Raw genomic sequence first — 115,343 nt, 5'->3', positions numbered from 1 at the left:
AAGGCGGGAACAAAAACTGGAATCATGGAAAATTGTTCGCCAGGCCCTTGAAATCGCCTGAGGCAGACCCCATCTAATCAACTCACCAATTTTTATTACACTGTTTGAGGAGAATCCATGACTGCAACAAAAGAGACACGCGCCTTTCAGACCGAGGTTAAACAGCTGCTGGATCTGATGATCCACTCGCTCTACTCCAACAAGGAGATATTCCTGCGCGAGCTGATCTCCAACGCTTCCGACGCCGCAGATAAACTTCGCTTTGAGGCGACTACGGACGACGCGCTCTTCGAAGGCGATTCCGACCTGCATGTATTCATCGCTATCGACAAGGATGCCAAGACCATCACCATCCGTGATAACGGCATCGGCATGAACAAGGATGAGGTAATTGCCAATATCGGAACCATCGCCCGCTCCGGTACCAAGGAGTTCTTCGGCCAGCTTTCCGGAGACCAGGAGAAAGATGCGCACCTGATCGGCCAGTTCGGCGTCGGCTTCTACTCATCTTTCCTCGTGGCCGACCGGGTCACCCTGAAAACCCGTCGCGCCGGTCTTGAAAAAGAGCACGGCGTGCTCTGGGAGTCGAAGGGCGACGGTGAATACGCCATTGAAACAGTCGAGAAGATCGAGCGCGGCACCGAGATCACGCTGCATCTGCGCGATGAAGCAACCGATTACCTCGATGACTGGAAGATCAAATCGATTGTGCACAAATATGCCGACCATATCCCCTTCCCGATCCGCATGATGGGAACTGCCGTGAGCGGCGATGAGGGCGAAGAGGTGAAACCGGCCCAGGTGGAAACAGTGAACCAGGCATCGGCGCTCTGGACGCGCCCGAAATCTGAGCTTACAGACGAGGAGTACAACAACTTCTACAAACATGTCGGCCACGATTTCGAGGATCCACTGGCACGCATGCACCAGCGCCTTGAAGGCAAATACGAATACACGCTGCTTCTCTACCTTCCCAAGCGTGCCCCGTTCGACCTCTGGCAGGTTGAAGCGAAGCACGGCGTCAAACTCTACGTGCGCCGCGTATTCATCATGGAGGCGACTGAAGAACTGCTGCCGCGTTACCTGCGCTTTGTGCGCGGCGTGATTGACACCAACGACCTGCCACTTAACGTATCACGTGAAATCCTGCAGAAGAGTCCTGCCATGGATGCAATGAAGAAGGGTGCGACCAAGCGCGTGCTCGGCATGCTAGAGGAGATGGCCAATGCCGAGGAGGGTGACAATTATGCCACCTTCTGGAATGAGTTCGGCCCCTGCCTGAAAGAGGGTGTGATCGAGGATCACGCCAACCGCGACAAAATCGCTTCCCTGCTTCGCTTTGCCACCACGGAATCGGATAAGCAGAGCGTATCGCTGGCCGATTATGTCGGCCGCATGCGAGAGGGTCAGGATACCATCTACTACATCACCGCCGAGTCACTGGCTGCCGCCAAGCACAGCCCACACCTTGAAGTGTTCCGCAAGAAGGGCATCGAGGTGGTACTTCTGCACGACCGCATCGACGAGTGGCTCACAACGCACCTGACCGAGTTCGACGGCAAGAAGCTGCAGTCGATCGCCAAGGGTGAACTTGACCTCTCGAATATCGGTGAAAATGCCGAAGAGGAGAAGAAAGAGCACGCGGAGAAGGCGAAGGCTGCAGCCCCTGCAGTTGAGAAGATCAAGGAGGCACTGGGCGAGAAGGTGAAGGATGTGCGCATCTCTGACCGTCTTACCGAATCACCGGCATGCCTGATCTCCGACAGCTTCGATATCAGCAACAACCTGGAGCGTATCCTTAAACAGGCTGGCCAGAATGTGCCGGATGTGAAACCTATCCTTGAGGTCAATCCGGAACATGAACTGATCCAGCGGCTGACCAAGATGCGTTCGAAAGAGAAGATCGAGGATTTTGCATCGATTCTCTTCGACCAGGCGGTTCTTGCCGAGGGTGCCCTGCCGGAGGATCCGGCCGGATTCGTACGCAGGATCAACGCCCTGCTGGTTAAATAAACCGGCAAAGGAAACTTGATGAAGTAAGCAATCGGGGCGGCCTCATCCCCCCTCCCCTCGATACCTGATCAGCGCTGCAGTCAGTACGGTCAGATATGGGTGAGGTCGCCCTGTTTTGTTTTCCCTCCGGATCGTCTCCAGTAGTCGGCCAATAGTGCGCCTGAAACATTGTGCCAGAGGCTGAACAGAGCCCCAGCCAGCGCGGCCTCCGGTGAGAAGTGGGCTATGGCCAGTGCCACTGCCAGCCCCGAATTCTGCATCCCTACCTCGATCGCTACGGTTCGCGCCTGCCTCCGCTTGTACCCCATACGCAGCATAACGATCCTGCCAAGCAACAATCCTGTCACATTGAGAAGCACGACCGAGAGCAGAAGTGGTGTTGCAACATCGTGCAGGCGGTCGACATTAATCCCCACCACCACGCCGACAATCCAGGCAATGGTGAGCATGGCAAGCAGCGGGAATATTCCGCTGAGCAGAATTTTATCCGGTTTCCAGACAGATCGGAGGGCAATGCCTGCGGCAACAGGTAGCAGCACAATCTGCACCACACTGAAAAACAGGGCTGCCGGATCAATATCAAGCCAGGTGGATGCGAGCATCCAGATCCACAGCGGTGTCATGATGGGCGCCAACAGCGTGGAGAGAGAGGTCATGGCAACCGAGAGCGCCACATCGCCGCGTGCCAGCCATGCCACCACGTTTGATGCTGTACCTCCGGGACAGCAACCGACCAGGATCACACCAAGTGCCAGCATCGGCGACAGGTGCAGTGCCGTAGCAATAGCCCACGCCGCCACCGGCATCACCAGGTACTGCAATGAGACACCCAGCAGCAGCGGGCGTCCGGCATGACGCAGGGCCCTGATGTCGGAAAGCTTAAGCGTCAATCCCATGCCGAGCATAATCAGCATCAGTGCTTCGCTGATCCAACCGGCACCAGCTGCCGCACTGTCGGGAAAGCTCCAGCCCCAGATGCCACCGGCCAGCACCCAGAAGATAAACCCGGACTGCAGCAGGCCGAACAGCGATTTCTGATTCATCTCAGGAGGGCGGCTTCGATTCGCACTGGAACAGCTGCTCGTCGGTCAGGCGCAGGCGACGACTGATTTCGCGCCCGATATTCATCTGGATGATGGTGAACTGCTCGAGATTCTCGCTGTAGAGGCCGAAGAGGCTCTTCTGGCTGATCTCGATCAGGGTGCAGGAACCTGTGGCGAAAACCGATGCGCTGCGCGGATAAAGGTCGAGCAGCGCCATCTCGCCAAAGCAATCTCCCTGTCCCAGCTCCCTGATCTTGTGCCACTCTCCATCCACCATTTTCTGAACATCGACACTGCCGCGCTCAACTACGAACATCGAAGAGGCGGGATCCCCCTCGCGGAAAATCTGCGCTCCCGCAGCGAAATTGCGTAACGCTGAATGCTCCAGCAGGAAAGCGAGCGCATCATCGCTGATACCGCCAAATACCGGCATCGACTGCAGCAGCGCCAGCCGCTCTCTATCCATGGTTCAGATATCGAGATTCAGGCTGGCCGGGAATTCGAGCGCCTCTTTTACGCTCACCAGAAAACGTACCGCATCGGCACCGTCGATCAGACGATGGTCGTAGGAGAGCGCCAGATACATCATTGGCCGGATCACGATGGTGTCATTCTCCACCACGGGCCGCTTCATGATATTGTGCATGCCGAGAATGCCGCTCTGCGGCGGATTGAGGATCGGCGTGGAGAGCATCGAGCCGAAGATGCCGCCATTGGTGATCGAGAAGGTCCCCCCCTTGAGATCATCCGGGGACAGGCCGCCACTTCGTACCCTGCCGGAGAGATTGAGAATTCCCTTCTCGATCTCGGCGAGGCTTAAGCGATGTGCATTGCGCAATACCGGCACCACCAGCCCCTTGTCACTGCTCACCGCAATACCGACATCGACATAATCGTGATAAACGATTTCGTCACCTTCAATATAGGCGTTGAGTGCCGGATACTTCGAAGCCGCATGACAAACCGCCTGCACAAAAAAGGACATAAACCCGAGTTTGACGCCGTGCTTCTCCTGAAAAGCGGCACCATATCGGCTGCGCAGATCCATCACAGCCTGCAGATTCACCTCATTGAAGGTGGTGAGCATCGCGGCTGTGTTCTGTGCACTCTTCAAACGCTCGGCAATTCTGCGTCGCAATCTGGTCATCGGAACCCGCTCCTGATGCCTCCCCTCTCCGGAAAGCATGGGCGCTGGCCTGGAGGCCGGTGCAACAATGTCAGGTTCAGCTTCGACCGGCTCTTCAGCGGCTACTCTTTCGTTAACAGCAGGTTTCACTTCCGGTTCCGGCTGCTGAAGCGGTGCCGCTTCGACTTCAGCTTCTGCAACTGCTTCGGGCTGAGCAGACAGAGGTGTTGTTGCTGATGGTTGTGCGCTGTCATCGATATATCCGATCACCTCGCCGGGTGCGACAACATCATCAGACTTTTTCAACAGCCGGGTCAACACGCCGGCATCGAGAGCGGTGATCTCCATGGTGATTTTGTCGCTCTCGATCTCGGCCAGCACGTCATCAACCGCCACCGCTTCACCCTCCTGCTTCAGCCATGCGATCAGTGTCGCTTCGGTCTCCGACTCTCCGAGACTGGGTACCTTGATCTCAATTTCCATCACTTACTCCCTTCATAAGGTGCATCAAACCTGTGTCTGTCGGCCAGGCATCCGTCGACACCCTCCGCGAAGGCGGCATTGAGCAGCGCCTCCAGCTCCTGTTTGTGCCGTTTGGCCGAACCTACGGCAGGTGCTGCCGACTCAGGTCGGGTAACACCGAAAATCTTCTGGTTGGGCAGCAGCAGTTGCCGGATCGGACTGTTTACAAAGAGCCATGCGCCCTGGTTGGCCGGCTCCTCCTGCACCCAGAATATCTCATGGGTATCCGCGTAACGATCAATCTCCGCACGCAGCTCATCTGCCGGGAACGGATAGAGACGCTCGATGCGCAACAGCACGACATCCTCGATCTCACGTTTCTGGCGTTCAGCGAGCAGGTCGTAATAGACCTTGCCTGAACAGAAGATGACACGGCGCGGGGTTGCGGTAGCAAGATGGCGCTCCCCCATCACCGGCAGGAATGCCCCATCGGTGAAATCAGCAAATGGCGAGAAGGAGAGTTTGTTGCGCAGCATACTCTTCGGCCCCATCATGATCAGTGGCTTGCGCACCCGGCTCATCAGCTGCCGCCTGAACAGATGAAAGAGCTGCGCCGGCGTAGTCGGATAGACCACCTGCATATTGTTCTCGGCACAGAGCTGCAGGAATCGTTCCAGACGCGCCGACGAGTGCTCGGCACCCTGCCCCTCGTATCCGTGCGGAAGCCAGAGCACCAGGCCCGACATGCGGCTCCACTTGGTCTCTCCCGCCGCGATAAACTGGTCCACCACCACCTGGCCGATATTGGTAAAGTCTCCGTACTGTGCCTCCCAGATAACCAGCGCACGAGGCTCTGCCACGCTATAACCGTATTCGTAACCCATCACCGCCATTTCGGAGAGCATCGAATCGACCACGATGAAATGGGAGAGCGGCCCGTTCTCCACCTGCCTGAGCGGAATCATCGATTTGCCGTTGTTCTGATCGTAAACAACTGCATGGCGATGGAAGAAGGTACTGCGTCCGGAATCCTCGCCGGTCAGCCTTACCCAGCCACCCTCATGCACAAGCGTGGCATAAGCCATTGTTTCTCCACAACCCCAGTCCACCGGCTGTTTGCCATCCATCATCTCAATGCGGTTTTCGTAGATTGCCTCCACCTTGGGGTGCAGTGAAAACCCTGACGGCAGGCGATGCACCCGGCGAGCCAGATCGGAAAGAAGGTCGGCATTGACTGCTGTATCAGGCTCCTCAGCCCCTTCGAAGACAAAACCTTCCCAGCGACCCTGCAGACTGTTAGCCGGACTGGGCGCCCGGCGGTTGTTGGCCCGGCGCACCGTCTCCAGATTGTCACGGTAACCTGCTATCATCTCATCGCAATCCTGGTTGCTGAGGATATGGTCCCTGATCAGCCTGTCGCGATACAACGTGCCCACGGTCGGATGCTCACCAATACGGCGATACATCTCTGGCTGCGTCACCTCGGGCGCATCGGCCTCATTATGACCATGTCTGCGATAGCAGATCAGGTCGATGACGATATCTTCATGAAAGGTGTTGCGATACTCCACTGCGATCTCTGCAGCCAGGCAGCACGCCTCAGGGTCATCTCCGTTCACATGCAGGATCGGCGCCTGAACGATCTTGGCAATATCGGTACAGTAGGTGGTGGAGCGCGCATCGAACGGGTTGACGGTAAATCCTATCTGGTTGTTGACCACGATATGAATCGTGCCGCCGATTCTGAAGCCACGCAGCTTGGAGAGTTGTAATGATTCAGCCACCACACCCTGGCCAGCAAAAGCGGCATCGCCGTGGATCAACACACTCATCACCTCGACCTTGCTCTTATCCTTACGACGACACTGGCGAGCGCGCACACTGCCGAGCACGACCGGTGTGATAATCTCCAGATGCGATGGATTAAAGCCGAGCGAGAGGTGCACGATTCCGGACGGCGTGCGCACATCCGATGAAAATCCCTTGTGATACTTCACGTCACCCTGACCCTGCGCCGCATCCTCAAACTGGGTACCCTCAAACTCGGAGAAGATGTCGGAGAGCGACTTGCCCATGATATTAGCCAGCACATTGAGCCGTCCGCGATGCGCCATACCCATGATGATTTCCCGGGTGCCGCCGCTTCCCGCCCGCTGCACCAGCGCATCAAGCATCGGAATCAGACTCTCGCCCCCCTCCAGTGAAAAGCGCTTCTGACCCAGATACCGGGTATGCAGGAAGCGCTCAAGCTCTTCAGCATGCATGATGCGGCCATAGATATGGCGGCGTGTATCTTCGTCGTAGTCGGGCAGCGACTGAATGCGCTCAAGACGTGACTGAATCCAGTGGCGACGTGCCGAATCGGTAATATGTACAAACTCTGGGCCGATATGGCTGCAGTAGGTCCGCTGCAGCATCATAACAATATCACCAAGTGCCATCTTGCGATCGCCGGTGAGATCGCCGGTCGGGAACTCCTGCTCCAGATCGGACTCGGATAGGCCATAATAGCCAAGCTCCAGCTCCGGACTGCTCGGCCTCGGATTCAGGCGCAGCGGATCAAGGTCGGCGTGAAGATGGCCATGCATCCGGTAGGCCTGAATCAGCAGGATGGCGCGTGACGGATACTCGATATCCCCATGCTGGGCGAGTGAGGGAATATCATCAAAATGGTGTTTGGCACTGCGTGGCAGCGGCCGCATCCTCGCTAGAATCTGTTGGTGTGTCTCCGGTAACGCCTCACCTGCTGCCACCATATCGGAGAAGTAGTCGACCCACTGCGGCGCCAGCGATTCAGGGTCTCTGAGGTACTGCTCATACATCTGCTCAAGGTATGTGCTACCCGCACTGAAAAGCTCATCCTGAGTAGCGACACTGGTTGCCTCTGGCTGACTCACAAACCCTCCGTTCGGGCCCCTGTGGCGGACCCTGCTGATACACCCATTTATAGACCCGTCCATGTAACTTGGCCAGTACTGTTTACTTTTCTCGAACCACCCCTTTCAATCGATACCAGAGCATGCCGAGGTATTCGTGCAGGCCATCGCAGCTCTCAGCAAAGACATCCCAGCGCGGCAGGGCACTGCGCAGATCATAACCCCTGCGGCTTACCTTGAAGTCACAGGGTGCGGCAATCACCTTCAGCCCGTGCGCCCTGAATGATGATACCGAACGCGGCATATGCCATGCCGTAGTTACAAGAATCACTGTCGAGATATCGTTCTCAGCAAGAAGCTTCTTAAGATTGGCAGCGTTCTCCCATGTGTTGCCTGATGAGGCTTCGACATGGATTTTTTCTTCCGCCACGCCGAACCGTTTGAGCCAGCGCTGCATCACAACGCCCTCGGGCTCGACCCCCTCTGTGAGCACGACACCTCCCGAGGCATAGACGTCAAGGCCGGTACTCTTTGCCAACTCGGCCGCATAGATGGTGCGCATCATCGCTTGAGGCTTGAGAGCATCTCTACTGCCAAACTCCGGGGCCTGCTCATAAACACCACCACCCAGCACAACAACCGCCAGCCGTTCATGCCTGGGTAACTGATCAGGTTTGAATGGAGGGGAGGCCTGCTCCAGCGGCATGAGCAGAACATCTCGCACCGGCTCCATGGAGAGGGCCCAGAATGAGAAGAGTGAGAAGAAGATCAGCAAGCGGCCTAAAAGTTGCCTGTGGAAAAACAGACCGATAAGCGCCAGCAGAATCAGTCCGCCCGGGGGCAGGATCAGCTGGGACAGTAATTTGGAGAACAACAACTCCATCAGGTGAGATTCATCAACCCCTTGATCACCATATCGGTATGGCTGATGATGCCGATAATCATGCCATTCTCGACCACCGGTGCGCGCGAGATATGAAAACGGGCAAACAGCGCGCTGGCATAACGGATATCCATATCGGGGTGCACCGTGATAGCTGGTTTGGTCATCACCTCATAGATACTGACACGATCCGGAGAGCGTTTGGTTGCAAGCACCTCACGAGCGATATCGGAGAGCAGTACGATGCCGTACTCATCACGCTCATGACGCTTGTCCACGACCAGACACTTGGTTTCGACAAAACGCATCACCTCCAGCGCCTGGCGTACCGTTGCCACCCCATCGACCATGTCGTAGTCCGCTTTCATCACATCGCGAACGGTAAACAGTTCCTGTTTGCTCATAGCTCGTCCTCCACCTCATCGAGAAGACACATGATCTGCCCTCCCAGACCTATCGCATCCTCCACATCTATCTGGAATGCTACGCCTGAACCGGGGTTTTTTTCAAAGCCCGCCGCCTCAGCAATACGTTCCAGTATTTTGCGGCTCAAATGCTCCTCCACCAGAAACAGCAGCATATCCCGCTGCGACTCCAGTGTAAGACCGAAGAAGGTCTTCTTCGGGTTGAGCCCCTCACCGCGGGCATCGCCGACGACCGTGGCTCCGGTAGCGCCCGCCTCTCTTGCAACGCGCATGATCTCATCCGTTTTTTCGTCTGAAACCAATGCTATCAATAATTTAAAGCGCATCATTCCCTCCTGTAACCTGCCTGCGCATTTCCAGCCATCGACTGATCTGGGCATAACCCATCACACTCATGATTGGAAAGACACTGGCAAACGCAATCAGACCGAAACCGTCAATCAACGGACTTCGGCCCGGAATCGTTGCCGCAAGCCCCAACCCAAGGGCTGCAAGCAACGGAACTGTAACTGTTGAAGTGGTAACGCCACCGGAGTCATAGGCCAGCGGGATAATCATCTTAGGCGCACGCATCGTCTGCACGATCACGACAATGTAGGCTGTCACAATATAGATCCAGAGATCGGTGCCTGTGACAATACGGTAACAGCCAAGCGAGACGCCAAGCGCCACGCCGAGTGAGACGGCAAGCCTTAACCCCCACGCCGAGATTGCGCCACCGGATACCTGCTGTGCTTTCATGCCAACCGCGATCAGCGATGGCTCGGCAAGCGTCGTGGCAAGACCGATAGCAAACGCAAATACATAAACCCAGGCATAATCGATCCAGTGAACCGAATCTGCTACCGGCATACCATCGCCGTAGAGAAAGACGGGATTAGTTAATTGCGCCGCCATCACCTCGCCAAGCGGGAATATCGCCTCCTCCAGACCCATCAAAAAGAGCGCCAGCCCGAGCAGAACATAGATAAAACCGCGCAGTACCCGCCAGACGTGGGCAATTCGCTCGCGCAACACAAACAGCTGGAATCCGAGCAGAACAGCTGCGATCGGCAGCACATCGCGCAGCGTCGACTGCATCGTCTCGAGAAACAGGGAAATATGGCTCATGCAGTGACAATCCCGAACAGCATCACGAAGATCATCGGCAACAGTGATGCAAAGGCAATCAGGCCGAAGCCATCGAGCATCGGATTACGGCCTCGGATAGCGGTGGCAAGACCAACGCCGAGCGCGGTAACCAGCGGCACGGTAATTGTTGATGTAGTCACACCACCGGAATCGTAGGCGATACCGATAATTTCCGGTGGTGCGAAATAGGTCATGGCGACCACAATAAAATAGCCGCCAATAATACAGAAGTGGAGCGGCCACCCTTTCAGAATACGCAGGACTCCGAGCACAATGGCCGTTCCAACCGACATAGCTACTGTCATTCGCAACGAGTTTGCATAGCCATCCATCGACGCCTCCGTGGCATCGATCACGCCACTCTCAGCGGCAACTTCGGCTGCCTTGCCGGCCACTGCGATCAGGGCAGGCTCTGCTACCGTGGTACCGAATCCGAGCAGAAAGGCGAAGAGAAGCAACCAGAACACGTTACCCTTTTTTGCAAAGGCAAAGGCCATCGATTCACCGAGCGGGAAGAGGCCGATCTCCAATCCCCTGACAAAGAGTGCCAGCCCCAGCAACACCATAACCAGCCCGGTGATCATCTCCTCCATGTTGGGAATCGGCTGCTTTAACACCAGCTCCTGAAAAAAGAGAATGACCAGAATAATCGGGGCAAGGTCGCGCGCCGCTTCGAAGAGCGGACGGAACAGACCCAACAGGATACGAGGGTTCACAGGCGAACTCGAAATGGCTGCTGAATCATGGTCTCCCCTTACCAAAAGATGCTTTCATATCGTATCGCAAGCACGCCATTGCCGCAACCCACATACTCCGGCAAACCTCTGTATTTCTGTTCCGGTTTTCCAGTAGAAATATATCGCCGTTTCTACTTGTGTGTATCCCATATCCCGAAATCATTTGATGGCACCGTTGCATTGCGTATCATGCCAGCATGAAACAGATACCTGTCGCCATTCTCGGAGCCACCGGTTACACCGGTGCCGAACTTATCCGGCTTATCGAAGCCCACCCCCATTTTGAGATCGCCCATCTGGGTGCCCACTCACAGGCCGGGAAATTTGCCGGCGAGGTACTGCCGGGATGTGGCGGAGATGTCGCCGGTATGGAGTTGAAGGCAGCCGATGCCCGGCTTGCAGATAATATCGAACTGGTATTTACCGCGCTACCGCATGGCGCTGCTGCAGGCAGCGTTTATTCAGCCCTCGCAGCAGGCAAGAAGGTTGTCGATCTCTCGGCTGATTTCCGGCATAAAACGCATGAGACTTACCGGGCCGCCTATGGTGTCGAACACCCGCATCCTGAACTGTTCAATGAAGCTGTGTATGGACTCTGCGAATTCAACAGGGAGGCGGCAAAGAGCGCCCGACTTATTGCCAACCCTGGATGTTATCCGACATCGACCCTGCTTCCTCTGGTTCCGCTGCTTGAAAAAGGCCTGCTCGACAGTTCATCAATCATTGTTGACTCGAAGTCGGGCACATCCGGTGCCGGCAGGAGTGCCAAGACAGACCTGCTCTACTGTGAAATCAATGAATCGGTGAAGGCTTACGGCCTGCCCCGACACCGGCATGCCTGGGAGATGGAAGAGTGGGCCAGCGGCTTTTCCGGCGCTGAAATTTCCGTGCGTTTCGTGCCGCATATTCTTCCGATGACGCGGGGCATGCTGACCACACTGCATCTGAGCGGCAAAGATACAGGCTCATGGCACGCCGCATTGATGCAGCGGTATGAGGATGAACCGTTTGTCAAAGTACTGCCCGAAGGCGTACTCCCTTCGACTGCAGGGGTTTCCGGCAGCAACCGGTGCGATATCGGTATCTGCCAGCTCAGTGACAGTGAAGCGGTTATTGTCAGCTGCATCGACAACCTGCTCAAAGGCGCGGCAGGTCAGGCAATGCAGAATGCCAACCTGATGTTCTCAATCGAAGAAACTGAAGGATTGGCCATCCACGCTCTCTGGCCTTAGGCCCGCCTGATGAAATCATTGTATGAGGCATTCAACCTGCCTGTACATTTCAAGCTTACTCAGGATGGAGGACGCTCATTAAGCTTCCGCGTCTATCCGGTGGTGCTGTTGATTGTGGCGGTTCTGCTGGTGGTGACTGTCTCTGTGATCATTATCAGCGCACTGGCCTCGGACAAGCAGGCCTATTATCTGCAGGAACAGCAGAGCCGCGAGTTACAACTCAAGCATGAGCAGCTGCGCAAACAGAGTGCCGAGACAGAGGCACTACTCTCCTTAAGCAATGCCCAGATAGAGGCCATGAAACAGGAGCTGCAACGGCTTGTTCATAAGAACTCAGCGATGCAGAAGCGCCTTACCATGTTCGATGATGTCCTTGCCGCCCGAAAAGTGAAAGGGGTGCACTTGCTCAGGCCATCGGCTGCCCAGCAGGAGAACAACCTGATCAGCTATAATCTGATTCTGGTGAAGGGTGACAACTACCCGCGTTGGGCACATGGATGGCTGCAATTTTCAATCCTGTCGGCTGACGGTAACGAAACCGTGCTACTCAGCCCGAAGGGCAAAGATAGGGTGAAATTTGAAATGACCGGCCAGGAGTTTATCGACGGCTCCCTGCTTGGACCGAACAGCTGGAGCCCTGAACAGCTGATCATCACCGTCTTCAACGAGAAGGGGAAACAGACAGGCAGAGTAACTGTGCCGATTCTGGGAAATGTCACTGCTGTTACAGATGCAAACAAGGAGAGTGAACGTGATTAGACCTTATCTGCACTGGAACCCGATAATAGATGAATCGGCCTATATCGCTGATTCAGCCGATGTGATCGGGCGCGTTAAAATCGGTGCCGATTCCAGCATCTGGTATCAGGCAGTATTGCGCGGCGACGTCCACGACATCGAAATCGGTGAGCGTTCCAATATTCAGGATCACTGCATCCTGCACACCAGCGGAGGGGTTTCCCCCTGTGTTGTTGGCAATGATGTTACAGTCGGCCACCGTGTGATCCTGCATGGTTGCGAAATTCAGGATCGCTGCCTTGTCGGCATGGGCTCGACCATCATGGATCAGGCCGTGCTTGAAGAGGGCTGTTTTCTTGCTGCAGGTTCACTGGTTACCGAGCGAAAGGTGTTGCGGGGTGGCTATCTCTATGCCGGTTTCCCGGCGAAGGAGCGGCGTGAGTTGAGCAATGAAGAGAAGGATTTTCTAAACCGGGCCGCTGCGCACTATGTTGAGGTAGCGCGCAACCATCAGGCCAGTGTCTGAAAGTGCATATGCCGCCATCGACAGCGGCTCCAACACCTTCCGGCTGCTGATAGCAGAACCCTCAAAGGGGAGACTACCCTGGCGTGAAATTGACTACGCCCACCGTATCACCCGTCTGGGTGAGGGGCTGCACCATACAGGCCGCCTCTCCGAGGCCGGCATGCAGCGCGCCATCGCTGCTTACCGCGAGTTTGCTCTGCTGCTGCAGAAACACGGGGTTCCTGCCGAACGCACCTTTGCTGCTGCCACAGCGGCAGTCAGGGAAGCTGAAAACGGGCAAGCATTCTGCGAACAGGTGAAGTCTGAGACCGGTCTGGAGATCAGGGTGATCAGCGGCGAAGATGAGGCGCGCATGTCGCTCAATGGTGCCTGTTCGGCACTTAATACCAACATGCTTGATGATATGCTGCTCTTCGATATCGGCGGCGGTAGCACTGAATTTATCCGCGCCCGCAATATGGTCCGGATCGATGACATAAGCTGCAAGCTTGGCGTGGTGCGGCTGGTGGAGGCGCATCTTCACTCCGACCCTCCCTCACCTGAGGATTATTCAGCCCTGAAACAGGCAGCCGATGCGCATCTCACAGAGGTCGAAGCATTCTGGCCCGACCGCCTTGCTCCGACCCATCTCGTCGGCACTGCCGGCACAGTAACCACACTGGCTGCCACTGCACTCGATCTTTTCCCCTACGACGCTGAAAAGATCAACAATTATCGTATGAGTCGCCATGCCTTTTTATCGCTGCGCGACAGGCTGCTGGCATTGACGCATGAAGAGCGCCTGAACGTTCGCACCATCGAGGCGGGGCGAGCCGATCTGATCATTGCAGGATTGGCTATTATCGAATCGGTGATGGATCGCTGGAATTACGATGCGCTGGTCTCAGTGGATGCAGGTCTGCTGGAAGGCCTCTGGCTGGAGGTTGCTGATCAGCAGCGCACTTGAATTAAATCACTACTGCCGGATTCTCTGCAGTTTCACTTGAACCGTTCTGGAACTGCATCTGGTGCAGCTCGGCATAGATACCACCCTGCTCCAGCAGTTCATCATGCCTGCCGCTCTGCACCACGCGCCCCTGATCAAGCACAACAATACAGTCGGCATCACGGATGGTGGAAAGCCGATGGGCAATCACGATAACAGTACGGTTCTTCATCAGCAGGTCGATCGCCTGCTGCACAAGTCGTTCTGACTCCGTATCCAGTGCGCTGGTTGCCTCATCAAGAATGAGGATCGGTGAATCCTTCAGCAGTGCACGTGCCAGTGACAATCGCTGACGCTGACCGCCGGAGAGTATCGCACCGCGCTCACCAACCAGGGTGTTATAGCCATCCGGCAGCTGGGAAATAAATTCGTGTGCATTTGCGGCGCGGGCGACCTCCTCCACACGCTGAAAATCAATATCCTCATGGCCGTAGGCGATGTTGTTGAGGATGGTGTCGTTAAACAGGATGATCTCCTGTGTCACCAGTGCAATCTGATTGCGCAGTGAGGCCTGTGTGACGTTCCGGATGTCGTGGCCATCAATCAGAACACTCCCTTCGGTTACATCGATAAAGCGGGGAACGAGGTTAGCCAGAGAGGATTTCCCGGCACCGCTGCGTCCGACCAACGCCACGACCTGCCCTGCCCGCACGGTGAAGCTGATCCGCTCCAGTACACTTTTCTCCGTTCCGGGATAGATGAGACTGACATCATCAAAGACGATCGCATCGGAGAAGGACGCCAGCTCTTTCGCGTCATCCAGGTCGTAAACCTGAATCGGCTCATCGACCACCTCGAAAATGCGTTCGGCTGCGGCGAGTCCCTGCTGGATCTCGTTATTGGCACGCGAAAGCCTTTTAACCGGCTCGTAGAGCATGATCACCGCAGCCAGGAATGAGACCAGCGTACCGGCAGTAGTTTCGCCCGATGCCACCCGCATACCGCCGTAAAAGAGCACACCGGCGATACCGAAGCCGGCAAGCAGCTCCATAATCGGAAATGAGAGTGCATGTACCCGGAATACCTTGAGCTGGTGAGCAAGGAAATCGCCGGTAAACTTGCGGAAACGGCTGCGCTCGTACTCCTCCATCCCAAAGGCCTTGACCACCCGTATGCCACCGACTGTCTCCTCCAGCAGGCTGGTCAGGTCTCCCATCGAGGCCTGTCCATCCAGTGTGGCACGGCGCATTTTGCGACCGAAACGGGCAATCGGATAGATCACGGCCGGAAAGACCAGCATGGCGATCAAAGCAAGCAGCCAGTCCTGTATAAAGACAACGGCCAGCAGGAATATGATTGAAATCGCGTCACGCATCAGCGCCGTTACTGCTGTACTCACCGCTGACTGAACCAGCGTCACATCGTAGGAGAGTCTGGCCAGCAACTCGCCTGTCTTGCGGTGGGAAAAAAAGGCCAGGGACTGGGCCGTCAACCGTTCATAGAGCAGGTTCCGGATATCATAGATGACACGCTGACCGATATAGCCCATCAAATATGCCTGGCCGAAATAGGCTCCGCCCTTAAGAACGTAGAGGCCTATAATCAACAGCGGAATCAGGTAGATCAGGTCTCGGTTCTGGCCACCAAGTGCTTCATCCAGCACAGGCTTGAGCATCCAGGCCATGGCAGCCGTACAGGCGGCGAGTACCACCATACAGAGTGTGGCAAGGGTTAGGCGTCCCTTGTAAGGGAAGAGAAATGCCAGAAGTCGTCGATAGAGTTCAGTCGACCCTTCCATCTCAGAGCCCCTGCTCGCTCACAGCATACTGCAAGGCAGTTGCTGAATCGGCAGGAAGCATTGCCTGATCAGGTGTGCTCTTAAGCCGCCCCATCTTCTGGAAAAAACTTACGCTGGCGTTGAACAGTGCGGATGCCAGCTTCTTCTGGTGGTCCCTGCTTTTCAGTTTCTTCTCCCGGGCTGGATTGGAGATATAATCCAGCTCGACCAGCACACTTGGAATCTCCATAGCACCCAGTACGAAAAAGCGCGCCCGTTTCGGGGCACTGTATTTGACCGGTCCGGCATGTTTGAGCTTGCCGATAATTGACTCTGCGAGGATTTGCGAGCTGTTGAGGCTGTCGCGACGGAACATGTCACCAAGAATCTGTGTCACCATCGGATCATCCACCGTATCAAACTCGACTCCTCCCACCTCATCAGCGGCATTCTCTTTTGCGGCCAGCGCCCTTGCGGCCCGATCCTGTGTGGCCCCACGTTCAGAGAGCGTATAGACACTTGAGCCTTCAACATTACGCTGACGAACCGCATCAGCATGGATACTGATCATCATGTCTGCCTTGGCCTTGCGTGCCAGATAAACCCTCTTCTTCAACGGTACAAAATAGTCACCGTTTCGAATCAGCACCGCATTCATACCCGGTGTCGCATCCACGATCTTGGCAAGCTCTTTTGCTACCGCCAGCGTCACTGTTTTCTCGTATAACTTACGAGGACCGATCGCTCCCGGGTCTTCACCCCCGTGGCCGGCATCAATCGCAATCACCAGCCCCTTTTTCGCCCTGGATTCACCGGATCGCATGGCTGCCTGTTTCGCCTGTTCAGGGCGAGAGAGATCCACCACCAGACGGTAAGGTTTCCCCTGCATCGGCTTGAGCAGGAATGTGCGCGGCTGCACCCTCTCCTTCACATCCATCACCACGCGTAGTGTGCCGGAAGTCGGTTTTCCATGGCGAATACTCTGCACAACCGGATCCGGAAGCTGCAGGCTGTTCAGATTCGCTTTCAGCTGGGTCCTTTCCATATCAATAACTATGCGCTCAGGGTTATGAAGAGGAAAAACTTTATATTCAATCTTCTGATTCAGGTCGAATACCAGACGCGAATGATCAGGGGCGGTCCAGAGACGCACATCGCGAACCAGGCCATCACCAGCTACTGCACTCACCTGAGAGGAGAGCGACATAAGCAACAGTGCAACAATGCCAGATATGACCCTGATCGACTTCATCGTATGCCAATACTCCCTGCAAAGGCCAGCTTTGCAAGGGCAAGGCGCATACATCAGAATCGACTCAGGAACACGGAAACCCTTGAGGATTAACCCGCCACATCAGATCAGGTGCGGCCGTACATATCCTCAAAACGTTCAATATCATCCTCGCCGAGATAATCGCCCACCTGAACTTCGATCAGCTGTACGGGAATCTTGCCGCGATTTTCCAGGCGATGGACCTCACCGATTCGAATATAGGCGCTTTCATTTTTGGACACGGTTTTAACCAGATTGCCGCAGGTAACAGTCGCAGTTCCCGCAACCACGACCCAGTGCTCGGTTCTGTGCTGGTGCGACTGCATGCTCAGACGAGCGCCCGGTTTCACCTCAATCCGCTTGATCTGATAGCCATCACCGCGAGCCTCCAGTACCGTATAGCTTCCCCAGGGCCTGCGCACCGTGACATGCTCGACATGGTAACGTCCCTCACCCTCTTTCAGGTTGTCGACAATCTCCTTCACTCGCTGACTCTGCCCCGCCTTGCAGAGCAGAATCGCATCGGGTGTTTCAACGGCAATAATGTCTTCAATCCCTACCGCGGCGATCAGCGCCTTCTCACTTCGAAGCAGGGTGTTGCGGCAATCGATTGCCATCACATTACCGCTCATCTCATTACCATCAGCATCATGTTTCGCCATTTCATGGACCGCATCCCAGCTTCCAACATCGGACCAGCCGATCTCAGCAGGCACCAGAGAGACCCGTTCTGACCGTTCCATGATGCCGTAGTCGATCGAAATGTCGGGCATCTTCTCAAAACTGCTGCGAATCACCTCCTGCCATTTCTCTTTGCCGTTCCAGCGACTCCTCATCTCATTCAGCAGCGCCGCCATCTCAGGAATGTATTTCTCCACCTCTTCGATAATTACAGATGCCTTCCAGACAAACATGCCGGAGTTCCAGTAGTAATTACCGTCATCCAACATGCGCTGAGCATTCTGGATATCGGGTTTCTCCACGAAGCGCAGCACTTTTCGGACACCGTCTCCGCCGGCCGCATCAGCCTGAATATAACCAAACCCGGTTTCTGGTGCGTTGGGCACAATGCCGAAAGTGACCAGCCGATCCTCCTGGGCCACCTCAATCGCCTTGCTCAGGCATGCCTGAAAGGCCTCCTTGTTGGCCACGATATGGTCGGCCGGGAGCACCACCATAACCGGATCCTCGCCGCTGAGGTCCTGCATCAGTGCTGCAGCAATGGCGATAGCGGGCGCTGTATTACGGCCACACGGCTCAAGAATCTGGTTCAGCCCCTCCAGCTCAGAGAACGCCTCACCGGTCGCATGCGTTTCCCCCGTAACGACCCAGATATCATCATGGCCCACCAGGGGGTCAAGGCGCTCAATGGTTGCGCTGAGCATGCTGCTAGCCCCGCCGATATTGAGAAACTGCTTGGGAAGCTGCTGCCTTGATAGGGGCCAGAGGCGACTGCCTGATCCGCCTGCAAGAATGATTCCCTTAACTGATGTTGCCATAATGCTCCCCCACAAAATTGTTCATGCTGCCGGCTCCTCTAAGCCATCGGACTCTTTACTCCACTTTTTAAAGCGCTTGCTGACATTGAATGTCACAAACAGCCACAGCAGACAGAGCACGATATTGCTGCCGACCAGAAACATGGTTGGCAGGGCCAAAACGGAGATGACTAAGAAAATAATACCACCCTGAATCAGGTCTCCAAAACGTGTAAAAAAGGTATTTACGGCGAGCATTCCCTCGTAACGGGTAAACCTGTCCAGCGGAAGAAAAAGAATCTGTTTGGTCGTATTAGCAACCGAGTAATCAATACTGTTATCGGCCATCTTCACGATCGCAAACCAGGCCAGAACCGGGAAGGCGAGTACAGAGAGGTACATCGAAAGATTGAACACTGCCAGACTGATCAAAGCCCCTCCCACTCCGATCACCTGATACAGAGGCCGCACGACAAATGCCTGCAGAACCAGCGTGGCAATGTTCACATAGAGGTAGAACGTAGAGTAAAACTCGCCGATCTCCTTGCCGCTTTTCTCAGCTGTTACAAAGTCGGCGAGAATATACTCGCCGGTTGAGTTGATCAGGTTGAGCAGCACCACGGAGGCAGCAATCCAGCGCAGGTAGGGAACATCCATTACCCTTTTCAGGCCGCCCAGCATATGCCTGATCGACTCATCATTCGATTCATCATGATGATCTTTGCGCATCTCCACATTGGCGCCCGGCAAAACCACAGCCACCACCAGCATGCCGATCGCCAGAAGCATCAGGCCGAAGGCCCCGAGTTCAAGATAGAGCGTTTTGGCAATCATCGCCCCGATCATGGCACCGAGCGAACCACCAATCGCTATGTAGGAGGTCAGTCGCTTGCCCTTCTCCACGCAGTGATAATCGCTGACCATGGTCCAGAACTGGGAGATCTGCACGACGGAGAATATGCCGAGCCAGATAAAGAACGGCACACCGATATCCATACCAGACGAGCCGAGCAGGTAGAAGACCCCGATATTGGCTGCCAGAAAGAGGGTGACGATATGGAACAGCTTGTCACCATGCAGGTGTTTGATGATCTGACTGTAGAATGGCACGAGTATCAGCAGCAGTGCCGCCTGTCCGGCCAGTGCATAGCTACGGATCTCGGCGCTGCCGCCATCGAGAATCAGCTCCTCACGAACCGGTTTCAGCAGATAGTAGGCCAGAAGGATCAGAAACAGGCGAATGGCAAAGCGCAGGGTCGCAACACCCTCCGGGCTGCGAAAATCCGCCCACGCTCTAGCGATCAGATTCGTCATTCAGCACCATCGCCGTAAGGCCTTTTGTGAAAAAACATATCTCTCAATTCGCAGCAACTCCCTCTCCCTGACACTAATCCCGATCCGATAAGATTTCATCCCCCGGAACAGATGGCTACTCAAAATTGCGCCGGTGCCATTAAAAAACAAAGGGGAACCCCGATCAAGCCGGGGTCCCCTGTTATTACAGGCATACGCCGGAAGACTATATACCGCTAGAAGCTATCACCTGCCCACTGGCTTGCTGTAGAGCTTGGATTCCGGAGCTGCACAGGCGATAAAACGGTAAATCCTTCCTGCCTGCAGGTTGAAATCGTAAGTTTTCAGGGTGTTCGACTTCTGGTTCACTTCAGTCATCAGCGGCATCCATGCTTCACCCTTATGTACCCAGAGGTTGACTGCATGCTCATTCTTAATGCCGCCCAGCTCATTTTTCTGCGAATGCTCATCAAAATACTCCAGCATGATATCCGCTTTGATATTTAGTGAAGGAATCCTCGAGAAGAGCACCCATGAGCGCTGGATACACTGATCGGGAGAGGTGCCTTCGAAAATGTAAGTCGGCGGCTTAAAACCTTCAGCCTCTGCCTGAAAATCAGCCACTTTGTAACTTGACTTGAAATCAAGACGCGTCAGGAAATAACCGTAACCCGGGTCGAATACCACCAATGAGTCATCGGAAGATACAGATGCGTTTCGGCCGGTAAATGGCTTCTCGAGCAGCTTGGCCATGAACTCATGCTCGTCGAGCCCCTTCTTGGCCTCACCAACCGGTGCGATATCAGCCTTGATCTTTTTAACATCAGAGGCCTTGGCAAGCTTCGATGACGGTGCCTCATCTGCCTTTTTCTCAAGATATCCCGGGAAGAGATCCTTGCCCTGTGTAAAGGCCACATACTCCTTCATCTGCTCCGTATTGCGATAGGACCACTCGAATGTGCTGAAGAGATTGGACTCGAGGTAGAATGGTCTTGCAAGTCCGAAGTGCGAAACGGCATCGTACTGTTCGTCATATGATTCAGGCGAACGGGCACCATACTTCTGCTTGACCTGCCCTGCTTCAAGCACATGGGCAAGGTTTTCAACACGGGCGTGCATCACGGTTGGCGAGAACCAGCCGAAGGTCTTCTCAGGGCCGTTTTTCTCCTTGCCGATCAGATGTTTGAGTTTCGCATAAAACTGGGCCTTCAGCGTCTCATTGAGCAGCGTCTTGGCCTTCATCGGATTAAAGACGCCCAGATCCGGGGTGTAGTAATACTGGAAGCGCTCGTTGAAAAGGCTCTCGGGAAACTTCACGAACATATCGAACGATTGTCCGAAGGTCAGATCATAATCCCATGGGATTACCCGCCACTTCTTGGTTTTATCCGATTTGGCCATGAAATAATTTTTGTTATAGGTGTCGCCATTACTTACCAGCGTGTTGGTCACAATCCAGTTGACCAGTGAATCATCATCGAAGTTCTGCGCAACAAACTTATCGAATGTCTCCATTGGAGCTGAACGCACGGCACTGGCAAATGACTTCATTGAGGATTTGTCGTCCCCTTGTGGAGCCAGCTTCGTCCAGCAGTTGTCGACCTCATGGCTGTGCCTGAAATCTCCGCAATAGGTGGCGTCGGTTGCCTGGTAGAATTCCGTGGCTGCGCCATAACCGTTGCGCTCAAGAAAACGACCACCCAACCACTCGATATAGAGGAAATAACCGATAAACTCACCGTTGATATTCAACCGGGCATAGTAGGTTTCTGGCACCACCATACCCATATCGCGCATCAGTTCCCACGCCATCCAGGCCCGCATCATCGAACCGTCAGACCCCATAGAGTTGAGAGAGATGTTCTTGTAACCCTTCCACTTCTCACCCTTGATCTTCAGGATGATCGACTTCTTCTTCATGGCGCGGGTGGAGCTGCCGAACGACTTGATTCTTCCCTCAAAGCGCTCACCCTCAATCGAAAAGTCGGCAGCAAAAGTCGATTTGTCGTTGGGATCCTTGAGGAAAAGCACTCTGGCGTCGGTACCATTCATGGATACATTGATATCCACCATCTTGACATCTTTTCTGGCATTGGCGAGCGCCTCATCAGAGTAGTGGAAGTGCCCCTCTTTAAATTCATGATCAGTTGCAGAGTAAGCGATCATGGGAGCAAGCATCACAGCACACGCTGTTGCAGCCAGACGGATCAATTTATGTTTTAGCATAGTCACCTCAGTCATCCCAACTGTATGTAAACGAGATATCAGCAAAACGCGAAGCACTGACATTGCGGCCCCAGATAGTTTCACCTACGCCAAAACCCACTGTCCACTGATCAGAGACCCTGCGCGCATAGGAAGCCTGGATAACTCCCGCGTCATAGTCACCTGAGTTACGGAAAAAGCCACCGGCTGCAGGAATAGGCTCTGGCGTATGATCCCTTAGTGAAAGCTTGAGCGTTCCCTTAAGAACGATACGGTTCACACCATCTTCATCCAGGCGCCAGGACCATTTCGCATAGCTCTTCCACTGTGTGGCAGGTGAGCCAAACCAGTAGTTGAGACCTGTTCCGACTTCCCAGTAGGAGGGCGCCTTCTCTTCCCAGCCGGTGTTCTGTGATGAAAATGCCACACCACCCCAGAGACCGAACTTTCCGTATCCAAGGCGGTTGATCCTCTGAGCGTCATAGCCGGTTGGAATGATCGCTGCCAGCTCCCACGTTCTGCCGTTACGGGTGATATCAAGGCGGCCCCGAATGCCCAGGGTAACATCCCCTAAACCGGTCGATTTGGCACCCGCTCCACACGCCTGATTGGCCAGAGATGCGCTGGCGAACAGGTTGGTATAATAGGAGTAGCCGTAGGTGTAAGAGTTGTTCCAGCTGTAATCTTTGGAAGTACAACCCTGCGGTACCCGGTTCCTGTTCTGATTGAACCAGTCAGTCGCTGTGGAATAGGTAAATCCGGTCGTATACATGTTCTGACCTTCAGAGAGCATGTAGGCGCTTGCCTGGGCTGTGACCGAACCGGCGGCAACCAAACCACCGGCAACAATAAAAGATGCTGCTGTCCTGCTTAGAAAATTCTTCATATTCATACCTTCCCCTTCCTTAATTTCTCCAGTATTGCCTGATAACTATTTCTGACGGTTTATTTTGTACAGTATAATCAATATTTTCCTCGCCTCCGGCCTGCGGGTCACTGTACCAGCACCAGAGGAAAACACCGTCCACATATTGCAGCCGCTTGATCGCGTTGAGCCAGGCTGCCACGGCGGCGGTCTGCATCGTCAGATCCGTACGCTGGCCGCCTTTTCCCAGCGACCTCCACTCCCATGGCTGGCTCGAGGCACCTTCAGCCGAGGGAATACCAACCTCAAGAAGCCATACAGGCTTACGCCTGTTCGCCTTAACGGCCTGACTGAGCTTGTAGAGGTTGAGCTCAATGTGGGCCAGCATCTCATCATACTCGCCCATGTCGCCAAGCGATGGGTAGGATGAAATACCGATCACATCCAGTTTGTCCCAGTAAGGGAACCTTTCCACTCCCTCAACGTTGTGAGCGGCGTAGGTCAGGACACCCCTGAACTCTCGGCGCAGCTGCGAAATCAGCCTTGGCCACGGCAGATCCTTGGCGATTTTCGACAGTTCGGTACCGATAGCAAATGCCTCGACACCCATGCTCTGCGACAGCCTGGCATACCTGATGATATGCGCCGAGTAGCTATCGAACCAGCGATCGCGCTGCCCGCTGTCAGTGAAACTGATCTCTCCTGCCCATGATCCGGTCACAAGAATCTGAGGCTTTACAACCACCTTCATTCCCAGCTCGTGTGCGCTCTTTATAGCTGCGATCAACTGCGCATCGGTCACATTATTAGCGCCCATGACAGCCGTCGAATAGGGACTGCTCTGCCTCACAAACGGGATCAGGGCGACAGCGTTGGCTCCAACCGCCCCCATGCGCATAAGCGATCTTCTTGCCGCTGAAGAGTCCCAGGCAACCCTTGATGTCTGCAGTGCATTGAACCCCCGCCACGGAGTAAGTTCATCTCTGCCGAATGAGCTGCGCCTGGCCTGCTTGCGCTTCTTAAAGATTTCAGATGCTTCCGACTGCCCAGTAGCCTTTGCCTGGTGAGCGCTGGCAGTTTGCCCGCCCTCTTTAACAGCGCAGCCCCCCAATGCCATCAGCACTCCAAGAAGAAAGGCCAGCTTCGCCATCAAACCTTCCTGTAGACACGCCAGATATTATCTTTGTATACCAGCCTGTAGCCCTTCATTCCCTCTTTGTACAACAGAGGGTATCGCTGACTAATCTTATCCTTTTTGCCGGTTTCGCTGTCCGGGTCCGGAACCACAATCTGATCAACATCGGGAAACTCGTGGTTCAGCGCAATCTTGAATTTACTCGTGAAGGAGAGGTATAGCCCCTCGGCATCGCCTCGCGCCACCATCGCTTTATAACCGCTTCTCTCATCTATCAGGGTTACCCGGCGGTTCTCGTTTAACCAGCGTCCAAGCTTCAGCGATCCGTCTTCGTCAGCAATCATCACACGCTCTGTTCTGAACGAATCAACCCACCGGTTCATGTTCGGGTCGGCAGACTCCATAAATATCCACCAGCCACCGACAAGACTCACTACGAGGAAGGAGATAACACTCCAGTAGACACGCTTTCGCGCCATATCCAGGAAGGTGATCTCTGCCAGAATACTGGCGTTGATCAACACCAGAATCTCCATCGGATGACTCAGGTAGTACTGATCGGTTGCCAGCGCAATGGCCAGCAGCGGGTGGACAAAAAGTACGAAGCTCGCCCTGAATCGAAGCCCCTCGTCCCAGGTACTGAACAGGAAGTAGATAATGATCGGATAGGCCACCAGCATATAGCCGGTTGCTGCAATCAGCGCCTGGAAAAACTCGCCGCCGAAATCGACCAGCCAGGGGTACTTGAACATCTCCATGTATCCACCCAGATAGGTTGATTCCGGATCCTGAACAAAGTAGAGGAAGTCAGATTCAAAGATCCAGTTCAACCAGGCCCAGGCCAGCACAGAGAAGAAGAATGGTACCGACAGAATAAAGTAGATACTCGCAGGCGATGCCATCAGCAGCCTTCTCGGAGCCACAACGGCCAGCATCGGCAGCAGAGCCACGAAGAGGAATACTGCGGAACCATCCACGAAGAAGAATACTGCAAGAATGATACTGAGGGAGATGTAGGCGTGCACATCATGCTCTGCAATCATGTTCTGACATGCATGGTAGAGCAGATAGAACATCAGCATGCTCATGGCCAGCTGACTTCCGTTCGTCGCACCCCAGAGGAATGCCGGGTGGACAACCAGAAGGAACACGATCAGCAGCCGCTTGTAGGCAACCACATCAAGGTGGCGCATATGCCAGAGGAAGAGTCCGATTAACCCACCGGCAAACAGAACCGACACAAAATAGGGGACAGCGCCATAGCCTGTACCGGGCAGATAGTAAAACGGCACCAGTGCATAAAGCGGCAGATGCGGGTAGAGCATGCTCAGATTTTCGAGGCGAACATCCTCAGACCCCAACACACCCAGCACCTTTGCCCAGCGATGGGAGGCACCGTCAAACATGAAGCCATGCGAAAGCAGCCATGCGGTCAAAGCAGAGAGGGCGATTACCGACATAACAACAATAATGACGTTATCCCTGTTTCGCTGATGCATCAGAAAGGCCTTCATTTATTAGCCCCCTTTTTCTCCGCTTGCATCGTGTGCTCACCCACATCACTGGTGGTCGCAAAGCTGGTCAGGCCATGGTGTGTCTTCTCCCAGTAAAACGGGTTGAAGATCAACTGCCACAGACCCTTAAATCCAGCCCAAGACATCATGATCCAGTAGACCGGAACCGTCATGGCCCAGGGCATCAGCGCATAGTAGTGGCGCTTGAATCCGCTAAGCATGAAGAGATAAACCAGAAATCCATTACCCACCAGAAGATTTATCAAATTGATATAAAGCAGGGCAGCAGGATAAATCTGATCGAACAGAACTGTCTGGGAAACCAGCCAGGAGAAGAATACCAACAGCAGAATCGGCATGACCAGGGCACTGACAATGGTGCCGCCGATAAAGAACTGGAAACCCCAGAAGCCGACATGGCCAAGCGTCCTGTAAAAATGGATAGGATTACGCATATGTACCAGGTAGGTCTGCATATACCCTTTCAGCCAGCGTGAGCGCTGACGAATCCAGTTGTGAAGATCATTATTGGCCTCTTCGTAGGTCGTGGAGTTCACAACACCCACACGGTACTCACGCTGAGTCAGGCGAACCCCAAGGTCACAATCCTCTGTCACATTGTACGGATCCCAACCCTGCAGCTCTCTTAGCACCTTCATTTTAAAGTGGTTGGAGGTTCCCCCGAGAGGGATCGGGATCTTCAGCGCATCAAGTGCGGGCAGATAGAAATCAAACCAGAGCGAATACTCCATGGTAAACATGCGCGTCAGCCAGTTCTCTGTCACGTTGAAGTAGTTGAGCCTTGCCTGGATTACTGCCGTATTCGATGAAGACTTTCTGAATGCCAGAACCACCTTTTTGAGCTGATCAGCCTCAGGAGCATCCTCACCGTCATAAATGGTAACCAACTCACCTCGTGAGAAATTCAGCGCATAGTTGCACGCCTTTGGTTTTGTTTTCGGCAAGGAGTCAGGAACCCTGATAATTTCAAAGATTCCCTCCAGAGCAAGATCCTTTGCAGTCTGAATTGTCTCTTCATCATCCTCTTCGAGGATAATCTTGATATCAAGCTTGGAGAGCGGGTAATCAAGATTCCTCAGCGCTTCCGCAAGATGCGGCAGCGATTCGGACTCCTTGTACATCGGCACAAGCACTGTGTAGGTAGGAAGCTCGGCATCGTTGAGTGCCTCTACCTCCGCATCGGTAATATAGTTATCAAAACGCCTGTCACCACCAACCCAGGTAAAGAGTACACGCAGCCCGAAGTTCAGGATCAGAAACACGGTAATAAACGCATTGATCGCGATCAGCGTGCCGATCGGCCAGATCGCAAGAGAAAGCATAGTCAGTGTCATAAGGATGCCGACAAAAAGCAGCTGTCTGTCAGTAAATACCGTACTGGCTGAGTACTGCGGCTGATCCCTTCTTAACTCATGAACTGATTTCTCACTGAAAAACTCATTTCCATATTTCTGCAGTGTCCAGACAATGTCGAACTTGGAGGTTACAACAAAATCGACAGGGCCATCGACCACCTTCTCGATCTCACTCATCACCTCGGCATCCAGATCGGCAACAGCAACCTTGGTCAGGCCATGCTCCTTCCGCCACGGAATAAACAGCTTCTCCGAATAGATGTGATAATGCTTGGTGTCGATAAGTGACAGATCCGGCGCATTATCAATGAGGTTGACGAACGGCTTGTCAAAATGCTCAGCCAGAACCTGATAGAAGAGGAAGGGGCGCACCCAAGCCTTGGACAGGATAATATCACCTACCCTGGTTCCCCACTTCTTCTGCATGCCAATCGCTTCTTCAAGCTGCTCGTGAGTTAACAGCCCTCTCTCCACCAGCAGATCGCCAATGCGCCCCTTTCTGAAGTGGTCGGTCAATGCATCGTAAAGCTCTGAAGCGGTGATCCAGCCCTTTGCCAGAATCACCTCTCCAAGGCGCAGGCCTTGCCCTTGCTGCATCGCAAGGGCTTCGGCCAGCTGCTCATCGGTGATCAGCTTCTTTTCAAGTAAGCAGTCACCAATCCTACGAGGTTGTGGTTTCTCCATCTGAGTCATGACAGCCCTTCAATTCACTTACTTGAGCTTGGAAGGTCATCATCCTCAATGTTGATATTGGTGTGGTGTGCCCGCTGTGAGTGCAGATCATCAGAGGTCGGCATCTCAACATCGTGGTCTTCCACCTGCTGGCGGCGAGTCATACGGAATACGTAGACGATAGCCAGACTGAGCAGGAACCAGAGCAGGCCGAGCAGCCAGAAACGGTACTCGCCAAGCACTGCGAACCAATCCTTCGTATCCGGATAGTAGACCTCAGCCAGCGTTGGCTGTTTGCTGTCAACGTTAAGCAGCACACCGTGCGTATCGATGAATGCTACATCGCCTTCGATCAGGCGCAGCTTCTTGCTGAAGTCGTGCATGATCTGATCGGACGGGATCACCAGCAGGCCGTGGCCGGATGAGTCTCCCACAATTTCAGCGATAGTGATATTCGGCAGCGCATTTACACTGAAGAATGACTGACCATCCCTGTCCCTGATCTCGACCTTGCCCTGATCCGTGCGAAGCGGTGCATTGAGGCCCTCCTGGTTGAAATTGCCGAATGCGACAAATGGCCCGTTCGGATCCAGCTGATCACTCTCTTTCAGGAAACGGATTTTTGAGTAATCCATCACGATCGGGAGATCAGCTGCTACACGGGAAATCAGGTAGAGTGCATTCTCAGGGTTACTCAGGTATTTATCAGCAATGAACATATCGAAACCGGACGAGAAGTACTGTGAAAGACCGGAGAACTTCTTCGGCTCTTCATCAGTCTTCTTAACAATGATCGAGGTGTCCGGAGTAATCTGAACGAAGTCGGTAGGCATAATGCCGTAGCAGTCGCCTGAAACCACATCATGCTGCACAACAAAGCGCAGGTTGTTGTACTGCTGCTGATATTCAACCGGCAGCGGCACAGAGTAATTATGCTTCAGACCGTCATTCTCAAGGCGCTTTGAGAACACCAGTACATCATTCAGGAATGCATAGAGCTCATAGGTAGGATCAGCCTCCCAGCGAACGGGTGCAATGATGCTCAGGCTGAGCATATCCAGACGGGTTCCCGATGGCAGATCACGCGGAGAAAGGGTGGTCGCCCATACAGTCTCGGTTGCCACGTAATGCGGAGAAGTGTCCAGCTGATAGAGCGGCAGAGAGAAGTGATCACTGCCCGAATCTTTAGGCAGAGCCCTCAGAGAGTAGAAGCGATCAGGCCTGTTGATGTCGTAGTGGCGGCCTGCGGTCAGCAGCTCCCAACGCTCATCAACAAGATAAAGGGGTTGAACATCATAAGGCTCCGAAACTGCAACGGAGACACTGTTGCCTGATTTGATCAGGTTAATGTTGTCTGCGGGGGTCTGGAACACGTCGTTACTCTTAAGCTCGACAAAGCCCTTGGTCAGCTGCTTACCGCGCTGATTCAGCACGGAAACGATTTCACCCTTCTGGGCAATCACCACATCACCCATTTCAGGCATGCGCTTGATCATCACCTCACGACCGGAATTGGCCAGCAACTCCATCACTGACATGGCTGCGGCGAACTGAGAAGCCTCCAGCTTGCCGGCAGGAAGGGTTACAGTGACCTTGTGGGGCAGCATGCGCCATGCATCACGGATCGAACGGTCGATCGAGCTGTAGGTGATATCCAGAGCAGAGCTCGGCAGGATATGGAGGAAGCCACCACCGGAACGAATATCGAGACAGCGATTCTCATCAACCAAGGTGCCGGACTCGACACTGATTTTCACCATGCCGTCGCGGAACATGGAACCTGGCAGCACAATTGCCATCTCATGAACCAGCCCGTCCGATATGGCATTTGCCTGCGCCAGGGGGACATCGTTGGCAAAAACCCTGATATTGGAGAGGGAGTGCAGCATGTTTGATGCACGGTAGGAGATACGGAAAACGCCGCCCCTGACACTGGAATCCATTGGGGTTTCAAAATAGAAGTCCTGTGAATGACCACTCTGCGAACCACGGAAAATATGACCCTTCTTAAAGCCCATGTCATCCAGCGTAATAGTACGAACCGGACCGAGCGCATTCAGCGCCTTGCGCGCCGAAGCAGGAGAGGATGCCACCTCGCTCTGGCTGCTTGCAATCCTGAGCTCTTTTTCGCGAACCCAGCCCTGCACGCCGGATGGACGCACGGTAACAAGAACCCAGCCTGCCTGCCGCTCCATCTCGATCAGCTTCATTTTACCGTCAGCAGTCAAAACTTTAGTAGACGATACGTTTGGCCCTGAGTAAACCGTCGCCGACGTACCGGCAATTTTCAGGTTGTCACCAATCCTGGCTTCCGCCTGCGCACCAAGCAGCAAAACCGCTAGCGCCAGAAATGCAAACTTCGTCATGAAATGATATATATTATTTATCACTGTTATTCCCCCACCTATATAATGAAACATTAATATAATTTAATAAACCCAAATCCCGCGCCGACTATAGACGCGTATTTTTTCACCCGCAAGAAAATCCGATATATATTCCCTGCGTCAAAAGCACTCACCGGCAAAGCCCGTCTCTCTTCTCAAGCGTCAAACCTTGCCCCTACCAACCCAGTTCAAGTTCTTATAGCACACTTTTACCCGAGCGCAAGGTGACTTATCACCTTACAGCAACTGTGTAATTTATTGTTATAGCAAGCATTCCGGCTTGACCATCATCACCCCTCATCCTGAAAAGCGCGCACATGAAGATTTTTATAGCACACTATTTCCTAGATGCAAGGCTAGGTAGCCATATATGTCGACCGATCCTGCCGAACATCTTGTTAATGGGGATGATTGAGAGTCTTGGGCACAAAAAAAGGCGCCTCGAGGGCGCCCTTTTCTGAAATCCATAAACTGGCTCCCCGAGCAGGACTCGAACCTGCGACATATGGATTAACAGTCCACCGTTCTACCAACTGAACTATCGGGGAAAAAAGTGCGCGAACCGTAGTGAGCGACACCTTCCCTGTCAACAGCCTTTCGGCGTTCCAATTCCACCCTGTTGAAACGCTCTGCTATTGCATCAACTCGTCGTTGTTGCCAATATACCTGATAGCTCTGCATTGCTTCAGTCGAGGGGAATAAGCTTTTGAACATTGGTGCCATCTGGAAATCGCAACGGTTAATCGGCACCATCGCCACACTGCTGGCCCTGATTGCATTCAGCCTTCAAATTCCCTCTTTAAAAAGCATCGACCACCTCCTCTACGACATCTCTTTGCGCGCAAATACACTCCAGGCGGACAGTCGCATCACGCTTATCGAAGTTGATGGCCAGCAAAGCCAGGCTTCTGTTGCAACCGCAATAGAGAAGCTGTCTGATGCAGGTGCCAAGCTGATCGCACTGGATATGCTATACAGCGAATCCGAACCCGCCTCTGGCGTCCAGCCAGACGAAACACAACTTGACCCGCTGGCTGAGAATGTACGCCTTGCCGGCAATGTTCTGCTTCCGCTCTATTTTGAGTTTGGCTCTGAAGCAAGGCAGGGCAACCTCCTGCTGCCAAACTATATCACGCGCTCAGCCATCAGGCAGATCAACCAGAGCAGCGACGATGCATCACCTGACAGCGCCTTCCTGCTCAGCCACCCCTACAACAGCCTGTCGGAAGGAGCCTTCGGATTCGGCCATTTCAACCTGATTGCAGACTCCGATGGCACTGTTCGCTCACTGCCACTGATCGTTGAGTTTGCCGGGCAATATTATCCCTCCATAGCACTCACACTCGCCGCAGGCGTGATGAATATTCCGTCTGGTGACTTGCGCATCAACATTGGCAAAGACATTGAACTTGGCCCTCTGAACATTATCACCAACCGGAGCAGCCATATTTATACTGCTTTTCACCCTGACAGTGGCAGTGACAGCTACGACCATTACAAACTTTCCGAGCTGTTTTCTGCAACCACCCCGGCATCGCTGTTTGAAGACAAAATCATACTTATCGGCTCTTCTGCAGAGGGCAAACCCAACAGCTTCGCAACACCGCTGAAGGAGCAGATGTCACGCACCGAATTCATTGCCCATAGCCTGCAAAGCATCCTGAAAGAGGAGTATGTGGTTCGCCCTGCCTGGGGGGCGTATCTTGAGTTTATGCTGCTGCTGATCGCAGGCCTCTATCTGAGCCTGCTGCTCCCCCGCGTATCCCCTGTTGCCGGCATGGCACTGACAGCGATGCTTGTTCTTGCAGTGACCATGGCGGGTTTCCTGCTGATCTCCGAATTTTCCATCTGGATTCAGACCGGCCTAGCCACTCTGCTCCTGATCGCCGGGAATATCGCTGTCGGTATCAGACAATATCTGGCCGTGAAAGAGAAAAAACCAACCCCTGCCAGCAATCCGAATGCAACCAACAAGGCCCTTGGGCTCTCTTTTCTCAGCCAGGGCATGCTGGAGGAGGCATTCGCGAAATTTCTTGCATGCCCCCTTGATGAGGAGATGCTCTCAATCCTGTATGACCTGGGCAATGCCTTTGAGCGTAAGCGCCAGTTTCAGATGGCCATTGACGTTTATCAACACATGGGCAGCCAGAACAGTGAATTCCGGGATATTCAGGCGCGCATCATCAATGCCACCAATGCCATTGAAAACATTTCTGAAAAAGGCGCCAACGACGGCATCTCAAGCCTGCTGGCAAGCGGCGAAGTCACAACCCTGGGCCGTTACGAAATCATCAGCGAACTGGGTAAAGGCGCCATGGGCACGGTCTATCTTGGCCGGGATCCTCAGATCAACCGGCAGGTTGCCATTAAAACACTCGCCCTCTCCAAAGAGTTTGAACCCAACCAGCTCAAAGAGGTCAAGGAGCGATTCTTCCATGAAGCGGAGATCGCAGGCATGCTCAACCACCCTAACATCGTCACTATTTTCGACGCCGGTGCCGAACATGACCTCGCCTACATTGCCATGGAGTATCTTGATGGCGTGAATCTCACCGGTTACACCAAAAAAGGGAGCACCCTGCCTCTGACTACGACGCTGAAAATTGTTGGCAAGGTGGCAGAAGCGCTACAGTACGCCCACAGTCACGGTGTTATCCATCGGGATATCAAACCGGCCAACATCATGATTCTGAAAAACAAGAGCGTGAAAGTGACTGACTTCGGTATCGCCCATATTTCGGAATCGGGGAAAACCAAAGCCGGCATTGTGCTCGGAACCCCATCCTATATGTCGCCTGAACAGCTCTCTGGTAAAAAGATCGACGGGCGCTCCGACCTGTTCTCCCTCGGTGTAATGCTCTACGAAATGGTCACCGGAGTACGTCCGTTTCTGGCGGAATCGATCTCCAAACTGATGTTCAAGATTGCCAAATCATCACACCTGGATGTTCGCAAGTTAAACCCTGAACTTCCGGAAGGTGTCGCCGAACTGATCAATCGCCTGCTCTCCAAACAGCCGGAAGAGCGGCCAGCTACTGCAAAGGAAGTACTTGATGCCATTCACCAATGCCTGCAAGGCAGTGAACCCAGACAATGATCCGACTGAAGATGGTCGCCATGACCGATACCGGCATCAGGAGAAGCCATAACGAAGATTGCGTTGGCATCTCACCGTCGCACGGCATCGCCGTTCTTGCCGATGGCATGGGCGGATACAATGCAGGTGAAGTTGCCAGCGCAATGGCAGTTGAGATTATTACCGATCAGATCAGGAAAAAGGTTCATGATATCCAGCCTCTGAAGATTGACGAAACAACCGGCTTCACAGGCGAATCAATGCTGGTTCGCAATGCCATCAATTTTGCAAACAGTTCGATATATAGTGCAGCCAAGAACAGACCCGGTTGCGAAGGCATGGGGACCACCGCCCTGATCGCCCTGTTTTACAAAGACCGGATCACCGCAGCACATGTCGGAGATTCACGCATGTACAGGCAACGTGATGGTCTGCTCAGCCATGTCACCGAAGACCACTCGCTGATCCATGAACAGGTACGGCGAGGACTTGTGACCGCAGCAGACGCACGCAACTCGATGATCAAGAATCTTGTTACACGCGCCCTTGGCATACACCCGAAAGTCGACCCGGATATTGTCGAAGAGATGGTGATGCCGGGCGACATCTATCTGATGAGTTCCGATGGCCTTACCGATGTAGTATCCGATGAAGCCATTAGCCAGACACTGACAAGTTATGCTGGCGACCTGAATGGGGCCGCTTCTGAGCTGATCCGTATCGCCAATGCAGCGGGTGGCCCCGATAATATTTCGGTTATACTTATTCAGGCAAGAAAGGCAGGTCTCTTCTCAAGGCTGACCGGCAGAGGTTAAAAAGTCAGGGGCGGGCACTGACGTTGAACAGCTTTTCATGCTCTTCAAGCGCATATCGGTCGGTCATGCCGGCAATATAATCGGCGATAATTCTGGCCTGCTTCTCATCCGTCAGATCAGTGCCGGATTTCGCAATCTCCAGTTCCAGCTGCTGATTATCCGGAAGCATGGCGGGGTGCTCCATATAGACAGTGAAGAGCTCCCGGATAACCCGCTCCGCCTTATTGGCCATACGCGCCACCCGGTAGTGACGATACATATGTTTGTAGAGAAACTTCTTCATCTCTCCGTTCATGCGTCGAACCGGAGCACTTAACCCCACCAGCGGCTTGCTGGCATCCCGCACATCTTCGAAAGTGGCCACACCCATTTCGCCAATCCTGCGCTCGGTTTCACTGATCACATCAACAATCAGGAAATTGATCATCTGGCGAACGGTCTCGTTCACTTTCAGGCGCTCGCTGACACCGGAAAATTGTCTCTCCACCTGCTCATAGTGGATCCGAAACAACTCAAGCTGCATCAATCCATCGACACGCAACATGCCGGCGCGATAACCGTCATCAATATCGTGATTGTTGTAGGCAATCTCATCGGCCAGATTGCCGATTTGCGACTCCAGTGGCGGCTGCTCATGCAGGTTGAAGTGGGCAAGATCGCGATTTTTTGGAGTATCGTATGCCGAGTGATGTTTGACGATCCCTTCCCGTGTTTCATAACTGAGATTAAGCCCGGGAAATGCGGCATATTTGTGTTCCAGCGTTTCAACCACCCGCAGTGACTGGCGATTGTGCTCAAAGCCCCCATAGGGTTTCATGACATCATCAAGCGCATCCTGCCCGGAGTGGCCGAACGGTGTATGACCGAGATCATGGGCCAGCGCCACTGCCTCTGCCAAATCCTCGTGCAGGCGCATCGAGCGGCAGATCGAACGGGCAATCTGTGCCACCTCAATCGAATGGGTCAGACGGGTGCGATAGTGATCACCCTCATGGTTAACAAACACCTGGGTTTTGTATTCGAGCCTGCGAAAAGCCGTAGAGTGGATAATTCTGTCGCGGTCTCGCTGGTAAGCATTCCTGTGCGGCGATTCCGGCTCGTCATGCACCCGGCCGCGTGAATAACTGCTGCGACAGGCGTATGGCGCAAGTATCGATTCGTAATCGGAAAGATTCACGCGATCAGGTCGCAACAGATTCCATCATTTTCACCGCTTCATCAGCAGCTGCAGCAGGATCGGGAGCCTGCAGAATGGGGCGCCCGACCACGAGATAATCCGAACCGTTGGCTATTGCTGATGCAGGGTCGGCTATACGCTTCTGATCCTGAACATCCTGTCCACCCCAGCGAATACCCGGCGTCACAGTAATAAAATCATTACCGCAAAGTTCTTTAATGGCAGCCGCTTCGTGTACACTGCAAACGACACCATCGAGCCCTGCCTGCTGCGCCATCCTGGCTCGCATCAAGGCCACTTCACGCGCCTGCTCTTTCGGCATCGGATCACTGGTCAGTACCGTCACAGCAATCAGTTTCATGTTCGGGAAAGCTTTGGCGGCATTGGCGGCAGCAGCCAGCATCTCCTCACCGCCTCCGGCATGTACATTAACCATATCCACACCGAGGCTGCCTGCGCTCTCGATCGCCTGTGCCACGGTATTGGGGATATCGTGGAACTTAAGGTCAAGGAACAGCTTGTGACCCCACTTCAGTTCGCGCACCAGATCAGGTCCTTCAGCGACAAACAGGCGCAACCCAACCTTCAGCCAACCAACCGAATCCCCCACGGCATCGCGCATCGCCAGCGCCTTTTTCCGGCTATCCACATCGAGCGCCACCATCAGTCTCTGCTGCATAGATCTATCCCGCATCAAACCTTCTCCTCCTGCTTCGGATGCAATGTACCCCAGGCGTGGCACTGCGGGCACTGCCAGCGAACCTCTGCCACCTCTACACCACATTGCTCGCAACTGTAATTCTTCGCCGTCAATCGCCACTTCCTGGAAAACTTCGCGTGCGCGTCAGAATCATCACCGATCACCGCCTGCAGTCGTAACGACTCCCGCAACGTTGCTGGAACAAAACCAAGCCTGTCGCACAGAGCGGCAGCCTCCTTTCGTCCATGAGCAGAGGCGACAACCTCAAGCCATGCCAGCACAAGTTCCGCATCCCGTTCCTGCCGGGCAAACTCAGTCAACAGCTCATAGCCTCTGCTCTCATAGAACTCCTGATGACGAACCAGCAGCGCGATGACAAGCGGAAAGTGCTCTCGTGATTTTTCCCTTAACGCCCTGATGGCGCTTAAAGCCGACTCACTATCATTCACCTGCAGTGCCAGCTCAACCTCAACCATGCGGGCAGGTGCACAGGCGGAATCCAGTTCGATCGCCCGCAATGCGTATTCAGAGGCAGCATCCCGGTCCCCCTCCTTGCAGCACTGTCGAGCCATCTCGGAAAAAAGATATGCGCGGTGTGAGCCGTAGGATTCATTACGCACCCGCTCAAGTCGTGACAGCAGCTCCTCAGCCAGCAGCCATTCACTGCTCTGTTCCCTGATTCGGAGACTGGACTCAAGCGCGCCGGCATGATCGGAACGGATATCGAGCGCCTTCTGGTACTGCGTCAATGCCCGGTCCAGGAGGCCTCCTGTCTGAAAATCAAGCGCAAGCGCCAGATGTGCTTGCAGATGAAGTTCGCGCGGCAGATCGGGGCGCGCAAGCAGGTTCTGATGAATACGTACCGCTCGCCCGATCTCGCCCTTGGAACGGAACATCTCGCCCAGTGCCATGTAGACATCGGCAGCCTCCGAACGCAGTCGGGCAACCTGAACCATCTCCTGCAGCGCCAGATCAGGCTCATCGGAGAGCAGATAATTGATGCCGCGCAACAGCGGCGATATCCGTTCATCCTCCTCTTTCTGGGGCTGCCCCTGCTCCTGCACCGGCCGAAGCACAAGTGCGACAAGAACCACCAGGGCAATGGCGGTAATGGCAAGAAGGATGGTATTCATACGTCGTCTTGTAGCGGGATATTCCGCAGGTTGTCCACTTCACGCTGCAAACGCTCATTCTCCTGCTTGAGATATGCGATCTCCTGCTTGTGTTTGCGTCGCGAAAATGAGAGCGCAAGCACACCGCCGAAAAAACCGAGCATGAAAGCGAAAAACACCGGGATATAAAGGGGAATCGGGCCGCTGCTGACGCCAAGGAAATGGATCTGGATCGTCATCAGATTCGCCATGGCAAACATCGTTGCAAACGACGTCAGCACAATCACCAGCAGCACGTTGATCCAGTTCACAGAGTTGAAACCGTGCATGTTCAAATCGATCTTCAGGAGGCGCTTCCTACCCGTTCACGCAGTTCTTTTCCCGGCTTGAAGTGGGGTACGGTTTTGGCAGGCACCATGACCGAATCACCGGTTTTCGGATTCCTGCCAAGACGCGCATTGCGCTGCTTGGTGCTGAAGCTCCCGAAACCCCTGAGTTCGACATGACCTCCTTCGGCCAGAGCATCGCCAATCACCGAAAGAATGGTGTTCACAACAACCTCAGCCTCACGGCGGGTAATTCCACCCTGTTTTTCAGCAATAATCTCTACCAGCTCCGACTTCGTCATAACACCCTCCGATTGAACCCATTAGCATAGGTGATCATCAGCGCTTCGCAAGCTTCCTTTTTGGGGTACTTACTTTTTTGAGGCTTTTTTCCCCAGCACTTTCTTCTGCAGCTCCAGAGCCAGAGCAGATGGCGTGGCATCTCTGGCGGCCTGCTGCGAATAACTGCGGACCGCATCACGCTCCTCATCACGCAACTGCTGGCGAATCGACAGCTCCACCTGCCTGCGTTTACGGTTCACCTCGATAACCTTCGCCTCGATCTCGACGCCCTCTTTCAGCTCCTCGAACTCGCGTGGAATCTCACGACGCGAGAGGAAGGCGTGTACGCTTTCAGCGAGTTCCACCACTGCGCCTGCAGGCTTCACCTCGAACACCTTGCCATTCACGCTGTCGCCACGTTTGACGTTCTCCATGAAGAGCTCAAACGGATCGCTGGAAAGCTGTTTGATGCCGAGTGAAATACGCTGTTTGTCAACATCCACACCGAGGACAACGCACTCTACATCCTGGCCTTTCTTGTACTCAGCCAGTGCTTCAGAGCCATGCTTCTCCCATGAGAGATTCTCCATATGCACCAGACCGTCCAGATCATCGCCTACAGGTACAAAAAATCCGAAATCGGTTACATTTTTGATCTTGCCTTTCACATGTGAGCCAATCGGATGATCGGCCAGCCAGCTCTGCCACGGGTTGTCGCTTACCGCTTTCAGACTCAAACGAATACGGCGCTCTTCCGCCTCAACTTCAAGCACTGCAACGTCAACGACATCGCCCTCGGAAAGCAGCTGGGCAGGTTTGACATCTTTCTTGGTCCAGCTCATCTCGGAACGATGAATCATACCTTCAATGCCGGGCTCAAGCTCAACTACAGCGCCAAAATCAAGAAGCCTGCGAACGGTTCCGGTCAGGCGCATGCCTGCCTCATAGGTGTTGGCCACATTCCCCCACGGGTCGGCCTGCAGCGCTTTCATGGAAACGGAAACCTTGCCCGTTTCGGCATTCATCTTGACGATCTCCACGGTCACATGCTGGCCCACTGAAAGCATCTCAGACGGCTTCTGGATGCGGCGCCAGGAGATATCGGAGACATGCAGCAGCGCATCGACTCCGCCAAGGTCCACAAACGCACCGAAATCAGCCATGCGGCGAACCACGCCGGAAACCTTGTCGCCAACGGCGCGCGCCTCAAAGAACTTGGCGCGCTGTGCATCCACTTCAACTGCCATCGGCTTCTTGCGGGAGACCACAACATTTTCAGGCTTGCGGCGCGCTTCAAGGATGGCCACTTTGCAAGAGGTGCCTACCAGGGTGTCGGACTTAACATGCATATCGGTGTCGGCTTCAGAGCGAGGCATGAATGCTGAAAGTCCGTTCAGGTTTACACGGTAGCCGCCCTTCACTTCCGATGTGATCACTGCATCCACCGGCTCACCGCTTTCAACAGCGGCCTCGATCGCAGCCCAGGACTCGTTCTTCCTTGCCGCCAGCACGGAGAGTTTGACGCCTGCGGAACCGCCGACGGACTGAACCATCGCATGCACCATGTCGCCCACTTTCGGTGTTTCCAGACCGGCATCTGCAAATTCAGCCAGCGGGATTGAACCTTCAGCCTTGGCACCCACGTCAATAATAACGGCATCGGAATTAATACCGACCACCATGCCATCCACCATTTCGCCGCGGCGAACTTCGGTCTGCTCTTTCAGTGAAGCCTCAAATAGTTGCTTGAAAGATTCCTCTTCCACGACTGCATCCTGCACTTCTTTCACATCATCCAATTTCTTGGCTTCACTCATATCGATATCCATCCTAAGTTCAACTCTTGCGAATTGTTATTCAGTTTTGTGTTCTTTCCTGTTCAGGAGACGACGATCAAACCACGTCGCTCCAGCACTCCAGTCATTCGATCCACCACATCATCAACCCTCATGGTTGTTGAATCGATGGCAATCGCATCCTCCGCCTGAAGCAGGGGCGCATGCTGACGTTCCTGGTCTCGTTGGTCACGCATTTTAAGCTCCTCAACCACCGCTTCCAGAGAGCTTCCACCCTGCTCTTTCAGCTGTATCCAGCGACGCCTTGCCCGTTCACGAACAGATGCTGTCAGAAAAAACTTGGCCTGCGCCCCTGGCAGCACCACCGTGCCGATATCGCGTCCGTCCATCACACAGCCGGATTCGGCAATCTTCCTCTGCAATCCCAGCAAACATTCACGCACCTCTGGCTGCGATGCCACCTTTGAAGCTGCGTTGCCCACCGCTTCACTGCGCAGCCGGTCTGTCCAGTTCTCCCCGTCAAACGTGATGCCATCCACTGTCCATGCAACGGACTCCAGCATCTCGTTGGCCAACGCCACAAGTGACTCGCTCTCATCGAGGGCGATTGCACGCTCAATTGCGAGGCCGCCGATCAGGCGGTAGAGCAGTCCTGTATCAAGTACGGGCAAACCGATCTCTTTCGCCAGCATCTTGGCCGCAGTGCCTTTGCCGGACCCCGAGGGCCCGTCTATAGCGACCTGCAGCCCGTCCACCGGCTTCCACCTGCTCATGGCTTACTCCTCATCCTGCCAGCGCACGTTCATGCCGATGCTCTGTGCCAGTGGCACAAAATTCGGGAAACTGGTGGCAATGGCGGCAGCATTGCGAATGGTAATCTCACCATCGGCACGCTGGGCCGCTACGGCCATAGCCATGGCGATACGGTGATCGCCCAGCGCATCAACCTCAGCGCCACCCTTGAGGTTATTCAGGCCGCGAATCACCGCTCCATCCGGTCGCTCTTCGATATCGGCACCGGCGGCACGCAGTGCATCCGCCATCGCACTGATACGATCGGACTCCTTTACCCTCAGCTCCTCTGCCTCTTCAAGCAGAAACTCGCCATCAGCCAGCGCTGCAGCCGCAAACAGCACAGGAAATTCATCGATCGCATCCGGCACATCATCGGGATCCACTCGCATGCCGTGAAGACCGCCGGATCTCACCCGCACATCAGCCACCGGCTCCTCGCCCACCTTACCCTCATGCTCAAGCGTCAGCCTTACCCCCATGCCATTCATAACCCGACGCCAGCCATCCCGCCGCGGATTGATACCGATCGATTTAAGGGTGACATCGGAGCCCTCAACCAGGCTTGCCGCCACGGCAAAGAAACAGGCGGAGGATGGATCGGCTGGAATATCCACCACACATGATGGTGCAGTCAGCCGGTCAGAGGGGTTGATCGAGATGGTGCCGTCTGCAGCTGCTTCCACAGGCTGCCCGAAAAGCGGCAGCATGCGCTCGGTATGATCGCGCGTCGGCTTCGGCTCGTTCACGCGGGTGATGCCGTCGGCATAGAGACCGGCAAGAAGCACACACGATTTGACCTGCGCACTGGCCACCTCGGAGATATGATGAATCGCCTTGAGCCTGCCACCCGAAATGGTAATCGGCAGCAGATTGCCGCCATCGGGACCGGATACCGTTGCCCCCATGCGTCGCACCGGATCGACCACCCGCTTCATAGGCCGTTTGCAGAGCGACGCATCGCCGGTCATCGTCGATTCGAATGGCTGCCCTGCCAGAATGCCGGTCATAAGGCGTACACAGGTTCCGGAGTTCCCGGCATCGAGCATCTTTGCAGGCTGCTTCAGGCCATGCAGCCCCACGCCATGTACGCGCAAGCTGGTTTTCTCATCGTTAAGCCACTCAATATCCACGCCCATATCAATAAACATACGGGCGGTCGCCACATTGTCGTCACCCGGCAAAAACCCGCGTATCTCGGTAACGCCATCGGCGAGTGAAGCCAGCATGACAGATCGGTGTGACATCGATTTATCACCGGGTACGGTAATAGTCCCGTTCAGCGGCCCCATGGCCGGCCCTGCAATCAGTGTTCCGCCCACATCCATTACCACTCTTCTCCCATTACAATCCATCTCCATGTTCAGCCAGCCACTTCTCACGCGCCTCTTTGGCAGCCTTGAATTCATTCATTATTGATTCACCGTCGGCGGCCATCAGTGCTTCACGCAGCCCGCTCAGCTCTGCTTGAAAGGCATCTATCTGTTTCACCAGCGCATCGCTGTTGCAGAGGGCAATATCGCGCCACATCTCAGGTGATGAGGAGGCGATACGGGTAAAATCACGGAACCCGCCGGCAGCAAACCGGAACGGATCGTGCCCTTCATAACTCTGCCTGCGCACTGCATTAACCAGTGCAAAAGCGGCCAGATGCGGCAGATGGCTCACTGCCGCAAGAAAATCGTCATGCTCAGCGGCACCCATGCAGACCACCCGGCTGCCCACCTGATGCCAGAGCGCCTTAACAAGCGCCAGCGCATCGGGGTCGGAATCGGGATCAGGCGCAAGTACACAGAGACGCTTCTCAAACAACTCGGCAAAAGCAGCTCCCGCCCCGGACTGCTCAGTTCCGGCAATCGGGTGCGCAGCAATAAAGCGGGAAGGGTTCGGAAGAAACTTTCTGGCCGCGGCAATTGCCGACTGTTTGGTGCTACCGGCATCGGTGACGACGGCATGATCTGACAGGCTCGCTGCCATATCAGCAAACACCGACTCGAAGGCACTCATCGGAACGGCCAGCAGCACCACATCAGCATCACGAACCGCTTCACCAACATCATGCGTCCACGCATCGACAATACCCAGTCTTTGGGCCAGTTCGAGGTTATCGCGACTGCGGCCGACTCCGGTCACCCGCCCGACCAGCCCCGCCCTTTTCAAGGCAAGACTGAATGAACCGCCGATAAGACCGACGCCGACAATGACCAAGTGGCCGATGGATGGTTTTGCAGTGGCTGACACTCAACTACTCCTGGAGCGCTGCTATAATTTCATTCAGCGCATGCAGGAACTCACCGTTCTCTGCCGCGCTGCCTACCGAAATCCGCAGATAGTCCGCCATACCGTACGGAGCCAGCGGGCGTGGGATAATGCCGCGATCCTCCAGCCGGCGCAAAATTTCAGGGCAGTTGCTGTGCTTGAGCAGCACAAAGTTGCCGAAACAGCGACCACCGAGAAGCCCCTCTGCCTCAAGCGCAGACTCCAGGCGCGCCCGCTCGCTGTTGTTGTCAGCCACACGCGCCATCACCCAGTCACGATCATCGAGTGCGGCCACCGCCGCCACCTGCCCCAGCAGGTTCAGGTTGAACGGTTCTCGGAACCGGTTCACCAGTCCGACAATCACGGCATCTGCTACCGCATATCCGATTCGGCATCCGGCCAGACCATAGGCTTTGGAAAAGGTGCGGCTGATTACAAGGCCGGGATGTGCAAGGTCCTGTACAGAATCGCCAAGCCGGTCGGCAACAAATTCATAATAGGCCTCATCGATAATCACCAGCACATCGCGCGGCAAACGATCGAGAAATGTCTGGATAGCACTGTTGTCGTGCAGGGTGCCGGTCGGATTGTTCGGGTTGGCGATACAGACCACTTTGGTCTTACTGTTCACTGCTGCCGCCATGGCCTCAAGGTCATGACTCAGGCCATCAGCCTCCGGCACGGCAACTGGCGTTGCCCCGGCTGCCTGAGCGGCAAGTGCATAGACAATAAAGGCGCGGCTTGAAAAAACCACCTCATCGCCGTTACCTGCAAAGGTACGGATCAGCAGCTCCAGCACCTCGTTGGAACCGTTGCCGAGCAGGAGACGGTCACGATCCACGTTATGTATTTTCGCAAGCTTCTCTTTCAGGGCATTGGCATCGCCATCCGGATAGCGATGCACGCCAGCTGCCGCTGCACCAATCGCGGCCACCGCTTTCGGCGAAGGTCCATAGGGGTTTTCGTTGGAAGCAAGTTTGATGGCGCGCGTTAGCCCCTTTTCGCGCAGCAGTGTCTCCACCGGTTTGCCCGGTACATAAGGGTACAACCCCGAGGTTTGCGGCACTGCACGTGCCAGCCATTTTACGCTCATATCCTGTCCTTAAAGTGGCTTGGATACCGGATAGGAACCCAGCACCTTGATGAATCCGCCCGGCTTGGCCTGAATCTCGGCAATCGCCGCTGCGACTTCAGCATCGTCCCGGTGCCCCTGCACATCGACAAAGAAGACATACTCCCAGAGCTTCTTCTTCGACGGACGCGACTCGATTCGGGTCAGACCGATGCCACGCGTGGCAAACGATGAAATCAGGTTGTGCAGTACGCCCGGCTCATCCTTGATCGACATCACCATTGAGGTTTTATCCTCACCCGAGGCAGGCGAATCGTGCTTGCCGATTACGAAAAAGCGGGTGGTATTATCGTGGAAATCTTCGATGTTACGCTGTACCAACGGCAGATCGGACTGGTCAACAATCGAGTAGGGGCCGATCACGGCACATTTTTGCCAGTCCAGTGCGCCCGACCCGCTGGCCTTTGCCTCTTCGACAATCTGGGCGCCGCGAATGGTCGAGGATGACTCCATCAGCTGCGCATTCGGCAGATGAGAAGCCAGCCAGTCGCGGCACTGACCCAGAGGCTGAGGGTGTGAAATTACCACGTCGATATCTTCAAGGCTCTCCGCATATGTGAAGAGATGATGATGAATGGATAGCTGCACCTCGGCGCAGATATAGACATCGCGCTCCATATCAGCGAAAAGATCGAGCGTCGGCGTTACAGCCCCTTCGAAAGCGTTCTCAACAGGCACGACACCATAGGTGGCGCGTCCCGCCTCAACCTCATCAAACACCAGCTCCAGTGAACTGCAGGGAAGATATTTCGGTGTTGCTCCGAACTGACGGGTGGCTGCCGTATGACTGAAGGTTCCCTCAGGGCCTAGATAGGCGATGGTCATCGGGTGCTCAAGCGCCAGACAGGCCCCGATGATCTCGCGGTAGATACCGTGGATCGCCTCATCGGATATCTTCGTTTCGTGCGATGCATGGGCTGCATCGGCATTGCGTGCCAGCAGCCTGCGGATAATCGAGGCCTCACGGCTCGGCACATAAAACGGCGCATTGCCCTTGTTCTGCTTCGCCTCACCCACCTGCGCAGCCAACTGTGCGCGCTTACGGATCAGGTCCAGCACCTCGTCATCGACGGCATCGATGGCGATGCGTAATTCGTTCAGTTTTTCTTCCAGATCACCCATGCCAGCAACCTAACAGCGAGCCTTTATGCAATCCATCCGGAATTACAGACAGCCTTTGAGATAATGGCCGGTATGTGACGCCTTACAGGCAGCAACCTGTTCAGGGGTTCCGGCAACCACAACAGTACCACCCCTGTCGCCGCCTTCGGGGCCCATATCGACAATCCAGTCGGCGGTTTTGATCACATCGAGATTGTGTTCAATGACAATCACCGTGTTGCCACGGTCGACAAGGGCATGCAGCACATCGAGCAGCTTGGCGACATCGTGGAAGTGGAGACCGGTTGTCGGCTCATCAAGGATATAGAGGGTGTCGCCGGTAGCGCGGCGGGCCAGCTCCCTGGAGAGCTTCACACGCTGCGCTTCCCCTCCCGAGAGCGTGGTGGCGGACTGGCCAAGCTGGATATACCCGAGCCCCACCTGCGAGAGCGTCATCAACCGGTTTTTCAGTGGCGGAATGGCGGCAAAAAATTCGAGCGCCTCCTCCACCGTCATATGCAGCACCTCGTCGATTGTTTTGCCCTTATAGCGGATATCGAGCGTTTCGCGGTTGTAGCGTTTGCCCTGACACGATTCGCAGTGCACATAGACATCGGGCAGGAAATGCATCTCCACCTTGATGATGCCATCGCCCTGGCACGCCTCGCAGCGCCCTCCTTTGACATTAAATGAGAAGCGGCCCGGTTTGTATCCGCGCGCGCGTGATTCAGGCACCTGCGCGAAGAGTTCGCGGATCGGCGTAAACAGGCCGGTATAGGTGGCCGGATTGGAGCGCGGGGTACGCCCGATCGGGCTCTGGTCGATATCGATGATTTTATCGACCAGATCAGAGCCGATAAGCCGCCCATGCGCCCCCACCCGCTCACTCTTCAGTCCCTTGGCACGGGCAAATCCGCGAAACAGCGTGTCGTTGGTCAATGTCGATTTGCCGGAACCGGACACGCCGGTGACACATGAGAAGCGGGAGACCGGGAACTCGGCGGTCACCTGCTGCAGGTTATGCTCGCATGCTCCTTCAACCCCGATTACCGGATGTTTACTGGGAACCTTACGCCGCTTCGGAACCACGATCTTTTTGCGGCCAGAGAGATAGTCGGAGGTAAGCGTTTTCGATTTCAGGATATCCTTCAGCGTGCCCTGCGCGACCACCTCACCGCCGTGCTCACCGGCCAGCGGCCCCATATCGATAATCCAGTCGGCGCTGCGGATCGCATCCTCGTCATGCTCGACCACCAGCACCGAGTTACCGAGATCACGAAGCCTCCTGAGCGTTGCCAGCAGGCGGTCGTTATCGCGCTGGTGCAGACCGATTGAGGGCTCATCAAGGATGTAGAGCACGCCGACCAGTGCTGAACCGATCTGGGTCGCCAGCCGGATACGCTGCGCCTCACCGCCGGAAAGGGTTCCGGAGGTGCGCTCCAAACTCAGGTAATCAAGCCCCACCTCGATCATAAATCCGAGTCTTGCCGAGATCTCTTCGACTACCTTGTCGGCAATTGCCTGCTGCTGGTCGCTTAGCTTCAGCCCTTTCACCCATGCCACGGCCTCGCGCAGCGGCATCGCCACAACCTCGGGCAGACTCACATCGTTGATGCGCACATGGCGCGCAGCCTTCGTCAGCCGCGAACCGTTGCAACCCGGGCAGTCGATGGTATTGATGTACTTTTCCAGCGCCTCGCGCACATCATCGGACGAGGATTCGCGCCAGCGCCGCTCGAGGTTGGGGATCACCCCCTCGAAGGGGCGCTCAATCACCCGGTTCTGACCCGGTGTTTCATAAACAAAACGGATCTTCTCGCGGCCACTGCCGTAGAGAAAGGCGTTACGCGCAGACTCCGGAAGTTCACCAAACGGCATATCCATGGAGACATCGGCATGGGCTGCCACCGCCTCCAGCGTCTGGCGGTACATGAAGGTTTCACGCCCTGCCCACGGCTCGATGGCGCCAGCTGCCACGGAGAGTCCGGCATCGGGCACCACCAGGTCGGGATCGAATACGGTCTTGGAGCCAAGGCCATCGCAGGCTGGGCAGGCGCCGACCGGCGAGTTGAATGAGAAGAGGCGCGGCTCGATATCGGGATAGGAGATATTGCAGTCGGGACAGGCAAAGCGCTCGGAGAAGAGCTGCTCCTCCGCCCCGATCAATGCGATCATCATGCCTTCGCCATAGCGCAGTGCCGTCTCCACCGAGTCGGCCAGGCGTGTACGGATACCATCGCGCATCACCAGCCGATCCACCACCAGTTCGATATTGTGCTTGATGTTCTTCTCAAGCTGAGGCGCATCCTCGAGCGGCATCACCTCGCCATCGATGCGCACACGCACAAAGCCGTCCTTGCCCGCTTTCTCAAGCTCTTTCCTGAACTCACCCTTCTTGCCGCGCGCAATCGGGGCGAGCAGCTGCAGCTTCGTTCCCTCTTCCAGTTTCTCCAGCTGGTCGATAATCACACTGGCCGGCTGGGATGTGATCGGTTTACCGCAACCATGGCAGTAGGGCTGGCCGATGCGGGCGAAAAGCAGACGCAGGTAGTCGTACACCTCGGTGATGGTGCCGACGGTGGAGCGGGGGTTGCGACTGGTGGTCTTCTGCTCGATGGAGATCGCAGGAGAGAGCCCCTCGATGGCATCGACATCGGGGCGTTCCATCATACCGAGGAACTGACGCGCATAGGCCGAGAGCGATTCGACATAACGCCTCTGCCCTTCGGCGTAGAGGGTATCAAAGGCGAGTGATGATTTTCCGGAACCGGATACGCCGGTGATCACCACCAGCTTGTCGCGCGGCATCTCAAGACTGATATTTTTCAGGTTATGTACCCGCGCACCTTCAACGCGAATGACCGGTTTACTCATCTCAGTTCACGACTCCTGCTCATTGACGAACCACTCTATGAAGCAATAAAAAAAAAAGAAACGCTTGTTCGTGAGGAAGTATCACACCACAATTTCTCAGGATAGAGAAATTGGACGTGCCAAAGGCACGCCCCCGAAGGGTGTAGGTACAGGATGTGCCTACATCATATCTTGAGGATCGACATCGACACGGATGCGGACGTCGCGTGGCGGCTGCATACCCGAGAGCAGCGGTTGCAGCTTCCATGGCAGCAGCTTCCGTGAGGCATCGCGCAGCAGTACCTCAATACGGAACTTACCGGCCACCCGCTCCATCGGACAGGGCATCGGGCCTGTGATGTTAATGCCATCAAATTTCTCGCAGTGACGCGCAAACTGGCTGGCCACCTCGGTGGCCCGTTCGATCTTGTTCGATGAGAATACCAGCCGCACCCAGCGCGCATAGGGGGGATAGTGCAGCATCTCGCGCAGGCTGAGTTCCTCGTCGAGCGTGGCGATCGCCTCATCCTCGGAGATGCGCGATAGCCATCCGGCCTCGGGCATGCGCGTCTGGATAATCACGCGGCCGCGCTTCTCGCTGCGCCCTGCGCGGCCTGTCACCTGCGTCATCTGCTGCCACCAGCGCTCGCCGGCCCTGAAATCGGGCAGGCTGACACCCAGATCGGCATTGACCACGCCGACCAGTGTCACATTGGGAAAATCGTGCCCCTTCACAAGCATCTGTGTACCGATCAGGCAATCAAGCTCCCCGCTCTCAAATAAAGAGAGCGTATTCTCAAGCCTGGAGTGGCTGGTGATCACATCGCGGTCGAAACGCTCGAAGCGGAGTTCGGGAAGATGCTCATTCAACCACTCCTCCAGCTTCTCCATCCCCTCGCCGAGCGGCATCAGGGCATCCTCGCCACAAGATTCGCAGGTTTTCGGCACCCTGCGCCTGAAACCGCATGTATGGCAGCGGAGCTGGCCCGCCCTTCGGTGCAGCGTCAAGCGTATCGAACAACCGGGACACTCCGGCACATCGCCGCAGGCGGTACACTGCAGCGCCGGTGCATAGCCGCGCCGATTGAGGAAGAGGATCGACTGGTCGCCCGCCTCTTTCGTTTCATTTAAGGCTGCGAGCAGTGCATCGGAGACCGGAGCATCAACGCCGCGCATATCGACGGTTTCGGAGCGGACAGAGGCGTGTTTGGCGATCCGATCTGGAAGATCGAGCCGCTTATAATTTCCTGCCTTCACCTGCCGCCAGCTCTCCAGGCTCGGGGTGGCGGAGCCCAGCACTACAGGGATATCGAGCTCCTGCGCCAGCAGCAGGGCCATGTCGCGCGCCGAATAGGTCATCCCCTCCTGCTGCTTGAAACTGGCATCATGCTCCTCGTCGACGACGATCATCTTCAGCTTCGGCAGCGGCAGGAATAGCGCTGAGCGGGTACCGATCAACACATCGGTGGAATCGAGATGCTGGCGAATCCGTAACCGTTCAGCCCCTGTCAAAGCGGAGTGCCATGTGGCAACCCGCGGAAAGCGGGAGGTGAGTCTGGCCAGCCACATCGGTGTCAATCCGATCTCCGGCACCAGTACCAGCACCTGGCCACCGTTTGCCACAACCGATTCGGCCGCCTTAAGATAAACCTCGGTCTTGCCCGAACCGGTGCGGCCGAAAAGCAGGCAGGGATTAAAGATGTCGGGCTTGCCAGTGAGCGCATCAATAGCCCGCTGCTGACCTGTGGTTGCAGTCAGTTCACGGGACAGGCTTTCCTCGCTGCAAGGATGGAACGGCTCTGCTTTAACCTCCTCCACAAGGCCATCTTTCACTGCCAGAGAAAGGAGGTGGCGAACGGCTGTTTTGTAGCCGGCAGCAGCAGCGCGTTTCAGTACAGTTTTCAGGGTTACTGCTGCCCGGGTTGGAAACAGTGCCAAGAGCAGGGGGTCGTCGGAAAGCTTGGCCGGATCACCGCAGCGGAAACGGCGCAGATCATCCTGCAGTGCCCAGCCGAGCGCTGTACTCCAGAGCTCACCAGGCGAGGCGAGATAGTAGCGCCCTACCCGCTCCAGCCAGGCCAGCCGCGCAGCATCGAGTAGCGGCACCGCATCGAGGCGGTCAGCCACAGGTTTGTAATCCGGAGCCATGTCGTCCGGAACGGCCGTGATCTCAAGAACAAGCCCGAAGCGGCTTCCCTTACCGAACGGAACCTGAACACGAACTCCTTTCAGAGGCTTGCCGAGAGACTTCGGCCAGAGATAGGTAAAGCTGCCGGGCAGCGGTGAAAAGACCGCGACTTCTACAGCGAGATGTTGATCGGGTGACTCCGGGTCAGGCTGCGGGCTCATTCCCCAATGATTGCGTAAAATCCGCCTCCGGCACAAGCTGTTTCAGCTCGTTATAGATCAGGTGCACATCCCGTTTGTCGCAGGCTTCTCGAAGTTCCGCCATCACCCTGTTCATCGCTTCCCAATCCACCTCGCGGCTTGCCGAGAGCATAACCTTAGGATGGGTGGTTGGTGCCAGCGCCTCAGACTCATGGAACAGCTCCTCATAGAGCTTCTCTCCTGGCCTCAAGCCAGTAAATTTGATTTCGATATCACGGCCCGGCTCAAGGCCAGCAAGGCGGATCATCTGCTCGGCCAGATCGACAATCTTCACCGGCTCACCCATATCCAGCACGAAGATTTCGCCCCCCTCGCCCATGCTTCCAGCCTGCAGGATCAGGCTTACCGCCTCGGGAATGGTCATAAAGTAGCGGGTGATATCGGGATGCGTGACTGTAACCGGGCCGCCCGCCTCAATCTGCTTGCGAAACAGCGGCACCACGGAGCCGGCCGAGCCGAGCACATTACCGAACCGGGTAGTAATAAAGGCAGTTGATCCGCTGCGACGATTGAGATTCTGACAGTAGATCTCGGCCGTACGCTTGGTCGCCCCCATGACATTGGTCGGATTGACCGCTTTGTCGGTAGATACCTGGACAAACTTCTTCACGCCGAATTCGACTGCCATATCTGCAAGCTGGCAGGTGCCGAAGACATTGGTCTTCACCCCTTCTGCCGGGTTCTCCTCAACCAGCGGCACATGTTTATAGGCGGCAGCATTAAACACCAGATCCGGTCTGAAATGATCGAAAATCCACCGCATGCGTGATTGATCGCGGATATCGCCCAGAACTCCGTGCAGTTCGCATCCATCCGGCAACACCCCTCGAATCTCCTGTTCGATGGTGTAGAGGTTGAACTCTCCGTGATCGAGCAGGATCAGGAGCGCCGGCTTGTGCCTGATGATCTGACGGCACAGTTCTGAACCGATCGAGCCTCCGGACCCTGTCACAAGGACAGAGCGACCGGTCAGCAGTTGATGGATTCCGGAATAATCGAGCACAACGGGGTCTCGGCCCAGCAGATCCTCAATCTGAACCTGCCTGAGACTGGACACCTCCACCTTGCCATCGGCGAGGTCGGCGACCGAAGGAAGCGTACGACAGGGTATATTGCAATTCTGGCACTGTATCACAACCTGTTTGATCAGCTGCTGAGAGGCCGAAGGCAATGCCAACAGAACCACCTCTATGTCGCGATCCTCAATGACCTCCGCCAGTCTGGATATTGTTCCGATGACACGAACACCATGGATCTCCTGCCCCTGCCTGCGTTCGGAATCATCGAGAAACCCTGCCGGCTCATAGGGGCCGGATTTAAGCAGATCGCGAACCAGAAGTTCGCCCGCCTCGCCAGCGCCGATAAGCAGCGCCCGCTTCTTCTCATAACTGGTAATATTAAGGCTCCTGTCCTTAATCCAGCGATACAGAAGCCTGGATCCGGCCAACCCGATGATCAAGATCGAGGGGTAGAGAACCAGAACACTCCTCGGCACACCTTCAAGGCGGAGGAGAATAAATAGCACCACAAAGTTGATAAGCACGCCGACAACGACCGCCTTGAAAATACGAAGCAGATCGGGCAAGGATGCAAAACGCCAGATGCCGCGATAAAGACCGAAGAACCAGTAGGCCAGCGCATGCGCCGGCAGGCCGACAATAATCATCAATTGGGAGGTGCGGACATATTCGACCGGAATATCACCGAGATTAAACCGTAGCCAGTAAGCGAACCACACAGCTACAGGAATCCACACAAGATCGTGTGCCATCACCAGCAGAGGATTCCGTAAAGCCCTGAATTTGCTCATGCGGCCATGCTTCACAAAAAAGATGGCGCGGCAATCTCTATCCGTGAAACCGCCGCGCCACTTGAATCCCTGTCTACTAATGCGCGGCCTTTTCCTCCGCATCCGTTCCGCCAACTGCAACGGCATCACGGATGGTGGCCAGTTTTTTCTCACCAATTCCTTTGACATTGAGCAGATCATCCACTTTGGCAAATGCCCCGTGTTCATCACGGTACGCGACAATGGCCGCAGCTGTCTTCTCGCCAATTCCTTTCACAGCCGTAAGTTGCTCCACATTGGCTGTGTTGAGATTGACCGCATCACCGGCATATACCGGCGCGGCCAGCATGAAAACAGCAACAAACAGAGATACTAGAATATTTTTTAGTTTCATTAGTTACCTCCTTCTAGAATTTCTCTGTTGCCGGACAATCCTGTTCCAGGCAAGTATCTATCAGTATAGCAGGATATTTTATCCTGCCAGCTAGCTAATGGTGTAGCTTCCAGCGAACGAATTTATAAGGATGGAGTGGCAAAATTCAGTACCGTTTTAGTTGAACAGGCTTACCCTTGAGCGTCGCTCTTCCCGCGCAATCCGGACAACCCTGCACCCAGCAGAAGGACAGCCAGGATGGCAGAGAAATGCTCTTCCAAAGAGGTGGAGGTGAATCCGTGAACAGCGAGCGCCAGTGCGGGAAGAAACACAAGCGATGCCTGGCTGTTTTCACGCCAGTCAGCCCGCCACCCCTCACGCATCCAGATGTAGAGCAGCATCACTAACATCATAACGCCTGCCGGACCCCAGCGGACCAGTGCCAGCAGATACTGGTTATGCGGATGCGCTGTTGGCCGCAATAATGTCCTTCCCTTTTCTCTCAGATTCTCAAGTGCGCTTGGAAATCCCCCAGTTCCGACGCCAAGCACCGGGCTTTCCAGATAGATATCGAGGCTTGCCTCCCACATCTGCAGTCGCTCATCCGCAGCCTTTACAGCGTTCTTCTGCCAGAACCCTGAAGCTTCTTTTTCTTGACCAATGATAAGCTTCCAGGTTCCAATCACCCTCTCTTCGGCTGGGCCAATAGACAATATCGTGCCAATCACCACAACCAATGCTGATATCAGCATCACCATCTGCTTCCAGCTCCCCTGCCTGATCAGATATTTAATGATGACAGCCACGGTAAGCAGGAAGGCAATCAGGTAACCACTTCGCCCCTGTGCTGCAAAAATCATTACATAGGACCAGGCGGCAAGAATCCAGAAGAGTCCGCGCAACCTGCCCCGAGAACTCCAGCCTGCAATGATCAACCAAGCAGCCCAAACGCCGTAGACAAAGCCAAAACCGATATGGCCGATATGACCGGTTGCATTATCAGCACTGGAACCGACGGTTGTCACATGCACGTAGCCGAATGATTGCATTACACAGTAAAACAGGTGAAGTGTCAGGCCGGCTGAAAGGGCAATAAGAAAATAGTTGCGCCACTTTTGTTCCGCCAGCGATGCGATAACGACCGGAAGCAGCATCCAGAACCAGTGGCGCCCGACAATATGCCCCCCCCACTGGATGTCCTCGCTCCACAGCAGGCCAAGTAGAAGAAGAGAAACGTATGCACACAGAACCAGTGTTAGAGAGCGATGCTGGCTCCAGCACTCTTTCGCCCCCTGCCACCATAAGCCGGATACAATCCCTGCGGCCAGAGCAAAGGCCAAGGCGCCATTGGAGGCTGCAACGGAAAAAGGAAATGTTAACCCAGCGATACAAAGGAACCCATTTGTAACCAGCAAGCGGTTCATCTAATTCCTGACTCCAGCTGACTGACAAAAAAGCCTACGCCGACATATACCCCAGTCCACACGAACAGATTGATCACGCTTACAGCAGGGTGACCGATCCCATGGGCCAGCAGTGCGGTGCTTCCTGCTGCCAGCATCAGGCCATATTCGAACAGAACGGTTCTCTTATGCCCCCAGCCCAGACGGACAAGACGCTGGTAGTAATGGGAGCAGTGCGCTTCCCATATGCGCTCACGATTTATGATACGCCGGCCAAGCGTTACGGTGGCATCGACGATGAACGGTGAAAAAACCATTATCGGAAGCCAGATCGGAAACAGCTGCAGCTTGATCCCCCAGAGCGACAGTGCTGCAGCCAGCAGGCCCAGGGTGGTTGATCCGGTATCGCCCATAAAGATGCGAGCAGGCGGAAAATTAAATAACAGGAATCCCAATGCGCTTACAGAAACAGTCCAGCAGAGCAGGGCATAGACCTCTACGCCTGATAACCAGCCGACCAAACCCAGGAATCCAAAACCGATAGATGCCATGCCACCGGCAAATCCATCCATGCCGTCCATAAAATTGTACAGATTAAGCATCCAGACAATCGCGAGGAAACTTGCAATCAATCCAACCCAGCCCCACGGCAAGACAAAACCGCCCGCCAGGATCATGGCTGCAGCGGCCAGGTGTACCATCAAGCGTATCCGCACAGGGAGTTCAAAGAGGTCATCCAGCAGCGACACCATCGCAACAATGAAAGCTGCCGCAGAGACCCAGATGAAACCTTCGGGCATTCCATACTGGCCAAGCACGACTCCCCAGCCTGCAGTCACTCCCAGCAATATTGCTATGCCACCGCAACGTGGCACGGCATTGGTATGCAGTGATCTCTCATTGGGATAATCAAGAATCATCAGGAAATTGCGGCCTGAAACCATCCACCATGTCATGGCCCCCGCAACGACTAACGATAGCAGTAACGCAATCACTCCTTCTCCCCTTTGACGTCCATCTCTGTTCTGGCCATACCAAACGCGAGCATCATGGCCAGGAATATGCCTGAAAAGTGCTGCTCCGGTGTAGGTGAAAAGATGCTATCCACAGCAAAGGCGACGCCGCTCAGGGTAACCACTATAGCATGCCTCTGCCCCTCCAGTTCCATTCTCATTCCACACCGTATCCAGCTTAACAGCCAGCCAGCCAGCACAATCAGCCCTGCCGGACCCCAGCTGCTAAATACCTGCACATACATGTTGTGCGGATGCGATGGTGGGTATTTCTCAAGACCTGAATAAACCAGATCCGGCCTCTGTTCATACAGTCTGGCAGAAGCCTCAGCATATCCACCTGTTCCAACGCCAAGAACAGGGTGCTGCTTCCATGCCTCCCAACCAATCAACCAGAACGACCAGCGCGGATCCGCCTTCTGCACATCCCCCTCCATAACACCCTGCACTTTCTCGAAGGTGTCCTGCATTCGGGCTTTTCCGGCATCGGAGGAAACAGCAACCAGCCCGAGAAGCAGCACAGAAATACCGGCCAGCAGCAAGGTACGCAGTGACAGACGGGTATGCTTGGCCACCACTATGAAAATCAGAGCTACGGTAACAATGTAACCGGCCCGTCCCTGGGCGGCAAAAACCATCACCCACGACCAACCTGCCAGGCCCCAAGCCAGCCAGCGCAGTGCTCCTCTTCTCTGCCAACCCCGGTGCAGCAGCCAGGCAGCCCAGATGCCGTAAATAAGACCGAATCCGATATGGCCGATGTGGCCGGTCGCATTCTCGGTCCACGAGCCGCTGTTCTCAACCACATAGAGGCCAAAACGTTGTAGCACGCAGAGCACAAGATTCAGGGTAAGGGCTACCGATAACGCAAGACCAAAGCGCCGATGCCAAACTCCATCGCGCATCACCGCCAGCATCAGAGGTAATAATAGCCAGAACCAGTAATGTGCCGCCGTTTCCAGTCCGAACTGCATGTTCAGACTCCACAGAACCCCTGAAACCAGCAGCAGAAAGTAAGCGGCCATCCAGCCAGCCAGGTTACGGTGCGATCGCCACAGCTCTAACAAACCCTGCCAGAGCAACCCCGACAGCATTCCCAGCCCCAGGGCTATTCCCAACATCACATTGGTCATGGCTACAGAATAGGGAAACGCCAGTGCCCCCAGACATAGCACAGCTCCAACAATTGGCAGGGCTTTTTCAGCCAGCTGCGGCAACACGCATCACCTTTTCAACTGCACTGGCTACCAGATCCAGCTCAGACTCTCCGAGAGTCGGGTGAAGCAGAAAAGAGAGGCTGCGCTCACCGGCAAGCTTTGCTTTCGGTAGACGCAACCCATCCGGCCAACCGATAGTCTCGAAGGCCCTCTCCCTGTAAATCTCACTGCAGCTGCCATGAAATACCGGCACGCCTTCGGCCAGAATTGCTTCGACGATTCTATTCTGATCCCATACCTCACACAGACATTCCTGGCGCAGTACCACATAGAGCCGGTACCAGGCATGCCGGATATGCGAGGGAAGTCCCGGGACATACAGGCCGTGAACCTTTCTCAATTTCCCGGAAAGATAGTCGGCATTCTGCTGGCGCCTTGCCTGGGTCTCATCCAGATTTCTCAGTTGGATGCGACCGATCGCGGCCTGCATCTCGGTCATGCGCCAGTTGGTGCCGAAGCTTGAGTGCAGCCAGCGGTGCCCCGGAGGGTGATCATGGCGGTGAACCAGATTATAATCCTTTCCGTGATCCTTGTAGGCCCATGCCCTGCGCCATGCCGCCTCTTCCTTCAGCAGCAGCATCCCGCCTTCACCGCCGGTTGTCATGATTTTATCCTGACAAAATGAGAAGGCTGCGGCATCGCCGAAGGAGCCCACCGGCTTGCCGTTGTAGGCGGCGCCGTGTGCCTGGGCGCAGTCCTCGATCAGTCGCAGGTTGTGGCATCGGGCGATTTCAGCAATTTGCTCCATCTCGCAAGGCCAACCGCCAAGATGCACGACGATGATCGCTTTTGTTTTCGGGGTAATCGCAGCTTCAATTTTTTCAGGATCGATATTTTGCGTCTCCGGATCGATATCGACGAAGACCGGCTGGCCGCCACGCATCACGACACTGCTGGCGGTCGCAATAAAGGTGCGGCACGGAACAATCACCTCATCTCCATGGCCGATCCCAAATGCATGCAGTGCCAACTCGAGCGCTACGGTTCCATTGGCCAGCGCAATCGCATACGGCACGCCGACATAGGAGGCATACTCAGCCTCGAACAGCTTTCCCTGCTCTCCCGTCCAGTAGTTCACCTTGCCGGATCGCAGTACCGCTCCGACTGCTGAGATCTCCTCCTCACTGTATCTGGGCCACTCGGGAAAATCCTTCACTACTCCAAACCTCCTGAAATACCTCTGGCAGGCACACCGACAACTGTCAGGCCGTCAGCTACGGGATTTATGACTGCTGCACCCGCTCCGACAGTCACCCGGCCACCTATTTCAATGCCGTGAATCACCGAACAGCCGATTCCGAGCCAACTGCTATTCCCCACTCGAACATCGCCTCCGAGATGTGCCCCCGGGCAGACATGTACACCATCGCCGATCGTACAGTCATGGTCGATACTGGCAGCGGTATTGATGATGCAGCCCTGACCGATTCTGGCATCTGCCTGAATCGTGGCGTTGGCCATCACCACCGTTCCGGCTCCGACCGTTGCCGATGGACTTACCCATGCCGTCGGATGAATCAAACAAGGAATCTCGAATCCCTGCGCAGCGAGCATCGAGAGCCAGCCCAGTCGCATCGTGCTGTCCCCCACGGCGACAATCGCATGCGAGTAGGAATCGACCAGCCGTCTGGCATGCCTGACACCATCAACCACTGGCCAGCGCAGCGTGCCGTTCAGTACTTCATGCCTGTCATCGAGAAAGGCGATGGCCTGCCACCCTCCCGTTGCTTCCGCAATCTCAGCGACGACCTTGCCATGCCCGCCGGCACCCAGAATCAGCAACTGTCTCATTCGTTTCCTCTGAACCTTTCCATGGTCACGTGCCCTGACTGGGCAACCCCTTCTGAACGAAATACCTTCTTCACAGTCATCCACATTATCTTCAAATCGAGAAAAAATGAATGATTATCTACATACCAGACATCATATTTGAATTTATCTTTCCAACTAATGGCATTACGACCGTTGACCTGTGCCCAACCGGTAATGCCTGGCCTGACCTCATGGCGCCGCGCCTGCTCGGGCGAGTAGAGCGGAAGATACTCCATCAACAGCGGTCTCGGACCCACCATGCTCATATCACCTTTAACGACATTGAACAGCTGCGGCAGTTCGTCAATACTCAACCTTCGCAGCCAGGCTCCGACCCGCCCGAGGCGCTGTTCGTCCGGCAGCGGATTTCCATCGACATCCTGCTGGCCGCTCATCGTGCGCAGTTTATACAACCTGAACGGCTCTCCACGCAGACCCGGACGAAGCTGAATGAACATGACCGGCGATCCTATCGCAAGCCGCACCAGCAGCATACCGGCCAGCAGAAGCGGCCAGACAAACACTAGCAGAGAGAGCGCTACAACAAGATCGAAAAGACGCTTCATGCCACCATCTCCCGTGCATAAGCGTTCGAATCAAAGAACGCCGGCGCCTCACTACCCTCAAGCAGATGGCGGTAAATCCCGACCACCTCAGCAGCGGTCCGGTGAACATCAAACATATGTGTTACAAGTTTCTGACCTCTTCGGGCCATCACTCTAAGCTCATCCGGATGATCCAGCGTACGATTCATGGCTTCTGCCAACTGGTCTATATCGCCTCCGTCCACCAGCAATCCGGTAACGCCATCAATGACAACCTCAGGCAGGCCGCCTACACGTGCAGCAATCACCGGAATCCCTGCCTGCAGCGGCTCAACCACGCCGCCGCAATTCTCTGAAGCGGGCACATGTACAGCCAGATCGAAGTCCTCCCATGCGGCCAGCACCTCTTCGGAAGCCATATGACCGGGCATCAGGATTCGACCGCCCCCAATCCTGTCAGCCATTTTTTTCAGTCGTTCTTCATAACTGTGGCCGCCTCCCCACTGGCTGCCTATCAACAGGCCAACAACGTCATCCCTTGCCGATAGCACCCTTCCCAGCGCCTCAATAACATCCTCGTGTCGCTTTAGACCTCTGCTCTGCCCCAAGTGGCGCTTGGGCGGGTAGAGATAGTTGATATTGCCGATTACCTTCACATCGTGACCGATACCAAGACGGGAACGCAGGGCTCCCCGCTTAGAGCGAACCGGCTGCAGACAATTACCGTAGTAACTCAGAAAGAGCCGCTCCCTGTCGATGCCAGCCTTGAGATAGTGATCGATAATACAGCGACTCGATCCGATCCAGAAATCGCTGCTGCCTGCCGTCGAGAGTTCCCAGTTGCGGAACAACGTGTGTTCCAGATGCAACGGCCCCGGAACCTGAAAAATACGGGGCGTCGTATGCTCGCTTCCGAGGGCGTAGCGCAGGACCAGTGACGTTCCAAAGAAATGACTATGGATAACATCCGGTCTGACCGTTTCCACCAATCGCCTGACCGATCGCAACAGACCAGAAAGCTTCCATGGCCTGCGAACAGGCAGATCCATCGCCAGTTCATGCAACTGCGCACCGGTTTGCCGCCACTGCTCGATAAACCGGCCATGCATCGAGGGAAGCACCACATGCACTTCAATGCCATGTGAAACAAGTTCCCGCACCTGGTCGACAGCCCAGCGAGCACCATCGACAGTCTTCACGACCTGCAGCACCCTCACGGTTCGACACTTCCTCTGCGAACAATCAGGTTGAACAACCGGACCACCGAAGGATCCACTCCGATAACCCGTTTGACACATGCAAGCATAAGGAGATTCCAGATAACCGCACCGGATAGCGTGGCAAAAGCCGCGCCTGCCATGCCGAAAGCCGGGATAAGCAATAGCGCCAGCAGCAGTTTTACAGTCACCCCGATCGCCATGTACCTTGCCGCTTCCATCTGGTATCCGGTAAGCGTCAGCAGCAGCATGACCGAGCCTGCCATGGCAACAACCATTTGCGCTGCGAGAAGTCCCATCAAAGGCATATATCCCTCTGAAAACTCAGCACCGAAAAAACCAAGAACCTCCTGTCCGAACAGAATCAGAACCACGGTTACCGGCAGGGCGAGCAGCAGCACGCCTCCTGTCGCCATCGTAACAAGCTTCTGCAGACCGGCATTGTCGCCGGTTGCATACATACGGACCATCATCGACGCGGCCGCAGCATTGGCCGATGCAATAATAAACAGGACAATTTCGGCCAGCCGGTTAGCGGCGGCATAGATGCCGGCAGATTCCGTATCGACCATCATACCAAGCAGCATGATATCGATCCTCCCGCCATCGACAGCCTGAAGTGCAACCAGAATAAAAAGCGGCCATGCAACGCCAATCCACTCGCGATCAAGGTAAAGTGGCCGGTTTGAGGAAACCTCTGAAGGCATAAATCTGCGCTGCCAGAACACTCCGATGAGGAATGCCGCCAGAATCGCGACCACATTCAGTGCCAGAGCGGTTGCGGCATCGACTCCCGTCGATGAAAGCAGAAACAGGCCACCAAGCAGTGCCAGCAAAAGCAGTGGCCGAATAATGAGCTCAGGAGAGAGTGCCCGGATGATCTGCTGTAACCCTCTTAATGTTGCCTGGCGAAGTCCGCCAAGCACCTGTAGCGGCAGCCCGACAATAGCCACTGTAAATGCTATGGCCACCGCAGACCCCCACTGTGCCTGAAACAGCCATACAACGCTGCCAACAACGGCGGCCAACAACAGGGCTGCAAGAAGAGACCAAGCATTGGTACGCTGTAACACCCCGCGCAGCGCACCCCATGACTCCCTGGCGATATAGGTGGGAACATAACGAAGCAGCGCATGATTAAAGCCCAGCGTGGCAATCAGCACAAAAACAAACATCCATGCTGTGACTGTCGCATACAGGCCGAACTGTGATACCCCCATCACTCTGGCCAGAACGATTTCAGAGAGGAGAATCAGCATGGCCCCTGCACCCTGAACAAGAAGAGCTCCGATGGCATCTCTGGCAAAAAGGTTACTTATGCTTGATCTGTTCAGCAAATCACCGGATTGCATTCAACGTTCGCCAGCGCCGTCTTCAGCAAGTAGAGCAGCAACTGCTTCGACATCATCACAGGCAGCTGCAAAAAGCCGGGCATGCCTGGCCTGCTCCGATTCGGACCACTCCCACCACTTTAATGCGGCAATGCGCCCGACCACTTCAGGAGGGAATCGATCCCGAATGATGCGAGCAGGGTTTCCGCCCGCCACTTTGTAGGGAGGAAGCGAGCGGGTAACCACTGAACCTGCTCCAATCACGGTCCCGTCTCCGATTTCAACACCGGCAAGAATAATCGCGCCATCGCCAATCCAGACATCGTTGCCGATCGTCACATCGCGCTTCCCTGACTCAATTGTCCTGCCGAGCACCCTGCTCTGGAGAAAGAAGTTGGTTGTGACCCTGTTCATGTCGTGGTTACTGGTTACGACACGCACTGCCTCACCGATCGCGCAGTAGCGGCCTATTTCCAGCCTGCCGCTTCCCCGACAGGCAAAACCGTTGCCGATACCCGTCCCATTCCCGGCGGAGAACCGGCATTTAATCCTTGTTCCGCGACCAAGAAACACACCCTGCCAGCGAAATCGCCCGACACGTAGCCAGGCGTTTACTGCCATCTGAGTAATTGATGTATCGAGCTTTAGTCTCATACTTCCCCGTAAGTTTCATCGCCTCTGTTGCACGTCTTAATCAACGATTCTCAACAATAACCGCCCATGCAGCCAAAGTGAACCAGAGTGGAAGGTCTAAGCCTGAGTATCCGCAATAATTTTTATTCTCATTCCAGGAAGCATCATACCGTAGATCACACACATGCATTGGACTCGAATGTGAATGGACGCGGGCAATAATCCAAATCCCTTGCCGCATCGCTATAGTCGAAAACAAGATCGATACTCATCCGCTCGAACATGGCAGGCGTAACATGCCTGAAAGCGGGCAACAGACGGACCAGATGCACCAGCAATCTGGCAACAACCAGAGGAATATTGATGAACCGAGGATTTCTGTTCTCCAATGTAAAAATCCGCTCCACGAACTCCCGATATGTCAGCGTTTCTCCTCCGCCGAGGTTGTAGCTACGATTTACGGCTGCATCGCTTTGCATAGCGGCAACCGCCGCCTGGGCCAAATCATCGGCATGCACCGGCATGCGCTTGCCCTTCCCGCCTCCAACCAGCGGGAACAGCCCGAATCGTCGGATCATCGACTGAACAAATGAGACATTCTTATCTCTTCCGGCACCGTAGATCATGGTCGGACGCAGAAGTGTCCAATCAATCCCCAATACTTCACATTGCCTTGAGAGTTCTTCCTCTGCCTCAATCAAACTTCTGATAATCGTCCGCTCATAAGGGCTCGATGAATCCTGCTTGGTGAAAACACTGGTGGAGCTGAAGGTAACCACCCGCTTAACTCCGGCTTTTTTAGCAGACTCCAGCCATCGGGGCACCAACGATAAAAAGCCCGCATGAATCCAGTAATCAAACGACTCCTGATCCATGAAGGGATCATCTGTTTGAAGGTCACGTACGACCCAGACTTCACTGTGTTCGCTTGAATAAGCATTGCGACTAACTGCGACCACATCCATTCCGATATCCTGAAGTCTAACCAACAAAAAACAGCCAATCTGTCCTGTGGCACCTGTTACAAGAACCCTCAACTAAACACCCTTTTGACTGATATCAGAACTGCCAGCAATGCGAAACGAACCCAGACAGCCGCAACCACTAACCACATCAGAATTGTCGGATACTGATGCCGGAAAAATTTCCGGTAGAATCGCACCATACCCTTGTGCTTGTGCCATTCAACGAAAACGGCCCTGCCTTCGGAGCATCCCCCCTTTTTATGGGTAATCTCCACATCGGGAACAAAAAGAATCTTCCGCCCTTTCTGTCTGAAGCGCATGCACCAATCAAGGTCCTCGCAATGAAGAAAATAGTTCTCATCCATAGGGCCAATCAATTCCAATGCATCTCTTTTAACCATCATGAAGGCACCTGATATCGCCTCCATTTCAACCGGGTGATCTGGCAACGGTTCATCCAGAAGCTGTATCCCCTTCTCACGCAGAAAAGGGAACGGCTTATCAAGGTGCAAAATCCGTATCAGTGTACGCGCTGGAGTTGGAACTCTACGACGGCATCCTGCCTGTTCACTTCCATTCGAGTTCAGAATCAGAGGTCCGGCCATTCCCACCTCTTCCCGTTTCTGCATCTCCACCATCATTCTTTCAATGGTTTCCGATTCAATAATGCAATCAGGATTAAGGAAAAGGAGATAATTCCCCGTGGCCGTCACCAAGGGAATGTTCGAGGCGGTTGCAAACCCGAGGTTTTGGTTGTTGGAAATTATGTGCAGCCGATCGTCTTCGATCCTGTTCCGAAGGTGCTCAATACTGCCATCTGTACTGCCATTATCAGATACAAACACTTCAACCGGCACGGATGAAGCCAGAACAGAGCAAACACAATCGGTAAGAAGTGCCCCACAGTTATAGTTAACGATGATCACAGAAACAGTCATCTGACTCATAGGTTCGCCACGCTACTTGCACCTGTAACGTTGGCCAAGTGGCATCCCACCTTTAGTTCATCTCAGCACGACGGTAATGTGAAGACCGACCCAACATGGGTCTCTCGACAAGGTGCCAGGAGAGGAACGCACATACGGATAGGGAAGCAACCCACATCAAGGCCCCGAGATACGGTTCGTTATCGAACATGCCAGTCGAGACAAAAAGCTGAATTAGCGGAAAATGCCATATATATATGCCGTAAGAAAAATCACCCCAGCGCCCCCAGCGGCCCAAACAGGGCATCACAGTTGCGACCCAGATAATCAGAACAGCCAGCGCCAATGGATAGAACGGGTACAAGAAAGACCATTCCCGAGCCGCAAAAAAAACAGTGGCGGCAGTGAGCAATATCCATATGTGCTTGCTTCTAAACTGATCGAAGTAATAAAACAGTAATGTGCCGGCCATAAAAAAGGCAAGTTGACCCGGCAGCTGTCTCTCCAAGGCAAGATAGAGAGCCCCGCCACCATGCTTGGCTATCCACTGCATCACCATCGAATAGAGAACAGATGCAATATAGATCAGGGCAATTGCACGCCAATGCCCAATCTTTCGCATAAACAGGACAAGCAGAGGCAGAACCAGATAGAACATCACTTCAATCTTGATCGTCCACAAGGCTCCATTCACCTCGTGCAGCCGATTATTCTCAAATACTCCTGGCAATTCAGGTGCCAGAAAGTTAAGAAACAGAAGGTTAGAGAGCAGGTAATATAGCCAATCCCCATCGAAGTAGGCTTCCAACGGAGCAGATGAAACAAGCACCAGCAATAATGCTGAAAGCGAGATGACAGCTAAGTATGCGGGATAGATTCTACGTGCCCTTTTCACAACGTAGCGCTTCAGCGATGTCGAGTTTTCATAACTCATTGCCACCAGAAAACCACTGACAACAAAAAAACCGTCCACAGCCAGGCTGGCATCCATCCATCTTCCCATCAATGAGAAGGCCGGATCGCTGGTCAATGCCCACAGATGAAAGCCTGCCACAGTTGCAGCCAGCAGCAGGCGCAAGAGATCAAAGTTATTACGCTCGTGGAGGCTCGCCGGCTTGATATCAGTCGGCTTCATACCTGCTTGACTGGCGGGGCATACATCAGCACGGGGCTCAAAGGGGTGGACTCTCAAACAGGGCGTAGACGCAGTATTGGGAGATTCGGCTTTCCAGCCAGGTGATGTTTACAGGCATATGGAAGAGTTCAAGTAACCGGCAGTTTACTCCTTGAAATAGTGCAACGAGATCGGGCTCGCTATAGAAACAGCAATGATCAGGATCAGACTCATAGCCTTTAGGCCCTGGCACGCCAATGAGAAGCCGTCCGCCTGGCCTGAGCACCCGCAACACTTCGTTGAGAACAGCATTGACTTCCGGCTCCGGGATATGCTCCAGCACATTATCCATAATCAGTGAATCGAAGGAGTGATCTGCAAACGGAATCACACCATTTTCAATGACCTCAGCCGCCAACCCTAGAGAACGGCAGTACTCGACATTATGAGGATTGATATCCACCCCCGTTGTGCCCTGACGAAAGACCAGAAAATCACCGATTCCACAACCAAAATCAAGAACCCTATCATTAAGGCAGGAGGCTAACCGCGGATAAAGCATGTAGTTTCGATATAGCTTTCCAATTATTGAACGGTTTTGAAGGTAATTAAAATATTCTTTTCTATCTGGTTCGTTTCTCATTTGATTAAATTAATACCCATTCAGTATTAACCGCGCCCATGCCTATCACAAACCACTTTGTACAGTTGCCAGTCCAATACAGTCAACTCTTTAAGTAACATTGCCTGCTCTTCAGATAATGGCTTTGAATCGCGACTACTGACATTGGAAACAACTTTCTCTTCTGGTAGAGGAAGATGTAGAGCATTTAAGATGATATCCCTATCTTTTTCAAATGTTTCTGTAATTCCCACGTGATTAAAGCATTCGATATGGGTAAGTGCTAAATCAAGCAGTTGATTAGGCTCAAAGTCCTCCACCTTTTTACCATCTCTGTTAGCCCATCCATGAGCCAACTGCCAAACCTGATTATTCCATATGCGCTGTTTAACCATAGGATCAGTCAAACCAGCTCTGAGAAACTCAGTCAGAGAAAGCTCTTTCGCAAGCTTATACATGGGGAAAAGATTCTCTTTCTGGCCTCTTAAAAAATAATACATAGAAAGAATACGACTTTCTGGGTTTCTTAGAAACGTGAAAGAATAGCGATCACCCATAAGTTGTTGAGCAAAATCATAACCAAAATGGCCAGAGACAAATTTTAAATTCCGAAACGCTTTAGGAGGCTTTCCCACATGATCTCCATGACTAATCATACCGAAGCGATAATAAGATTGTGCTATATGTATTATTGAAGTCCCAGCAGTTTTCTGAATATGAAGAAAAAGCCCCTTCGGAGCGCGCTTATTCAAAAACAGATTTGCTAAAGATTTCCCAGCCTCGATAAATTTATCCATTTACGAGAACTCTTTTTACCGCGTCTAAATAACCGAAACCGTTTTTTTCATCCGGCTCTAGGTAGGTGCCTTCCGCCCACTCATTCCATGCGTTTAGGAAAATGAACGGCTCCGGCAAATCGCGTTGATCCATCGTTTCCACCATTCTGCCCAGCCAGTGTTCAAAGCGTTCTGGGCTGGCACCGGTAAAAATAGTGGCCCGGTTTTTGTATCGGGCCGTATTGTCCCAATCCACGAAGACGCCCGGATAGGTTGCCAGAGTCGGATCATTCCTGATTTCAGTGATTGCGCTCCAAACCCTCTCATAATCATAGAAGGTTAACTCGTTCACAAACTTGGCGCGCAGTGCCCGCAACATGTCCTGAACCGACTCGGGAAGTGCCCGGACAAATCTGAACCAGGGAGAATGCTTGATCGAAGTCCTGTCGAAAGAGGGCGAGTAGATCGATTCGAACGGCTGAAATTGGAATAGTCCATCGAACCCTCTCAGGCACTCTCGATTGGGAAACTCATACTGTTTCTGGGCCATAAAATAGAGCCCTTTCAAGCCCGCCTGATGTGCCAGTTCACGCCAGTAATCGAGCATCTGGTCCACCTTGTCGATACGATGCGGACGATAGATCACGAACACCGGCTTGCCATCAACCTTGATGGATCGATCGTCCGACCAGGCCTTGATCAGATAATCAAAATGCAGTTTCCAGCGCGTCTTGACCGGCGGATGGGTTTGCTTGACGAGAATATGATGATCGCGGCCATCCCAACGCTTAGACCAGGTTTCATTGGCCCATGAGAGACAAAATGGAATCTCCATGTCCTTGTGCTGCAACATGAGATTGGTCGGGGTTTCCAGTAACTGTTTGCCGTCGAACCAGTAGTGGTAGTGGCAGAATCCGTAGACGCCATGCGACCGGGCCATCTCAATCTGCCAGTAGAGCGTCTCAATCTGCGACTGATCGTAGTAGTTCCTATTTAGTGGCACTCTGGGCTGATTGTGGCCATCAAAGATTGGAGTGGCAGCCTGCACATTCACCCAGTCGGTAAAGCCTTCGCCCCACCACTCGTTATTTTCGGGAATGGCATGCAACTGCGGAAAATACATCGCAATCAGCTTTGCCTTCAAATCACTCATAATATCAACCTTTTGTTCCTATCTATTCAAATCGCCTGTTACTTGCCCATCATGGAGCGAATCTTCTGCCGCGCTCCCTCGCTCAGAAAGCGCCGCGCCAGTCGCCGCGCCAAACCACCGGCATCGGTCACACCTGCACTTCTTTCGACAGGAATGGACATCAGATCAACAGCCGCATCGGCCCGTGTCGCGGCGACCGCCCGGACCACCACCTGATAGACCTCACCATGTTTATTGCCGGCCAGCGCCGCTCTTACATTGGCTGCCAGCCCGCTCCACTTGTTAGCGAACTCGCTATCCTCGGGACGAGTGATCACGAATTGCGCTTCAACGATCTTGAGGCCGGCATCCGTAAACAGCTGCTGCATGTTCTTCAGGCCGAAGAAACGGATATGGGTGCGATCCAGCAGACCCCAGTCACGATACTGGAAATCCTCATCCAGCAGACAGGCAATAATGGCGTTATGACCGACATGCGGCAGCGAGATCACCACTTCGCCATGATTGTCTGCGATACCGGCCATTCCCTTGAGCACGGCCAGCGGGTTGTAGACATGCTCCAGCACATCGGCCGCGACAATAACATCATAGGGAGCCTCGTCGGCGAGCAGTTCGGGCCATGCCGGATCGTTGAGGTCCGCCTTGTAAACGCTCTCGCAGAACTCTTTGAGCTTCACGATTGCCGTATCATCAATTTCCAGTCCCGTCACCCGGCAATTGCCTGCACCCTTGAGCATTTTGGTGATCGAGCCGGGACCCGCACCAACCTCCAGCACCCGCTTGTTATTGCCGACCAGTCGCACCACGCGTGCAGGTGCCGTCGGACCCGCCAAGTCAACATCATATTCGTAGTTGTGCCTATTTTCCTGACTCATGCACAGTCCCCTTAAACTTTTCCAGCACACTTGTGAGCACACAGGCCACGCACCATGCTTATTGCTCTTTTTTCCAGTAGACGCCGACACCATCAATCTCAACAAGCTGAGGATTGATATCCCTTTTTTTGAAGAAATCATGAATGGCGGCCTTACATCCCTTAACCACGTGATAATCATCGACAATCACATAGCCACCAACGGATAACTTGTCATAAAGGGCATCCAGAGGCTGTATCGTTGACTCATACAGGTCACCATCCAGTCTGATCAACGCCAACTTATCAATCGGGGCTCCGGGCAATGTATCTTTGAACCAACCCTTGATAAACTTAACTTGCTCATCAAGAAGCCCATATCTTCTGAAGTTTTCCTGAACCCGATCGATCGATACCGATAGCTCTTCGTATTCATGGAAAGTCTCACCTGCATCGGCCGGATAATCTTCCACGTTCGGTTTAGGCAATCCCTCGAAGGAATCAGCCAGCCAGACCGTGCGGTCTGTCACACCATAGGCTTTAAGCACAGCACGCATCATGATGCATGCTCCCCCTCGCCAAACCCCGGTTTCGATGAGGTCGCCTTTTACTTTATTACCAATAATGCTTTCAACCAGATCCCGCACGTTCCTCATGCGCTTTCGACCAATCATTGAGTGAGCAACGGTAGGCCAGTCCCATCCGTACTCTCTCAACTCGTCATCATATTCAACAATGCTGTTCAGCTTGGTGGGCGCATCATGATAAATACTTCCGGTCAAGCATTTGAGCATCAGGTCGAGATATTCATTTCGCATATCTGAGCTAGACTTATTACTTGGGTGATTCATTTCAACTCCTTTCCTCGATATGCCAGCCTATAAGTTCAACATAGTTCACCATTCTAAACTATTTCTTTCGCGACAATGCAACTTGGTATAGCTGGCTGTCTAACTCTGTCAGCTCTTCAATCAACTCACGCAAATTAACATCAATTTCATCGGCAAATGGCCTGTGAGATGTTCTGTTTGCGACCACGCTTTCGTCCGGCAAATTCAGCGCATTCAATATGACCAGTTTGTCTTCTTCAAATGTTTCGGTTAAACCAACAAATGAAAAGGCATCTATATGTTCGAGAGCCATAGTTAACAATTCATTCCCATCAAAGTCGGAAATAGTCCGGTTATCAAGATGGGCATAACCATGGGCCAATTGCCAAACCTGAGAGTTCCATATGTTTTTTTTGACCAAAGGGTCTTTAAACCCTGCTCGTAAGAAACCCTCTAAATCAAGTTCCCTTGCAACCCGATAGATTTCAAACTGAGACGAATTCTGCTCCCTGCAAAAATAATACATAGAAAGCACTCTTTCCATAGGATCCCTGAGAAAAGTAAAACTATACCTTGAAGGCATCAAATGCCTCGCATAATCATACCCGAAATGACCGGAAACAAAGCGCGTTCCCTCAAAATCTGAGGGGGGGTGCCCCCAACAATCGCCATGACTGGTCATACTGGAGCCATAATACTGACTAGCAATTTGCACAATGGATGTTCCTGCTGTTTTCTGGATGTGCAGAAAAAGGGCAGGGACTACACCCGGCTCAGATAAGCTTTTTTTTCTAAACGACCACATAGAGGTTAGATACCTGATATTAATACATACAAGGCTTTACCTGCCACTGCTTTCATATTGATAGAGTACTTCGTCAACCGGACCAATCATTCTGGTTTCCCCCTGATCAACCCACAAGATACGTTGACATAATCCTCTTAGGGTATCCATGTCATGAGATACAATCAGCACAGTCTGATCGGATGCAATCCGACTCTTAATCACTTCCGCAGATTTTTTACGGAATCCTGCATCACCAACGCCCAATGCTTCGTCAATGAGCAAAACATCTGGATCAGACTGAATGGCGATGGCAAAGCGCAATCTGGCACGCATTCCAGCAGAGTAATTGCAAACTGGCTGATCAATAAACCCCTCTAACTCCGTAAAGCCTATGATTTCAGTCAGCTTTTCCTCCATCACTGTCCGGCTTACACCTTGCATCATTCCATTCATGATCGCATTGTCCCTGCCGGATAAAGTCTGCTTAAAGCCGACCTGAAGACCAAGCAAAGCGACTGAATCAACCATCGTTTCAATATGCCCACGATCCGGCTTAATGACTCCGGCCAGAACTTTCAAAAGTGAGCTTTTACCCACACCATTACGACCAATCACCCCAAGCGTTTCCCCGTGAAAAATGTCAAAGGAAACATTTTTCAATGCCCAGTATTCCGAGGAGCGCATAAACCCGCGCTTCTGCTTATAGCAGACACCTATGTTACATACGCGCATTGCCAAACGGCCCTTCTGCATATTCACACCGACAACACCCTAGGAAATTTTCTATCCCATCTCCTCAGAAGAACCAGTGTTACTCCAATCAGAAGTATTGATGAGAGCAGCACATAACCGATCCCGACCCAGTCGGGACTCATATTATCAACTAAAATTGCACGGTATGATTCAACCATCACAGCCATCGGATTTAGATACAATATCTGCTGATATTCTTCAGGCGCCTTGCTGATATCGAAAAATATACCGGAAAGAAAAAACACTAGAGTCAAGCCATTCGTCAAGACCACCTTGAGGTCTCGCAAAAAAGGTATCAACACAGAAAAGACTCCCGCGACTCCAGTAATTAGAAGGAATTGAACCACTACAAGTGGAACCATTTGCCACCAAAGCACTGCGGGAACAAGTCCATAAATAACAAGGAAAAGTAGCAATATCGCAAACACGATCAAAAACTGATATAAATTAGACAACAATACTGTCGCAAGAAAAATATATTTAGGCACATAAACCTGCTGCATAATCGCAGCGCCACCGACAATAGACATTCCCCCCTTATGCACGGACGCGGCAAACCACTTCCATACAACCAGCCCCGGAAGTAGAAAAGGAATAGCATCTTCTCCCCCTCTGATACCTAGCACCGAGAAAATAAGATAGAAGGCACCAAGGTATAGAGCTGGTTCGACAATCCACACCAACATACCTAGTGAACCTGATGAAACCTCGGCACGCATAATCGCATATGCCCGATAAAAAATTATACTGAGATTATGTTTCAGATTCATGATCACCAAGATACCACTTCAAAGTTTTACGAATGCCCGTTTCAAACGTTTCTGAAGGACTCCAGCTCAGCTCCTGCCCCATCTTTGCAGCATCAATAGCATAACGCCAATCATGTCCGGGACGATCCTTAACAAAGGAAATCAGTTTTTCGTGAGGCGCATTGGAGGAATCGTGCTCATCCATCAATTGGCAGATCAAACGGCAAATATCAATGTTTTTCCACTCGTTGATACCACCAATGTTATAACACTCACCAAGCTGGCCTCCGCGAACAACTGTATCGATACCCGAACAGTGGTCACGCACATAGAGCCAGTCACGGATATTCGATCCGTCACCATAGACCGGAATCGATTTCCCTTCCCTGCAGGAGCGGATCACGGTGGGGATGAACTTCTCACCGTGCTGGTATGGACCGTAGTTATTCGAGCAGTTGGTTGTGGTGACCGGCAGACCATAGGTGTGAAACCAGGCGCGAACCAGGTGATCTGAACCCGCCTTGGAAGCTGAGTAGGGTGAATTCGGGGCATAAGGCGTGGTTTCTGAAAAAGCAGGATCATCCGCCCCCAGCGTACCGTAAACCTCGTCGGTGGAGATGTGGTGGAATCTACACTGATCCGCCCCCCATCCCTTCTCTTTCTGCCAATAGCCGCGTGCAGCATCAAGCAATGTAAACGTACCCAGTACATTGGTCTTTATGAAAATCTCGGGCCCGGCAATGGAGTTATCAACGTGGCTCTCGGCAGCAAAATGCACAATGGTATCAACCTCATGCTCGCGCAGTAGCTTTTCAATCAGCGCACGGTCACAGATGTCGCCCTGCACAAAGGTGTGACGTGATGCATCCGGTAGATCTTTCAGGTTATCCAGAGAACCGGCATAGGTCAGCGCATCGAGATTGACGATCTTCACATCCGGATCAGTCTCCAGCATATAACGCACGAAATTGCAGCCGATAAAGCCGGCACCTCCGGTCACCAGCATCACCTGCGGCCTGAACTCAGACATTCTTCAACTCCTTGATCACTTCAGCCAATGACTTTTGCCACGGGCGAATCGAGACGCCAAACACTGACTCGAGCCGTTCACAATTCAACTCAGAGTTGGAAGGCCTTTTTGCAGGCGTCGGGTAGTCACTTGTGGAGATTGCATTCACTTCTCGAACCTTTAGCTCCATACCCTGCCTGCGTGCTTCAGAAAATATTGCTTCAGCAAACCCAAACCAGCTGATCCGATCAGGCTGCGCCAGATGATAAGTACCCCACTTCCCCTCTGCAGCAGGAAGCGTCTCCAGAATCAGCCGTGCTATCTCGGCGGCCGATGTGGGTTTGCCAAACTGGTCTGCCACCACCCCCAGCCCTTCGCGCTCGGCGCCCAGGCGAAGCATCGTCTTTACAAAATTGTTACCGTGCGGTGAAAACACCCAGCTGGTGCGAAGAATTAAATGTTTCCGACAGAGGTTTCTTACCGCATCTTCGCCAGCCAGTTTACTCTGGCCATATACTCCCAAAGGAGAAACCGTATCACTCTCTATATATGCTCTCTGCGCTGAACCATCGAAAACATAATCCGTGGAAACGTGAATCAATGGAATATCTGATTGCCCACAGGCTCGTGCCAGATTCGTCGGACCGTCACGATTCACGGCAAATGCTGCTTCCACATCCGACTCGGCCCTGTCTACAGCCGTATATGCCGCCGCATTAATCACAGCATCGGGTTTAAAGTTATTGATGCAATTGATTACGGCATTGGCGTCCGTGATATCCAGCTGATCATAGTCCACTGCAAACAATTCATGAGATGAACCAAGGCGCACAAGTTCACTACCAAGCTGGCCTTTTGCGCCGGTAATCAGAAGTTTCATGGCAATCGATCTCTTTTGGCCGCAGAGAGACGAGGTAGTGCCTTGTCCTTTTCTGACAGCAGGGGGTTATTAATAGGCCATGTGATCGCCAGATCAGGGTCGTCCCATGCCACCCCGCTGTCCGATTGAGGATGATAGAGCGCAGTGCATTTATACTGAAAATCCGCAACATCTGAGAGGACGCAGAATCCGTGCGCATAGCCTGGTGGAATCCACAGTTGCCTGTGATTCTCCTCCGACAACTCAACCCCCACCCATTGACCAAAGGTTGGCGAATCCGGATTCACATCCGCAGCCACATCAAACACAGTCCCGGTACCGGCTGAAACCAGTTTCCCCTGCGGATTTTCGAGCTGGAAATGCAGACCGCGCAACACCCCTTTCCTTGAACGCGAGTGATTATCCTGAACAAACTCCAAGCCATCGCCCGGAATGCCGGCTTCGGCATAACGCTGCTTGTGAAAGGTTTCGAGAAAAAAGCCGCGCGCATCCCCGAACACCTTCGGCTCAATAATCAGCACGCCGGGAAGTGCCGTTTCGATAACATTCATCACTTACCCTCAGATAATCTGCGCAGAAGATACTTACCGTACTCATTTTTCGCCAAGCAGTTGGCAAGCATTCTCAATTCCAGATCGGAAATATACCCCATCTCCCACGCAATCTCCTCCGGGCACGCAATTTTCAATCCCTGTCGCTGCTCAATAATCTCTACATAGCGGGCTGCATCAAGCAGTGATTCGTGTGTGCCGGTATCCAGCCATGCTACACCTCGACCAAGGGTTTCAACCCTCAGTGTGCCTTTTTCCAGATAAGCGCGGTTAACGTCAGTGATTTCCAGTTCACCGCGGGCAGATGGTTTTAGGTTTGCAGCGATATCTACAACGTTGTTATCATAAAAGTAGAGGCCTGTAACAGCCCAGTGGCTCTTAGGACTTTCCGGCTTCTCCTCTATCGAAACCGCTTTATAACCATCTTTGAACTCGACCACGCCATAGCGTTCAGGGTCCCTCACCCGGTATGCAAACACAGTGGCCCCCGACGACTGGGCAGCTGCATCTCTCAGCTGTCTGACCATGCCCTGTCCATAAAAAATATTGTCGCCAAGAATCAAAGCAACAGAATCATCTCCGATAAAATCGCGTCCGATTGTAAATGCCTGCGCCAGGCCATCAGGAGTTGGCTGCACCGCATACGAGAACTTCAGCCCCCACTGCCCACCATCGCCAAGAAGGCGCTCGAAGTTGGGCAGATCATCTGGCGTGGAGATAATCAGGATCTCCCTGATACCAGCCAGCATCAGCGTGGAAAGGGGATAATAGATCATCGGCTTGTCGTACACCGGCATTAGCTGTTTGCTGACTGAAAGCGTCAGCGGATGAAGGCGGGTTCCGGATCCACCTGCCAAAATAATTCCCTTCACTCTCTCCCCCTTTCATAGATACCCGTAAGCAGGCGCGATGCGACATTTTCATAATCTGCCCTGAAAAACCCGTGATACATGACACGATTACACCCTTCAGCATTGCCCGGGCAGATGCAAACCCTACGGAGTATAGCAGAGTTTCTCCATCAGTTTACGACTTCGTCGTCGAAATAAATTGCAGATATTTTCTGACGCCAGAAGAGATGGAACAAGACGCCTTTGACCTGCAGGCAAATTCAGACAAGATTCATTGCATGTCTCGACCAGCTATTGCCCGCATCAACATTGGCCACCTACAACACAACTACAGGCTTCTAAGCAATCTGGCTGGCCATGCAAGCATCATGGCCATCGTCAAAGCCAACGCCTATGGCCACGGCCAGAATCTTGTTGCCCCCGCCCTTCTGGAGGCGGGGTGCCGCAGCTTTGGAGTCACCGATGCGACGGAAGGCGCGGAATTGCGCTCAATCCCCTCCTTCAATCAAGACCATGTCGAAATCACGCTGCTCTCCGGCATCTTCGATGAAGAGGATGCAAAATTATGCGTGCAACACCACCTGACCCCGGCGGCCACGGAGCCCTTCCAGCTAAGCCTGCTGGCAAAAAGCGGCCACAGAGGAAAGGTATGGTTGAAATTCGACTCCGGCATGAACCGGCTAGGGGCAGAAACACCATCCGAGCTTTACGCCATGGCTGGCGAAACCGGCATCGACATCAGGGGATTCATGTCGCATCTGGCATGTGCCGATGAACCGGATCACCCGCTCAACCGCATACAGGCCGAGCGCTTTATCACTATCTGCGACCAGCTTTCACCAAACACGCCAAAATCGCTGCTCAACAGTGCCGGCATCATCGCCATGCCCCAATATGCCTTTGACGTGGTTCGTCCCGGCATCGCCCTCTACGGGGCCGAACCGGTTCCGGATAGGCCCGTCGGCCTGAAGCCGGTCATGAGCCTGAACGGCGAGGTGATGCAGGTTCGCCAAATCCATACTGGCGCTTCGGTCTCCTACGGCGCCACGTTTACAGCAGACAAAACGATGGATATTGCGGTTGTCAGCATGGGGTATGCAGACGGCATTCCCCGCTCGCTCTCCAATATTGGAGACGTCCATATCCGGGGGCAAAAATATCAAATGATTGGACGCATCTGCATGGATTATACTATGGTTGATGTTACCGGCAGCGGAGTTCGGGCGGGGGATAGCGTGGAGTTCTGGGGAGAACATATTTCAGCCAACCAGGTGGCGGCAGAGATCGATACGATCAGCTACACACTCTTTACCGGCGTGGGTGAGCGGGTCAGGAGAATAGCGGTGTGATCAATGCGCTGACAGCCACCGGAATGCTTGTGGAGCGCCTCTGCGTGAGGCTTGGGCTCTACGCGCACACCTTCGGTCGTGCCGTCAGCAGGATGGGGTCAAGACCCTGGCATCTGCGCATGCTGCTCCAGCAGGCCGAGCAGGTCGGGGTGCAGTCGCTGCCTGTTGTGCTGCTGACAGCACTGTTCACCGGCATGGTTCTCGCACTTCAATCCTATATCGTATTTCACCGCTTTGCCGCAGAGAGCCTGACCGGGCTGGTGGTATCGATGTCGGTGGTGCGCGAACTCGGACCCGTACTGGTCGGACTGATGGTGGCAGGACGCATCGGCGCTTCCTTTGCTGCAGAGCTCGGCACCATGCGCGTCACCGAGCAGATCGATGCACTCTGGACCCTCTCCACCGATCCTATCCGCTATCTGGTCGTTCCTCGCATTCTTGCCGTCACCCTGATGATGCCGCTGCTGGCCGTGATCGCCGACTACGTCGGTATCTATGGCGGCTATGCCATCAGCGTTTTCCTTCTCGATCAGAACCCGGCAGTCTATATTGAGAACACAACCCTCTACATGGAGCTCAACGACTTCTACTCAGGGCTGGTCAAGGCGGGCTTCTTCGGCCTCCTGATCGGCATTGTCGGCTGCACCGAGGGCTTTAACTGCCAGGGTGGGGCCGAAGGGGTCGGCAGTGCCACCACCCGCGCGGTGGTCGTCTCCTGCATGAGCATCCTGATCGCCGACTACTTCCTCACCGCATGGATGTTCCAGTGAACGAAGTCCCGACTCCACGCATCAGCATCAGGGGGCTCAGCAAGCGCTTTGGTGACAAGGTCATTCTCGACGATGTCACTCTGGACATTATGCCCGGACGCTCCACCTGCGTCATCGGCATGTCCGGCACCGGCAAGAGCGTACTGATCAAGTGTATTCTCGGCATCCTCAAGCCCGATGCAGGCGAGATTCTCGTCGATGGGGAGAACTGGCTGACCCTGTCGGAGGATGAGCATCTCCGGCGCATGCAGCGCATCGGCATGCTCTTTCAGGGCGCAGCCCTGTTTGATTCGCTCTCTGTATGGGAGAATGTGGCATTCACCCTGCTTCGCCACGGCATGGACAAACACAAAGCGAGGGAGCGCGCCAGCGAGATGCTGCACTGGGTCGGCCTCTACGACATAGAGGATAAGATGCCATCCGAGATTTCCGGCGGCATGGCCAAGCGCGTCGGCCTTGCCCGTTCGATCTGCCACAAACCGGACATTGTCTTTCTCGACGAACCGACCACGGGGCTCGATCCGATCATGTCCGATGTGATTAATCGCCTGATTGCCCGCCTGCATCAGGAGTCCGGTACGACCATTCTGAGTATCACGCATGACATGAAAAGTGCGGCCATTATCAGCGATCAGATTGCACTGCTCTGCCATGGCAAGGTTCATGTGCAGATCCCATCAGGGCAGCTGCACACAAATCAGAACCCGATGTTGCGTCAGCTGGTCGAGGGTCATGCCGAGGGACCAGTCAACTGCAGTATCTGGGGCAAACAGATGGAGGAGGCCGTTAAATCATGAATCCACATGCACGTCTGGGGGCATTTGTCCTGATCGCACTGTTACTACTCGCCTTCGCCACCGGCAAGGTCGGCGATATCACCTGGAGCAAGCAGGAGACAAACATCGTCAGGGCAGAATTCGATGACATTCTCGGCCTTGACCTGCAGTCACCGGTACGCATGTCCGGCGTCAAGGTCGGCGTTGTCCAGGAGATCAGCTTAAGCGACGGCAAGGCACTGGTCACCATCGCACTTAATCCGGATGTGAAGCTGCCTGCCTCAACCCGTGCCAGCATTATCGGTCGCGGGCTGGTCGGTGAAAAAAACCTGGCCCTCACGGCAAACCCTGGTGATACGGAACCACTTCCAGATGGAGCCATTATCCCCTCCGATCCAGGTGGAGACATCAACAGCTTCATTGCCAAGGCATCGAGTATCACCGATGATATCCAGTCCCTGACCAGGGCCCTCTCCTCCGGCATGGGTGATGGAGAGGGTAAGCAGAACCTGCAACAGATGATCAAAAACAGTGGCCAGGCCGCTGAAGATCTCGCAGCCATGATCAGGGAGAACCGGCAACAACTCCGCAGCACAACTGAATCAATGCACAGAACCATGCGCACCCTTGAGGTTGAACTTCCAGCCGTACTGAAAGAGCTGCGCCAGGCCAGCCGCAATATCAATCAGCTGGTCAGCACCCATCGCAACGATCTCGATACCTTTGTTTCTGAACTCCCCAAAGCAGCCAAAGCCGGGCGAACGTTTTTTGAAAAAGGGGCAGAGACCACCGAATTGCTGAACAACTCCCTGATCGACAACCGGGAAAACCTTTATCGCACACTGTTCGAACTTCGCAAAGCATCTGAAAACCTGGAGGCCTTCTCCAGCGATATTCGACGCAATCCATGGAAGCTGATGAAGGAGAAGCCGGAGATCAAAGCGGATCGACGGGCACGTCAGGAGAAGATGGAAGAGATGCTGATGACCACAGGCAGGATGGGCATTGCGCCGACACACAAATAATACTGCTTCAATTCATTTTTTTGCAGCAGCATGTTCTGCTGCCATCCTGCTGTCGCCTGTTCTGACCCATGCTGAGACTCCGTTTGAAGCTTCAAGGCAGTTTATCGAAACAGGGCAGATCACCGAAGCTCGCCGCGCGCTGGAGTCCGAACTTCGCATGCGTCCGGATAATATTGAAGCACGTTACAATCTGGCCGTACTTCTGGAAGAGGGCGGCCATCAGAGCGATGCCATGCAGCTGTACGAAAAGAACCTCTCCATCACATGGCACCTGCCAAGCCTGGTGAATCTGGCATCAGCACTTGAACGCAAAGGGGATACATCGCGGGTAATCCAGTGGCTTGAGAAGGGGACTCGGCATATGAAACACGAGGCCACCCCGTGGTACCTGCTGGCCTCAATCTCCGAAAAGCGAGGCGACACGGTCAGCGCCACCATACAGTACAACCAGGCAATAAAGGCCGATCCACTCAACGGATTTGCCTACCTTAACCATGCCTCCTTCCAGTCTCGCCAGCAGCTTGGTGACATGGGCCTTAAGCATGGAGCCAAAGCCATCCGGCTTCTTCCACAATGCGCTCCATGCTGGAAAAGCTACGCCTCTATTCTCAAGCATGCCGGAAAAGGTGAAGCATCCATTGAGGCCTACCAGCACAGTCTCGCCCTTAATCCGGATATCAATACACGCAGAGAACTTGTCGGATTACTGAGAAAACTTGGATACCTCGACAGGGCCGAACAAATGCAACGCGGAATCAATAGCCGGGACAGAAGCCGCGCAAAGTAGAAGGCTGCCGCAAGCGGCGCGACTTGCAGATCAATATGCAGTGGACTCTTCTTTGGTTATGTAAACAACAGAAATCCCAGATATGATAGAGGGCTCTTTCGTCAAGATGCAGTCACTCAGAACTGCAGTTTTCTCTTTGATATGCTAAGCTAATAATAGATTTGTTGAGACTCTGTATATTTATCGTTTATAAACGGACAGGAGCTAATGCAGTCAACTCAATCGCAGAAAGCCCGGATAGAGCGGCATAAAAGTAAGAGTGGCGCCATATTGCTCAAAAGCTTCGGCAATTGGACGATTGATGCCCTCAGGGATGTCTCCGACAAACTGGACAGCTATTCCGGAGAATATCGAAACACCTCGATTCAATGGGATCTGTCCAATATCGGAGAGATCGATTCTGCGGGCATGCTGCTTTTTATCCACCATTACGATCTACTGAAGTCGAACAACTGCCCGATTGAACTCACCGGCATCAAGAGTGAGCATGATAAGCTCTACGCCTTGCTGCGCAAATTTACAGCCGGAAAATCAGTCCTCCCCGAAGCGGCTTTATCATCACGACTCCTGAAACCCTTTAACACTGTCGGCAGAAAGTGTATCGCATTTGTGCTGGATACCATGGAGTTCTTCACCTTTATTGGCGAGCATTTCACAAGCCTGTTCAACTCACTTCTGCATCCGCGCTCCATCCGCATTGGCGCCATCGTGAAGAACATTGAGGATGCAGGCGTACATGCCATGCCCATCGTCGCCCTGACAAGCTTTCTGATCGGCGTGGTGATTGCCTATCAGGGGGCCGTGCAGCTTGAAAAGTTCGGCGCCAACATATTTATCGTGGACATGATCGGTATCTCCGTCACCCGGGAACTTGCCCCGCTCATCACGGCCATCGTCGTGGCTGGCCGGACAGGCTCCTTTTATACCGCCCAGCTTGGCGTCATGAAAATCACCGAAGAGATTGATGCCATGCGTACCATGGGATTTGATCCGCACTGCTTTCTGGTGTTACCGCGCATCTTGGCGCTGATGATTATTCTGCCTCTGATGATCTTTTTTGCTGATCTGGTTGGTATCGCCGGCGGCATGTTTATTTCACACGTTCATCTGAACCTCTCCTATGCAGAATTTCTTAACCGCCTGCAAAACGTCCTTGAGATCAAGCACCTGTGGATCGGCATTGCCAAAGGCCCGTTCTTTGCATGGCTTATTGCAGCAGTCGGGTGCTTTCGCGGATTCCAGGTCTCCAAAAACACGGAAAGCATCGGTCGCTACACCACCATCAGCGTCGTCAACGCCATCTTTCTGGTCATTGCATGCGATGCACTTTTCTCGGTGCTGCTCACGGAGCTGGGACTATGAACCGGACCGCTATCTCGGTATCGAATGTTGTCACCCGGTTTGGCAAAAATCTGGTTCATGATGGTATAAGCCTGAATGTGCGTCATGGTGAGATTTACGGCCTGCTCGGCAGTAGCGGCTGCGGCAAGTCAACATTGCTGAAAGAGATGATCATGCTGCTGAAACCCGACGCTGGAGAGATCAGGATACTTGAGCACAACCTTTCGACGATCAGTCATGACAATGCCGCCACACTGCGACGAAACTGGGGTGTACTCTTTCAGGGCGGTGCGCTCTACTCATCTCTCACTGTCGGAGACAATATCAGCATCAAACTCAGAGAACATACCGATCTCCCCTTAAAGCTGATTCGGGATATCATACGCATCAAACTTAAAATGGTAGGCCTTTCTGAAACAGTAGCCGACCTGTATCCGGGCGAGCTCAGTGGCGGCATGGTCAAACGAGCCTCGCTGGCACGGGCCTTAGCCATGGACCCTAAGCTGCTGTTTCTTGATGAGCCCACCTCGGGGCTGGATCCGATCGGCGCCGAGGCCTTTGATAATCTGATTCTTGAACTTCGGGATATCCTTGATTTAACGATTGTGATGGTCACTCACGATCTTGATTCCATCTGGACGGTCGTTGACCGCTTTGCCGTGCTGGGCGAAAGCAAAATCCTTGCAGACGGAACCCTCAACGAAGTGATAGAAAACCCCAACCCCATCGTCAGACAGTTCTTCTGGGGTGCGCGAGGAAGCATACGGAGCCGGAATGGAAAGCAAAATTAATTATACGCTTGTAGGAGCCTTTGTTTCTCTGCTATTGGCTGGGCTGCTCACCTTCGCGTTTTGGCTGGGAAAATATGGCGGCGAAGAGGAGTATGACCACTACTATGTCTACTTTTCAGAATCTGTCGCCGGATTGAGTAACGATACCTCCGTCAAATACAACGGCGTTGATGTTGGTTCCGTCGAACATATGGGCATCAACATGGAAAACCCCGAAGAGGCGGAGCTCCTCCTGAGAATCAAACACGGTACTCCCGTCAAGGTGGACACCAAGGCAAAGCTGAAGTCTTTCGGCATCACAGGCCTGGTATTTATAGAACTGACAGAAAGCAGCAAAGAGGCGCCACTACTGCTGAAAACGGGTGATAATATTCCCGTCATCCAGACAAGCCCATCAACCTTTGCCCAGATAGATAAATCGCTCGATCTGCTTGCCGAAAAATTCGACCGTCTGCTCAGCGAGGAAAACCTGAACAATATCACAGCCCTGCTCTCTGAAACGACCCTGTTTGCCAAAGAGATCAGGGGGCAACTGCAAGGATTCAGGCAGGTTATCGATAACGGCATTGTAATGGAAAAGCGTATGACCGAGGCCTTCGGAAAGGTGGAGGCCGCCTCTGTCAGTGTGAAGAAACTGGCTGATAGCCTTGATAAGAACTATGCTGGTTCCGGTAGCAACATGCAGCAGGATGTAAGGAGGAGTCTTGAATATCTGAATCAGCTGCTTTACGAACTGGATATTCTGGCAGGTGATATGCAACGAACTATCCGGGCTACCGAAGCCAGTCCGAGTGACCTACTGTTCAAGCAGAGCCAACCGAGACCGGGTCCTGGTGAGGAGGGATACCATGAGAAATAGCATTTCTGTCACCTTGATCCTGCTCTCGCTCTGCCTGCTCAGTGGCTGCGCAACCAGAAACGTTCCTCCTGCCGATATCTACACGATATCGCCTGAACGGGCTGAGAACAGCCAGCATCCGGAACCGGGGCAACTTATCATTAAACTGGCCCCAATGCGTACAACACGCGCCTTCTCCGGTACCGAGATTCTATACAGCGATGCTGAACATGCCCTGAACAGCTATGCATACAGCCGCTGGAGCGATGCGCCGGTAAGGTTGTTGCAAGTCCTCTTCCAACTGGCATTGGAAGAAAGCGGCAGGTTTGCGGCTGTTATTCCGGCCACCTCCGCTTCAGAAGCCCACCTGTTACTTGAGAGCACACTGTACGATTTCAGCCACCATATCCATGCTGACGGAACATCCAGTGGCGTGATCCGGGCTCGATTTTATCTGATCGACTATGCGAACAAAACGGTCATCGCCACCAAAGAGTTTATATCCACTGTGCCCGCCGCCTCAAAGAATGCACAGAGTGCCACAGCTGCCCTGAATAGAGCTGCGACCAATGTTGCACGCGATTATGTGGCCTGGCTTACTGAGCATGACAGGATCAGGTAGTAAACACTCGATGGCGCGCACCACTTCTCAGATACCCTTCGGGCACCCCTGAGGTTTCCATCTGGGCTTCTTATATAGCGGAGCGGGCGGAACCATTCCGGAGCCCCTGCCCTTCACCCTTCGGGGCGTTAATTTTTTCAACGTTTAAACTACCAGGACAGCCAATTCATCGGCCCCTATCGGGCTCTCGTCGTCGTCCGCAGTTCCGATGCCTCAAATCACACACAACAAAAAAGCCCCCGATGTTTCCATCAGGGGCTTCATATGTGGCGGAGCGGACGGGACTCGAACCCGCGACCTCCGGCGTGACAGGCCGGCATTCTAACCAACTGAACTACCGCTCCAGCGGTGCGGGGCGCAAGTTAATAATCTTCACCCCTAAAATCAACTAAAATTAAGCTGACTGAAAAAGGCTCTGCATATAAAACACAGAGCCTTTGATAATGGTGGGCGCTGCAGGGTTCGAACCTGCGACCTACGGCTTGTAAGGCCGTTGCTCTCCCAGCTGAGCTAAGCGCCCGAAAAAAACAAGGGCGTATAGCCCTTGTTCAGAGAACCGTGTTACCAGTTCTCAGGTCGTTATTTTACTGCGTCTTTAAGAGCCTTACCAGCTTTGAATTTAGGCGCCTTAGATGCGGCCACCTGAATGGTGTCGCCAGTACGTGGATTGCGTGCGGTACGTGCTGCACGTTCTGCCACTGAGAATGTTCCAAAACCTACGAGGCTTACGGAGTTACCGCCAGCAAGAGCGCCGCTGATACCGCCCAGCACAGCTTCAACTGCTGCGCCTGCTGCTGCCTTGCTGAGGTCCGCCGATGCGGCCACGTGGTTTACCAAATCTGCTTTATTCATTATTCCTCCCGCTGCGTTCAATGGGCCGCAACTATAAGCAATAGACCCCATATCCTGTCAACCGATTTTTTTGATTTTCTTTACTTCAATGCGCCACCGTTGAGCTGTCATCCAGATAGATATCGCCAACGCCCCCCGGCACAAAATTCCCGGACATACTCATACCTGCTGGCAACCGAGTCAAGGCGTGTTCTAGCACTTTATCCATATTTGATACAGTATGAATGGACAATCCCTGTAAAATATCCTCATGGATGTCTTTCAGGTCCTTGGCATTCTCTTCAGGAATAATCGCATCGGTCAAACCACCACGGTGGGCCGCCAGCAGCTTCTCTTTCAATCCGCCGATCGGAAGTGCTTTTCCACGCAGTGTAATCTCACCTGTCATGCAGACATCGCGCCTGACAGGTATGCCTGTAAGCGCCGACACAATGGATGTTGCCATGGCCAGACCTGCTGAGGGTCCATCCTTCGGAATCGCCCCCTCCGGAACATGCACATGGATATCCACCTTCTGATGGAAGTCCGGCTTCAGACCCAGCTCTGCTGCACGCGATCGCACATAGGTCAGTGCCGCCTGAATAGACTCCTGCATCACATCACCAAGCTGCCCTGTCACCGTGAGCTTACCTTTTCCTGGCATCAGTGCGGTTTCGATCTGCAGCAGTTCCCCGCCAACCTCGGTCCATGCCAGACCGGTCACAACGCCGATCTGGTCCTGTTCTTCAGCCAACCCGAAACGATGCTTGCGAACGCCAAGGAACTGCTCAATATCGGCCGCACAGACATGAATCTGCTCATTGCCCCCTGACTGCACCAGCTTGCGCGCCACCTTACGGCAGAGCTTGGCAAGTTCACGGGAGAGACTGCGCACACCGGCTTCACGGGTGTAGTAACGAATAATCTCAACCAGAGCATCGTCCGCAATGACCAACTGGTTCGCTTTCAACCCGTGGTTATTGCGCTGCTTCTCAAGCAGATAACGGCGACCGATTTCAAGCTTCTCATGCTCGGTATAACCGGAGATCGGGATAATCTCCATACGGTCCAGAAGCGGACCTGGAATGTTATAACTGTTGGCCGTGGTAATAAACATCACATCAGAGAGATCGTAGTCGACCTCAAGGTAGTGATCATTAAACGTATTATTCTGCTCGGGATCAAGCACCTCAAGCAGTGCAGATGATGGATCACCGCGGAAATCTGCCCCCAGCTTGTCTATCTCATCCAGAAGAAACAGCGGGTTCTTCGTGCCGGCCTTCTTCATCGACTGGATTACCTTGCCCGGCATCGATCCGATATAGGTGCGGCGATGACCCCGGATCTCAGCCTCATCACGCACACCGCCCAGACTCATACGAATATATTCGCGCCTGGTTGCACGAGCGATCGACTTGGCCAGAGAGGTTTTTCCCACTCCAGGAGGGCCCACGAAGCAGAGGATCGGCCCCTTCATCTTGCGCACCAGATGCAGAACTGCAAGATGCTCGAGAATACGCTCTTTCACCTTCTCCAGGCCATAGTGGTCAGCCTCAAGAACCTTCTCGGCAGCACTGATATCCTTGCTTACCCTGGAGCGTTTTTTCCACGGGATCTCAATCAGCCAGTCGAGATAGTTTCGAACTACTGTTGCCTCTGCACTCATTGCAGGCATCATCTTCAGGCGCTTGAGTTCCGACTCGGCCTTCTCTTTTGCCTCTTTGGAAAGCCCCAGCTTCTGAATTTTCTCTTCAAGCTTGAGCAGGTCGCCTTCAGCATCCTCATCGCCCAGCTCTTTCTGAATCGCCTTCATCTGTTCGGAGAGGTAGTACTCGCGCTGACTCTTCTCCATCTGGCGTTTCACGCGGCTGCGGATGCGCTTATCCACCTGCAGCAGCTCCATCTCATCTTCCATATGGGCGTAGAGCCGCTCCAGGCGAGCAGTGACGCTTTGCAGTTCAAGCAGCTCCTGCTTATCCTCAATTTTCAGATTCAGGTGGGCGGCAATTGTATCAGCCAGCTTATCCGCCTCCTCTACCGCGGAGACGGAAACCATCACCTCCGGAGGCAGCTTCTTGTTCAGCTTCACATAGGATTCGAATTTATTGACCAGCGAACGGGCAACAGCATCAAGCTCCTGCTCATCCTCAATCACAGCCTGCATTGGAGAGAAGCGAGCACGCAGAAACGGCCCTTCGACCAGCAGCTCATCAATCTGAATACGCTCCCCGCCCTCGACCAGAACCTTGATCGTGCCATCCGGCAACTTGAGCAGCTGCAGAATATTGCCAATGGTAGCAATCTGATAGAGATCATCCGCTCCGGGATCATCGTGGCCGGCATCTTTCTGAGCAAGCAGAATCACCCGCTTGCCGGAGCCCATCACCTCTTCCAGCGCCTTGACCGATTTATCGCGCCCGACAAAAAGCGGCACGATCATATGAGGAAATACAACAATATCCCTGAGCGGCAGAACCGGAAGCAAATCTTCTGACCCCATCGACTCTTCACCACTTTTCTCTTTAGATAACTCAGCCACCAATTACTCCTTAAACCAGAAACGGTAAGCCTGCGGTAAGCCGCATGAAATGAAAACCATTCTCAAATAATTTAAATTGATTCAGGAAGCCGCTTCCGCAGCCTGCATCTCCTGATCACCCTTGAGAACCAGAACGGGTTTACCCTTACCTTCAACAGCATCGCGGTTCACCACGCATTTCTCGACATTCGACATGGTCGGGATGTCATACATCACATCCAGCATCACCGTCTCCATTATGGCACGCAGACCACGCGCACCGGTTTTGCGCTCGATCGCCCTCTTGGCAATTGCAACCAGTGCATCATCGGTAAACGACAGTTCGACACCATCATAGTTCATCAGCGCAGCATACTGTTTGACCAGTGCATTTTTCGGCTCGGTCAGAATGCGGAACAGCGCATCTTTATCAAGCTGGTTCAGCGTCGCCACGGCGGGGAGTCTTCCGACCAGCTCCGGAATCAATCCGAACTTGATCAGGTCCTCGGGCTCAACCTGGCTCAGAATAGCGCCGATATCCTTCTCATCATCCGACTGCACCTGCGCACCAAAACCGATGGATCGTGGCTTTGCTTTCGCTTCAATCAACTTCTCAAGCCCGGCAAAAGCGCCGCCCAGAATAAACAGAATATTGGTCGTATCGACCTGCATAAACTCCTGCTGCGGGTGCTTGCGCCCCCCCTGCGGTGGCACGGAGGCTACGGTGCCCTCGATCAGCTTGAGTAGCGCCTGCTGCACACCTTCACCGGAAACATCGCGTGTGATGGATGGCCCTTCCGCCTTACGGGAAAGTTTATCTACCTCATCGATATAGACGATACCACGCTGTGCTTTCTCAATATCGTAGTCGGCAGCCTGCAACAGCTTGAGGATAATATTCTCGACATCCTCACCCACATATCCGGCCTCGGTCAGGGTTGTCGCATCAGACATCACAAACGGCACATCGAATACACGCGCCAGTGTCTGCGCCAGCAGAGTCTTGCCGCAGCCGGTCGGACCAAGCAGCAGTACGTTCGATTTGGAAATCTCAACGTCACTCTTCTCATTATGTGCAATACGCTTGTAATGATTATAAACAGCGACGGACAGCAGGCGCTTTGGCCCCTCCTGACCAATCACATAATCATCAAGATATGCCTTGATTTCTGCAGGCTTGGGGAGGCCGCTCTCCTGCTTGCTCTCCTTCTGCTCTCCGGAAAGCTCCTCCACAATAATCTCATTGCAGAGCTCAATGCATTCGTCACAGATAAATACGGTTGGGCCGGCAATCAGCTTCTTCACATCGTGCTGCGATTTGCCGCAAAACGAACAGTATAGGGTATTGTCCCCCCCGTTATTCTGTGTCGCCATTAACACCTCCGTTCTTCACTTCTTCGCGGGACGTCAGCACGCTATCTATCAAACCGTAGTCTTTTGCTTCCTGCGCGGTCAAGAAATAATCGCGCTCCACATCGTCAGCCAGCTTCTCCAGCGGCTGTCCTGTGTTGTTAGCCATCATCTCATTCAGCCGCTCTTTCAGCTTGAGAATCTCGCGCGCATGGATCTCGATATCGGTCGCCTGCCCCTGGAATCCGCCCAGTGGCTGGTGGATCATGATACGGGCATTGGGCAGCGCGAAACGCTTACCTTTGGTGCCCGATGAAAGCAGGTGGGCGCCCATACTTGCAGCCTGCCCGACACAGAGCGTCGACACATCGCAGCGGATATAGTTCATGGTGTCGTAAATCGCCAGACCAGCCGTCACCAGGCCGCCGGGACTGTTGATGTAGAGGTAGATATCCTTGTCCGGCCCTTCGGACTCAAGAAACAGCAACTGGGCAATAACCAGGTTGGCGACATGATCATCAACCGGCCCATTGAGGAAAACAATGCGCTCTTTGAGCAGCCTAGAGTAGATATCGTAGGAGCGCTCTCCACGTGCAGTATGTTCTACAACTACCGGAACCAGATTCATGAACTCTCCTTTTTTCTTTTCAGATCAATAAACAATTGCGGCCCAGCATAAAGAGTCCTGAGGCAATTTCCATACTAAGGTATAAAGCAAGCAGGTTAAGTGCCACTTCCCTACATCAGCCGGCAATGATACTGCTGTGAAAAAAGAGAGCCCTGAGCTTTCAGGACCCTCCCGGTCAGCTTTACTGTTCCTGTTCTGCCTGCCACACCGAAAGCGGCTTGGTCACACTCTTGGTCTTGGCCTTAGAGACAATATGTTCAACACACTGGCGCTCAAGCAGTCTGTCGCGAATGGCTGCCATCTGCTCCTTCTGCTCTTTAATATAGTTTTTGAACTGGTCGCGCTGCGCTTCAGGATACTGCATGGACTGGCGATCAAGCTCCGCATCAACCAGCGCCTCATCAAGTGTGATGCCTGCCGCTTCACGAACCGCCTGAATCAGCACAGAGAGCTTCAATCCACGCTCTGAGCGCTCGCGAACCTCTTGTCTGAACTCATCGTTATCGAGCATGTCCGGAGTCACTTCCACGCCCTGCTGTTTCATGTTCTGCAGCACGCGCTGAGTGGTCTCCCGGATATCCTGAGCAATCAGTGCTTCAGGAAGATCCACCGGATTGGCCTCAAGCAGTGCATCCAGTGCAGCTTCACGAGTAGTCTCGAAAGAGGCGTAGTCAGCCTCCTCACTCAGGCGCACCCGTGCATCTTCTCGCAATGCTGCCCCATCTTCAAAACCGAGCATCTTCGCCAGGTCATCTTCATTCTCAGCATTGACCGGCTTGCCAACAGATTTAACAGTCGAGGCAAAAGTTGCCGCTTTGCCTGCCAGATGTGCTGCCTGATAATTTTCAGGGAAAGTCACCTCGATGGCCACATCATCTCCGGCTTTCTTGCCAACCAGCTGCTCTTCGAAGCCAGGGATAAAGCGTCCTTCGCCCAGCACCAGCGGCACATCCTCACCCTTGCCGCCTGCAAACTCTTCACCATCGATAGAGCCGACAAAATCGATATGCAGCTGATCGCCGTTCTCGGCTGCGCGACCGGCTTCAATCTCAAACTTAACCTGAGACTTCTCCAAACGCTCGATGACCTGGTCAATATCCTGATCTTCGACCTCAACCGCGGTCTCGTCGAAACTCAGCTTATTCAGCCCCTTCACCTCAACCTTCGGCCAAGTAGTCACCTTCATTGTAAACTCAAAACCCTCTGCAGGCTGTGTTGCAGGAATATCGAGATTCGGCTGAACGGCAGGTGTCAGTCCTGACGATTCAATCGCGGTGACATAATGCGCCTGAAGAAGCTCAGAGATGGTGTCCTCATGAAGTTTAGAGCCAAACTGCTTCTTGATAACATTATTCGGAGTTTTACCAGGACGAAAACCCGGAAGCTTGGCCTGCGTGGTCAGTTTCTTCATCTGGTCAGCATAGATACGGTCATACTCGCTCTGTGCCACAGTGACATGCACCAGATGTTCGTTATTTCCAAGGGACTTTACTTCAGTCTGAATCATCAATTATCTCCAAATATACAGGCAGCTTCTGCTGCAGGTCGCTGAGAGGAAGAAGAAATAGACACCTTCTACAGCTTAGTAAATGGTACGAGAGGGGGGAGTCGAACCCCCACACCAAAGGTACTGGAACCTAAATCCAGCGCGTCTACCAGTTCCGCCACCCTCGCACTTCGTTTTAACAAAAAAGGAGCAAGACCGAGTCTTACCCCCTGTAAAACGGTCGCGAATAATGCCACCGCCCTAATCGAAATCAAGAAACAGCGTAACAACATAACTGGGTGCCGCCAAAGATGCCTTTGGAAATGCGCCGTATAGCGTGTACATTTCGCCACCATACAGACTGCGCCTTTGATGCTTTCGATTTATTATCTACTGGAGTTCCCATGCAGGTATCACCTCTTACAGCCCTATCCCCGCTGGACGGCCGCTATGCTGGCAAAACCGCCAGCCTTCGTCCGATATTCAGTGAGTACGGCCTGATCAAGGCCCGCGTCACCGTTGAAGTACGTTGGCTGCAGATGCTGGCAGCCAATCCGGATATTGCCGAGGTGCCAGCATTTTCAGCTGATGCTCAGGCCTTTCTCAACGCCATTGTCACCGATTTCTCAGAAGCGGATGCCAGCCGGGTCAAAGAGATCGAAGCGACAACCAACCATGATGTGAAAGCGGTCGAGTACCTGCTGAAAGAGAAAGTGGCCGATAACGCAGAGTTGGCAGCAATCTCTGAATTTTTCCATTTCGCCTGCACCAGCGAGGACATCAACAACCTCTCCTACGCACTGATGCTCAACGAAGCACGTGAGACTGTACTGATTCCTGAGATGAGAGCAGTTGTCGATGCAATTACCAAAGGTGCGATTCAGTATGCGGAGCAGCCTCTTCTTGCCCGCACCCACGGTCAGACTGCAAGCCCGACCACCATGGGCAAGGAGTGGGCCAATGTAGCCTACCGGCTCTCCCGTCAACTTAAACAGGTCGAAAACAACGAAATACTCGGTAAAATCAATGGCGCGGTTGGCAACTACAACGCCCACCTCGCCGCATACCCTGATCTGGACTGGCCAGCAATCGCCAAAGACTTTGTCGAATCACTCGGCATCAACTGGAATCCGTACACCATACAGATCGAGCCGCATGACTACATTGCCGAACTCAACAATGCTGCAGCTCGCTTTAATACCATACTGATCGATTTCAGCCGCGATATCTGGGGCTATATTTCCCTCGGCTACTTCAAGCAGAAAGTGATAGCCGGCGAAGTCGGATCATCAACCATGCCGCATAAGGTGAATCCAATCGATTTCGAGAATGCAGAGGGTAACCTCGGCCTTGCCAATGCAGTTCTCGCCCATCTGGCAGAGAAGCTACCCATCTCCCGCTGGCAGCGTGACCTCACCGATTCGACCGTGCTGCGCAACCTCGGCGTCGGCTTTGGATACTCAACACTTGCTTACAGCTCAGCCCTGAAAGGTTTCAGCAAGCTTGAGATCAATGCGGAACGCATCAATGCAGACCTTGATGCCAGCTGGGAAGTGCTCGGCGAAGCGGTTCAGACCGTCATGCGCCGCTATGGGCTGGAGAATCCATACGAGCAGATGAAGGCCCTCACCCGCGGCAAAGGAATCACCCCGGATGCACTCAGGGCGTTTGTCAAAGACCTTGATATTCCGGCTGATGCAAAACAGCAGCTGATGGAAATGACTCCTGCCAGCTACATCGGCAATGCTGCCGAGCAGGCGCGCAACATCACCCGGAACAATTAAGTAAACAGGCCGCCTGTTTTGCGCGGCCTGTTTTCAGCATTCAGATTCCTGTTATTGAAGCTCTTTGATAACCAGATGATCGAGCTTGACCAGTGCGTACGGAAAGTCCTCATTGCCACTGGCAAAGAGAGCCGGCTTCAGCTTGGTGCTGAAGAACGGTACGGCCCCAATCTCATACCAGGTATTCCCGTCGAGGCTTGCATGCGCAGTATAGGTATAGCCCACTTTATCAATCTTGAGGTACACCGAGAAACGGGTGGCCATCGAAGTTGATTTCGGCTTTTGCCAGGCTACCCAGTACGGGCTGTTGATCTGTACACGCTCACCATCAAGTGCCTTGACAAAACGGGCACTGACAACCTGCCTGCAATCCCGACCTTCACACTTGCTGAAGTTCGCCTCATCTTCCACGCCAACAATCAGCCCTATGTGGTCGCTGCCGCTGCGATAGAGAAGCAGCCCCGCCTGCTGTTCTGCCCGACCGTTCTTACCGGCAGTAAACTCAGAATCCACCCTCACGGAAACCGAATAATCTCCATTCAGACTACTGCCGTTATAGACCAGAACGTTAGGCACAAGCCCTTTTGAGAGGGAAGATTTGTTCGTCATCAAGATCAGGCTCTCACCATCAGAGTTCATCAACTCAGACCTTGGATTGAGCACCTGCCACACTTCAGAGAGGTAACCACCATCAAACTCATCCCGGTATATAATACCCGGCTCATAGGCAGTCGTTTCACGATCCCATAGATCCACAAATGGTTTTTTCTCAGCTGCAGGCGGACTCTTTTCAACAACCACATCAGCCGGAGCATCCTCTATAGCGCCAGCCTCGGCAGCAGCCCTTTCAGCAGCAGCCCTTTCAGCAGCAGCCCTTTCAGCAGCAGCCCTTTCAGCAGCAGCCCTTTCGGCAGCAGCCCTTTCAGCAGCAGCCCTTTCGGCAGCAGTCCTTTCAGCAGCAGCTCTTTCGGCAGCAGCTCTTTCGGCAGCAGCTCTTTCGGCAGCAGCTCTTTCGGCAGCCAGCTTGTCCGCAACAGCCTTCTCGGCGGCTGCAATCGCTTCGGCCTTTTCCACCGCCAGCTTCTCGGCCGCAATTCTCTCAGCCTCCATCTTCTCTGCTGCGACTTTCTCTGCTGTACGCTTTACAGCAAGCAACTCTGCGTTGCTCTTTTCACCAGCCAGATGCTTACTCATTTCCAGCAATTGCTTCTGATAATTCTGAAGTGAAGCCACTGCCACCTTGGCGGCAGCCTCCCTTGCTGCGGCCTTCTCTGCTGCGGCCTTCTCTGCAGCAGCCTTCTCTGCAGCAGCTTTCTCTGCAGCAGCCTTCTCTGCAGCAGCTTTCTCAGCAGCAGCCTTCTCTGCAGCAGCCTTCTCTGCAGCGGCCTTCTCAGCAGCGGCTTTCTCAGCAGCGGCTTTCTCAGCTGCGGCCTTCTCTGCTGCGGCCTTCTCTGCTGCGGCCTTCTCTGCTGCGGCCTTCTCTGCTGCGGCCTTCTCTGCTGCGGCCTTCTCTGCTGCGGCTTTCTCTGCTGCGGCCTTCTCAGCTGCGGCTTTCTCTGCTGCGGATTTCTCTGCTGCGGCTTTCTCTGCTGCGGCCTTCTCTGCTGCGGCCTTCTCTGCTGCGGCTTTCTCAGCAGCAGCTTTCTCTGCAGCGGCTTTCTCTGCTGCGGCTTTCTCTGCAGCAGCCTTCTCTGCAGCGGCCTTCTCAGCAGCGGCCTTCTCAGCAGCGGCCTTCTCAGCAGCGGCCTTCTCAGCAGCGGCCTTCTCAGCAGCAGCCTTCTCAGCGGCAGCCTTCTCAGCGGCAAGAGCTGCGGCAGTCACCTTCAACTGTTGCTGATAATCCTGACCAGCAGATTCGGCACTCGTTTCGGCGACACTCTTCTCACCGGCGGTCAATTTATTAACTGTGCCGACCGAATCGACGTTCGGATTTGCTGCGAACAACGCAACTGGCACCAGTAGCGTCAGCGCCATAATATGTACTTTAATTACACGGTTCAGCAACGTTTCCTCCCGGCTGCAAGCAGCAACAGACCATATCTATCTGTTGTCGTGCGCCCCTCTTAAGTAGCACACTAACCCCCAATGTGCAATTTGAGAGCCACATCAATCGTTAGCAGAATAGTATACAACACTCTGCCCGCGACATAAAACTTCCCTTCATCAACAATCTTAACGCCTCAACCTCGGTCAGACCACTATTCCCGGTCCACCTCAAATCCGACCGGATTCAGCATTTGCGAAGTTCGACCGGCAAACTGAAGGTGACATTCTCCTCGCACACCTTAAGAACCTCCGGTTCAGCAAACCCCCGCTCTCTGAGCCAGCAGGTCACCTGCTCCACGAGCACTTCAGGTGCCGAAGCACCGGCTGAAATACCGATACGATCACCACTTCCGAACCAGATCGGATTGATATCATCCGGGCCATCGATCAGATAAGCAGCGCAACCTGAGCGCTCGGCCACCTCACGCAGGCGATTGGAATTGGACGAATTTTTCGATCCGATTACAAGCACTACATCTGACTTGAGTGACAGCTCTTTTACCGCCGACTGTCGGTTACTGGTTGCGTAACAGATATCCTCGCGTTTCGGCCCCTGAATATGGGGGAAGCGTAATTTCAATGCATCAATAATATCCACAGTATCGTCGACGCTCAGGGTGGTCTGGGTGACATATGCAAGCTTGCCGGGATCGTTGACCTCCAGCGATGCAACATCGTCAACCGTCGAAATAAGCAACACAGCCCCATCCGGGGCCTGGCCCATGGTACCCTCAACCTCCGGGTGCCCCGCATGCCCGATCAGGATCACCTGGTCACCATTCTGGTGGTGGCGAAGAAGCTCCAGATGCACCTTGGTAACCAGTGGGCAGGTGGCATCGATAACGCGCAGGCCACGCTCATCTGCTCGCTGGCGAACCCCTTTACTTACACCGTGAGCAGAGAATATCAGCAGGGATCCGTCAGGAGCATCATCCACTTCGGAAATAAAGACAGCCCCTTTCTTCTTCAGCCCCTCAACTACAAACTTGTTGTGCACGATCTCATGACGCACATAGACCGGCGCACCGTAAACCTCAAGCGCCTTCTCAACAATTTCGATAGCTCGATCCACGCCTGCACAAAACCCGCGCGGCTCGGCTAACAGCACCTGACTCATATCCACCTCTCCAGAACTGGCATGTGGCGGAGCATAGCATCGTACCCTATGCTTTGGCATCCATGATTCCCGTATATTCAGAAGGAGCTGCTAATGAGTAACTATTCCATCAACCCCGGTGATGCCGCACCTGTCAGCATTGAGCTTGAGACCTGGCCCGAAGGAAGACTGAAACTCGCTGACCTGCAAGGGAAATGGGTCATACTCTACTTCTACCCCAAAGACAGCACATCCGGCTGCACTACTGAATCATGCGCATTTCGCGATGCCCTTCCTGACTTCTCAACCGCAGATGCCGTCATCGTCGGCGTCAGCCGCGATTCGGTGAAATCGCATGAGAACTTCACCACAAAGCAGAACCTCAACTTCCCGCTGATTTCTGATCCTGATGAGGCGCTTTGCAAAGCTTTTGACGTCATGCAGATCAAGAAAAACTACGGCAAGGAGTATCTTGGGGTGGAGCGCTCAACCTTTATCATCAACCCTGAAGGTGTCATCACGCATGTCTGGCGCAAGGTGAAGGTGGCCGGCCATGTTGACGAAGTGTTGAGCACCCTGAAGGAAGCGCAAAGCTAGGATGCTAGCCGGCAAGAGGATCCTGATCGGCATCGGAGGCGGTATTGCAGTCTACCGTGTGGCCGAACTTGTACGCCTGCTGATCAAGGCAGGCGCAGAGGTTCGTTGTGTCATGACCCGGTCGGCCTGCCAGTTTGTATCCCCTCTCACCTTTGAGGCACTGACCGGCAAAGAGGTGCATACCGAGCTTTTTGATCTTACCACCGAACGCAATATGGGGCATATCCAGCTTGCGCGATGGGCCGATGCTGTGGTGATCGCACCGGCTACAGCCAATATTCTTGCCCGCCTGGCATACGGCATTGCCGATGACCTGCTGACCACCATGATGCAGGTAAACAAGGCACCAACCCTGCTGGCGCCGGCCATGAACAGCTCGATGTGGGAATCCGATGCCACCCGTCGAAATGTCGAAGCACTGACAACACGGGGCATCCGTTTCATCGGCCCTGAATCGGGGCAACTGGCTTGCGGCGAAGAGGGCTCCGGTCGCCTCTCCGAACCTGAGAATATTGTTTCCGCCCTGCTTCCACTGCTCACCGAACAGACTCTTCAAGATCAGCGCTGGGTGATCAATGCAGGTCCAACAGCAGAGGCATGGGATGCTGTGCGCCTGCTTACCAACCGTGCCAGCGGGAAACTGGGGGCCCTGCTCGCATCTGCCGCTGCAGTCATGGGAGCCGAAGTCGCGCTGATTGCCGGCCCCGGCACACCCGATGCGCATCCGCTGGTCAAACGCATCAATGTCACATCAGCGGATGAGATGCTGGCTGCCTGCATTGATACTGCCAAAGATGCGAACACCTTTATCGCAACCGCTGCCGTCAGTGATTTTCGGTTTCAGGAGACCCACTCCGGGAAGCTGAAACGTAACGACACCAAATCAATGAACGTCGAACTTATCGCCAACCCTGATATTGTAGCTGAGGTCGCAGCAATGTATCAGCGCCCCTCTCACGTGATTGCTTTTGCTGCAGAATCATCGAACCACACCGGATATGCCCGCAGTAAACTGGAACAGAAGGGTGTCGATGCAATTGTCGCCAACGATATCGGCAACATGGGCTCGGAACGTGCTGGCGGCTGGTGGGTGACCGCAGAGCGTGAGGTGCCGATCGACAGTGAATCCAAACAGGCTTTTGCCGAACAGATTATTCAACACATCATGGAGCTGGAATCATGAGTAACCCGATTGTACATATTCAGAAACTGCCGCATGGCGATGGAATCGACCTCCCCTTCTACGCAACAACACACGCAGCCGGCGCCGACCTGCGCGCAGCAATTGATGAAATTGTGGTGATTCAACCGGGGGAACATCAACTGATCAAAACCGGATTTGCCATGGCTCTGCCGGACAACTTCGAGGCCCAGATCCGCCCCCGCTCAGGCCTTGCCCTGAAACATGGCATTACCGTACTCAATAGCCCGGGCACGATCGATGCAGACTACCGTGGCGAGGTTGGCGTGATCCTGATCAATCACGGCAAAGAACCATTTATCGTCAATCGCGGTGATCGTATTGCCCAGATGATTATTGCGCCGTTCGTGCAGGCCGACTTTCATGAGGTTTCCGGGCTTTCTGAGACAGAACGCGGCGCCGGCGGTTTTGGAAGCTCTGGCAGAACGTAGATTGAAAGAGACCGCATTCAGCGCCGCTCTCCGGACATTTGGACTCGAACCGGTGTCGCAGATTCTGAGAATTGCTTTGCATCGCATTGATTTTACTGCTCTAATTACACTCGCTCGCAGTTTTACTGCCTGTTTTACTGCGCTATGGAGGAGACCATGAGGCTTTGGTCAGGGCTGATAGTGATCTGCATGACCGGTGCTTTTACGGCATCGGCGGAAACGGCTGCAATGGCGGAAGGTGATGCAATCCCTGATGCTATGAGCCGCCAGGTTAATGCGCCCGAAATCGATTTCACCAACCTGCGCGACCCCTTCTCCTCCTATCTGGTGCGTATGGCCACACGCGGACAGGCAGCACTCATGGAAACCCAGATGCGCCTCTCCGACCGCAAACGCGAAAAACTCGAGGAGTTCGACCTCGCCACCTTGCGACTGGTCGCCATCTTCAAAATGGCCGGTGAGCATGTGGCTATGGTGGAGGATAGCACCACCAAGGGATATATCGTCCGCCGCGGCAACTACATCGGCCAGAACAATGGCAAGATTGAGAAGATCACCGATGACACCATCTTCCTGGTTGAGCAGGTGCTTAATCCGGCCGGAGAAATCATTGACCGTCAGGTGAGCCTGACCATGAAAGAAGTCAACGAGTAGATCAGCAACTGAACATGACCAAACGCATGAGTGCCGCTCAGGTGCGCTCCTTTTTTGAACAGCTGCAGGCCATTGACCCGGAACCGGTCACCGAACTCAACTACAGTAATGAATTTGAGCTGCTTGCAGCAGTCATGCTTTCGGCCCAATCCACCGATGTGGGAGTCAACAAAGCGACCGCCAAGCTCTACCCTGTCGCCAACACCCCGCAGGCGATCCTCGATCTGGGCGAGACCAAACTGAAAAAATATATCTCCACTCTGGGCCTCTATAACAGCAAGGCAAAGCACCTGATCGGCACCTGCCAGATGTTGGTTTCAAGACATGATGGAAAAGTGCCAAAAACCCGCAAAGAGCTTGAGGCACTGCCCGGTGTCGGCCGCAAGACTGCCAATGTGGTACTCAATGTTCTTTTTGGGGAACCGACCATGGCGGTGGATACCCATATCTTCCGCGTAGGTAACCGCACAGGGCTGGCTCCTGGCAAAACGCCACTCGATGTCGAAAAAGGATTGTTAAAGGTGATTCCGAAAGCGTTTATGCAGCACGCCCATCATTGGCTGATCCTGCATGGCCGCTACACCTGCACAGCGCGCAAGCCGAAATGCCCGCAATGCCCCGTCTCCGCCGAATGCAATTGGCCGGAGAAGATCAGTGCACTGTAACTGGGGAATCAGGCCAATGCGAAGAATCATTCACTATGGTGCAGCAGCGGTCATAATCCCTATCTACGGCGTCCAGGTATGCCCCTTTGTCGAAGGGCTGCCAGCGTTCTCGGTAATTATCCCTATCGTCACTCTGTTTGCCGTTCAATATCTGGCCGGGAAACTATTGTGGGACAGCCTTGTTAACAAAAAACCACTGAACAGCCAGGTGCGCTCCGCTTTCAGGGTGGAACTTCTACTCTTCCTTGCTACCGGCATTTCCCTGACGATCTTCAACACCGTCACATTCTCCTTTCCACTTGAGAGCGGCCTTAAACTGATTGTCGGCATCGCAGGCCTCGGCTTCTTTGCTGCCATCGATATTGCGCTGCAGGTGGAACGAAACGTTGCCGCAACTGTTCTTGCCAACCACACAGAAATTGAGCCAGAGGAGGATTACTTTCCGATTACGACACGCATGGTGATCTTTGCCACCATCAGCGTCCTCCTTATTGTCGGCATCTTCATTCTCCTGGTCATCAAGGATCTCGACTGGCTGGTAAAAGTTGGAAACGACATACCTCTGGCAGATGGCCGCGTCTCTATCATCAAGGAGTTCCTCTTTGTGCTTTCTGTTACGCTACCCCACACGCTCAATGTAATTTTCTCCTTTGCGCGCAATATCCGTAGCTCGTTCGATGCCCAGAATGCCCTGCTTCTGCAGACCACGCTCGGTGACTATAGTGGCTCTATCCCTGTCGCTTCTGCTGATGAGTTTGGAGTTATGGCCAAGCACACCAATCGCATGGTCGATACCATTCGAGAACGCACAGAGGAACTCGGGCGCACGCGTGATATCACCATCATGTCGCTTGCATCGCTGGCAGAGACACGGGACAACGAGACCGGCGCTCACCTGCTTCGCACCCAACGCTATGTTCGCGCACTGGCCAAAAAGCTGAAGGATCATCCAAGGTTCTGCGATTTCCTTGATATTGAGACCATCGATCTGCTCTTCAAGTCAGCTCCATTACACGATATCGGCAAGGTGGGCATCCCCGATGCAATCCTGCTCAAGCCGGGAAAACTCACCGATGATGAGTTTGAAATCATGAAGGGACACCCGGCCATAGGTGCTGAAGCACTGGCAGTTGCCCAGAAGGGTCTTGGGCCAAATTCATTCCTGATCCTTGCCAGCGACATCTCGCTTACCCATCACGAAAAGTGGGATGGAAGCGGTTATCCTGCCGGATTAAAAGGGGATGAGATCCCCTTCTCCGGACGCCTTATGGCCGTTGCAGATGTCTACGACGCCCTAATTTCTAAACGGGTTTACAAGCCGGCCTTCAGCCATGAAAAGGCGTGCAAGATTATCATTGAGGGAAAAGGAACCCACTTCGATCCCGACATCGTTGATGCCTTTGTCGCCATAGAAGATGAGTTCTGCGACATCGCCCGCCAATACGGAGATGAGAACACTAATTAGCCGATCCGCATCACCGCTACACCTGCACAGCGCGCAAACCCAAGTGCCATGCCTGTCCTGTCTCATCCGAATGCCAATGGCCGGAGAAGCCGACGGCCATGTAAAGGTACTCCCGAGCACTCTGTTTCCCTGAAGGGCAAACCCGGCTGCATGCCTGCTCATTGAACCGGGGCATTAACACATAAGCAACAGGAGCCAATAACCGGACCACTCTGATGAACCCGCCTTTAACATGGCAGGTAGAGGCACCATGATTAATGCAAAGTGATTACGAGTCGATATACTCTATGTTATACTGTTTGATCGGAGGGACTCTCGTTGAGAGCAGTGTAGAGATCGTTGATTTATCCCCCTTCGGGGCAGGAACTGGAAGGTGCAACCCAAAGGCATACTGGAAAAAAGGAGCGGTGGTTATTCGGTGAGTAAGTTGAACCCTTACGAAGAAAAACTTCGGGCACTTTATGATGCCTCTCCAGATACCATTATGTTTCTTAATGAACATGGGATTCTCGATTGTAACCCGGCTACTTTGAAAATGTTCGCCTGTACCTCATCAGAAGAGTTCCTCGGCCGCCATCTCAGCGAACACTCCCCTCCGATCCAACCGGATGGCAGAGACTCGCGGACAGCGGCAGATGAACAAATTGCCGCAGCCTACAGATCCGGCTCAAACATCTTTGAATGGACGCATCAGAAAACCAATGGAGAGGTTTTTCCTGCTGAAGTTCACCTCACCCTGCTGAAGTTGAAAGACGGGGACATTCTTCACGCTACTACGAAGGAGATTTCTGACCGGAAAAAAACAGCGACCCAGTTCAACCAGTCACAAAAGATGGAGGCGCTGGGCACCCTCGTGGGCGGGATTGCGCATGACTTCAACAACATTCTTGGAGGCATAGTAGGAAACCTCTTTCTGGCGATGCGGAAGCTCCAGGATCAGCCCAGGGCGCTTGCCAACCTGAATAACATAGAGAAACTCTCCGATCGGGCAGCTGACATGATCCAGCAACTACTGACATTTGCCAGGACAAATGAAGTTGAAAAAGAGCACTTCAGCCTGACCTCATTTCTTAAAGAGGCGGTGAAACTGACTGAGGCCGCCATCCCCGAAAGCACCATCGTGACCTATGAGTTCTGCAACCAGGAGTTGACCATCAATGCTGATGCCACACAACTGCATCAGGTGCTGCTGAATCTGATCATCAATGCGCAAGACGCTGTGGCAGAGAGGCCCGAACCCAGGATTATAATCCGCCTTGATGAGTTCGAAGTGGATGAACATTTCATCAATACACACCCTGATGCATCATCTGATTATTATGCCCATGTGAGAGTAAGCGACAACGGCACTGGCATCAGGCAGGAGGATATCGCCCATGTCCTTGACCCCTTCTTCACCACCAAGGAGGTGGGTAAAGGGACCGGACTGGGGCTTGCCATGGTACACAGGGCTATTCAGGAGCATAACGGTATCCTGAATATTGAGAGCAAGGAGAATCAGGGAACAACCATTCATCTGTATCTGCCACTTATAGCTGAAGAAGAGCAGGCCATGGCAGCATATAACGAAACAGAGATCGAAGAGGGAGAAGGGGAGACCATCCTGCTTGTAGATGACGAAGCTGACCTTCTAGAAACAACCCAGGGGGTTCTTGAAAACCTGGGCTACCATGTTCTTACTGCAGCAGACGGGCTGGAAGCCGTCGACATCTTTTCAAACAATCAGGGTATCGCCCTGGTCATCATGGATGTTGTCATGCCCAGGCTGGGAGGATCCAGAGCCGCCCTTCGCATGCGGGAAATCAATCCTGATATCCCGATCATATTCGCTACCGGTTATGACAAAAAAGAGGCTTTAAGGCCTGAAGAGCGAATTGAGAGGAGTCTTGTCATGAGAAAACCTCTGGATATTGATACGCTTAGTCATCGCATCAAAGAGATCATCCGATAAAGCGTGCCGGAGCATAGCGGGTGAGCAGAGTAAACGATGGGAAATCAAGCAGACGCATCAACAAGCTCTGTTGATTCCGGGAGGAAGTATGAAAGTTAGCAAATGGCGTGATGAACCCCTATTGGAGACACCGATGATTGAGCCGGCTTATGATCGTGAATCAACACTCGAGTTACTCTCTTTATGCAAAGAACTTCCTTCGTTGCCAGACCGTTTTGTGAAGATCCAGAAAATCATCAAGGACTCTGATTCAGACGCGCACGATCTGGCAGAGGTTATTCGCAGCGACCAGGCAACCTCGACCATGATCCTCAAGGTTGCCAATTCAGCTGCGTTCAATCCTGCAAACACTCCAGTCGGCGAACTCAGCAAGGCCATTACCCGCCTGGGTTCACGTGAGACCGCCCATATCGCCTCCACGATGTCACTCATGTATGGCCTCTGCTTGTCCACGGACATGGCAATTATCCGTGCATTCTGGGCGCATGCTTTTGGAGTGGCCATATTAACGGAACATCTGGCAAAGCAGATCGATCCAGATCAGAACAACATCAGTCATGAACTCGCATTCATGACCGGCCTTTTACACGATATTGGCCGGGTGGCCCTTGGATTAAACGTGGACTTCTCATATTTTGAGCAGGAGACCGGACATCTTCATGGTGATGCCCTGATCGAGATGGAGGAGGCGTGCTATGGCGTCAACCATGATGAGGCAGGCATGCGTCTGTTACGCATGTGGAATTGTCCCGAGGATATGTGCCTGGCCATCGGCGAATGCCACAAGCCGGAATCATCCCTTCTGGCCAGGCTCTGTCATACAGCAGATATGTATGCGACAGCACATCTGTCCGATTGCGCTGCTCTCGAATGCATGCATGAAAAAATTTCCGATTCGCTGGCGCAAAACCCTATCGATATCTCATCATTTCAACTGCATACATAAGCTGGCTCGCCGGGGCACAAATCAACGGATAACCTTCAATGCAACCATTCACCGCCGCGCGCTCCGGCATCCGGCATCCGGCATCAGATAGCGGATGGTCGTTAAATCTGTTTCTCTGGAAGCTCAGTCATGACTCTGGGATCATCAGAGACACCCTCAAGTACGACACGAACATCCTCGCCCAAGAGCATGTCGATGAATGCCTGGCGGGTGACATCAGATGCGTCATGAAACTGATTAAAAGGTGTATGTTTTTGCTGATCGGAGAGATCCAGTTCAATGCCCCAGATCGGCTTTGCAGAGGTTGGAAGCATCGAGTAGCGGATATCTCCGATAATTGACACATCATCACTCTGGTGCAGGGCAATATATCCGTCGGAGAAGAAATCGAAACGCTTGATGTCCTCGGCTACAACCGAGTCCCTGGATAGCTGCGGCAAGTCCGCCAGCTCGAAACGCTTGGTCGACTCGCCCTGATAGATTTTCTCTTCATCCAGACCAGCGCGAAAAGCATCAACATAGAAATGGCCATCCGCCTCATAGATCGAGCGCCAGAGAATAAGGTTGCCCATTGTCGGCTTAATCTCGATGCGTTCCACATGATGGCCGCGGGCTTCAGCTGCAGCCATCGCCATCGCCTCAACCCGTTCATGCTGTGCAAAACCAACCAAAAGGTATGAGATGGCAAAGCAGATTCCGAAAACTGCATAGCGGGGTGTTCTTTTTACAGCTGCAAACAGAATCGCAGCAATCAGAGCGATCGAGAAGAGCGGGTCAAGAATCGAGATGATGTTCCAGGAAATCCGTTCATCGGAGAGGGGCCATAAAAGCGAGGTTCCGTAAGATGTGCAGGCATCGATCAGGCCGGAGGTTCCGTATCCCGCTGTAGTGAAAACCAGCAGCCGTTTGAATGGCAGGTGTTTTTTCAGCACTGGCCACATCAATAGAGCAGCGATCAGCCCGCCAGCCGGAATGAAAAACAGTGAGTGGGTAAAGTGGCGGTGGAAATCGAGCTGCAGCAGAGGGTCAGTCTCGGACTGGGTAAAAAGCGCATCGATATCGGCAAGTAAGCCAGCAAGAAAACCGATCCCCATTGCCATGCGCGTTTCATGTTGCTTCGAAAAGCTCTGAGCCAGCACAGCTCCAGCCAAACCCTGCGTCACAATATCCATGGAGGGAATCGTGCCCTTTCATGCCGAACAGCTCAACCCTGACCCTCATTCCGACCGGCTGTTTTATTTTCCCGCGAAGCGATAGAGTTCTGCCATGCAGATTTTTCACTCATGGGATGAGGCAAATGCCTCTGAGATTCGTGGCGGCGCGATTACTGTCGGCAACTTTGACGGCGTGCATATGGGCCATGAGCAGGTGCTGGCTGAAACACGCGGCCACGCGCTGTGTGCCGGCGGCCCCACTATCGTTGTCACCTTTGAACCACACCCGCGTGCGGTGCTCTACCCTGAAGAGGCGCCACGCCGTTTGTGCCATCTGCAGGAGAAGCTGCACTATCTTGAAGCGGAGGGCGTGGATGCAGTGTTGCTGCTGGAGTTCACCAAAGAGCTTGCTACCTGGCCTGCCGAAAAGTTCTCGCGCACGCTTTTTGAAACCTTCGGATTCAACCATATCCATGTCGGCTATGATTTTGCCTTCGGTCATGACCGTGAAGGCCATGTTGATGACCTGCGTACCCTCGGTGACGAAGTAGGATTTACCGTATCCGAGGCCGCCGCCTTTGAGATGCTCGGCGCTGTAGTCTCATCATCACGCATTCGCTCGGCGGTTGAGGCGGCCGATTTCGAGCTGGCGAAAAACCTGCTCGGGCGTGACTACTCGATCGCCGGTACTGTCTTGCACGGTGATAAACGCGGCCGCCAGATGAACTTCCCCACTGCCAATATCGATGTTGCCGATCTCGCCCATCCACCTGTCGGCATTTACGCAGTTCTGGCCAACACATGTGATCGTGAGTGGAAGGGTGCCGCCTATCTCGGTTACCGCCCCACCTTCAATGGCCGTACGCTGCTGCTGGAGACCCATCTGCTGGATGACTCCCCGGATCTTTATGATCAGTGCCTGAACGTGAAATTCGTAAAGCGTATCCGCGAAGATCGCAAGTTTACCGGCCATGCAGATCTGGCCACACAGATTGCCAGAGACTGCGACGATGCAAGGGGTATCCTCTCCTGACCGGAAGTGTTTTCTGCAGCGACCGCTTCCAGTCACCTGCTATTTCAGATCAATGAGACAAATGCATTGCTTTTGCCTATCATGCGCAACCTTTGAACCCATGCAACGGAGCTAGATGTGGCCAACGATAACCAGACGCAAGAATCTTTCGATTACCGACCGACCGTTTTCCTGCCGAAAACCGATTTCCCGATGCGCGGCAACCTGCCGCAGAATGAGCCGAAACGGCTGGCATACTGGGAAGCGGAAAACATCTACGCCAAACTTCGTGAAACCCGCAAAGATTCTCCGAAATTCCATCTGCATGACGGCCCTCCCTATGCAAACGGCAACATCCATATCGGACATGCCGTCAATAAGGTTCTCAAGGATATCGTTGTCCGCTCCCGCTCCATGATGGGATTTGATGCCCCCTATGTTCCCGGCTGGGATTGCCACGGCCTGCCGATCGAACTGAAGGTGGAGGAGAAGTTCAAAAAGAAGAAGCGCAAAAAAGAAGATATCAGCGACTCCGAGTTCCGCGCCGAGTGCCGTGAATATGCACAGGGTCAGGTTGATGTGCAGCGTGAGGAGTTCAAGCGTCTAGGCGTTATTGGCGACTGGGACAACCCGTACATCACCATGGATTATCATTTTGAGGCCAACACCGTTCGCGAGATTGGCCGTTTCCTCTCCAATGGCGGCCTCTACAAGGGCGCCAAGCCGGTACACTGGTGCGTCTCATGCGCCACGGCACTGGCCGAGGCCGAAGTGGAGTATGAAGATCACACATCCCACTCGATCTATGTGAAGTTCGCTGCCATCGACGACCTGAACGACATCGCACCGGAACTGAAAGGTGACGTATCGATCGTAATCTGGACCACCACGCCGTGGACCATCCCTGCGAATCTCGCCGTTTCTGTCGGCCCGGAGATCGAATACTCTGCCGTGAAGATTACGGACTGTGGCGAGAACTGTAACCTCAAGGCGGGAGAGATTCTTATCCTGGCCGAGGAGCTGCGCGAAGGCGTGATGGCCGAGATCGGCGGCACAGGCGATGTGGTTGCCCGTTTCACCGGCAGCCAGCTGGATAACCGCAAATTTTGCCACCCCTACCTTGAGCAGGAGGCACCGATCCTTGTCGGAGACCATGTCACCCTAGAAGCCGGCACCGGCAGCGTGCATACCGCGCCGGGCCACGGCCAGGAAGATTACGAAATCGGCATGAAGTACGGCCTGAAGGCCTTTAATCCGGTCGGAGATACCGGCATCTTCGATGAAGCGACCCCTGTGGTTGCCGGCCGCCATGTCTATCAGGCCAACGGCATCGTGATCGATCACCTGCGCGACTGCGGTGCGTTGCTTGAAACCAGCGAGGTGAAACACTCCTATCCGCACTGCTGGCGCTGCCACAACCCGCTGATCTTCCGCGCTACGCCGCAGTGGTTTATCTCTATGGATACCAACGACCTGCGCAACAAGGCGCTTGTTGAAATCGGCAAAACGAAATGGACCCCTGAATGGGGCGAGAATCGCATCCGCGGGATGGTCGAACAGCGGCCGGACTGGTGTGTTTCACGCCAGCGCAACTGGGGCGTTCCGATTACAGCCATCCGCTGCAATGGCTGTTCATCGCATGCGGTCACCACAGCCGATGTCCTCGAAGGTATTGCACTGCAGGTTGAAGAGGGTGGTGCCGATGTCTGGTTCGCCAAAGATGTTTCGGCATTCCTGCCGAAAGATTCGGTTTGCCCCGATTGCGGCGGCAGCGAATTCACGAAAGAGACCGACATCCTCGATGTATGGTTTGATTCCGGCAGCACCCACGCCTGCGTACTGGAACAGCGGCCCGAACTGGACAGCCCGGCCGACCTCTATCTGGAGGGGAGCGACCAGCATCGCGGCTGGTTCCAGTCCTCCCTGCTTGAGAGCGTAGGCACCCGTGGCGTGGCGCCGTTCAAAGGCGTGCTGACACATGGGTTCGTTGTCGACAAGAACGGCAACAAGATGTCCAAATCAAAAGGCAATGTGATCGCGCCGCAGAAGGTGATCCAGCAGATGGGAGCCGATATCCTGCGCATGTGGATCGCATCAAGCGACTACTCGGCAGATATCCGCATCTCCGATGATATTCTGAAACAGCTTGCCGAAGCCTATCGTCGTATCCGCAACACCGTTCGTTTCCTGCTTGGCAATATCGACGGGTTCAATCCTGAAACCGACAGTGTCCCACTTGCCGAGCGCATGCCACTTGACCAGTGGGCCTCACACCGCCTCTCGGTGGTAGCCCGAAACGTCGATGAGGCCTACCAGAACTACGCCTTCCACCGTATCCATCAGGAGGTGCATAACTTCTGCTCGGTCGACCTCGGCGGCTTCTACCTCGATGTGATCAAGGATCGCCTCTACTGCGACAGCGCAGACTCCAAACGCCGCGCTTCAGCCCGCGCCACGATCTATGATCTGGCCGACACCCTGATACGCCTTGTCGCTCCGATCCTTCCGTTCACGGCCGAAGAGGCATGGGAGTTCCTGCCCGGTTCACCAGCAAACTCGATTCACATGCACCACTTCCATCCGGTTGCAGATATCAAGGTGGATGAGGCTGCATGGGATCGCTTCTTCGATATCCGTGAACAGGTGAACATGGCACTCGATCAGGCCAAGAAAGAGAAGATTGTCGGCTCATCCATTGCCGCAACCGTTACCATTCCAAATCTGGAGGGTTCATTTGCAGCATCGCTGAATGAGAGCTGGGAACAGCTGTTCATCGTGGCCAGAGTTGAGGAAGGACACAACCTGTCTGTGCGCCCAGCAGAGGGCATTAAATGCCCTCGCTGCTGGAATGTGGGCAGCCCCGCGGATGCGTCTCATGACATCCATGATGGGCTCTGTCCGCGCTGTTTCGAGGCAGTTGCAGGCTAGTATTCGTCACCCCGGCTGAAGCCGGGGTGCTTATTTTCAAATAAGGTCACGGACCGCTCTGTTTCCAATCCCGCATAACATCATCTATATTGTTGCAATAAGGAGACTGTATGCAGTCAGAGCATTCGCCAGTTGAACACCGTGAAGATGTAATAAGCCACAAGCTTGCCGGCATGCATCCTGTCTCCTGGCAGGAGGCACTTGAAGGTAAGCAAACACTGCTTCGTCTGGCCAATCCATCGGATGAGATTCTTGACGCTATCCAGGAGCGTTTTTCTCTGGACGACCTGCATATCAAGGATATTCGCAACCCGAACCACCCCCCCCACTTTACCCGGATGGCAGGCGAAACAGTTCATATTATTCTTCGTTTTCCCATCGACAAAAAGAGCGATGAGGAAGAGAGCCTGACCACCAGCGTATCGATCCTGGCCGATAAAGAGATGGTCTGCCTGATCTGGCCTGAAGAGCGACACCACCGTTTTTCCAGCAAGGAGATGGTGGATCTCACTGTTGCCGAGTGCGTCTCCAGAATTATTCACAAACTTGTTGATCACCTGTTGCAGCGCGTTTATATCCTCCGTGAAGATATTGATGAGTTCGAGGATGAGTGCCTTGCAGATGTCAGCAAGGCTGACCTCTCTCACCTTCTGAGCATGCGCAAAGAGCTCTCTGCTCTGGCTAGGCTTGGAATAACTAACGCAGCAGTCATTGAAAAGCTGAAGATCGACGAAACGTATCACAGCAGCGTCGTTCTCGCTGATGCCCTTGAGCATATGCACCGGGCTGCCGCGCTTGCCGAATCGAAAGCTGAGCATGCACTTAATGTGATGCAGGCTGTTCAGTCGCTGCTCAGCCAGCGGCTGAATGATGTGATGAAGTTCCTTGCGGTTATAACTGTCGTGATGACCCCGATGGGTATTATCGCCGGCATCTTCGGCATGAACTTCACCCACATGGAGATACTGAGTCACCCGAACGGGTTTACCCTCTCTGTCTGGAGCATGCTTCTGCTGGCTATCGTGCTGGCCATCATCTTCAAGGTTCGCAAGTGGTGGTAATTACAGTTGAGACATTGCGGCACCCTTCTACAGGAACAGGTCTTTAATCATGGATAAAATCACGCTTGGATGGCGCGAATGGGGATCTCTGCCGGAGCTCGGCATCGATGCGATCAAGATGAAGGTGGATACCGGTGCCCGCACTTCCGCGCTGCACACATTCGAACTGGAAAGATTCGAAAAGCGTGGGGTCGCATATGTGCGTTTCAGCATTCACCCCTTTCAGCACGACGCATCTGTCGTGAAAAAGTGCACTGCCCCCCTTCTCGACGAGCGCAATGTCACCGATTCCGGCGGCCACCGGGAACTACGTCCGGTCATTTCCACCACACTGCAGCTAGGTGACTGCAAAAAAACGGTAGAGATCACGCTTACCAACCGAGAAAACATGAAGTTTCGAATGCTGCTCGGACGAACCGCAATGCATGGCACATTCACAGTAGATCCGCAGGAGTCGTACCTGCTTGGCAAGCCCAAATCATAAACAGTTTATCATCTAGGAGATAAAGCTTGAAAATTGCTATCCTGTCCCGCAACCCGAAACTCTACTCCACCAGGAGACTCGCAGATGCTGCCAAAGAGCGCGGACATGAGGTGCAGGTTCTTGATCATCTGCGCTGCTATATGAACATCACCTCGATGCGGCCATCCATTCATTATAAAGGTGAGACGCTAGACGGGTTTGATGCTGTCATTCCCCGTATTGGCGCCTCGGTAACCTTTTACGGTACTGCCGTGCTCAGGCAGTTTGAGATGATGGGCGTGTATCCGCTAAATGAGTCCGTTGCCATCTCACGTTCGCGCGACAAACTTCGCTCGATACAGCTGCTGGCACGCAAAGGAATCGGCCTGCCGGTGACCGGTTTTGCCCGCAATCCCGATGATATTGATGACCTGCTGAACTCTGTCGGTGGCGAACAGTTTGTGATTAAACTTCTTGAAGGTACACAGGGCATTGGCGTGGTTCTGGCAGAGAACAAGAAGGCTGCAGAAAGTGTGATCGAGGCATTCTTCGGATTGAATGCCAACATCCTGGTACAGGAGTTTATCAAGGAGGCTGGCGGTTCGGATATCCGCTGCCTTGTTGTTGACGGAAAAGTTGTAGCAGCCATGAAGCGTCAGGGTAAAGAGGGGGAGTTCCGCTCCAACCTGCATCGCGGCGGCAGTGCCGAAGTTGTACGCATCACCCCGGAAGAACGCTCCACGGCTGTACGGGCAGCTGCCATCATGGGACTTAATGTGGCCGGTGTGGACCTGCTCCGCTCCAACCATGGCCCGCTTGTCATGGAGGTGAACTCTTCACCTGGACTTGAAGGCATTGAACGGGCAACCGGCAAGGATGTGGCAGGCATGATCATCGGATGTATTGAAAAGAATGCCAAATCAGGACGCACAAAAACACGGGGCAGAGGATGAGTAACGGCCTGATGATTGCCGGCACCCGGATCGCTCCGGGAGACCGGGCGATTGTTGAGTTTCCGCTTCCACCGCTCTCCACCCACTCCGACCTGCACATGCCGGTGCATGTCATCCGCGGCAAGAGAAACGGCCCCACACTGCTGGTGTGTGGTGCGATTCACGGCGATGAAATTAACGGGGTAGAGATCATCCGGCGGCTGATCGGCCTGAAGACGCTGTCACGCATTCGTGGCACCCTGATCGCCATTCCCATTGTGAATGTCTACGGCTTTATCCATATGAGCCGCTACCTGCCCGACCGACGTGACTTGAACCGCTGTTTCCCGGGTTCAGAAATCGGATCGCTGGCAGGGCGTCTTGCCAGCCTGTTCATGAAAGAGATCGTTGAAAAATCGACGCATGGCATCGATCTGCATACGGCAGCAATCCACCGTGATAATTTCCCTCAGATCAGGGCCAACCTCGACTGCCCCGAAACGCTTCGCATGGCCGAAGCATTTCGCGCACCGATCATTATTGATGCGGGACTGCGCCCGGGAACGATTCGCGAGGCCGCTGTAAACAGGAATATCCCCTGGCTGGTTTATGAGGGGGGAGAGGCACTGCGCTTTGATGAGATCAGTATCCGGGCGGGTGTGCGCGGCGTAGTCAATGTAATGCGGGAGATCGGGATGCTCTCCAGGTCGACTGCAAGCAAGAGCTTCCAGCCACGATTTGTTAAATCAAATTTCTGGATTCGCTCTCCTCAGAGCGGCATTCTGAGAATGACTGTTCCTCTCGGCGCCTCAGTTCAAAAGGGTGACATGCTTGGTTATGTGGGTGATCCGTTTGGTGCGAACGAGGTCTGCCTTACCGCACCCGGCAACGGCATCGTTATCGGGCGCACAAATCTGCCGCTGGTCTATGAGGGGGATGCCCTGATTCATCTCGCCAGGTTCAGAAACAGTACCAATGCCGCTGAGTCCGTTGAGGTGTTCCAGTCCGAACTGGATCCCGCCGAACATGAAGGTCTGGCCAGTCAGGACGCGATAATTTAATTAGGCCTGCGCAAAAACAGAAACGCCCGGCATTGCCGGGCGTTTCTGTTTAACGCTTAATCTTTCATATCCTCCGGATCTTTTGAGAGCACCTTACGGCCTGAGATCATGGCAGAAACAAGCCCGCCTCCCTCTTTGATTTCGGTGCGTACAACAACAAAGATGTGCAGCAAAATGAGAAACATCAGGAAATAGGATGTGTAGATATGAATTTCCCCAAACGGCTCCTTGAAGGCGCCCAGCTCTTTCATCTTGGCTGCATCAACACCGGTCTTGTCATACGGCTTCAGTGATGCCGGATCGACCCCTTCAGCAGCCACACTGGCAGCGAAGTAGGAGCCGAAAGGCGGGTAGTAGATATCTGTACCGGCCCGTGTCAGACCCGTTATCGCCATCACGATCAGAGAGAGCATGATAACGGTCACAGCCAGCCTGCCGAGCGGGTTATGGCCAAGAAACTGCTGCGGATCACCCTTTTTGATACTGTTGAGATAACCGGAAAGCAGGGTTCCGAAACCACTGCCCGGAAGAATGGAACTCCAGCGCGCAAAACGGTTGCCGACAAAACCCCAGACAAGCCTGACCAGCAGATTCAACACAAACACATAACCGATCAGTACATGAATGGTTTTCAGCGTGATTTTTGCTTCAAGGCTGGTGATACCCATATCCTTTTTAAAGAGCATCATCAGTCCCATAAAGATCAGAAGGAGAACCGTGGTAAAGTTCACCCAGTGGAAAATCCGGGTTGGCGCATCCCACACCCGATACTGATTTAATAGTGCAGTCTTCAAATCAAGCCCCCATACCTTTTATTAACTCAACCGTATCATTTAAACAAAGAACCCTCCTCCGATAAAGGAGAAGGGCTCAAATATTATTTGCGAATTATGACAAAATGATGAAACAAATGCGATTCATCACTGATCAGGAATTACTGCTTCGCAGCTTCCTGCGCAGCTTCTGCTGTTTTCTGGGTCGCTTCTGCAGCTGCGGCAGCCGCTTCGGCCTCCGCCTTCTCATCTACGATAGCCAGCAGTTCCACCTCAAAAATCAGTACGCTGTTCGGGCCAATCGTGTTGCCGGCCCCACGCTCACCATATGCCAGCTCCGATGGCAGCACGAAGCGGTATTTGGAGCCGACGTTCATCAGCTGAACACCCTCCTGCCAACCAGCTATTACACCGCCCAGCGGGAAGCTGATGGGCTCACCACGGCTGTATGAAGAATCGAATTCGGTACCATCGATCAATGTTCCCTTATAGTGGACGCGAACACTGTCTTCGAGAGTCGGTTTGGCGCCATCTGCCTCGCGGATCACCTGATAGTGAAGTCCGCTCTCGGTTACGGTCACACCCTCTTTCTTGGCATGCTCGGTCAGAAAGGCTGCGCCCTCCGCGGCATTCTTCTCGCCGGCAGCTTTACGCTCAGCTTCCTTGATCTGTGCCTGTTTTACGAAAAACTCCTGTTTTACCTTTCCCGCCTCTTCCTGGGAAAGTTTTGTGTCGACACCATCCAGACGGTCGTTTATCGCTGCAATCATCACAGCGCGATCAAGGTTGGTATCCAGTGTTTTCAGTGACATGCCGATATCCATGCCGATGGCATAGCTCAGTCTGGCGTTTTCACTATCAAGATTGACCGATGTGGCCTTTTTGTCTTCCGCCTGCTGTCCGCAGGCAGCCAGCATTGCCAGACAGGCAAGCGCAATAATCTTTTTCATGTTGTGTACTCCTTGAGTTCATTCAGGATAAATAATAGCTGCACGGCCATGATGCCACGAACGTATGGCCAGATTGAGTTATTAAAGCCGGGAACCGATTACTTTCCCGCAGCAGGCACAGCCTTCTCAGCAGCGGCCTTCTCAGCGGCAGCCTTCTCAGCGGCAGCCTTCTCAGCGGCAGCCTTCTCAGCAGCGGCCTTCTCAGCAGCGGCCTTCTCAGCAGCGGCCTTCTCAGCAGCAGCCTTCTCAGCGGCAGCCTTCTCAGCGGCAGCCTTCTCAGCAGCGGCCTTCTCAGCGGCAGCCTTCTCAGCGGCAGCCTTCTCAGCGGCAGCCTTCTCAGCAGCAGCCTTCTCAGCGGCAGCCTTCTCAGCGGCAGCCTTCTCAGCGGCAGCCTTCTCAGCAGCAGCCTTCTCAGCAACAGCCTTCTCAACAGCGGCCTTCTCAGCAGCGGCCTTCTCAGCAGCGGCCTTCTCAGCAGCAGCCTTCTCAGCAGCAGCCTTCTCAGCGGCAGCCTTCTCAGCAGCAGCCTTCTCAGCAGCAGCCTTCTCAGCAGCAGCCTTCTCAGCAGCAGCCTTCTCAGCGGCAGCCTTCTCAGCAGCGGCCTTCTCGGCAGCAATCCTCTCCGCCTCAGCCTTTTCTGCCGCTGCTTTTTCGGCAGCAGCACGTTTGATGGCCTGATCAATCAGGTACTCCTGCTTGATCGTCGCTGCCTCATCCTGAGTCAGCTTGCTCTCCTTACCGGCCAGATGGTCGGCAATCGCCAATGCAAGGACTTTGCTATCGATCTCCACACCCAACTGGGCCACCGAGGTGCTGATATCCATACCTATTGCATAGCTGAAACGCGCCTGATCACTATCCAGAGAGATTGCCTGAACCGGCGGCGGTGCCACAGGCGCCTTTTTCTGCTCTGCAGGCTGGCTGCAAGCTGCCAGCATCGCCACACAGGCCATGATAAAGATTTTTTTCATGGTGAATCTCCCCTCTCGAAAAAAATGAATATTGATATTCAAGTCATACTTTAGGCAGATCAGTGCGAATGTGCAATGAACCGCCCCATATAATCAGCGTGAAAACAGAACAGCGCAAGGCTGCGCCTGCAGTTACTCCCACTCAATGGTTGCGGGAGGCTTGCCAGACACATCGTAAACCACCCGATTGATGCCACGCACCTCATTAATGATGCGGTTGGACACTTTGGCAAGCAGGGCATGAGGAAGCTCTGCCCAGTGGGCGGTCATGAAATCCTGCGTTTCAACGGCACGCAGTGCCACAACCCACTCGTAAGTGCGGCCATCGCCCATCACGCCCACCGATTTCACCGGCAGGAACACCACGAAGGCCTGGCTTGTCTTCTCATACCAGCCGGAGGCACGCAGTTCATCGATAAAGATGGCATCGGCCCGACGCAGCAGATCGGCATACTCTTTTTTGACTTCGCCGAGTATGCGTACGCCGAGACCCGGACCCGGGAACGGATGGCGGTAGACCATGTCGTGCGGCAACCCGAGCGCCACACCCAACTCACGCACCTCATCCTTGAAGAGATCGCGCAGCGGTTCAAGCAGCTTCAGATGCAGCGTATCCGGCAGGCCGCCAACGTTATGGTGACTCTTAATTGTATGCGCCTTCTTGGTTTTTGAACCGGCCGATTCGATCACGTCGGGATAGATGGTACCCTGTGCGAGCCATTTGGCCTGAGGCATGCTTTCCGCCTCTTTCTGGAACACATGCACGAACTCGCGACCGATAATCTTGCGCTTGGCTTCAGGGTCGGAGACGCCCGCCAGCTCGCTCATGAACTTCTCGGATGCATCAACATGGTCCACCTTTACACCGAGGTTGTGGGCGAACATCTCCATTACCTGCTCAGCCTCATTCAGGCGAAGCAGGCCGTTATCAACAAAGATGCAGGTGAGCTGATCACCAATGGCGCGCTGCAACAGGGCTGCCGCCACCGATGAATCAACACCGCCGGACAGACCGAGAATCACCTCTTCATCGCCTACCTGCTCACGGATTTTCGCAACCGCCTCGTCAATATAGTGCGGCATGGTCCACTCACGGCCGCAACCGCAGATGTCGTGTACAAAACGTGACAGCATCGCCTTGCCCTGATGGGTATGGGTTACTTCAGGGTGGAACTGCAGCGCATAGAAACGACGGCTCTCATCCGCCATGCCGGCAATCGGGGTGGAGTCGTTGTAACAGATCACCTCAAAGCCGTCCGGCAACGCAGCCACCTTATCACCGTGACTCATCCAGACGTCAAGAACACCCCCCTCCTTATCTTCAATGCCGCGCAGCAGCGGGGAGTCTCCGGTCCTTTTCAGCTCGGCATAGCCGAATTCCCGCACATGCCCGGTTTCAACAGCGCCGCCCAGCTGAGCAGCCATCGTCTGCATACCGTAGCAGATACCAAGTACAGGTACGCCAAGCTCGAACACCACCTGCGGCGCCTTCGGAGTCTCCTCCTCGTAAACAGAGTTCGGTCCACCTGAAAGAATGATACCGGAGGGGTTAAAGTCGCGAATCTCCTGTTCGCTCATATCCCAGGGGTGCAACTCGGAGTAAACCTGAGCTTCACGAACACGTCGTGCGATCAGCTGCGTGTACTGTGAACCAAAATCCAGAATCAGAATCTTTTCCATTATATACTCACCATAAAATCAGAGAGGCACAAAGAGATGCTAAGGTTGCTTAGCCTCTTTGTGCCTCTTCGGTTAATAACCCGACAATTAACTGTCGAGGCGATAGTTCGGCGCTTCCTCGGTAATCGTTACGTCATGCACATGCGATTCACGCAAGCCTGCTCCGGTGATGCGCACAAACTTGGCACGTGCATGCATCTCGGCAAGCGTTGCCGCACCGGTATAACCCATCGCCGCGCGCAAGCCGCCGACCAGCTGGTGCAGGATGTCGCCGACTGAGCCCTTGTAAGCCACACGCCCCTCAATACCCTCGGGCACCAGCTTCATCGCCTCATCGACATCACCCTGGAAGTAACG

At 53.8% G+C, this 115,343-nt stretch carries 102 protein-coding genes, 4 tRNA genes and 2 pseudogenes (2 of these 108 only partly in view); 33 read left to right on the top strand and 75 right to left on the bottom strand.

Features of this window, described 5'->3' with window-relative positions; genetic code table 11:
• Positions 1-61: the final stretch of a DNA-deoxyinosine glycosylase gene (locus tag Ga0123462_RS03035; RefSeq protein ID WP_100264937.1), read on the top strand. 455 nt of this gene lie to the left of the window's left edge; 61 of the gene's 516 nt are visible here — the last part of the coding sequence; the start codon falls outside the window, past its left edge; it ends in the stop codon at positions 59-61.
• Positions 62-117: 56 nt separating this feature from the next.
• The gene (gene htpG, locus Ga0123462_RS03030; RefSeq protein ID WP_100264936.1) at positions 118-2,013 is read left to right on the top strand and encodes a molecular chaperone HtpG; all 1,896 of its coding nucleotides are present in this window, start codon (positions 118-120) and stop codon (positions 2,011-2,013) included.
• Positions 2,014-2,102: 89 nt separating this feature from the next.
• On the opposite strand, the gene Ga0123462_RS03025 is transcribed toward htpG, so the two are convergent.
• The 9 genes from Ga0123462_RS03025 to Ga0123462_RS02985 form a co-directional block, all read right to left on the bottom strand.
• Complete coding sequence (locus tag Ga0123462_RS03025) at positions 2,103-3,056, bottom strand: bile acid:sodium symporter family protein (protein ID WP_100264935.1); 954 nt, start codon at positions 3,054-3,056, stop codon at positions 2,103-2,105.
• 1 nt (position 3,057) lies between these two features.
• Positions 3,058-3,522, bottom strand: coding sequence for a Crp/Fnr family transcriptional regulator (locus tag Ga0123462_RS03020; RefSeq protein WP_100264934.1), 465 nt, complete (start codon positions 3,520-3,522; stop codon positions 3,058-3,060).
• Between the two features lie 3 nt (positions 3,523-3,525).
• Entirely contained in the window at positions 3,526-4,665 is a 1,140-nt protein-coding gene (sucB, locus tag Ga0123462_RS03015) for a dihydrolipoyllysine-residue succinyltransferase (RefSeq protein ID WP_100264933.1), read from the bottom strand.
• Positions 4,665-7,541 (bottom strand): 2-oxoglutarate dehydrogenase E1 component, encoded by a 2,877-nt coding sequence (locus Ga0123462_RS03010; protein ID WP_100264932.1) that lies wholly within the window; start codon positions 7,539-7,541, stop codon positions 4,665-4,667. The genes sucB and Ga0123462_RS03010 overlap by 1 nt, the downstream gene beginning before the upstream one ends.
• A gap of 82 nt (positions 7,542-7,623) precedes the next feature.
• On the bottom strand, positions 7,624-8,403 hold the full coding sequence (locus tag Ga0123462_RS03005; protein ID WP_100264931.1) for a YdcF family protein: 780 nt from the start codon (positions 8,401-8,403) through the stop codon (positions 7,624-7,626).
• On the bottom strand, positions 8,403-8,807 hold the full coding sequence (locus Ga0123462_RS03000; RefSeq protein WP_100264930.1) for a CBS domain-containing protein: 405 nt from the start codon (positions 8,805-8,807) through the stop codon (positions 8,403-8,405). The genes Ga0123462_RS03005 and Ga0123462_RS03000 overlap by 1 nt, the downstream gene beginning before the upstream one ends.
• Positions 8,804-9,154: a P-II family nitrogen regulator gene (locus Ga0123462_RS02995; RefSeq protein WP_100264929.1), complete on the bottom strand. Its 351-nt coding sequence runs from the start codon at positions 9,152-9,154 to the stop codon at positions 8,804-8,806. Before Ga0123462_RS02995 ends, Ga0123462_RS03000 begins: the two co-directional genes overlap by 4 nt.
• Positions 9,144-9,938 carry a DUF1538 domain-containing protein gene (locus Ga0123462_RS02990; RefSeq protein ID WP_100264928.1) on the bottom strand — a complete coding sequence of 265 codons (795 nt, stop codon included), beginning with the start codon at positions 9,936-9,938 and terminating at the stop codon, positions 9,144-9,146. Before Ga0123462_RS02990 ends, Ga0123462_RS02995 begins: the two co-directional genes overlap by 11 nt.
• Positions 9,935-10,675 carry a DUF1538 domain-containing protein gene (locus tag Ga0123462_RS02985; RefSeq protein ID WP_100264927.1) on the bottom strand — a complete coding sequence of 247 codons (741 nt, stop codon included), beginning with the start codon at positions 10,673-10,675 and terminating at the stop codon, positions 9,935-9,937. The genes Ga0123462_RS02990 and Ga0123462_RS02985 overlap by 4 nt, the downstream gene beginning before the upstream one ends.
• Before the next feature lie 218 nt (positions 10,676-10,893).
• On the opposite strand from Ga0123462_RS02985, the gene argC reads away from it, so the two are divergent.
• The 4 genes from argC to Ga0123462_RS02965 are packed head-to-tail and all read left to right on the top strand — an operon-like array spanning position 10,894 to position 14,138.
• On the top strand, positions 10,894-11,928 hold the full coding sequence (gene argC / locus Ga0123462_RS02980) for an N-acetyl-gamma-glutamyl-phosphate reductase (RefSeq protein ID WP_100264926.1): 1,035 nt from the start codon (positions 10,894-10,896) through the stop codon (positions 11,926-11,928).
• 9 nt (positions 11,929-11,937) lie between these two features.
• Positions 11,938-12,687 (top strand): hypothetical protein, encoded by a 750-nt coding sequence (locus Ga0123462_RS02975; RefSeq protein ID WP_157821245.1) that lies wholly within the window; start codon positions 11,938-11,940, stop codon positions 12,685-12,687.
• The gene (locus Ga0123462_RS02970) at positions 12,680-13,192 is read left to right on the top strand and encodes a gamma carbonic anhydrase family protein (RefSeq protein ID WP_100264924.1); all 513 of its coding nucleotides are present in this window, start codon (positions 12,680-12,682) and stop codon (positions 13,190-13,192) included. Before Ga0123462_RS02975 ends, Ga0123462_RS02970 begins: the two co-directional genes overlap by 8 nt.
• Positions 13,185-14,138: a Ppx/GppA phosphatase family protein gene (locus Ga0123462_RS02965; RefSeq protein ID WP_100264923.1), complete on the top strand. Its 954-nt coding sequence runs from the start codon at positions 13,185-13,187 to the stop codon at positions 14,136-14,138. The genes Ga0123462_RS02970 and Ga0123462_RS02965 overlap by 8 nt, the downstream gene beginning before the upstream one ends.
• Position 14,139: 1 nt before the next feature.
• On the opposite strand, the gene msbA is transcribed toward Ga0123462_RS02965, so the two are convergent.
• From msbA to Ga0123462_RS02910, 11 genes are all read right to left on the bottom strand, one after another.
• Positions 14,140-15,915: a lipid A export permease/ATP-binding protein MsbA gene (gene msbA / locus Ga0123462_RS02960; RefSeq protein WP_100264922.1), complete on the bottom strand. Its 1,776-nt coding sequence runs from the start codon at positions 15,913-15,915 to the stop codon at positions 14,140-14,142.
• 1 nt (position 15,916) lies between these two features.
• Positions 15,917-17,146, bottom strand: a complete 1,230-nt coding sequence (locus Ga0123462_RS02955; RefSeq protein ID WP_100264921.1) for an N-acetylmuramoyl-L-alanine amidase — start codon at positions 17,144-17,146, stop codon at positions 15,917-15,919.
• Positions 17,147-17,253: 107 nt separating this feature from the next.
• Positions 17,254-18,666: a mannose-1-phosphate guanylyltransferase/mannose-6-phosphate isomerase gene (locus tag Ga0123462_RS02950; RefSeq protein WP_100264920.1), complete on the bottom strand. Its 1,413-nt coding sequence runs from the start codon at positions 18,664-18,666 to the stop codon at positions 17,254-17,256.
• A gap of 21 nt (positions 18,667-18,687) precedes the next feature.
• The gene (locus tag Ga0123462_RS02945; RefSeq protein WP_100264919.1) at positions 18,688-19,959 is read right to left on the bottom strand and encodes an NTP/NDP exchange transporter; all 1,272 of its coding nucleotides are present in this window, start codon (positions 19,957-19,959) and stop codon (positions 18,688-18,690) included.
• A 225-nt stretch (positions 19,960-20,184) separates the two neighbouring features.
• Entirely contained in the window at positions 20,185-22,179 is a 1,995-nt protein-coding gene (locus Ga0123462_RS02940) for a CotH kinase family protein (RefSeq protein ID WP_157821244.1), read from the bottom strand.
• Complete coding sequence (locus Ga0123462_RS02935) at positions 22,172-23,035, bottom strand: hypothetical protein (RefSeq protein ID WP_100264917.1); 864 nt, start codon at positions 23,033-23,035, stop codon at positions 22,172-22,174. The genes Ga0123462_RS02940 and Ga0123462_RS02935 overlap by 8 nt, the downstream gene beginning before the upstream one ends.
• A 13-nt stretch (positions 23,036-23,048) precedes the next feature.
• A complete protein-coding gene (locus tag Ga0123462_RS02930) occupies positions 23,049-24,158 on the bottom strand; it encodes a glycoside hydrolase family 113 (RefSeq protein WP_100264916.1) in 1,110 nt (369 codons plus the stop codon).
• Entirely contained in the window at positions 24,158-25,657 is a 1,500-nt protein-coding gene (locus Ga0123462_RS02925) for a hypothetical protein (RefSeq protein ID WP_100264915.1), read from the bottom strand. The genes Ga0123462_RS02930 and Ga0123462_RS02925 overlap by 1 nt, the downstream gene beginning before the upstream one ends.
• Positions 25,654-27,726, bottom strand: coding sequence for a glycosyltransferase family 2 protein (locus tag Ga0123462_RS02920; protein ID WP_232726583.1), 2,073 nt, complete (start codon positions 27,724-27,726; stop codon positions 25,654-25,656). Before Ga0123462_RS02920 ends, Ga0123462_RS02925 begins: the two co-directional genes overlap by 4 nt.
• A gap of 14 nt (positions 27,727-27,740) precedes the next feature.
• On the bottom strand, positions 27,741-30,071 hold the full coding sequence (locus Ga0123462_RS02915; RefSeq protein ID WP_100264914.1) for a cellulose biosynthesis cyclic di-GMP-binding regulatory protein BcsB: 2,331 nt from the start codon (positions 30,069-30,071) through the stop codon (positions 27,741-27,743).
• A gap of 493 nt (positions 30,072-30,564) precedes the next feature.
• Positions 30,565-30,640, bottom strand: a tRNA-Asn gene (locus Ga0123462_RS02910).
• 158 nt (positions 30,641-30,798) lie between these two features.
• Between Ga0123462_RS02910 and Ga0123462_RS02905 the strand changes: the two genes are divergently transcribed.
• Both Ga0123462_RS02905 and Ga0123462_RS02900 read left to right on the top strand, forming a co-directional pair.
• Complete coding sequence (locus Ga0123462_RS02905) at positions 30,799-33,189, top strand: CHASE2 domain-containing serine/threonine-protein kinase (protein WP_100264913.1); 2,391 nt, start codon at positions 30,799-30,801, stop codon at positions 33,187-33,189.
• Positions 33,186-33,983 (top strand): Stp1/IreP family PP2C-type Ser/Thr phosphatase, encoded by a 798-nt coding sequence (locus Ga0123462_RS02900; protein WP_100264912.1) that lies wholly within the window; start codon positions 33,186-33,188, stop codon positions 33,981-33,983. The genes Ga0123462_RS02905 and Ga0123462_RS02900 overlap by 4 nt, the downstream gene beginning before the upstream one ends.
• 4 nt (positions 33,984-33,987) lie before the next feature.
• Here the strand turns inward: Ga0123462_RS02900 and Ga0123462_RS02895 are convergent, their stop codons facing one another.
• The 39 genes and pseudogenes from Ga0123462_RS02895 to rfbA all read right to left on the bottom strand — a co-directional run bounded on the left by Ga0123462_RS02895 (position 33,988) and on the right by rfbA (position 74,074).
• Complete coding sequence (locus Ga0123462_RS02895; protein ID WP_198507379.1) at positions 33,988-35,175, bottom strand: deoxyguanosinetriphosphate triphosphohydrolase; 1,188 nt, start codon at positions 35,173-35,175, stop codon at positions 33,988-33,990.
• Positions 35,165-35,854 carry an orotidine-5'-phosphate decarboxylase gene (gene pyrF, locus Ga0123462_RS02890; RefSeq protein ID WP_232726582.1) on the bottom strand — a complete coding sequence of 230 codons (690 nt, stop codon included), beginning with the start codon at positions 35,852-35,854 and terminating at the stop codon, positions 35,165-35,167. Before pyrF ends, Ga0123462_RS02895 begins: the two co-directional genes overlap by 11 nt.
• Positions 35,854-36,993 carry a heat-shock protein gene (locus tag Ga0123462_RS02885; protein ID WP_100264911.1) on the bottom strand — a complete coding sequence of 380 codons (1,140 nt, stop codon included), beginning with the start codon at positions 36,991-36,993 and terminating at the stop codon, positions 35,854-35,856. Before Ga0123462_RS02885 ends, pyrF begins: the two co-directional genes overlap by 1 nt.
• Entirely contained in the window at positions 36,990-37,301 is a 312-nt protein-coding gene (locus Ga0123462_RS02880) for a LapA family protein (protein ID WP_100264910.1), read from the bottom strand. The genes Ga0123462_RS02885 and Ga0123462_RS02880 overlap by 4 nt, the downstream gene beginning before the upstream one ends.
• Positions 37,302-37,315: 14 nt before the next feature.
• Positions 37,316-37,603 (bottom strand): annotated as a pseudogene (locus Ga0123462_RS02875) (integration host factor subunit beta); the annotation flags it as partial.
• A 66-nt stretch (positions 37,604-37,669) separates the two neighbouring features.
• Positions 37,670-39,397 (bottom strand): 30S ribosomal protein S1, encoded by a 1,728-nt coding sequence (locus Ga0123462_RS02870; RefSeq protein ID WP_100266458.1) that lies wholly within the window; start codon positions 39,395-39,397, stop codon positions 37,670-37,672.
• Between the two features lie 62 nt (positions 39,398-39,459).
• The gene (gene cmk, locus Ga0123462_RS02865; RefSeq protein ID WP_100264908.1) at positions 39,460-40,149 is read right to left on the bottom strand and encodes a (d)CMP kinase; all 690 of its coding nucleotides are present in this window, start codon (positions 40,147-40,149) and stop codon (positions 39,460-39,462) included.
• Positions 40,150-40,152: 3 nt separating this feature from the next.
• Positions 40,153-41,577, bottom strand: a complete 1,425-nt coding sequence (gene aroA / locus Ga0123462_RS02860; RefSeq protein WP_232726581.1) for a 3-phosphoshikimate 1-carboxyvinyltransferase — start codon at positions 41,575-41,577, stop codon at positions 40,153-40,155.
• On the bottom strand, positions 41,513-42,409 hold the full coding sequence (locus Ga0123462_RS02855; RefSeq protein ID WP_232726580.1) for a prephenate dehydrogenase: 897 nt from the start codon (positions 42,407-42,409) through the stop codon (positions 41,513-41,515). The genes aroA and Ga0123462_RS02855 overlap by 65 nt, the downstream gene beginning before the upstream one ends.
• A gap of 4 nt (positions 42,410-42,413) precedes the next feature.
• Positions 42,414-43,520 (bottom strand): histidinol-phosphate transaminase, encoded by a 1,107-nt coding sequence (gene hisC / locus Ga0123462_RS02850; RefSeq protein WP_100264906.1) that lies wholly within the window; start codon positions 43,518-43,520, stop codon positions 42,414-42,416.
• Between the two features lie 9 nt (positions 43,521-43,529).
• A complete protein-coding gene (gene pheA, locus Ga0123462_RS02845; protein ID WP_100264905.1) occupies positions 43,530-44,681 on the bottom strand; it encodes a prephenate dehydratase in 1,152 nt (383 codons plus the stop codon).
• 42 nt (positions 44,682-44,723) lie between these two features.
• A complete protein-coding gene (gene uvrA, locus Ga0123462_RS02840; RefSeq protein WP_100264904.1) occupies positions 44,724-47,534 on the bottom strand; it encodes an excinuclease ABC subunit UvrA in 2,811 nt (936 codons plus the stop codon).
• A 159-nt stretch (positions 47,535-47,693) separates the two neighbouring features.
• A complete protein-coding gene (gene priA, locus Ga0123462_RS02835; protein WP_100264903.1) occupies positions 47,694-49,862 on the bottom strand; it encodes a replication restart helicase PriA in 2,169 nt (722 codons plus the stop codon).
• Positions 49,846-51,711 (bottom strand): polysaccharide biosynthesis protein, encoded by a 1,866-nt coding sequence (locus Ga0123462_RS02830; protein ID WP_100264902.1) that lies wholly within the window; start codon positions 51,709-51,711, stop codon positions 49,846-49,848. Before Ga0123462_RS02830 ends, priA begins: the two co-directional genes overlap by 17 nt.
• Before the next feature lie 76 nt (positions 51,712-51,787).
• Positions 51,788-52,084 carry a ComEA family DNA-binding protein gene (locus Ga0123462_RS02825; RefSeq protein ID WP_100264901.1) on the bottom strand — a complete coding sequence of 99 codons (297 nt, stop codon included), beginning with the start codon at positions 52,082-52,084 and terminating at the stop codon, positions 51,788-51,790.
• Between the two features lie 170 nt (positions 52,085-52,254).
• A complete protein-coding gene (locus tag Ga0123462_RS02820) occupies positions 52,255-53,487 on the bottom strand; it encodes an O-antigen ligase family protein (protein ID WP_100264900.1) in 1,233 nt (410 codons plus the stop codon).
• Entirely contained in the window at positions 53,484-54,461 is a 978-nt protein-coding gene (locus Ga0123462_RS02815; RefSeq protein WP_198507377.1) for an MraY family glycosyltransferase, read from the bottom strand. The genes Ga0123462_RS02820 and Ga0123462_RS02815 overlap by 4 nt, the downstream gene beginning before the upstream one ends.
• Positions 54,458-55,612 carry an O-antigen ligase family protein gene (locus Ga0123462_RS02810; protein ID WP_157821242.1) on the bottom strand — a complete coding sequence of 385 codons (1,155 nt, stop codon included), beginning with the start codon at positions 55,610-55,612 and terminating at the stop codon, positions 54,458-54,460. Before Ga0123462_RS02810 ends, Ga0123462_RS02815 begins: the two co-directional genes overlap by 4 nt.
• A 67-nt stretch (positions 55,613-55,679) precedes the next feature.
• Entirely contained in the window at positions 55,680-56,852 is a 1,173-nt protein-coding gene (locus Ga0123462_RS02805; RefSeq protein WP_100264898.1) for a DegT/DnrJ/EryC1/StrS family aminotransferase, read from the bottom strand.
• Positions 56,852-57,487, bottom strand: a complete 636-nt coding sequence (locus Ga0123462_RS02800; protein WP_100264897.1) for an acetyltransferase — start codon at positions 57,485-57,487, stop codon at positions 56,852-56,854. The genes Ga0123462_RS02805 and Ga0123462_RS02800 overlap by 1 nt, the downstream gene beginning before the upstream one ends.
• Positions 57,484-58,074: a sugar transferase gene (locus tag Ga0123462_RS02795; protein WP_100264896.1), complete on the bottom strand. Its 591-nt coding sequence runs from the start codon at positions 58,072-58,074 to the stop codon at positions 57,484-57,486. The genes Ga0123462_RS02800 and Ga0123462_RS02795 overlap by 4 nt, the downstream gene beginning before the upstream one ends.
• Positions 58,071-59,270, bottom strand: a complete 1,200-nt coding sequence (locus tag Ga0123462_RS02790; protein WP_198507376.1) for a glycosyltransferase family 4 protein — start codon at positions 59,268-59,270, stop codon at positions 58,071-58,073. Before Ga0123462_RS02790 ends, Ga0123462_RS02795 begins: the two co-directional genes overlap by 4 nt.
• Positions 59,267-60,622, bottom strand: coding sequence for an oligosaccharide flippase family protein (locus Ga0123462_RS02780; protein WP_100264894.1), 1,356 nt, complete (start codon positions 60,620-60,622; stop codon positions 59,267-59,269). The genes Ga0123462_RS02790 and Ga0123462_RS02780 overlap by 4 nt, the downstream gene beginning before the upstream one ends.
• Entirely contained in the window at positions 60,623-61,255 is a 633-nt protein-coding gene (locus Ga0123462_RS11605; protein ID WP_100264893.1) for a CatB-related O-acetyltransferase, read from the bottom strand. It lies immediately after the preceding gene.
• A gap of 155 nt (positions 61,256-61,410) precedes the next feature.
• Positions 61,411-62,271, bottom strand: a complete 861-nt coding sequence (locus tag Ga0123462_RS02770; protein WP_100264892.1) for an NAD-dependent epimerase/dehydratase family protein — start codon at positions 62,269-62,271, stop codon at positions 61,411-61,413.
• Positions 62,268-63,146 (bottom strand): glycosyltransferase family 2 protein, encoded by an 879-nt coding sequence (locus tag Ga0123462_RS02765; protein WP_100264891.1) that lies wholly within the window; start codon positions 63,144-63,146, stop codon positions 62,268-62,270. Before Ga0123462_RS02765 ends, Ga0123462_RS02770 begins: the two co-directional genes overlap by 4 nt.
• Positions 63,147-63,198: 52 nt before the next feature.
• The gene (locus Ga0123462_RS02760; RefSeq protein WP_100264890.1) at positions 63,199-64,260 is read right to left on the bottom strand and encodes an acyltransferase family protein; all 1,062 of its coding nucleotides are present in this window, start codon (positions 64,258-64,260) and stop codon (positions 63,199-63,201) included.
• Between the two features lie 37 nt (positions 64,261-64,297).
• Entirely contained in the window at positions 64,298-64,882 is a 585-nt protein-coding gene (locus Ga0123462_RS02755) for a class I SAM-dependent methyltransferase (RefSeq protein WP_100264889.1), read from the bottom strand.
• 26 nt (positions 64,883-64,908) lie between these two features.
• Positions 64,909-65,658: a sulfotransferase family 2 domain-containing protein gene (locus Ga0123462_RS02750; protein ID WP_100264888.1), complete on the bottom strand. Its 750-nt coding sequence runs from the start codon at positions 65,656-65,658 to the stop codon at positions 64,909-64,911.
• Positions 65,651-66,790, bottom strand: a complete 1,140-nt coding sequence (locus tag Ga0123462_RS02745) for a glycosyltransferase WbsX family protein (protein WP_100264887.1) — start codon at positions 66,788-66,790, stop codon at positions 65,651-65,653. Before Ga0123462_RS02745 ends, Ga0123462_RS02750 begins: the two co-directional genes overlap by 8 nt.
• 38 nt (positions 66,791-66,828) lie before the next feature.
• Positions 66,829-67,665, bottom strand: a complete 837-nt coding sequence (locus Ga0123462_RS02740) for a class I SAM-dependent methyltransferase (protein ID WP_157821240.1) — start codon at positions 67,663-67,665, stop codon at positions 66,829-66,831.
• A gap of 58 nt (positions 67,666-67,723) precedes the next feature.
• Positions 67,724-68,494, bottom strand: a complete 771-nt coding sequence (locus Ga0123462_RS02735) for a TylF/MycF family methyltransferase (protein ID WP_100264885.1) — start codon at positions 68,492-68,494, stop codon at positions 67,724-67,726.
• 58 nt (positions 68,495-68,552) lie between these two features.
• Entirely contained in the window at positions 68,553-69,278 is a 726-nt protein-coding gene (locus Ga0123462_RS02730; RefSeq protein ID WP_100264884.1) for a sulfotransferase family 2 domain-containing protein, read from the bottom strand.
• A 36-nt stretch (positions 69,279-69,314) separates the two neighbouring features.
• On the bottom strand, positions 69,315-69,944 hold the full coding sequence (locus Ga0123462_RS02725) for an ABC transporter ATP-binding protein (RefSeq protein WP_418287832.1): 630 nt from the start codon (positions 69,942-69,944) through the stop codon (positions 69,315-69,317).
• Between the two features lie 71 nt (positions 69,945-70,015).
• Complete coding sequence (locus Ga0123462_RS02720) at positions 70,016-70,783, bottom strand: ABC transporter permease (RefSeq protein WP_100264883.1); 768 nt, start codon at positions 70,781-70,783, stop codon at positions 70,016-70,018.
• Positions 70,767-71,792 (bottom strand): dTDP-glucose 4,6-dehydratase, encoded by a 1,026-nt coding sequence (rfbB, locus tag Ga0123462_RS02715; RefSeq protein WP_100264882.1) that lies wholly within the window; start codon positions 71,790-71,792, stop codon positions 70,767-70,769. The genes Ga0123462_RS02720 and rfbB overlap by 17 nt, the downstream gene beginning before the upstream one ends.
• Positions 71,785-72,651 (bottom strand): dTDP-4-dehydrorhamnose reductase, encoded by an 867-nt coding sequence (gene rfbD, locus Ga0123462_RS02710; protein ID WP_100264881.1) that lies wholly within the window; start codon positions 72,649-72,651, stop codon positions 71,785-71,787. Before rfbD ends, rfbB begins: the two co-directional genes overlap by 8 nt.
• The gene (gene rfbC / locus Ga0123462_RS02705; RefSeq protein ID WP_100264880.1) at positions 72,648-73,202 is read right to left on the bottom strand and encodes a dTDP-4-dehydrorhamnose 3,5-epimerase; all 555 of its coding nucleotides are present in this window, start codon (positions 73,200-73,202) and stop codon (positions 72,648-72,650) included. The genes rfbD and rfbC overlap by 4 nt, the downstream gene beginning before the upstream one ends.
• Complete coding sequence (gene rfbA, locus Ga0123462_RS02700) at positions 73,202-74,074, bottom strand: glucose-1-phosphate thymidylyltransferase RfbA (protein WP_100264879.1); 873 nt, start codon at positions 74,072-74,074, stop codon at positions 73,202-73,204. Before rfbA ends, rfbC begins: the two co-directional genes overlap by 1 nt.
• 257 nt (positions 74,075-74,331) lie before the next feature.
• Between rfbA and alr the strand changes: the two genes are divergently transcribed.
• The 9 genes from alr (at position 74,332) to Ga0123462_RS02655 (ending at position 82,352) form a co-directional block, all read left to right on the top strand.
• A complete protein-coding gene (gene alr, locus Ga0123462_RS02695; protein WP_100266453.1) occupies positions 74,332-75,402 on the top strand; it encodes an alanine racemase in 1,071 nt (356 codons plus the stop codon).
• Complete coding sequence (locus Ga0123462_RS02690) at positions 75,399-76,172, top strand: MlaE family ABC transporter permease (RefSeq protein ID WP_100264878.1); 774 nt, start codon at positions 75,399-75,401, stop codon at positions 76,170-76,172. Before alr ends, Ga0123462_RS02690 begins: the two co-directional genes overlap by 4 nt.
• On the top strand, positions 76,157-76,969 hold the full coding sequence (locus Ga0123462_RS02685) for an ABC transporter ATP-binding protein (protein WP_100264877.1): 813 nt from the start codon (positions 76,157-76,159) through the stop codon (positions 76,967-76,969). Before Ga0123462_RS02690 ends, Ga0123462_RS02685 begins: the two co-directional genes overlap by 16 nt.
• Positions 76,966-77,973: an MlaD family protein gene (locus Ga0123462_RS02680; RefSeq protein WP_100264876.1), complete on the top strand. Its 1,008-nt coding sequence runs from the start codon at positions 76,966-76,968 to the stop codon at positions 77,971-77,973. The genes Ga0123462_RS02685 and Ga0123462_RS02680 overlap by 4 nt, the downstream gene beginning before the upstream one ends.
• Positions 77,954-78,760, top strand: coding sequence for a tetratricopeptide repeat protein (locus Ga0123462_RS02675; RefSeq protein WP_232726575.1), 807 nt, complete (start codon positions 77,954-77,956; stop codon positions 78,758-78,760). The genes Ga0123462_RS02680 and Ga0123462_RS02675 overlap by 20 nt, the downstream gene beginning before the upstream one ends.
• A 207-nt stretch (positions 78,761-78,967) precedes the next feature.
• Positions 78,968-80,122, top strand: a complete 1,155-nt coding sequence (locus Ga0123462_RS02670) for an ABC transporter permease (protein ID WP_100264875.1) — start codon at positions 78,968-78,970, stop codon at positions 80,120-80,122.
• Positions 80,119-80,892, top strand: a complete 774-nt coding sequence (locus Ga0123462_RS02665; RefSeq protein ID WP_100264874.1) for an ABC transporter ATP-binding protein — start codon at positions 80,119-80,121, stop codon at positions 80,890-80,892. Before Ga0123462_RS02670 ends, Ga0123462_RS02665 begins: the two co-directional genes overlap by 4 nt.
• Positions 80,876-81,751 carry an MlaD family protein gene (locus Ga0123462_RS02660; protein ID WP_100264873.1) on the top strand — a complete coding sequence of 292 codons (876 nt, stop codon included), beginning with the start codon at positions 80,876-80,878 and terminating at the stop codon, positions 81,749-81,751. The genes Ga0123462_RS02665 and Ga0123462_RS02660 overlap by 17 nt, the downstream gene beginning before the upstream one ends.
• Positions 81,741-82,352: an ABC-type transport auxiliary lipoprotein family protein gene (locus Ga0123462_RS02655; protein WP_100264872.1), complete on the top strand. Its 612-nt coding sequence runs from the start codon at positions 81,741-81,743 to the stop codon at positions 82,350-82,352. The genes Ga0123462_RS02660 and Ga0123462_RS02655 overlap by 11 nt, the downstream gene beginning before the upstream one ends.
• A gap of 267 nt (positions 82,353-82,619) precedes the next feature.
• On the opposite strand, the gene Ga0123462_RS02650 is transcribed toward Ga0123462_RS02655, so the two are convergent.
• From Ga0123462_RS02650 to Ga0123462_RS02615, 8 genes are all read right to left on the bottom strand, one after another.
• Positions 82,620-82,696, bottom strand: a tRNA-Asp gene (locus tag Ga0123462_RS02650).
• Positions 82,697-82,796: 100 nt separating this feature from the next.
• Positions 82,797-82,872: transfer RNA gene (locus tag Ga0123462_RS02645), tRNA-Val, on the bottom strand.
• Positions 82,873-82,931: 59 nt separating this feature from the next.
• A complete protein-coding gene (locus tag Ga0123462_RS02640; protein WP_100264871.1) occupies positions 82,932-83,204 on the bottom strand; it encodes an HU family DNA-binding protein in 273 nt (90 codons plus the stop codon).
• 85 nt (positions 83,205-83,289) lie between these two features.
• Complete coding sequence (lon, locus tag Ga0123462_RS02635) at positions 83,290-85,683, bottom strand: endopeptidase La (RefSeq protein ID WP_100266451.1); 2,394 nt, start codon at positions 85,681-85,683, stop codon at positions 83,290-83,292.
• Between the two features lie 120 nt (positions 85,684-85,803).
• Positions 85,804-87,075 (bottom strand): ATP-dependent Clp protease ATP-binding subunit ClpX, encoded by a 1,272-nt coding sequence (clpX, locus tag Ga0123462_RS02630; RefSeq protein ID WP_100264870.1) that lies wholly within the window; start codon positions 87,073-87,075, stop codon positions 85,804-85,806.
• Positions 87,059-87,679 (bottom strand): ATP-dependent Clp endopeptidase proteolytic subunit ClpP, encoded by a 621-nt coding sequence (clpP, locus tag Ga0123462_RS02625; protein WP_100264869.1) that lies wholly within the window; start codon positions 87,677-87,679, stop codon positions 87,059-87,061. Before clpP ends, clpX begins: the two co-directional genes overlap by 17 nt.
• Positions 87,680-87,860: 181 nt before the next feature.
• Positions 87,861-89,186 (bottom strand): trigger factor, encoded by a 1,326-nt coding sequence (tig, locus tag Ga0123462_RS02620; RefSeq protein WP_100264868.1) that lies wholly within the window; start codon positions 89,184-89,186, stop codon positions 87,861-87,863.
• A gap of 83 nt (positions 89,187-89,269) precedes the next feature.
• Positions 89,270-89,353 (bottom strand) — tRNA-Leu (locus Ga0123462_RS02615).
• Between the two features lie 216 nt (positions 89,354-89,569).
• On the opposite strand from Ga0123462_RS02615, the gene purB reads away from it, so the two are divergent.
• The gene (purB, locus tag Ga0123462_RS02610; protein ID WP_100264867.1) at positions 89,570-90,949 is read left to right on the top strand and encodes an adenylosuccinate lyase; all 1,380 of its coding nucleotides are present in this window, start codon (positions 89,570-89,572) and stop codon (positions 90,947-90,949) included.
• Positions 90,950-91,000: 51 nt separating this feature from the next.
• Here purB and Ga0123462_RS11520 read toward each other — a convergent pair whose 3' ends face one another.
• Positions 91,001-92,953, bottom strand: a complete 1,953-nt coding sequence (locus Ga0123462_RS11520) for a histone H1-like repetitive region-containing protein (RefSeq protein WP_232726571.1) — start codon at positions 92,951-92,953, stop codon at positions 91,001-91,003.
• 226 nt (positions 92,954-93,179) lie between these two features.
• Complete coding sequence (ispH, locus tag Ga0123462_RS02600) at positions 93,180-94,112, bottom strand: 4-hydroxy-3-methylbut-2-enyl diphosphate reductase (protein ID WP_100264866.1); 933 nt, start codon at positions 94,110-94,112, stop codon at positions 93,180-93,182.
• A gap of 93 nt (positions 94,113-94,205) precedes the next feature.
• Between ispH and Ga0123462_RS02595 the strand changes: the two genes are divergently transcribed.
• The 9 genes and pseudogenes from Ga0123462_RS02595 to Ga0123462_RS02555 all read left to right on the top strand — a co-directional run bounded on the left by Ga0123462_RS02595 (position 94,206) and on the right by Ga0123462_RS02555 (position 102,001).
• Positions 94,206-94,688, top strand: coding sequence for a peroxiredoxin (locus tag Ga0123462_RS02595; protein ID WP_100264865.1), 483 nt, complete (start codon positions 94,206-94,208; stop codon positions 94,686-94,688).
• A 1-nt stretch (position 94,689) separates the two neighbouring features.
• Complete coding sequence (gene coaBC / locus Ga0123462_RS02590; RefSeq protein WP_100264864.1) at positions 94,690-95,871, top strand: bifunctional phosphopantothenoylcysteine decarboxylase/phosphopantothenate--cysteine ligase CoaBC; 1,182 nt, start codon at positions 94,690-94,692, stop codon at positions 95,869-95,871.
• Entirely contained in the window at positions 95,868-96,320 is a 453-nt protein-coding gene (gene dut, locus Ga0123462_RS02585) for a dUTP diphosphatase (RefSeq protein WP_100264863.1), read from the top strand. Before coaBC ends, dut begins: the two co-directional genes overlap by 4 nt.
• Positions 96,321-96,476: 156 nt before the next feature.
• Entirely contained in the window at positions 96,477-96,974 is a 498-nt protein-coding gene (locus tag Ga0123462_RS02580) for a pilus assembly protein PilP (RefSeq protein WP_100264862.1), read from the top strand.
• 14 nt (positions 96,975-96,988) lie between these two features.
• Positions 96,989-97,639 carry an endonuclease III gene (gene nth, locus Ga0123462_RS02575; RefSeq protein ID WP_232726569.1) on the top strand — a complete coding sequence of 217 codons (651 nt, stop codon included), beginning with the start codon at positions 96,989-96,991 and terminating at the stop codon, positions 97,637-97,639.
• A 16-nt stretch (positions 97,640-97,655) separates the two neighbouring features.
• Complete coding sequence (locus Ga0123462_RS02570) at positions 97,656-99,104, top strand: HD domain-containing phosphohydrolase (RefSeq protein WP_100264861.1); 1,449 nt, start codon at positions 97,656-97,658, stop codon at positions 99,102-99,104.
• A gap of 23 nt (positions 99,105-99,127) precedes the next feature.
• Positions 99,128-99,208 (top strand): annotated as a pseudogene (locus Ga0123462_RS11575) (endonuclease III); the annotation flags it as partial.
• Positions 99,209-99,522: 314 nt separating this feature from the next.
• Positions 99,523-101,055, top strand: a complete 1,533-nt coding sequence (locus tag Ga0123462_RS02560) for a hybrid sensor histidine kinase/response regulator (RefSeq protein WP_157821239.1) — start codon at positions 99,523-99,525, stop codon at positions 101,053-101,055.
• Between the two features lie 88 nt (positions 101,056-101,143).
• Entirely contained in the window at positions 101,144-102,001 is an 858-nt protein-coding gene (locus Ga0123462_RS02555) for an HDOD domain-containing protein (protein ID WP_232726567.1), read from the top strand.
• 101 nt (positions 102,002-102,102) lie between these two features.
• Here Ga0123462_RS02555 and Ga0123462_RS02550 read toward each other — a convergent pair whose 3' ends face one another.
• The gene (locus Ga0123462_RS02550) at positions 102,103-103,173 is read right to left on the bottom strand and encodes a metal-dependent hydrolase (RefSeq protein ID WP_100264859.1); all 1,071 of its coding nucleotides are present in this window, start codon (positions 103,171-103,173) and stop codon (positions 102,103-102,105) included.
• A gap of 94 nt (positions 103,174-103,267) precedes the next feature.
• Between Ga0123462_RS02550 and ribF the strand changes: the two genes are divergently transcribed.
• The 6 genes from ribF to Ga0123462_RS02520 all read left to right on the top strand — a co-directional run bounded on the left by ribF (position 103,268) and on the right by Ga0123462_RS02520 (position 110,612).
• On the top strand, positions 103,268-104,188 hold the full coding sequence (gene ribF / locus Ga0123462_RS02545) for a riboflavin biosynthesis protein RibF (RefSeq protein ID WP_100264858.1): 921 nt from the start codon (positions 103,268-103,270) through the stop codon (positions 104,186-104,188).
• Positions 104,189-104,380: 192 nt separating this feature from the next.
• The gene (gene ileS, locus Ga0123462_RS02540) at positions 104,381-107,095 is read left to right on the top strand and encodes an isoleucine--tRNA ligase (protein ID WP_418287831.1); all 2,715 of its coding nucleotides are present in this window, start codon (positions 104,381-104,383) and stop codon (positions 107,093-107,095) included.
• A 110-nt stretch (positions 107,096-107,205) separates the two neighbouring features.
• Positions 107,206-108,156 carry a magnesium transporter CorA family protein gene (locus Ga0123462_RS02535; protein WP_100264856.1) on the top strand — a complete coding sequence of 317 codons (951 nt, stop codon included), beginning with the start codon at positions 107,206-107,208 and terminating at the stop codon, positions 108,154-108,156.
• Positions 108,157-108,205: 49 nt separating this feature from the next.
• Entirely contained in the window at positions 108,206-108,640 is a 435-nt protein-coding gene (locus Ga0123462_RS02530; RefSeq protein WP_100264855.1) for an ATP-dependent zinc protease family protein, read from the top strand.
• A 26-nt stretch (positions 108,641-108,666) separates the two neighbouring features.
• On the top strand, positions 108,667-109,572 hold the full coding sequence (rimK, locus tag Ga0123462_RS02525; RefSeq protein WP_100264854.1) for a 30S ribosomal protein S6--L-glutamate ligase: 906 nt from the start codon (positions 108,667-108,669) through the stop codon (positions 109,570-109,572).
• Positions 109,569-110,612 carry a succinylglutamate desuccinylase/aspartoacylase family protein gene (locus Ga0123462_RS02520; RefSeq protein WP_100264853.1) on the top strand — a complete coding sequence of 348 codons (1,044 nt, stop codon included), beginning with the start codon at positions 109,569-109,571 and terminating at the stop codon, positions 110,610-110,612. The genes rimK and Ga0123462_RS02520 overlap by 4 nt, the downstream gene beginning before the upstream one ends.
• A gap of 56 nt (positions 110,613-110,668) precedes the next feature.
• Here the strand turns inward: Ga0123462_RS02520 and Ga0123462_RS02515 are convergent, their stop codons facing one another.
• From Ga0123462_RS02515 to guaB, 5 genes are all read right to left on the bottom strand, one after another.
• On the bottom strand, positions 110,669-111,406 hold the full coding sequence (locus Ga0123462_RS02515; protein ID WP_100264852.1) for a cytochrome b/b6 domain-containing protein: 738 nt from the start codon (positions 111,404-111,406) through the stop codon (positions 110,669-110,671).
• Between the two features lie 140 nt (positions 111,407-111,546).
• Positions 111,547-112,335 (bottom strand): FKBP-type peptidyl-prolyl cis-trans isomerase, encoded by a 789-nt coding sequence (locus Ga0123462_RS02510; protein ID WP_100264851.1) that lies wholly within the window; start codon positions 112,333-112,335, stop codon positions 111,547-111,549.
• A 98-nt stretch (positions 112,336-112,433) separates the two neighbouring features.
• Positions 112,434-113,306 carry an FKBP-type peptidyl-prolyl cis-trans isomerase N-terminal domain-containing protein gene (locus tag Ga0123462_RS02505; RefSeq protein WP_198507371.1) on the bottom strand — a complete coding sequence of 291 codons (873 nt, stop codon included), beginning with the start codon at positions 113,304-113,306 and terminating at the stop codon, positions 112,434-112,436.
• Positions 113,307-113,438: 132 nt separating this feature from the next.
• Positions 113,439-114,986, bottom strand: coding sequence for a glutamine-hydrolyzing GMP synthase (gene guaA, locus Ga0123462_RS02500; protein ID WP_100264850.1), 1,548 nt, complete (start codon positions 114,984-114,986; stop codon positions 113,439-113,441).
• An 87-nt stretch (positions 114,987-115,073) separates the two neighbouring features.
• Positions 115,074-115,343 carry the final stretch of an IMP dehydrogenase gene (gene guaB / locus Ga0123462_RS02495; protein WP_100266447.1) on the bottom strand. Its footprint extends 1,206 nt past the window's final position, so 270 of the gene's 1,476 nt are visible here — the last part of the coding sequence; its start codon lies off the right edge, out of view; the stop codon is at positions 115,074-115,076.

It is taken from the genome of Mariprofundus ferrinatatus, assembly GCF_002795825.1.
Classification (GTDB): Bacteria; Pseudomonadota; Zetaproteobacteria; order Mariprofundales; family Mariprofundaceae; genus Mariprofundus; species Mariprofundus ferrinatatus.
Note: the sequence above shows the minus strand (reverse complement) of the source record. Positions and strands in the feature narration are given on the sequence as shown.

What these genes read in the sequence shown, in the direction of transcription:
- Ga0123462_RS02665 (WP_100264874.1), top strand. Translation starts at nt 80,119, where the DNA reads ATGAACCGGACCGCTATCTCGGTATCGAATGTTGTCACCCGGTTTGGC.
- rfbC (WP_100264880.1), bottom strand. Translation starts at nt 73,202, where the DNA reads ATGAATGTTATCGAAACGGCACTTCCCGGCGTGCTGATTATTGAGCCG.
- Ga0123462_RS02745 (WP_100264887.1), bottom strand. Translation starts at nt 66,790, where the DNA reads ATGAGTGATTTGAAGGCAAAGCTGATTGCGATGTATTTTCCGCAGTTG.
- Ga0123462_RS02740 (WP_157821240.1), bottom strand. Translation starts at nt 67,665, where the DNA reads ATGAGTCAGGAAAATAGGCACAACTACGAATATGATGTTGACTTGGCG.
- Ga0123462_RS02570 (WP_100264861.1), top strand. Translation starts at nt 97,656, where the DNA reads ATGCGAAGAATCATTCACTATGGTGCAGCAGCGGTCATAATCCCTATC.
- Ga0123462_RS03025 (WP_100264935.1), bottom strand. Translation starts at nt 3,056, where the DNA reads ATGAATCAGAAATCGCTGTTCGGCCTGCTGCAGTCCGGGTTTATCTTC.
- Ga0123462_RS02520 (WP_100264853.1), top strand. Translation starts at nt 109,569, where the DNA reads ATGAGTAACGGCCTGATGATTGCCGGCACCCGGATCGCTCCGGGAGAC.
- Ga0123462_RS02640 (WP_100264871.1), bottom strand. Translation starts at nt 83,204, where the DNA reads ATGAATAAAGCAGATTTGGTAAACCACGTGGCCGCATCGGCGGACCTC.
- clpX (WP_100264870.1), bottom strand. Translation starts at nt 87,075, where the DNA reads ATGGCGACACAGAATAACGGGGGGGACAATACCCTATACTGTTCGTTT.
- Ga0123462_RS02990 (WP_100264928.1), bottom strand. Translation starts at nt 9,938, where the DNA reads ATGAGCCATATTTCCCTGTTTCTCGAGACGATGCAGTCGACGCTGCGC.
- Ga0123462_RS02975 (WP_157821245.1), top strand. Translation starts at nt 11,938, where the DNA reads ATGAAATCATTGTATGAGGCATTCAACCTGCCTGTACATTTCAAGCTT.
- Ga0123462_RS02685 (WP_100264877.1), top strand. Translation starts at nt 76,157, where the DNA reads ATGGATGTTCCAGTGAACGAAGTCCCGACTCCACGCATCAGCATCAGG.
- argC (WP_100264926.1), top strand. Translation starts at nt 10,894, where the DNA reads ATGAAACAGATACCTGTCGCCATTCTCGGAGCCACCGGTTACACCGGT.
- uvrA (WP_100264904.1), bottom strand. Translation starts at nt 47,534, where the DNA reads ATGAGTAAACCGGTCATTCGCGTTGAAGGTGCGCGGGTACATAACCTG.
- Ga0123462_RS02950 (WP_100264920.1), bottom strand. Translation starts at nt 18,666, where the DNA reads ATGGCAACATCAGTTAAGGGAATCATTCTTGCAGGCGGATCAGGCAGT.
- Ga0123462_RS02935 (WP_100264917.1), bottom strand. Translation starts at nt 23,035, where the DNA reads ATGAATATGAAGAATTTTCTAAGCAGGACAGCAGCATCTTTTATTGTT.
- pheA (WP_100264905.1), bottom strand. Translation starts at nt 44,681, where the DNA reads ATGGGTGATCTGGAAGAAAAACTGAACGAATTACGCATCGCCATCGAT.
- priA (WP_100264903.1), bottom strand. Translation starts at nt 49,862, where the DNA reads ATGAGCCCGCAGCCTGACCCGGAGTCACCCGATCAACATCTCGCTGTA.
- Ga0123462_RS02580 (WP_100264862.1), top strand. Translation starts at nt 96,477, where the DNA reads ATGAGGCTTTGGTCAGGGCTGATAGTGATCTGCATGACCGGTGCTTTT.
- aroA (WP_232726581.1), bottom strand. Translation starts at nt 41,577, where the DNA reads ATGAATTCAAGGCTGCCAAAGAGGCGCGTGAGAAGTGGCTGGCTGAAC.
- Ga0123462_RS02760 (WP_100264890.1), bottom strand. Translation starts at nt 64,260, where the DNA reads ATGAAGCCGACTGATATCAAGCCGGCGAGCCTCCACGAGCGTAATAAC.
- Ga0123462_RS02880 (WP_100264910.1), bottom strand. Translation starts at nt 37,301, where the DNA reads ATGCACGGTTTCAACTCTGTGAACTGGATCAACGTGCTGCTGGTGATT.
- Ga0123462_RS02795 (WP_100264896.1), bottom strand. Translation starts at nt 58,074, where the DNA reads ATGAAGCGTCTTTTCGATCTTGTTGTAGCGCTCTCTCTGCTAGTGTTT.
- Ga0123462_RS02930 (WP_100264916.1), bottom strand. Translation starts at nt 24,158, where the DNA reads ATGGCGAAGCTGGCCTTTCTTCTTGGAGTGCTGATGGCATTGGGGGGC.
- Ga0123462_RS03020 (WP_100264934.1), bottom strand. Translation starts at nt 3,522, where the DNA reads ATGGATAGAGAGCGGCTGGCGCTGCTGCAGTCGATGCCGGTATTTGGC.
- Ga0123462_RS02945 (WP_100264919.1), bottom strand. Translation starts at nt 19,959, where the DNA reads ATGACGAATCTGATCGCTAGAGCGTGGGCGGATTTTCGCAGCCCGGAG.
- Ga0123462_RS02885 (WP_100264911.1), bottom strand. Translation starts at nt 36,993, where the DNA reads ATGAATACCATCCTTCTTGCCATTACCGCCATTGCCCTGGTGGTTCTT.
- Ga0123462_RS02510 (WP_100264851.1), bottom strand. Translation starts at nt 112,335, where the DNA reads ATGAAAAAGATTATTGCGCTTGCCTGTCTGGCAATGCTGGCTGCCTGC.
- Ga0123462_RS02870 (WP_100266458.1), bottom strand. Translation starts at nt 39,397, where the DNA reads ATGAGTGAAGCCAAGAAATTGGATGATGTGAAAGAAGTGCAGGATGCA.
- Ga0123462_RS11605 (WP_100264893.1), bottom strand. Translation starts at nt 61,255, where the DNA reads ATGAGACTAAAGCTCGATACATCAATTACTCAGATGGCAGTAAACGCC.
- Ga0123462_RS02915 (WP_100264914.1), bottom strand. Translation starts at nt 30,071, where the DNA reads ATGACGAAGTTTGCATTTCTGGCGCTAGCGGTTTTGCTGCTTGGTGCG.
- Ga0123462_RS02730 (WP_100264884.1), bottom strand. Translation starts at nt 69,278, where the DNA reads ATGTGGTCGTTTAGAAAAAAAAGCTTATCTGAGCCGGGTGTAGTCCCT.
- ispH (WP_100264866.1), bottom strand. Translation starts at nt 94,112, where the DNA reads ATGAGTCAGGTGCTGTTAGCCGAGCCGCGCGGGTTTTGTGCAGGCGTG.
- Ga0123462_RS02800 (WP_100264897.1), bottom strand. Translation starts at nt 57,487, where the DNA reads ATGAGACAGTTGCTGATTCTGGGTGCCGGCGGGCATGGCAAGGTCGTC.
- Ga0123462_RS02925 (WP_100264915.1), bottom strand. Translation starts at nt 25,657, where the DNA reads ATGAAGGCCTTTCTGATGCATCAGCGAAACAGGGATAACGTCATTATT.
- msbA (WP_100264922.1), bottom strand. Translation starts at nt 15,915, where the DNA reads ATGGAAGGGTCGACTGAACTCTATCGACGACTTCTGGCATTTCTCTTC.
- Ga0123462_RS02670 (WP_100264875.1), top strand. Translation starts at nt 78,968, where the DNA reads ATGCAGTCAACTCAATCGCAGAAAGCCCGGATAGAGCGGCATAAAAGT.
- ileS (WP_418287831.1), top strand. Translation starts at nt 104,381, where the DNA reads ATGCGCGGCAACCTGCCGCAGAATGAGCCGAAACGGCTGGCATACTGG.
- Ga0123462_RS02555 (WP_232726567.1), top strand. Translation starts at nt 101,144, where the DNA reads ATGAAAGTTAGCAAATGGCGTGATGAACCCCTATTGGAGACACCGATG.
- Ga0123462_RS02830 (WP_100264902.1), bottom strand. Translation starts at nt 51,711, where the DNA reads ATGAGCAAATTCAGGGCTTTACGGAATCCTCTGCTGGTGATGGCACAC.
- Ga0123462_RS02810 (WP_157821242.1), bottom strand. Translation starts at nt 55,612, where the DNA reads ATGACCAATGTGATGTTGGGAATAGCCCTGGGGCTGGGAATGCTGTCG.
- Ga0123462_RS02595 (WP_100264865.1), top strand. Translation starts at nt 94,206, where the DNA reads ATGAGTAACTATTCCATCAACCCCGGTGATGCCGCACCTGTCAGCATT.
- htpG (WP_100264936.1), top strand. Translation starts at nt 118, where the DNA reads ATGACTGCAACAAAAGAGACACGCGCCTTTCAGACCGAGGTTAAACAG.
- Ga0123462_RS02735 (WP_100264885.1), bottom strand. Translation starts at nt 68,494, where the DNA reads ATGAATCACCCAAGTAATAAGTCTAGCTCAGATATGCGAAATGAATAT.
- Ga0123462_RS02825 (WP_100264901.1), bottom strand. Translation starts at nt 52,084, where the DNA reads ATGAAACTAAAAAATATTCTAGTATCTCTGTTTGTTGCTGTTTTCATG.
- Ga0123462_RS02725 (WP_418287832.1), bottom strand. Translation starts at nt 69,944, where the DNA reads ATGCGCTCCTCGGAATACTGGGCATTGAAAAATGTTTCCTTTGACATT.
- tig (WP_100264868.1), bottom strand. Translation starts at nt 89,186, where the DNA reads ATGATTCAGACTGAAGTAAAGTCCCTTGGAAATAACGAACATCTGGTG.
- clpP (WP_100264869.1), bottom strand. Translation starts at nt 87,679, where the DNA reads ATGAATCTGGTTCCGGTAGTTGTAGAACATACTGCACGTGGAGAGCGC.
- sucB (WP_100264933.1), bottom strand. Translation starts at nt 4,665, where the DNA reads ATGGAAATTGAGATCAAGGTACCCAGTCTCGGAGAGTCGGAGACCGAA.
- Ga0123462_RS02750 (WP_100264888.1), bottom strand. Translation starts at nt 65,658, where the DNA reads ATGGATAAATTTATCGAGGCTGGGAAATCTTTAGCAAATCTGTTTTTG.
- lon (WP_100266451.1), bottom strand. Translation starts at nt 85,683, where the DNA reads ATGGGGTCAGAAGATTTGCTTCCGGTTCTGCCGCTCAGGGATATTGTT.
- rfbB (WP_100264882.1), bottom strand. Translation starts at nt 71,792, where the DNA reads ATGTCTGAGTTCAGGCCGCAGGTGATGCTGGTGACCGGAGGTGCCGGC.
- Ga0123462_RS03005 (WP_100264931.1), bottom strand. Translation starts at nt 8,403, where the DNA reads ATGGAGTTGTTGTTCTCCAAATTACTGTCCCAGCTGATCCTGCCCCCG.
- Ga0123462_RS02995 (WP_100264929.1), bottom strand. Translation starts at nt 9,154, where the DNA reads ATGCGCTTTAAATTATTGATAGCATTGGTTTCAGACGAAAAAACGGAT.
- Ga0123462_RS02820 (WP_100264900.1), bottom strand. Translation starts at nt 53,487, where the DNA reads ATGAACCGCTTGCTGGTTACAAATGGGTTCCTTTGTATCGCTGGGTTA.
- Ga0123462_RS02720 (WP_100264883.1), bottom strand. Translation starts at nt 70,783, where the DNA reads ATGAATCTGAAACATAATCTCAGTATAATTTTTTATCGGGCATATGCG.
- purB (WP_100264867.1), top strand. Translation starts at nt 89,570, where the DNA reads ATGCAGGTATCACCTCTTACAGCCCTATCCCCGCTGGACGGCCGCTAT.
- pyrF (WP_232726582.1), bottom strand. Translation starts at nt 35,854, where the DNA reads ATGCGGGATAGATCTATGCAGCAGAGACTGATGGTGGCGCTCGATGTG.
- Ga0123462_RS02505 (WP_198507371.1), bottom strand. Translation starts at nt 113,306, where the DNA reads ATGAAAAAAATCTTTATCATGGCCTGTGTGGCGATGCTGGCAGCTTGC.
- Ga0123462_RS02955 (WP_100264921.1), bottom strand. Translation starts at nt 17,146, where the DNA reads ATGAAGTCGATCAGGGTCATATCTGGCATTGTTGCACTGTTGCTTATG.
- rfbD (WP_100264881.1), bottom strand. Translation starts at nt 72,651, where the DNA reads ATGAAACTTCTGATTACCGGCGCAAAAGGCCAGCTTGGTAGTGAACTT.
- Ga0123462_RS02900 (WP_100264912.1), top strand. Translation starts at nt 33,186, where the DNA reads ATGATCCGACTGAAGATGGTCGCCATGACCGATACCGGCATCAGGAGA.
- Ga0123462_RS02660 (WP_100264873.1), top strand. Translation starts at nt 80,876, where the DNA reads ATGGAAAGCAAAATTAATTATACGCTTGTAGGAGCCTTTGTTTCTCTG.
- coaBC (WP_100264864.1), top strand. Translation starts at nt 94,690, where the DNA reads ATGCTAGCCGGCAAGAGGATCCTGATCGGCATCGGAGGCGGTATTGCA.
- Ga0123462_RS02780 (WP_100264894.1), bottom strand. Translation starts at nt 60,622, where the DNA reads ATGCAATCCGGTGATTTGCTGAACAGATCAAGCATAAGTAACCTTTTT.
- alr (WP_100266453.1), top strand. Translation starts at nt 74,332, where the DNA reads ATGTCTCGACCAGCTATTGCCCGCATCAACATTGGCCACCTACAACAC.
- Ga0123462_RS02755 (WP_100264889.1), bottom strand. Translation starts at nt 64,882, where the DNA reads ATGAGAAACGAACCAGATAGAAAAGAATATTTTAATTACCTTCAAAAC.
- Ga0123462_RS02535 (WP_100264856.1), top strand. Translation starts at nt 107,206, where the DNA reads ATGCAGTCAGAGCATTCGCCAGTTGAACACCGTGAAGATGTAATAAGC.
- Ga0123462_RS02550 (WP_100264859.1), bottom strand. Translation starts at nt 103,173, where the DNA reads ATGGATATTGTGACGCAGGGTTTGGCTGGAGCTGTGCTGGCTCAGAGC.
- dut (WP_100264863.1), top strand. Translation starts at nt 95,868, where the DNA reads ATGAGTAACCCGATTGTACATATTCAGAAACTGCCGCATGGCGATGGA.
- Ga0123462_RS02530 (WP_100264855.1), top strand. Translation starts at nt 108,206, where the DNA reads ATGGATAAAATCACGCTTGGATGGCGCGAATGGGGATCTCTGCCGGAG.
- Ga0123462_RS02920 (WP_232726583.1), bottom strand. Translation starts at nt 27,726, where the DNA reads ATGACTCAGATGGAGAAACCACAACCTCGTAGGATTGGTGACTGCTTA.
- Ga0123462_RS02655 (WP_100264872.1), top strand. Translation starts at nt 81,741, where the DNA reads ATGAGAAATAGCATTTCTGTCACCTTGATCCTGCTCTCGCTCTGCCTG.
- nth (WP_232726569.1), top strand. Translation starts at nt 96,989, where the DNA reads ATGACCAAACGCATGAGTGCCGCTCAGGTGCGCTCCTTTTTTGAACAG.
- guaA (WP_100264850.1), bottom strand. Translation starts at nt 114,986, where the DNA reads ATGGAAAAGATTCTGATTCTGGATTTTGGTTCACAGTACACGCAGCTG.
- Ga0123462_RS03000 (WP_100264930.1), bottom strand. Translation starts at nt 8,807, where the DNA reads ATGAGCAAACAGGAACTGTTTACCGTTCGCGATGTGATGAAAGCGGAC.
- ribF (WP_100264858.1), top strand. Translation starts at nt 103,268, where the DNA reads ATGCAGATTTTTCACTCATGGGATGAGGCAAATGCCTCTGAGATTCGT.
- cmk (WP_100264908.1), bottom strand. Translation starts at nt 40,149, where the DNA reads ATGAGCAGGTGGAAGCCGGTGGACGGGCTGCAGGTCGCTATAGACGGG.
- Ga0123462_RS02680 (WP_100264876.1), top strand. Translation starts at nt 76,966, where the DNA reads ATGAATCCACATGCACGTCTGGGGGCATTTGTCCTGATCGCACTGTTA.
- Ga0123462_RS02765 (WP_100264891.1), bottom strand. Translation starts at nt 63,146, where the DNA reads ATGAGTCAGATGACTGTTTCTGTGATCATCGTTAACTATAACTGTGGG.
- hisC (WP_100264906.1), bottom strand. Translation starts at nt 43,520, where the DNA reads ATGAGCGTAAAATGGCTGGCACGTGCAGTGCCGCAAACCTCGGGGTTG.
- Ga0123462_RS02940 (WP_157821244.1), bottom strand. Translation starts at nt 22,179, where the DNA reads ATGACTGAGGTGACTATGCTAAAACATAAATTGATCCGTCTGGCTGCA.